This window comes from Fulvivirga sp. M361 (assembly GCF_007097395.1).
Classification (GTDB): Bacteria; Bacteroidota; Bacteroidia; order Cytophagales; family Cyclobacteriaceae; genus Fulvivirga.
Genome location: NZ_VKDC01000006.1, coordinates 267744 through 383086, shown reverse-complemented (window position 1 = coordinate 383086; position 115343 = coordinate 267744). Strand labels below are relative to the sequence as shown.

Below are 115343 nucleotides of genomic sequence, written 5' to 3'. Positions count from 1 at the left end.
CATCCAATCACCGTAACTTTTTTCGAAAGAACACGAGGAGCTGGTTTGGAGGTTAGATATGAAGGGCCGGGAATAACCAAACGTTTAATTCCTGATGAGGCATTGATCAGTGGAGAAATAGTTAATATTCTCCCTCCTACTGCGCCTAATTCATTACTCGCCACTTCAAGGCCATCTGAATTCAGTATAGATGTAGGCTGGAACCATGATACACCAGCTTCGGTACAAACGGAAATATATAGAGGCACATCTTCAGGCGGGCCATACGAAGTGGTGCATACCTCAAATCTTGGCGAATTAACATTCGTAGATACTGAACTGGAACCTTCAGTGACTTATTATTATGTTGCCCGCAGCATCAATACGGATGGGGAATCTGATTTTAGTACTGAAGTATCTGCTACAGTCATTGGTGATGGCGTACCTCCTTCTCAGCCAACCGACCTAACAGTTCTGACAATAGGACCTACATCTGTAGGGCTTTCCTGGTCGCCTTCTACGGACAATGTAGGAGTAAGCGGATATACCATCTATGACAATGGTGTTGAGATAGGATCTACTTCAGGCAGGCTAAGTTCGAATGGAAGAAGTGGCAGTAAGTCTAACCTCAGAACGCTGGCAAGTACACCTGCTACCAGTATTTTGATCGCTGACCTGACTGAGGATACTGAGTATAATTTCTCAGTAGTAGCACAAGATCCGGCGGGTAATACTTCTCCAAACAGTGAAACAGTAACTACGACTACAACTGGTGGAACTCCTCTACCCGTTGAGTTTATCGAGTTCAAAGCTTCTATTGCGTCCAAAGGGGTCTGGTTAACCTGGGCTACAGGAAGTGAAGTCAATAATGATTTCTTCACCGTGGAAAGGTCTGTTAATAGTATAGATTTCACATCCATTGGCAAGGTAAATGGTGCCGGAGATAGTTTCGATAGAATTGACTATGAGTTCCTGGACCGTACTCCTATACGAACTGCGACCTATAGAATCAAGCAAACCGATAGAAATGGTGACTACGACTATTCCAAACCGATCATTGTAACGTTCAATGTAGAGAATAAGATCCAACTGTACCCTAATCCTACCGATCGTGGTGAGTTTACGTTAAAAGGTCTTGTTGACGGATCTGATCAGCCTATAACAGTGAAGTTATTGGATTACATAGGTCGGGAGTATATATCAAGATCTTATGAAGTGGATGAGTTTAGCAGAGGTGTCGAAATTTCTTATAACAGTGGTGTACCGGCAGGAATATATGTAGTACTGGTCAATCAGGGTTCAGAAGTCATTCAGAAGAAACTGGTTATAAAATAAGAGGATATACTGTCACTGGTTCACGCTAAATATTTCAAAGCCATTTAAGAACATGAACAGATGATCAAGCGTTTTATCAGGGTCATCTCAATTAACCTGATCGTTCTGGTAGTTTTGTTGTTAGCCATAAACTGGATTTGTGGTGTGTTTTTGAGATCAAATCGTTCCGAACGCTGGAATTTACCCAACTATGCAGATAATCGTGCATTAGGACGTAAGATCTTTGAAGACTATAATAGGATAAAACACAGGTATCATCCCTTCACCGGCTGGAAGACAAAGTCGTATAGCGGACCTACAACCAATATCCAAAACAATGGCCTGAGATATACACCACAAACTAAAATCAATACAACTCAAAAAAGTGTCCATTTCTTTGGAGGTTCCACCATGTGGGGTGAGGGCTCTTCTGATTCCACTACGATACCTTCTTTGTTTGCTTATGACAATCATTCTTACGCCGTCTATAACCATGGTCAGCTAGCTTATAACAGCAGACAAAACCTGGCAGAACTCGTCAATAAGATATCCCGGGGTGAAAAAATGGATATCGTTGTTTTTTATGATGGTGTTAATGATGCCTCTTTTTTGTGCCCTACGGAAATTGATGTACCGGGGCATAGGCTTGTTCCATCATTTCAAAAAAGATTATACGGCAGTAATACCACTTATATCGTTATAATGTTGGAAAAGTTGTTCGTTCGAAATATTTTGAACCTCATCAACAGGTTTTCTGATGAAGCGAACGGATCTGCTTATAATTGTGCCGGTAATATTGAAAAAGTCAATCAAATCGCCAACGGGATGATCAACAATTGGACAATGGCTAAAACATTAGTAGAGGCCAATGGCGGACAGTTCATAGCTGTTCTTCAGCCTGGCGCTTATGTAGGAAACGCTAAAGTGGATCACCTGGAACTTGATAATGACCTGAAAGATAACTTTATTTCAATCTATAACGCGCTGAGTAATACGATTGACAGTTTGGATTATGATTGGATCTATGATTTTACCGATGCATTTGACAGGGATGAGTATATTTATGTTGATTTTTGCCATGTTTCCGCAAATGGTAATCGTATCATATCAAAAAGAATTAGTGAAGCGATCGGAGCTTTATCCGAAACATCAAACCACCATACATTGAATTTAAATGAATGATGACGGATATGATCTGATTCTTGTAGGTACCGGATTCGCCTCTATTTTTTTTCTAAAAAAGTATTTGGAAAAAAAACCTAAAGCAAAAGTATTGGTTTTAGAGCGGGGAAGACTATACTCACATGCTAACCGCCTCCAGGACGTTATTGATAAAAAAGACACAGCTTCTCAAACGTGGAGATCTAAAAGGTCAGAAATTATCAATCCCAACTCAGAAAAAGATTGGGTATTTGAGCCTAATTTCGGAGGTGGGTCAAATTGTTGGACAGGGTGCACTCCCAGATTTCTTGAATCTGATTTCAAATTAAAAACCAATTACGGTATAGCAGTAGACTGGCCGGTTTCATACGAAGAACTGGAGCCTTACTACTGTATGGCTGAAGAGATCATGGCCATCTCAGGACCGGCTGACACACCCTTTAAAAAATCTAAGAAATACCCACTGCCACCACATGAACTAAGTAATTTAGATATACTTCTTAAAAAGAAGTATGGAGACTTGTATATCAGTCAACCTTCTGCCCGGGCCAGTAGTGCAATTGGTAATCGTGCCAAATGTTGTAGCAGCTCTGTATGTCAACTTTGTCCGGTAAATTCTAAATTCACCATAGAAAACACACTTAAATATATTGTAGAGAAAGAACAAATAACCATACAGTACGAGGCACAGGTGACCCACCTGGAATTAAAGGGTGATTTGGCCGGAGCAGTTCATTATAATTCAGGAAATAAGTCTTTTAAGGCCAGAGGTGAAGTAGTAGCCTTAGGTGCAAATGCAATCTTTAATGCGCATATTTTACTAGGTTCAGGAGATTCGAACCCTTTTACAGGCAAAGGCCTGACGGAACAGGTGGGTAAATACGTCTGGTTATATTTTGATGGATTAGACAATTTAGGTGGTAGCAGTGTCATTACAGCCAACGGTTACATGATGTATGATGGAGACCATAGAAAAGAAAGGGCCGCTTGCTTAATTGAAAATCATAACCGTCCATTTATCAGGAGTGAATTTGGCAAATGGCGTCAATTGGCTAAGTTAAAATTTGTTTATGAAGATCTGCCACAAGACACCAATGCCGTAACATTGTCAGAAGATAAAAACAAGCCTCTGGTTGATTACCATCATCATTCACCCTATGTAGAAAAAGCCATAGCCAGATTAGAAAAGGATGTAGAAAAATATTTTTCGTTTTTACCTATTGAACGTGTTGAAATAGATGATAGGGTACAAAGAAGTGAGGCCCATATTCTGGGGACTACAAGAATGTCTCATGATGCCACTACGGGTGTCATAGATAAGCATTTAATACATCATCAATATAGGAATCTATTTGTTTTGGGCGGAGGCTCCTTCCCTACTATTTCCCCTGCTAACCCTACACTTACTTTATCAGCCTTATCGTTATTGGCAGCAGATCAATCTTTCTCTTAATTTGTATATTTATCACTATGACCCGTAGAAAGTTTGTCATACTCATTTTATCCCTTTTAGTATTCACCTTAGTCAGTGGATGGTTTATTTTTTCAGATTTTAACAAAGCGGTAAAAAATATGGTGTTGAAAGATACCGGAAAGCTCAAGTTAAAGCCGGGTATCATTGACCGATTTGTTGAAGAAGCAAAAAAAGATAATAAATGGGGGCAGTTCAATACCAATATGAAACTGTTTATTATGGCCCATTACTACCTTGATAGTAAGGTATTTTCCTTGCCCTACAGAAGCAAATATCTTCAAAAAAGAAATCTCATCGTTGGAAACTTTTTACTCTCCACAGATTTCTTTCAGAAAAAAATGGACCTGAACCGAGAAATAGAATATATAGCGTTAAATCATCCTTATAAGAACCCTTGTTCCAACCCCTTTTCAAGTATCTTTTATCCCGCGTAGTTAAACCATTGCATTGAATAGTTCATATCTAAATTACATTCACAACCTCAGAGGGTTAGCCATTTTATTCATATTAGGGGTTCATTGCAGAACGTCATTTGGCTGGGGGGATAATACCTTTTCCGAGAAATTTTGGTTTTCGATCCTGGTTTATGGCACCATAATTTTTGTTTTCATTGCCGGTTTTCTTTTCCAGCATGTACACCGGGCAAAATTTGATTATAAGACGTATCTAAAGAAAAAATTTACTTATGTCATCCTGCCTTACGTCATTGTATCCATCCCTGCATTAATAAATAAATTATTTTTTGATGGTCATCAACCTTGGCAATCAGATGATTATTTAACCTCTTCCGTTATCTACAAAGTAGGTTACATGCTGGTAACAGGTAAACACATGGGGCCATTTTGGTTTATTCCAATGATCACCTTAATCTATATCATCTCTCCCCTTCTCATTTACCTTGACAGGACACGGTATTTTTACAAATTCTTATTTCCTTTTGTCTTCGTTTCCGGGTTGTTCCTGTATGATTTCGGGTACAACGTTAATACATGGATTTCATTTCTATACTATATACCTGTTTACCTGTTTGGTATGGCTTGCAGTAGGTATAAGGCCTACATTACTGATATGAAACCGCTCATTTTACTGTCATTGATAGCTGTTTATTTAACGATCATCATCTTAGAGCTAAGTGATGTAATTGCTATAGGAAAGAGATATGGATTTGTTGAGGATGAACGCAGTAATGCTTACCTGTTCAATTTTGGAAAACTTAAAATGCTCGTTCTCTCCCCTATCCTGGTGTATGTTTTATATAAATTAAGAAACTCAAAATTAAATGTACTGGGCGCCCTGGGTACATACAGCTTCGGTATTTTTTTCCTGCATCTGTACATTATACGCATTATTGAAGTCGCTGTCAACAAAATTTACCCCACATTTAGTTTTAATTCATTTTCATTTGTGGTACATGTTATGTTAGTCTCTTTTCTTTCTATTGGTGCCATTAAGGTTATAAAACTCGTGGTTAAGGAGAGAAGCAGATATATTGTAGGAAGTTAGACCTGACCGACCTCACTTAAAAATTCATTTTGATCTTTTGGGAGAAGAACCTAACGGTAAGAACCGGAAGTGTTGCGCAACCCAGCCGCTACCAGAAATACCTGCAACTTGGTAACTGATAGTTACAAATAAAGTAAAAGTGCTCTCATAGGGAACTCTTGCCAGCTCATTTCATAGAACACATGCACTCAAAGCGTACCTTGGTTTTATCAATTGTACAGCCATGAAGCATAAGAGGAGAATGGAAACTAAACTTAAAACCTTAAAATGTTACACTCTTGGATGGACTAACATAAACAATATTACTCTGTATTATCTTTTTGCCAATCACTGTCTAAAAACCTCCAGCTATTGCCCTGAACATCATATACCTTTACCACAGCCTTTAACCAAACATCCGAAGGTGGATTGTTAGTGAATACTTCAGGGTGATCGGCCCTTACCAGTGTCTTTTTATTGGCCCCTGCAATGGGAAACTGATTTTGTAAATTGTAAATCCTTCCAGCGTCAGAAGCTATCCAAATGTATTCCGTACGACTTTCGTCTTCCTCAAAGCCAAGTGTATTCACATATTCGTATTTAGCCGTCCAGGATTTAGTACTTTTATCATAGGTAGCTTTAATGTTCTCTGCAAGAGGCTTTTCAGGATATTCGCCTGGAGGATAACGTTTCGCCAGCTCATTGTAAATGTACTCGTCCTCCTGAGGAGTAAATGAACCAAAACGAACTCCCATAAAGAAAAAGTCCACATGGGCGTTGTTATTTTTAGTTCCTAACACCAGGTCCTGCACATTGGCCACTCCTACATCTGCTCTCCCCGGTATTTGAACATTATTTATCCAGGCTTGTGAATTATTACCATCATACCTTAGCTTTAAGATTGAGATTTTATTATACTCCAAAGTACCGCTGTTATCAGGGAATTTTCCCTCTTTCTCTAACTCCATACTCATTTTATCGTCTCGATTTCTGAATCCGGGAGCTCTCGAAAAACCCATATATGCTTCGTTATTGGGTGAATTCAGATCACGAACCACCAAATACATCTCTATGGGTTGGGGCACTGACTCATCCAGTTTAGTCCGCCATTGTTGATTTTTGAGGTTAGCAACAAAAACATACCCTCCTTCATCTGAGTGAAATGTTGGAGGTTGGCCATACCGTGTTGGAATTTCATCTCCTATGAACTCCATGTCCTTATCTCCCGAAAGGTCCTTCCAATACCTTACGGAAGTATTATCCGTAATTGCATTAGTGCCTTCAAGATTTGAAAAGGTAGCAGCAGCAACATAGGAATGATCGAACAGCGAATCAAGGTTTTCGACAATTTCAATAAGTTCACCTTTATCGTCACTTCCGCAGGATACTAAAGCCATAAAAAAATAAAACAACATACCAGAGGCTATAAGATTTTTCATCGTTTTCACACTATTTCCATACTTAATGCAAATTAATTGATTTTCACAAGCTTACCTTGCCTTTTTTTAAAAAAATTCTTTATGCAAAGAAATATATATTTAAAGTTACACTTCATTACTTTTGAACATAATCTAAGTAATGTCATAAGTTTTATACAATGATTAGAAACCCTAACTGGCTTCGCAAATATGTTGGACTGGATGTTGAAAATGATGCCTCTATTTGGGATAAGGTAAATGGACAACTGGATCGAAATACCGCAGATGTTAACCCGGACGTATCTATTGTTATACCGGCCTGGAATGAAGAAGAACATATCGTTAATTGTATTTATTCGTTAGCAGAGCAGGAAACTCAATATGCCTACGAGATTATTGTAGTAGACAACAACTCGCAAGATCGTACCTGGGAATATCTACAGAAGATGAAAATAAAGCAGCTCAAGCAACCTATACAAGGTCCTGGCCCATCCAGGCAATTAGGTCAGGAAAATGCACAGGGAAAATACATTTTACTTGCCGATGCTGATTGTATTTACCCTAAAAAGTGGATAGAACTTCTGATCAACAAACTCAAGCGAAAAGATACGGTAGCGGTATACGGAAAGCATGCTTTCATCGGTGATAAAAGAGTACCCAGATGGCAATTTTTCTTTTATGATGTATCGAAAAGCCTTTTCATGGAGTTACGCCACCTGAACAGGCCGTATTTGAATTCATACGGAATGAGTATTGGCTATATAAAGGAGCTTGGTTTAAAAATCGGCTTTGTTATGGATAAAAGCTCCGGTTCTGACGGTTTTATGGTACGGGATCTAATGCCCTACGGAAAGGTAAGGCGGGTAAGGACACCTAAAGCCACCGTCTGGACGGGTTATAGAGCTCTACTCAGGCATGATTCTTTATGGGATGCTATAAAAAGAAGGGTGCGACGAGAATTAATAATCATTCGTGATTACTTCTTTCCCAGCAATATTAAATAGTTTATCACCTTATAATAAGGTCATAATCTGCAATACTGTCATTGTTGATTAATACGTACCTTTTTTGAGGAACATATTCTCGCGTCAAGCTTGATCCTAACCCCTGATCAATTTGAATATCGTTCAAATCAAGAATAGTATCAAATATATTTTCAGTGCTGGCAGCTTTGCCAGCATTTTCTTTAAGGTAATGATACTTCCCCGGCCTTGCCTTAACAAAAGCATCGGATAACCACACGAAGCATGGAATATGGTATAAATTTCTATCAACTACACCAATACCATGTCCCATTTTATTCCTGCCATGATCAAAAAGTATCTCACCATGGTCAGAAACATAAAACACTGAACTAACGACTTCTTTGTCTAACAAATCAAGTGACTTGATCACTTCAGAAATGAAATAATCCGTGTACAGAATGGAATTGTCGTAGCTATTAATGTAAAGTTCTTTATTAGCAATGTCTCTTGAAACAAAGGTTTCTTTTTTAGTAGAAGGTTTGAAGTGATCAAATTCTATGGGATACCTTTCGTCATAATCAAAATGATTTCCCTTTGTATGTAGTACCACAAAAAGATTAGAATCTGTTTCGATGAGTTCTTTTTTAAGCAGCTGAAGTAATTGGTCATCGTATTGATCCTTTTCCGAAATATTTTCGTAGTTATCCGCCTCATTAATATAAGGAACGGTTGACTGCTCCAGTACTTGATTGGTTAACCAACTCACCTTATACCCAGCCTGCTTTAGAGCTGTCAGAAATGAATGGCCAGGATCAAATCTCTTCACACTTGCCTTGGCCCGGGTTAATATCAGAGGCAAACTTAAACCCGTAGTAGGCGCTGTGCTGATCATATCTGCCATTACTACAAGATTATCGATACTTGCCAAATTCGGTGATGTAGAACGATGATATCCATTTACCTGCCAATTATCGTACCTGGATGACTCTCCGAGGACAAAAACACATATCTTTTGATCTGAACTTTCACTTATATCTAATGCATTAAATACTTCTTTTTCCGTCACATTATCATAGCTCAGGTAATCATAGGCCTCCACCGTATTGTGAATAACGCCAATGGGATATGAAAGGTATAAGACATTACTGTAGAACTGGTGTAGAATTTTTTTTGTACCATTCGTATAAGAAAGGCCTGCAAAAATCAAGATGAAAAACACTGAAAACCCGGAAAGTGAATAAACAACGGTACTTTTTTTTAACGTCCAGCATTTCGGTATTTTTTTGAAAACTATCCAAAAGTAGACCGACAGTGCTAATAGAAATATAAAGAACACAACCTCTATCCCGCTCAAGAATTCACTTGTTTCATGAAGATTCGTCTGCAAAACACTTAACATGACCAATTTTGATGGCAGAAAATCATAGAGATAGATGGATATTGAAGCGAAAGGAGCAAACAGGACCAGCGGGGATATTATAATAAAGTAATATCTTAAATTTATCCCTTTAAAGTACACAGGTAATAAAAACAAAATCATAACTGTCAAAAATCTGCCAGCTATTCTTGCAATGAAGTAAAATGATAATTGAGAATAATTTTTAATGAATAGGTATAAATTGGGACTCAAAGCAAAGAGCAGCAGAATAATCACGTAGAAGAAGACCACACGATTAGAATTTGGGTATTTGCTCTTCTCAATCATAAAGTTCTACTGATCTGCGCAATAGCTCCCAACCAATAAAATTTAAGCCCTATATTTGCGCTTTTGTATGTGTAGGAGTGAACGCCAGCAATATTAATACAATGTTATTTAAATGTTAAATATGCCAAATTTTCCAGGATTGGGAAAAGAAAACACGTTTTTGTTTCTGTTAGCATTGACCTACGTCGCCGGTTATTCTTTAAATCCTATTTACAACCATAACCAGAATACTTACTTTTTACATGGGTTAGCCAATGGGGGTTTAGGGCATTTATCACATGACTGGATGCTAAGTACCAAAGACCCGTTTCCCCTATTCAGTGCGCTGATAAGCTTTACATATTCTTATCTGTCTCCTGCATTCTTTTATTTGTATTTTCTGCTTGCCCTGGGGGTATTCATTATTACGATTTCAAAAATCACATCAGATACTGTTGGTATCAAAACCAACAGTTCAACCTTCATGATATTTTTTGTCATAGTCACACTTCTGAGTTCCGGTGCGCTTAGAAGTGCTTTACCAACTACAGGAGAAATACTCTTAAAGGGACTGGCAGATCAATACATACTCGGCACAGGCTTATTACCCAGTACTTTTGGCTTGCTACTGCTTATTTCGATATATACTTTTCTTAAAAACAAATTATATATTTCTATTCTGACCGTGATCAGTTGTTGTTACCTGCACAGCACTTACCTCCTATCTTCCGGATTGATCATCTTCTCTTATATGCTTGTCCTTTACACTGAAAAAGAGCAAAAAAAATCCCTTGTGGTAGGTTTAGTATCTTCTGTATTAATAGCACCGCTTGTTGTTTACAATGCTTTAACATTTTTAAATCATGATGAACAGGTTACAAATACTGCTCGAGAGATCTTAATCAACTATAGGTTTCCCCATCATGCTAAAGTTATGGAATGGTTTGATATGATTTCCACCTTTAAAATACTGGTGGTTCTCATAACGTTATGGTTCACCCGAAATAAAAGAATTTTTCCAATTATACTAATCCCTTCTATAGGAGGAATACTTCTTACCCTCCTACAGGTTTTCACAGAAAGCAACTTTTTAGCATTATTGTTCCCCTGGAGGGTATCTGTTATTATCATGCCACTTTGCACCTTTTTGCTTATAGGTACATTCGTTAAAAAATCAAATGTTTTTGTTCCTGAAAATAACAAGTCCCGAAATTATAAGCTTTCATTTTTACTGTTGTTCATTATTATTATTGCTTCTTCAGGATTTTTTGTGACATATTTAAAATTTGAGCGGTATAAAGAAGAAAATTTTTCAGAAATTACCGATTACTTGGAGCTCTCGAAAACCGAGGGCGACCTTTACCTGATACCAATTCATTTAAATGAGTTTAGATTGAGAACGGGGGCGTGTGTTTTCATAGACAATAAATCCCACCCCTATGAAAGTCAAGAAATTATCACCTGGTATGAAAGAGTGAAAATCGCTAAAGCATTCTATTTGAATAATTCAACGTGCCATCATGATATGATTCCCAGGTTAAAACACGAATACAATGTAACGCACATCGTAGATCAAAGACCTCACAGAGATTGTGAGTTTTTGAAAGAAGTATATCGAGATGATAACTACTTTATTTACAAAATTGACCTTAATGATTTAAACAATTCATAGTCACTCCTTTCAGAATGTCAGATAATTTAAAATATGCTTCAATAATAGCACTAGCAGGTATTCTCTTTTTCTTGCTTGGTAATTCCGTTCTATCAAGTAGTTTGAACAATCTAACTGAGTTAGGCCGTGAATTAAAAACTCAACCTACTTCTATTCAGGATTGGACCCTGAGTAATGAAGCTCCTTTCAAATATAGAGTACTCCATAAATACCTGGTTCAAAGTACTTACGTTCTCTCGGGGCAAAGTGAAAACCCCAGGGTATTTTTCACGATCTACAAAGGGTGGGCGCTAGTATTTTACATCTCCGTCTTATTGTCCTTTTTTTATCTTCTAAAAACCTTAAAGTTCAATAATTCCTGGTCGCTTGCAGGTACGCTATTTCTACTGCTTTGCCCGCCTTTTATAATGGCTTATTCATTACCTGTTCATACAAGGGAAGATATGTTAGGCTATACATTATTAGTATGCGGGCTGATCTGCATCTTTAAAAACAAATATATCCTGCTAATGGCATGTACATGCGCCGGTGTATTATGCAGGGAAACACTTTTAGTCCTGCCGCTTTTTTACATGTACTATGCCCAAAAGGAAACGATTTTCAAAAGGTTCCTTCCATTAGCACTAGGTATTCTGGTATTTGTTTTATTAAGACTGTTCATCGGATATGAGCGTTATAACCTTTCGGAGGGTTTGTATTGGAACCTGGATAACCCTGAGCAAGTAATCGGATTTGGGTTTTTGACTTTTGGTTTTTTCTGGTTGCCTTTTTTCCTTATGTATCTGAGACAAAAAGGATCATTGGAAAAGTTCTCACCAGAAGTCCGGGCCATAGTAAAATCAGCGCCCTGGATGTTGGGAATAGTTATAATCACCACATTTTTAGGAGGGATTTTCAACGAAATCAGATTGCTTTTTCTAAGTTTCCCATGGGTATTGATTTCCTCGCTGACTTATATGCATCAAAAATCGCATGTACTTAAAATATACGGTAGCAACTCCAATATTATATGTTATTTTATGCCTGCGCTGGTGTTGTTTTCTATCCTAACGTATTTTCTGGTAACCCGAGCTGACAGTATCATTCCACCAAGCCGATACCCCATTCCTTTCAAGCAATGGATTGCTTTTACCATGCTGCACATTACTTTATTGATCCTATTTACCAAGTTTTTCTTCACCAGGGAAACTTCTAAACAAAGTATTTCATAATGTCATTTTTTAAGCGAATAGCCAATTATACCTTAAGTGAGCAACAGCTAAAATGGGTATTGATTTTTGTTGCCGTTCTTTTTAGTCTCATCCCTGTTTTTGTGAAGTTTCCTTTCAAGATCAATCTGTTCCTTGCCTGGGAAGGAGCTTATCGGCTGGCCAATGGGCAAATTCCATACAGAGATTTCTATCTGCCCATGGGAATAGGCTTCTGGATTATTCCCGCCCTGTTCTTTAAACTATTTGGAGCGAAGCTTTTTACCTTAATTTTTGCCCAATGCCTGATCAACTTTATAAGCTGCCTGGCGTTTATTGGAATATTCAGGATTCTTCAGGTCTCCCGAATCAAAATACTTCTGGGGCTTTTGGTTTTTTGTTTATCGTACGTTTTTGTGAATTTCTGGCCCTGGTACAATCAAACCGTATTTGTTTTCGGCTTAATAGCAATTTACTTCCTTCTTAAACATTTCTATGGAAATACTGTCACCAATAAAATCACTTATCTTGCACTAACCTGCTTTTTTTTAGTGCTTGCATTTTTCACTAAGCAGGACGGAGGTGCCCTTACCATTGCCATTGCCACCGTTATAATTATCGCTGACTCACTATTGATCAGGAACTACAAATGGGTGGCACTTTATTTTTTACTAATGGCAATTTTTTCCATTGGTTTTATACTACCCTTTTTAGGATTTGATTTTACATACTGGTTCAACCTGGGGCAACCACCTCATTTTTCACGGATTAGCCTGGGAGATATTCTAAAAGATATTTTTGAACATTCCAACTGGTTAAAATTTTACTTGCTTGTATTTGTTGTGATTGTTTTTAATAAGATCAATAAAGAATCTGATTTTCTTAAAAATCGCAAATCAATACATTTTATTCTATTAAGTTTTGGCATTCTTGTACAAGCCGCTATCGTTCAAGTCACGAGCTACATTCCTCATAATGTTAATATCTATTTCCACTCATTTGCCCTTGTATTTATACTAAGCAATCTGAAGCTGGAATTTAACCTGACACAATTAAAGTATATTTCAGTACTGGTTATTTTTATACTGTTCTGGTGGTCCAATGATTATTGGAGGTATGGAAAACGAGTGGTAAATCGGGTATTCCCTCAGTCTGTGGTACAGGGTAATGATCCATCAAAAATCTCAAAATACACATGGTCACTTAATAAGGCACAAGGCGCTTTAAAAAGGCAGAAATGGAAATTATCAAAAATACCCTCGTTCAAAAATATTTACCTGCCTGAAGCTACCATAGAAGGAATTTTAAACATTAAGAAACTTGTCGATGAAAATTTTGATAATACTGATGACTTAAAAGTATTAAATATGTCAGAACTTACTCCGCTGGCACGAGAACTGGGCTATACCCCGCTTGTTAACCACCCACTTTGGTTTCACAAAAATGTCTCGATATTTGACGAACAAATAAAAAATATCTGTGAGAATATTAATAAAGAATACTACGACCTGGTTCTATTCCAGGATATTCCGAATCTCAATAATTTCTTCCCCTATGAATTACAGTCCTGCTTACAGTCAAGTAGTTACTGCATTAATGATAAATTCTTAGCACCAAGAGTAAAAGAAAACTCTTATATAGAGGTTTATGTAAAAAAAGATTGTTATTGAATATCTTCCAGTTTAACTCCTATCAACTCTTCTAAATTAATTTTGGAAATATTATAGTTGGTTTGAGAACTTACTTTTTTTGTTATTTCTGCGTTGTAGCTATTTTGCACTATGTTGTATTCGTCAAGGGTAGCCTCTCCATTTCTAAACCTTTGTTCCATCAGGTTGAATGTTGCAAGCATATCTTCAGTAGTCTGTGTTTGCAACCTCAATAGTTCCTGGTCTCTTAAGAAGGCTTCGTAGCGTCTTAGCACTTCGGCTCTCAAATTCAGCTTTGTAGCATTAATAGTTTCTACAGCAATTTTCATTTGCTCCCTCCTCATTTTTACATCCATAGGATTTGATATCAACTCCCCCAGGCTAAAAGCTGCACCAACGTTGTACCTCGGAAAAAATTGAGACCTCTGGGTAACATCCCTGGAAGGATCAATATTAAATTCATTTAAGTTACCACTGACTTTAATATTATTAAACCATTGAACTTTGGCCTTTCTTAGCTCATAATTAGTTATGTTCATCTGTCGATTGAGGATTTCATGTTCAGGATTATTTTCCCAGGCAATTCTTATTAACTTTTCATGAAAATCTATATCCTGTGCGTTCTTAGGTAAGATTATAGTGTTGTAGTCAATTTTTTGTGAAAATCCATAGCTTGATGATAAGAGTATCAAGCACATAGCAAAGTACTTTATTGAGTTCATATGAGTTGAGTTGAGATATTAATGTCAAATTTAAAACTAATTTGGGGTTCCCAAATGGATCTTGCTTATCTTAATTCTTTTTGTCTAACCTTATCATATTAGCTAAAATGGCATAAGAAGAAATAATGATCAATCCTGTAGGTTTTTGCCCCATGGCAGACTGAGCAAAGTTTGCTATCGAAAGAGAAAAGAAAGAGGCACAATAAGCCGCATACAAAATTTTAATGGTAGGGTCCTTGGCTTTGTAAAAATTCTCTATCCCCGTCTTCATAATGGTAAAATAAAGGGCCAGAAGTATGATCAACCCTATCCACCCTCTTTGCAGAGCTGTTTCCAGGTAACCACTGTCAGTAGCAAACCCCGCGTTAGGGTGTCCTGGTGATAATTCCCGACCGACCTCATCCGTAGTCATCAGCCCTCCTCCAATAGGATGTGAATAGATGTAGGGCTGAACACTCTTCCTGTTACGGTCTCTCACTTGCATGGAGGCATCTTCACTTGGCTGGAAGGTGGACCTGATACGTTCAAGAGGGCCGTTATAAAATGGCCCAAACAATACGCCTACAAATGCTATTACGGCAACCACAAGAAAGATGATCGTCCTTTTGTTATTGATGTTTAATAACACATACATCATGACCCCAACCGGGATCATCGCAGTAGCCGTTCTGGTCCCGCTATAGCTCATTCCTAACAGCATACATATGCCACTTATAACGAGTACTATTTTCAAGGGCATTTTAAAAGGTCCTAGAGCCAATATGAATGTAAAGATGGCGCTGAACGCCATGAGCATGCCAAAAGCTGCGACATCCGAAAGGAAAGAAAATTTTCTAATACCCGTCCATACGGAGAGAAGGTCGTATCTTCCCGGCGAGGCATAGATATAACGCCATTCAAAGTCCCGATATCCGAAATACTCCTGGAACATCCCGTAAAGACCCGCACAAAGCGCCAGAAATAACCACCACTTGGTAAACCTTTTAATAAAAGATAAGTTATCAAAAACCTTTACGACAATAAAGTACAGCAAAAACGTGAAAAATATACCTCGCGAAGCAAATAGCCAGCCCTTGAACGACACGGCATTAGGATTCAATACCTGCAGTATCCCATAAAACTCGTTAATAACAGTCAGGTAGGTTATGGGGTGCTTAAAAAGTTCCCAATTTATTTTGTTTTTGCTGAGGTTTACTATTACCCCGATAAATACTATAAATCCAATGATTTCAATACCAACTCCTGTAGGAATACGAACAGGGATAAGTCGGCTAATCAAAAATAAAAAATACCCATAGGTCACCAGGGTCAGGAACCCAAATTCGACATCTTGTATGGTCCGGATAAAAACCAATAAACCTATTACACCAGCCACAGATGCAAAGCCAATGAGAATGCCAAAATTTGCTATTAGAAATGACACTCCCAGGCTCACTACAGTTAAAGCCGTAATGAGTAATACCTGCCTGTACATGGCTTTGGAATGAATATTTAATTGGTTCATTTCAATTCAAAAGAATAATACCTTCAGAAAAATAAAAATGTAAGTCACAAGCACAAACCCTATAACCAACATCTTAATAATATTTTCATTGCTATGCTTATCCTCTTCCATGATGGTGTTATCTCTGTTAATTGTTTCTACGGATAAGTTTATTAAAAACCATTACAGATACGTCTAGATAAAAATATTTCACCTGTAAAAAAACCTGAATGAGGCTTACGTTCAAAACTCTTTTTAGCGTGATCTGCATTCCTATGAAAGAAATAAAATAGGTCAAAAGAGTTCCATAAGCTGCACCAATAACTCCAAAATTACTTATAAACAGGTAATTAAGAACTAAATTTACAAAGGCACTTGCGATTGTAAAGTAAAAATTAAAGTGAGGAATACCGATCGAATCTAAAATTGTACCATATTGCCGTGAAAAAGGAACAAAAAAAGTATAAAATATAGTAACCTGAAGAATACTTACGGTGTCCATATACTCATCCCCTGCCACAAATTGAATGATCATTTCAGGAAAAACCAATACAACTAAGGCTGCTGGTATCAAAATGGCTAAAATGACTCCTACAGATTTTTCATAAAGATATTTTGCAGATTTATTTCCATCCGTTTTGGCTCTTTTTGCGCTCTTAGGAAGCACTATGTTAGAGATAGCCCTTGTAGGTACCTCCACCAGGTTTGTAATTCTTACGGATATATTATATTTCGCAACGGCCTCCGTTGAAATCAAACTGGCCAGCATTATTTGATCAATACTCTTATATAGCATAGACCCCAAATTCGTACCCACTCCATAGACCCCAAACTTAAAAAGTCTTTTCAACCATAAAAGATCAATTTTAAGCGTGAATTTCAAGTATTTTCTCACAGTGATATAGGAAACGAAAACAGCCACAAAAATTGAAATTGCCTGGAACCAGACCAGCTGAATTAGCTTAATAGAAGAGCTATCGAAAAAACAATAAGCGATTAAAAGGAAAAAGACCCCTCTTCTTACTACGTTAACCCAGAAAATAGCCTTAAAATTCAGGTTTGATTGATTGATAAAATCAAATTGCGAAAAAAATATTAAGCCCACTGCAGGTATCGCATAGTATAGACACATCCTCGGCAGATCTTCGATTTCCCATTCTATAGCCAAATAGTCTGCGGAGAGCAACATTAGCGATACGCAGAGAACAGAGATCAGAACATTCAGTGCAATAGATGCCGTAATAATCTTTGGATGGGCTTCTGAACTCTCTGAATTCAAATATTTGATCAATCCACTTTTCAACATACCGTTCCTGGCCACCTCTAAAACTGACACGATGGTTAAAAAAACGGCCCACGCCCCGAAATTTTCTTTTGATAAAACTCTGATCAACAAATAGACCCCTCCAAAGTTGAAGACAAGAACAATCAGGTTCTGGAAGAGTGAATAGAGTCCCGACTTTAGCCAATAAGTATCTTTGAACAGACTCAATGTAAATACATTTTAGTCCAAAGGAATTTCAAAACTGTAAACTTTATTGCGATGAGTGGTAACACTAAATGTCCTGATTTTAACTAATTTAGTAGAATTATAGTGGCTTTAAACTTCTTGCTGAATGATTCAATCATTTGCGAGACAAAACTAATCATAAGTATGACCCAAAACAATTTTCCGGATTTCTTGATAATAGGTGCTGGGAAGTGTGGAACAACCTCTATCGACAAATATTTAAAACAGCACCCCGATATATTCATGTCCACCAAAGAGCCTGGCTTTTTTGCTCTTGACGGTAAAGAAATAGTAGACCCTAAGGATGATCCCCTCATGTTTCATCACTATCCAAATGGTGTATACAAGCTTGACCACTATTTAGGTTTGTTTGAAAAAGCACATGAAAACCAACTTAAAGGAGATACTTCCCCGATATATTTATATGATAAAAACGCACCTGCTAATATTAAAAAATATGTCCCAAATGCCAAGCTAATAGCCATAGTTCGTCAACCCGTAGACCGGCTGTATTCAAGGTTCCTGCACCTGGCCAATGAAGACCGTTTACCTACTAATGATTTCAAAGATGCCCTGGACAGAGATACACTCTGGTGGAAAAAAAATGATTTGGTCCAGGAGGGTTTCTATCACTGCCATTTGACACGTTATTTTGAATTATTTGAAAAAGATAATATCAAGGTTTTCCTGTACGAGGATTTTCAAAAAAACCCGGTCAACCTGATGAAAGAAATTTTCGCTTTTCTGGGCATTAGGGAAGAATTTCAGCCAGACTTAAGCATACGGTACAATCAAAATGGCTTCATAAAAAACAAACTCATTGATAAAATAATTGGCAAGAGAAGTGGCATAAAAAAAGGCATTTCAAAAGTATTGCCAGGTTTGTATTCCAAATTCAAGAGAAATCCTTATCTCAAAAAGAGATTATATAAACTCAGAGGCATGAATCTGTCAAGGCCGCCGCTGGATCGGGAGCTCAGGAAAAAAATGACTCACGACATTTATAAAGAGGACATCTTAAAATTACAGGCCCTGACAGGTAAAGACCTTAACCACTGGCTATCCTAGGAAAAGTCTTTTATGATAAAACTTCCTGGGCTTCAATCTTATTAAGAATAGCTCCCATTAATTTACCATTAAGGTTTTTGAGGTAGCTGATGGATGATCTGTCAATTTGTTTTAATACCGTATTGGCAGAAAATACAGGAATTACTTTATCAACGAATTTCATAAGCTCTTTAGAATCAGAATATTCATTTAGGGATGCTCCTTCCAGGAAAATGTAGTCATATTGATCTCTCAAATGCTCCAACATCCCCATAAAATCTCTTCCCGCTAGTATTTCGGACGGAGATTCCAGGCCTGCATTGCTCCCTATCACATCTATATTTTTGTCGTTGGTCTTTGAAATTAAGTTCTCACTGGGATCCTCGCTGACCTCCGGACTCGACAACAGTCTTGTTCCTGAAGTCTGTTCGATCATTTTTTGAAAGTTCGGCTTAGCTATAAGTAATTCAGTCAGGGAGTTGTTTCTGAAATTAGTATCAACTATCAGTATTCTTTTATTCAACAGGCTCAATGAATAGACAATTGAAAGTATACAAAACGTCTTACCTTCGTTAGGCTTTGTACTCGTTACTAAGATTATTTTTGCATTGGAATTTTCTATTTCAAATCTTATTTTTCTTAAAAGATGCTTATACTGCTCTCTACTTGGGTCAGCAACTTTACGATTGAACAAAGATCTCAGATCCAGATTCTTGACCTGGATCCGGTTGATTGAACCCAATAGATTAATACCCGCCAGGCTCTCGAATCGAGATGCATTTTTTATCCTCATATCAATGAACTCGATGAAAACGAGAACAAAAATGCATATACCAAAACTTGATGCCACACCTAAAGCAATGATCAAAGGCACTTTAGAAGACTCAGGGGCGCCATTGGGTTGGCCACGTATAATAATCTTAATCGAACTATCAGCTATTAAAGATTTGTTCTTTTCTGTATTCAACTTATTAAGGGCTTGTAAATATTCATCAGAGGCCGTAGATATTTCTCTTTCCAATGCAGAAATAGTGGCTTCTTTGGTAATGGAACCACTAACACTACTTTTCAAAGTAGCAATGGTTGAATTAAGAGAACCCAAACTCCCCTGCTCTATCTCAAGTTCTAATTGGAATTGATCCCTTTTTGCAATTAGCTCCTCTTTGGTCATTCCAACGGACTGTGTGCCTGATTGTGATGCCGCCAGTTTGTTCATCTCTATTTGCAGGTCATTTCTTAGATTATTGATCGTATTGAGCAAATCATCATCATTAGACCCCGAATTCACATATATCTGATTGAGGTCATTGATCTTCTTTCGGATCTGTAGTATCTTATTATTCAAGCTGGCTACACTTACTTCAGATGAACCCTCCTGTATTTTTGCCAGCCATTTGTTGGTATTTTCGATGGATAACCTTAGTCCTCTCATCCTATCCAATTTCTCCTGCTTAAGGAGCTCGTATTCAGCTATTTGCGTTGTTTTATAACCTGTCTGATCTTCGACAAAAAGATTGTTATTGGCTTTATACTCATTTAGTAAACGGGTTTTTTCATCAAGTACCTTTTTCTTTTCCTCAACTAAACTTGAAAAGAATGTAACTGATTCATTAGAAATCCTGTTTTTCAAAGAATTGTCATATCGGATATATTCTTCTGCCAGGGTATTCACAATAAACGAAGAAAGTACAGGGTTTACCGTAACAGCCTGGATAGTGACATAATCGGTATTATTAACTCTTTTGATCGATATCTTATCACTTAATTTCCAGTGAACATATCCGTATTCCTTAAGCAAGTCGGACATTCCCTTTTCGTATTCATCATAATTGGATAGCACTTCCATATTATCAAGTTTTTCTTTGAAAAAACTTGTTATAGAATCGATTTCAGCCTGACTGAATACAAGCGAACTTTCATCATTGGCTTTTGTATTTCTTAAGGGTATGTCCGTGGTCAAATCCTCAATCATCAACCGGTAACTTAGCAGAGACATGACCAATTCAGAATTCATCGTCTCCATCATGTTACTGAATTTGAAAGTAGACTCATAACGGCTAAACCTTTCTTCAGTAAGCTTTATGCGATCATTAGTAGTAAACCCGGTAGCCAATTGGGCTGTTGATTTATATTGCTTTTCTAAATTCAGCGTAAAGAAAAAGGCTGCGACACCAGCTATGATGGGTACTATAATGATAATCCACAACTTCCTAAGAAGCAGTTTGAATATTGATGTCAAATCCATTGCTTAATAATTTATCAATCAAAGTTAAACTTTAATCTTTACACACGTAAGAATCTTATTCTACTATTTAACTTTTATATATTCTATATTTGGGATTATTGTAACTCAATATCCACATTTCACATGAAAATACTTGGTATATCATGTTTTTACCATGATTCTGCTGCTGCACTGATTTGCGACGGCAAAACAATTTGCGCAGCCCAGGAAGAACGGTTTACCAGAAAAAAACATGACGCCTCCTTCCCAACGAATGCCATTAAGTTCTGTTTAGAGTATTCTGGTACATCCATTGACCAGTTAGATGCCGTTGTTTTTTATGACAAACCGTTATTGAAATTTGAGAGGTTGCTGGAAACTTATTATGCATTCGCTCCAAAAGGACTCGTGTCATTTATCAAGTCAATGCCTGTATGGCTCAGGGAAAAAATGTTTCTTAAGAAAGTAATCCGTGATGAACTGAAACAGATCCATGCTTTTGATAATAAAAAGCTGAAGCTTTTGTTTCCCGAACATCATTTGAGTCATGCCGCGAGCGCTTTCTATCCGTCTCCTTATGAAGAAGCTGCCATCATTACAGTAGATGGAGTGGGTGAATGGGCCACCGCATCCATATGCCACGGAAAAGCAGGAAGTATTACCATTTTAAAGGAACTCTCATTTCCGCACTCTATAGGCCTGCTTTATTCTGCTATCACCTATTTCCTTGGTTTTAAAGTTAATTCCGGTGAGTATAAGCTTATGGGACTTGCTCCTTATGGCAATCCTAATTCAGACAGAACAAAAAAATACATCCAGTTAATAAAAAAAGAGCTTGTAGATGTAAAGGAAGACGGTTCTATTTGGTTAAATCAGTATTATTTCAACTATGCCACAGGATTGACAATGGTAAAAGAAAAGCGATGGGAAGCATTATTTGGTTTTCCTAAGCGCAATCCCGAATCGGAAATGGAACAGAAGCACTGTGACATGGCACTGGCTATTCAAACCATTACGGAAGAAATTGTCATCAAATTTGCACACGAAGCCAAAAGGCTGACTAACTCCGATAATTTATGTATGGCGGGTGGTGTTGCCCTAAATTGTGTAGCGAATGGAAAACTGGCGGCATCTGACATTTTCAAAAACATCTTCATTCAACCCGCAGCCGGTGATGCAGGCGGAGCCTTAGGTGCAGCGCTCGCAGCAAATTATATTTATTTCGAGAATGATCGTGTCAATACAGCTGTTGACCATGATCAGATGGCAGGTTCATACCTTGGTCCCGAATATTCGTCACTGGATGTTGAAAAGGTGATCAAAAAATATGGGGCCATCTTTACTAAATATGATCACTTCAGCGATTTGAGCAGTCATGTTTCTAAACTGCTATCGGATGGAAAAATTGTAGGTTGGATGCAAGGCAGAATGGAATTTGGTCCGAGGGCCTTAGGAGGCCGCAGCATACTTGGTGATCCAAGAGACGCTGAAATGCAGAAAAAATTAAACCTCAAAATAAAATACAGGGAATCATTCAGACCATTTGCTCCTTCAGTTCTTTTTGAGGAATCCGGAAAGTACTTCGAAATGAATCATGACAGTCCCTATATGCTCATGGTGAGGCCTGTACAAAAGGAATTTTTGAAGGACCTTCCGGAAAATTATCATGATCTCTCCATAAGAGACAAGCTCTACACCGATCGTTCGCACCTCCCTGCCATTACTCATGTTGATTTTTCAGCACGTATCCAAACCGTGCATAAGCAGACAAATCCCAGGTATCACAAGTTAATAGAGGATTTTAAAGACATAACAAGCGTTGGAATGCTGGTAAATACCAGTTTTAATGTACGTGGAGAACCTATTGTAAATACACCGGAAGATGCCTACACGTGCTTCATGAGAACGGAAATGGATTATCTTGTTATCGGTGATTATGTATTTGATAAAGCCGCTCAACCTGCATGGTTGGCGAAAGACAATTGGCAGGAAGAATTTGTATTGGATTAGTTATATTTGCTTCATATGGAATTTTTGAAAGACATATTTAATTTTTTAGTACAGCGAAAAAAATTCTGGCTGGCCCCTGTAATTATTGTTCTTTTACTACTAGGTGTCTTGATAGTAATCGGAGGTGGTTCCGCTATCGCTCCTTTTATCTACACTTTATTTTAACAGATTTTGGAAAAGAAGTATCAAAGCATTCTGGTCATTGTACTGGGCTTCATAATATTATCATACCTATTTGAGTATAGAAACCTGGAATATTTTGCCGTAGGACTTGGAGTTCTATCCATGATCATTCCTGCCTTCGGAAGGGGCTTGGTATATGTATGGGAGAAAATAGCTTTTGCCCTGGGATGGTTCAACTCAAGGGTCTTACTTTCCATCATTTATTATCTCATTCTATTGCCTATAGCCTTACTGAATCGATGGTTCAAATCGTCAAACAAACTAAGGTTAAAGAACGAAACCAGTGAGAGTATGTTTAAGGAAAGGAATTTTACCTATAAAAAAGCAGACCTGGAAAATATCTGGTGATATCACTCGTCGATCACCTGGGCCCTGATTTCCACACCACTTCTCGCTTTCTCTAATCGTTTTGGGTTTTCAACTATTTCGATGTCAAGTTTACTTTCATCCATACCAGATTGCGTTAAGTATCCAACGACATTCTGGACCCTGTCAATGGACAGGGTATAATTAATGGACCTGTCCTGGCTGTCACCGGAGTAGCTTATGAGGTTAAGCTTAAAGATCGAGTCTTTTTCTATCCTTTTTAAGACTTTATCCAGTGAATTTTCCAACTTCTTATCCAGCTCTGAGGAGTTAAAATCAAAAGAGAGGAACTCCAGCACCGAACTACTTACCTGTATCATTTCATCATCTTTTTTCAGATCAGATAAAAGTCGCTTTGTCTCATCAATTATCCGTTGTACCGAGTCCTGTAAAACGTCCTTGTTGTTCAGCTTTACGCGACTGGTGTAAATATCCAAATAACCTTCTTCCCTGTTACTGGCAAAAAACGATGTAGTATCTCCATAGATAGAGAAGTATCCGTCAAAATATGAAGTATTTATGATCGGTCCGAGGTTTTTTGGTTTACTCCAAACGGTCCAACTACCATATAGCCTTTCCGACACAAAGATGTCCGCATTACCATAACCATCATGACCATCACTTGAGAAGTACAGGTATTTTTGATCATCAGATAAAAAGGGAGAGATCTCAAACCCGGCAGTATTTATAGTCCCGCCTAAACTGATGGGTTCCTGCCAATCTCCGGATTGGTCCTTTAGGCTTACATAAAGGTCCTCTTGTCCATAGCCTCCGTTTTTATTCATTGAAATCAACACAAAATCATAGGTTGGGGACACGTAAAACCCTACAAAACCATCTGTCTTTAAACCAGGTATTGTCAGTGTTTCCGGTTTGCTCCATTTTCCATTTACATTTTTTGAAAAACTTATGCCCTTTTTCCCCTTATAGGCGTTAAGGAGATAGACCACATCTCCCTGTTGTCGTTCTCCAATAACCGCATTATTTTCTTTGTTGTTCCAAGGGACAAGTTCGTTATGCGGCGCTTGCCAACTACCATTCTCATAATTGGAGGTCCAAATATCAGAGCCCGCATACCTGCCACCAACGTTATCCTCATGGAATGCCCTTGTGAAGTATAATCTCCCCCCTCCCTCAGACAAAAATGGAAGTAGTTCTTCGGCATCCGAATTGATTGAATCGTTTAATTTTATTGGCTCCTGGAATTCAATACGCTGTGCAAAACACTCTGCATGTCCCAAAATACCCGCCACACAAAAAGCTAACCAAAGCTTATTTTTTCTCATTTTACCAGAACCTTTTTGGAAAAGAATATCGGTTGAATAAAGCCAAACCCAATACTACTTCATGGTTTCCGGAATTAAAGGAATTGAGATCCGAAACAAAGTAGTCATAGGAATAATTAATACTAATTCCTTCTTTTGGCGTTAAGCCAAACAATGCTGAAATTCTATCTTCACTGTAGTAACTGGCACCAAAAGACAATACATCACGAAATCTCATTCTGCCCGTAAGTTCCCATGAAAAACCATAAAAATCGTGTTGAGTGACCCGGGCCGATGAAAAAACATTAATTGTAGGACTCATTACGAACTGTTTACCTACCAACAGGTCATAAGAGGTAAGGGAGACAAACTCTGTAAAATCATCACCGCTTAACAACTCCCGAACCAGCGAATTTGATGAAATACCTAAAAACCAACTATTTGAATACAATACACCACCAAAGTCAACCTTCAAACTATTTTGATTTCCCTGAGAACCTACCAACTGTTGATAAAACGAATCATTTTGTGGGTCACGAACCGTATAAGAACTAAAATCCAGTTCATCCTGGATCATATCTACCGATGTACCAAAAGCTATGGACAGCTTGTTTGAGACAGGTATGTGGTACGCATATTTGACCCCAAATTGCGTACTTTGGTAAGGGCCAATGCTACTGGATTCTATAAAACCCCCAATGCCATGTCTCCTTTTGATACTCTTATCATTAGATAATCTGGCAAACGTTTTAGGGTCACTCACCCTAAGAGAGTTATTCTTAAAAGCTGCCGGAGGGGTTTTCCCAATAGATGAAAACGCTGAGGCATGAAATATGTCATTACCATTATCGAAACCATTCCACAACTGTTTATAACCAATAAAAGTGGAAAAAAATGGATCTATCCCGGAAAAAGCAGGGTTGATCGTAGCCGGGTTTAAGTAGTACTGGGTGAATTGATTATTTTGACCAAATACACCTCCATTGTTGTAAAAACATAAAGCAACAATCAGGATGAGAAAAAGGTATTTTCCAGTCTTTAATTTCATTTCAATATAGTAACAGTCCCTTTATGCTCTCTTTTTCCATTGTTTAATAAAATTGTATAAAAATAAGACCCTCCCGGCATTTCTTCTCCTTCATAGGTACCGTCCCAGGCACAGTCCTGGGTAGAACAATAGAAAACCCTCAAACCATTCTGGTTGAAAATGGAAATCTGGATATTGGTGTAAAACTGCAAATTACGAAAGTCCCAGGTATCATTAACACCATCGCCATTCGGAGTAAATGAATTGACAATAGCAATTTCAGGAAAAATTTCAGCTATATCGATCAGTCGTGATACCGGATCACTGGTGGAAAGACTATCATTAACAGTGATGGATATTTCCTTAGTCAAAATCGTGGCGTTATTATCTACAGCACTGCTAAATAACACTTTACTTAGTATATTTTCATACTCACCAAGTAGTTCTTTCCCTTCAATGGTCAAAGTGCCCTGGTCTGCGTTATAATCAACCTCCAGGTTTTGGTCAATGAAATCTTCCTCCAGGAATAGTCGGTCCCCTGCGGCCAGGTTTTCAGATATCCTGATAGTTGCACCATACATTGATCTTGAATCAACATCACTGATCCTTAGATTATCAGCAGGCAGCACAACGTTAATGCCCGGATCACCCAAACTGTAGGATAACGTTGTCAGATCTCCGTTTGTACTGATCTCAGGAATATCATTGACACTTTCTACGGTCAGGATCACTAACGCGGTGCTGGCAGCAAAGGATGTACCGTCAAAGCCATTCCAGGTGAACTGATCAGTACCATTAAAATCAGGATTGGGTATGTAACTCAAGTCAGGGGCTTGCTGATTTGTCAAAATAATTGGATCGTTAATCGTTACTATGTTTCCGTTATATGAAAGCTGTCCATTGGAGGGCAGTTGAGTGACAATGATCTGTTCAAGAGGATCCGCATCACCATCTGTATAGTTAAGAACAAATTCCTGACCGAACCGGTATACCTCATCTTCCAAAAGAGTAACGTTGATATCCTGAATGACGGGCACAGTATTAATTATTAAGTCAAAGCTTTGCGTAGTAACAGCACCGTCTCTATCCGTCGCTGTTATGCTTATGCTTTTATTGGAAAATGCCAGATCGGTTATTGTACCTTTTATTGTTGCACGTCCACCACCAAGTGACGAAAAAGAAAGGAAAGGTGGAAGTACAGTAGCTTCAATCGTCACTTCATCCGCAACGTCAGGGTCGTTAACTGTAATTTCATAGCTATATTCATCCCCAATGGCCACTTTAGGTGTTGGCTGTGAAACAAATATCGGAGCATCATTAACATTGGCAACTTCTATGGTAAATATTTGCTGTTGAGTCACTACGTCATCACTCGCCTGAATAGTTATTTCGACCATTCCGACATGTTCGTTTTCCGGTGTCCCAAATAACGTTGCAGTACCATCATTGTTATCTGTTAACGTTAACCATGCCGGTAATGCAGGTGATGTTATGGATAAGATATCGCCCACATCAACATCATTCACTTCGATGGCATAACTGTAAGCTTCGTCTTCATTCACAGCGGTGACCGGCGTACTGGTAAACACAGGAACATCGTTTGTATTAATTACGGTGATAGAAAAATTCTGCTCATCAAACGCTCCTTCATCATCTGTAACACGAATGGCTATCGGGTATATGCCTACATCATCATTTAAAGGAGTACCTGTTAATGAAGTATCTGCTGCACTATAAGAAAGCCATGTGGGTAATGTTTCCATAAACTGAATGGACACAATATCTCCAAAACCTGTATCATCATCTGTCACTACCAATTTATAGTTGTATTCAAAATCTTCGGCCGCCTGTAATACAGGAGTACTTATAATGACCGGAGCATCATTGGTATTTACCACTTCTATCCGGAAGTCCTGAAAAACGCTCTGACCTCTAATATCCGTCACTTGTAATCGTATATCATGAAATCCCACATCGGCATTAGAAGGTGTACCTGTTAAAGCACCTGAACCATTGACATCCTCTGACACCTCAAATGTGAGCCATGCCGGGATTGAAATGCTGACCAGGGTAAGATCATCACCAACATCAGGGTCTGTAACCTCCACGTTATATTGATAAAGGGCATCTTCCTGTATGGACGTTATGGGGGTAGATTCAAAAACAGGGGGATCATTAATGTTGTCCGCTGTGATAGAAAAAGATTGCGTATCTGTGGCTTCAGCAGCATCTTCAATGACAATGGTCACCTGATGGGCACCCAGATTCTCATTAGAAGGCACTCCAAAAAGTACTGCGGTCCCGTCCCCATTGTCCTGAAGGGTTAACCATGATGGCAAAACGGTAGCCTGAATAATATAGGTATCGTCCTTATCGGGATCAAGCCAGGTGATATTGTAAGTATATTCCAGGTCTTGTTGAGCGCTGGTCAAAGGTGTAGAAGTAAAAACAGGATCATCGTTTACATTTTCAACGGTAATAGAAAAATCCTGGTTCGCTTCAGCTCCTGCAAAATCGGTAACCCTAAGCACTATCGGATGGCTGCCCACATTACTATTCTCAGGTATTCCTGATAGTTTCCCGGTACCATCACCATTGTCCGTCAAGGTTAACCAGTCTGGTACCGAAAGGCCACGTATGGTTCTGGTATCCTTAACGTCCTCATCAGATGTTACTATAAGATATTCATAAAGCAGATCTTCTGTCGCAGTAATAACAGGTGTACTATCGAAAACAGGCGCATCGTTCGCGTCTCCAACATCAATGGTAAAAAGCTGTTCAACCGCAGCGCCTTCACGGTCTTCCACCCTTAAAACCACATTATGTTCACCGGCATCCGAATTTCGAGGTGTGCCGCTCAGTGAAAGTGTTCCGGGATTATTGGTGAAAGTCAACCATTCCGGAAGCGTTGTTGCTTCAATGGTCAGTGCATCTCCAATGTCAGGATCTGAGGTGACAATATTATATAGATAAGGTTCATCCTGTGCAGCATTTAATACGGGATCGGACGTAAATGATGGCGGGTCATTGACATTAACTACAGTAACATTAAAACTTTGGCCTATTTCAGCGTCAAACGCATCTTTTACCTGAAGTACTACGGAATGAACACCTACATCATCGTTAACAGGAATTCCTTGCAGTACTGCAGTACCATCAAGATTATCCGTAAGCTCTAACCAGGAAGGCAAGGATAAAGCAGTTATACGCCTGGTATCACCATCATCCGGGTCTTTGGTGGCCACATTATATACGTATTCGTCATCTTCGTCAATTAAGAGCGGTGGAGAACTGGTAAAAAAGGGTGGATCATTGGTGTCATTCACATTAATAACAAAAACCTGGTCTACGGAAGCATCGGATGCATCTGTTATCCTCATCGTTACCGAATTAGGTCCGGAATCAGAATTTGAGGGAGTTCCTTCCAAAGTCCCCTGGCCATTACCGTCATCAACAAAAGTTATCCAACCTGGTTTCTCAACTACTTCCAGTCGAAGGTTATCGCCTGGGTCAATATCGTTCGTAGTGATATCATATTGATAATTTACACCTTGTATAGCTCCCGTTCGAGGTTCGCTTGTAAAAAACGGAGCGTCATTGGTATTGGTAACAACTATGTCAAAGTTTTGATTGACGTTGGCGCCAATTCCATCTGCTACGTTGAGAACCACGCTGGACGTCCCCACATCATCATTTTCAGGCGTACCTGATAATAAAGCCGTACCATCTCCATTATCCACTAAAGTCAACCAAGCCGGCTTTGATAATGCCGTAATTTTGGCTACATCTTTATCATCAGGATCATCTGTATCTATGAGATACGTATAAAGATCATCTTCATCAATTTCGGTGGGGGCAATACTTGTAAAGGAAGGTGGATCATTGGCGTTATCAACATTAATTTGAAAAATTTGCTCAACGGCGGCCCCTGACAAATCTTCCACTTCCAGTGTAACATCATTCAGACCTAGGTTTGAATTTCCCGGGGTTCCCTGAAGAGTGGCTGACCCATTGCCATTATAATTAAAATTCAACCAGTTCGGAAGAGTGACTGCTCTAATGATTATTTCGTCTTCCGGGTCTTGATCTATAGCAGTAATATTGTAGGTGTAAACAATGTCCTGCAAAGCAACAGGCACCGGAACCGAAGTAAATTCCGGTGCATCATTGGTATTGCTTATGGTAATCGTAAAGTTTTGATTCACATTAGCGCCTATGGCGTCCCTGACATTGATCACAATCGTCGAAGTACCAACGTTTTCATTTAAAGGTGTACCGGAAAGTAATGCCGACCCATCCTCAAAGTCCTCCAGGGTGATCCAATCAGGTCCGGACAGCAGGCTTATCGTTCTTCTGTCAAGTAAATCAGGGTCTGTCGTGGTTATATTATAGGTATACAGATTATCTTCCAGCGCTGAGGTAACCGGAGTACTACTAAAGGCAGGTACATCATTGATATTATCTACATTAATATCAAAAGACTGGCTCACAGATGCCATAGATTCATCAATGACATCGATCCTCACAGGGTTAATCCCTAAATTAGAATTGGTAGGTGTACCACTTAGCACAGCGGTACCATTTCCATTATCTACCAGGTTAAGCCAGGAAGGTATATCGAAAGCCACTATCTGCCGGGTATCGTCAAGATCCGGGTCAGAGGTAACGATCGTATAAGAATAAAGCACATTTTGAATGGCTCCGGTAACCGGATCACTTGAAAACGACGGAGGATCGTTCGTATTGATCACCTGGATGGCAAAGTTTTGATTGGCACTGGCATCTGAGGCATCTTCTACGTTCAAAACCACATTTGACAGTCCAACATTTTCGTTCAACGGTGTACCGATCAGTTGTGCCTTCCCATTGCTTATGTTGTTCAATGTAAGCCAATCAGGAAGGACCAAAGCCCTTATGTTCAAACCATCTCCTTCGTCAGGGTCCTCGGCTACAATATCGTACACATACAACTCATCTTCTGTAACGCTTAGCACCGGGGTACTGGTAAATGATGGAGGATCATTCGCATTGTTTACGATTATATCAAAACGCTGATCAACGAAAGCATTTGACTCATCTGTTACTCTCAAGCCTACTGAGTTTGCTCCGAGGTTTGAATTCGTTGGTATACCTGTTAACAGAGCTGTTCCTGACCCGGTGACAGAAAAGGTCAACCACTCAGGAATTGAATTTGGAATGGGTGAGATCACAATCTCATCTCCATTATCTATATCTGATGCCTGAACGGTATAACTGTAGGTGACATCCTGAAAAGCGGCTGTAACAGGAGCTGATGTAAAAAAAGGTGCATCGTTGGTATTAGTAATCGTCAAAGTAAAGTTCTGATTAGCACTAGCTCCAAGAGCATCTGTCACCGTCAATACTATGCTAAATGATCCCACCTCATCATTGGTCGGTGTTCCAGACAAAACAGCCCTACCATTTACGGTTTCAGAAAGTGTTAACCAGTCAGGAACAGACAGTCCCGTGATTATCCTCGTATCATTTGGATCAGGATCAGAAGTGATAATAGTATAGGTATATGGACTATCTTCTTGCCCCGAAGTAACGGGAACACTTTCAAACTTTGGCGGGTCATTTGTGTTATCCACATTAATGACGAATCGTTGCTCCACAAAGGCAGCATTTAAGTCAGTAACTCTTAACGTCACCGGGTTTTCTCCAAAGTCTTCGTTGGACGGTGTACCATTCAAAGTGGCCGTACCATTGTCATTATTGGTGAAAGACAGCCAGTCTGGTAAAACCGGAGCTGTTATGGTCCCTCCATCACCAATATCAGGGTCCGAAGAAGATATTGCATAGTTATATTCTACACCTTGCAATGCAGCCGTTATCGGTGACGTGGTAAATGAAGGCGGGTCATTTGTATTTGTTACCACGATATCAAAATTTTGGTTCACATTTGCACCAATGTTATCACTCACATTTAATACCACACTGGTTTGTCCGACGTCCTTATTTTGAGGAGTACCGGTCAATAATCCTGTTCCGTTACCATTATCCGTAAGTGTCAGCCAATCGGGCTTTGAAAGGGCCTTAATTTCTAATTCGTTGCCTGTGTCAGGATCCTCTGTACGTATTTCATAGCTATACAGATCATCTTCATCCACCGCTGTTACCGGGCTTGTTATAAATATAGGCGGGTCATTTGTATTTTCTACTATGATATCAAAATCCTGATCAACGAAAGCCCCTGCGTTATCTCTCACCCTTAATTTTATGGTATTAACCCCCACATCATCGTTACCAGGTATGCCGCTGAGCACTCCATTTCCGTTCGTTCCATTGGTCAATAAAAGCCAATCCGGCAAACCCGGAGCTGTTATCAACAACTCTTCATCCGGATCATCATCATCTGTAGTAATGTTATAAGTATACCCTATACCCTCCGTGGCAGATGTGATCGGTACACTGGTAAAACGTGGCGGATCATTGCTGTTAATAACATCAATGTCAAAGAACTGTGTACTTTCATTGCTGTTATTGTCTGTCACTCTTAATACAATGCCTGCTTTTCCAATGTCACCATTGCCAGGTGTACCAAATAATCGGGACATGCCGTTAGCGGTACTTTCGAGCGTTAACCAGGCAGGTAGTGCAATAGGACTGGATATGGTCAACACATCAGATGGGTCAGGATCATTAGCTTCAATAAAGTACTCATAGAGTTGACCCTGAACAGCTGCCGTTACAGCAGTACTTGTAAATGCCGGTGCATCCTGGATAGGATTAACCGTAATGAAGAAAGTCTGGGGTGCACTTTGGTTCATATTCGGGGCCACATCAGAGCCTCCATCCAATAAGGTTACTTCTACCTCAGCTACACCAAAGGCATTTTCAGACGTCGTAAACGATAATTGACCCGTAGGAGATATGTCAGGCCCCTGGTCAAAACTCAAATTACCGGAATTGATCCGGACATTGGTAGTAAAAGAAAGGGACTGGATTTGTTCATCGTCACCCCCACCCCGAAAAATATTCGTAGCCCAGAGGTTAACCAATTGTGTTCCGGCATCTTCGTTTATCGTTATATCACTTCCCTTTGTAAAACTTGGAGGGTCATTCACAGCATCTACGGTTATCGTCAATGTTACCGGATTACTTTCATTGTCATCAGGAAATGTATTTCCACCGTCATCTATCGCTACCACCGAATAAGTAGCTTCTCCGTTGGTGTTTGGGGCCACTTGAAAGGTTAATGTACCTGAATTGTTTATACCGGGTAGTTGCGTAAAACCCAAAGTTCCTGAAATTCCCGACTGTGTTAACTCGAAACGCACCCCCTGCCCTGCTTCATCGCTGCCACCCCCCGGCGTTATATCGGTAGCCCAGGCTATCGTCTGCAATGGCGCATCTTCATTAATGTTGGGGTCTATGCCACGGGTAAATGTCGGAGCATCATTCACCTCAATTACTCTAATCTCAAAAGTCTGAATAGGGCTTTGATTTACATTTGGAGAAATTCCAGCTCCGGAATCCATAATCCTTACTTCTACGATAGCGGTACCGTTGGTATTCAATGCTGCCCTGAAACTTAAGTTACCATCAGCATCAACTTCGGGGTCATTAGCAAATGACAAGTTACCCGTTGTGCTACTTACAGAGGTTTCAAAACTCAGTGTCTGTGTGTTTTCAGCTGTCCCTCCCCCTGCAGAGAGATTGGTAGCCCAACCTGTTATCTCCTGTAAGCCGGCATCTTCATTGACTGCTATATCCAACCCTTTCGTAAAGGACGGAGCATCATTAACAGATTCTATGGAAATCTGTAACGATTCATCCAGAAATAAACCACCTAAGTCCGTAGCTCTCACCACTATGGTGGCATCTCCGAATGTATCCGGTGCAAAATCGAGTGTTAAAATATTAGTAGGTAGGTCTACACTCTGAAACAAAATTGTATTGTCATTGGACTCTATGCTGAGTACCAGATCCGCATCTGCATCTTCTAAATCATCAAACAATGGATAAAGGTCAATCACCACATTGGCGGCATCTTCCAAAGCATTGACATCAGGTATCCCGGGACTAGTTGGAGGGCCGTTAATATGCAATGTCCCACTTGTTGCCCCTTCGTAGTTCTGATCATTGATAATCGCGGAAATGGCATAACTTCCCTGAGCTGAAGGTACTGTTGAACTACCATCATAGGTTATATCAACGGTTAGTCCCACAGGAGTTGTCTGGGTATTGATGGGTTTTGGCGCTCCATCAAAATTTTGGTTAAGGTTATTCAATGTAACCGTAGCAATGGCTTTATTAATAGTAAGTGTACCGTTGCCAGTACCTTCATAATTCACATCGTTAATCGTCACTATGACAGGGTAACTTCCTGCATTGGTAGGTACTGTAGCTGCACCATTGTATAGAAAGTCTACCGTTAAACCCGCAGGAGTAGTGGTAGCGGTCACTGATTTAGGCGTTCCGTCATAAGTTTGCGTCAAAGAGGACAGAGCAATGCTCGCTGTGGCCTTATTAATAAGAAGTGTCCCGTTATTGGTGCCTTCGTAATTTGCATCGTTGATCGTCGCTATGACAGGGTAACTTCCGGCATTCGTAGGTACTGTAGCGACACCATTGTATAGAAAGTCTACCGTTAAACCTAGCGGAGTAGTGGTAGCGGTCACTGATTTAGGCGTTCCATCATACGTTTGCGTTAAAGAGGATAAAGCAATACCCGCTGTGGCCTTATTAATAAGAAGTGTCCCGTTATTGGTACCTTCGTAATTCGCATCGTTGATTGTCGCAATAATAGGATAGCTTCCTGCATTGGTAGGTACTGTAACTCCTCCATTGTATAGAAAGTCTACTGCTAAACCAACGGGAGTGGTGGTAGCTACCGCTGATTTAGGTGTTCCGTCATAGGTTTGCGTCAAAGAGGATAAAGCAATGCCCGCAGTGGCTTTATTAATAACAAGTGTACCATTGTTGGTCCCTTCATAATTCGCATCGTTAATCGTCGCTATGACAGGATAACTTCCTGCGTTGGTAGGTACTGTAGCAACACCATTGTATAGAACGTCTACCGTTAACCCCACCGGAGTAGTAGTAGCTGTCACTGATTTAGGTGTTCCATCGTAAGTTTGCGTTAAAGTGGATAAAGCAATGCTCGCTGTGGCCTTGTTAATAAGAAGCGTCCCGTTATTGGTGCCTTCGTAATTCGCATCGTTGATCGTCGCTATGACAGGATAACTTCCTGCGTTGGTAGGTACCGTGGCAATACCGTTGTATAGAAAGTCTACCGCCAAACCAACGGGAGTGGTGGTAGCTACCACTGATTTAGGTGTTCCGTCATAGGTTTGCGTCAAAGAAGATAAGACAATGCCGGCAGTAGCTTTATCAATGGTAAGCGTACCGTTGTCGGTGCCTTCATAATTCGCATCATTGATCGTCGCTATGACGGAGTAACTCCCTGCGTTCGTAGGTACTGTAGCAACACCATTGTATAGAAAATCGACTGTCAAACCCACAGGAGTGGTAGTAGCTACTGCTGATTTGGGTGTTCCGTCATAGGTCTGGGTCAAAGAAGACAATACAATACTGGCGGTGGCCTTACCTACTACTAAGTTGAAGTTTTGTGAAGCCATTTGAGACCCATCAACAGTCTCCTGTACTGTAAGGGTCAATGGAAAAGTACCTGTTTGAGCTATTGTGCCTGAAATAAGTGCTGTACCATCTAAATTGTCATTGAATGTCAGTCCTGTAGGCAATGTTCCTGTCAAAGAGATCGTCCGGGTGTCGTTCTCAATTCCATCACTTGTTTCAATTGAATAAGTATATGAATCATTAAACGTCCCTATATCAACCGGTGTACTGTCGAACACTGGTGGTGTCTGAGCCTGTACAATAGAAGAACAGAGAACGCTAACAGTTACAAAAACCAGAAGAAAATTGGTTATTCTCGCCATTTTTATAAACAATTCACGCAGGATATCTTAATTACCTTACATCCCAAAACGGCGTAATAGGTAATCCAAAAGAGTGTTTTTTTAGTAAAATATATGCAAAGTTAAAAAGAATCGACAAAAATAACGTCTTAAACTTACATTTCTAAATTACTAAATGTAATAAAATCAACCCTTTAAGTTACATCAAAAACCAGCCTGTAAGGCCTGTCAGAAATGTTTGTCGAGGCTAATTCTGTCAGAAGTCCTGTCACGTTGTCTTGTCATCCACGGATCTGATCGTTAAAAGTTTAATAACCTGTTACACATGATGTTAGTTTTGTTGTCGATAAATTTGATATTTATATCTTTGCTCAACAGTTAAAGTCATTCGATTTGTTGGACTATATTAGCTTAATAAGGGTTAAGCACTGGGTCAAAAACCTCTTTTTATTCCTACCCGTCTTCTTTTCCGGTGGTCTTGATCACTTCGAAGTATTTGGAGAGTTAATTTTAGCTTTTTTTGCTTTTTCATTTGTAGCCAGCACCATATACGTGATTAATGACTACAAGGACATTGAAGCTGACCAACTACATCCCAAGAAAAAGACCAGACCCCTGGCCAGTGGCGCCATCAGTAAAAAACATGCCCTCCTGCTCGGAGCTGTGCTTTTGCTGTCAGGGTTCTCTATTGCCAGTGCGGTCAATGTGAAATTCATGTTTGTGTTAGGCATCTATTTTACCCTCAATCTGGCCTATACTTTTAAACTTAAAACCGTTTCGATACTTGACATTATTATTGTTGCCATAGGTTTTGTTATCAGGATCAAATCAGGAGCCATAGTAACTAACATCGCACTATCTCATTGGATTATCATAATGGTTTTTCTCTTGGCGCTATTCATTGCCGTTGCGAAAAGAAGGGATGATCTGGTGATCAAGAAAGCATCGGGAGAAGATATGAGAAAAGTGACAAAGAACTACTCATTAGATTTCCTGAATGTAGGTATGTCACTTTTGGCCGGGGTTATATTTGTAGCTTACTTAATGTACACGCTTTCTCCGGATGTAGTAGCACGAATGGGAACGTACCGTTTGTTTTATACTTCTGTTTTTGTATTAGCAGGCTTGCTACGGTACTTGCAAATTGCCTTAGTTGAAAATGATACCGGGTCCCCTACTGAATTGCTTTTTAAAGATCGTTTTATACAGTCCGTCATTTTACTCTGGGGATTGAGCTTTTATCTTTTAATCTATTTTAAAGACCTGATCCTGTTTTCCTAGCAAGGCAGTCTCAAAATCGATGATAACAGTGCTCACAAAACATTATAACCTTAAGAACATAAGTTTTAAGATATGAATAGAAAGGTTACCAATTGGAACAATTTCCCTCAAAGAGACGCCAATCTAATTAAATGGCAGGGTAGCGAACAACTCACCGAAGGCAGAAACTATATCGCCAGAGGAATGGGCAGATGTTACGGTGATGCCGCGTTATCGGACAACATAGTCTCGATGTTGGAACAAAACCTATTCATTGAATTTGACCGGCAAAAAGGTATCCTTGAATGCCAGGCCGGAGTTACTTTAAGCGAAATTCTGGAGGTTATTGTTCCTGCGGGCTGGTTCTTACCTGTTACTCCAGGCACCAAATTCATTACCGTTGGAGGTGCACTAGCTTCCGATGTTCATGGGAAAAATCATCATGTAGATGGTTGTTTCGGGGATCATGTGACATCATTTCAATTGCAGACACCACAGGGTGATTTGATCACATGCACGGAAGAACTTACGCCTGAACTATTTCATGCTACAAGAGGTGGTATGGGCTTGACAGGGATTATCACCACTGTCAGGTTCAATCTTAAGAAGATCGAAACCAGCTACATTAGTAAGCAGCAGATCAAGGCACGCGACCTGAGTGAAATCATCGCGCTTTTTGATCAGTATAAGTCATACACCTACAGCATGGCCTGGATCGATTGTTTAAAAGGCGGTAAGGGATTTGGCAGAAGCCTTATGATGATGGGAGAACACGCTACACCGGATGAACTAAATGCCAGCCAAAAAAAATCAGTATTGACAACAGGAAGCGGGAAGAAAATAAATATGCCTTTTAACCTTCCTGGTTTTGCTCTTAATCCGCTATCGATCAAAGCATTCAATTTTTTATACTATAACAAACAGCGTTCCAGGGAACTCAAAAGTGTTGACCATTACGATGGGTTCTTCTACCCTCTGGATGCCATTCTTCATTGGAATAGAATGTATGGTAAACGGGGGTTCATTCAATATCAATTTGTTTTGCCAATAGAAGAAAGTGAAAAAGGCCTCCGGGTGATCCTGGAAAGTATAAGAAAAAAAGGCTGGGGTTCTTTTCTTGCAGTATTAAAACTATTTGGTAATCAACCGAGTTACATATCATTTCCTATGGAAGGTTACACGCTGGCCCTCGACTTCCCTATGAAAAAAGGGTTGCTTCCGTTCCTTGATGAACTGGATAAAATTGTACATGATCTCGGAGGGCGTATCTACTTATCGAAAGATGCCCGGATGAAACCCGAACGATTTCTACAGGGCTACGCAAATAGCAGCCCTTTTTTAGAATTTATATCCGAACTAAATCCCGAGGGGAAATTTGGTTCTGACCTGTCAAAACGATTGTCAATTACCTCTTAATGGAAAAAAGTGTTTTAATTATTGGCGCTACAAGTGATGTCGCCAGAGCAACGGCTCATTTATTTGCAAAAAAAGGATATGAGCTTGTTCTTATGGCCCGCAATGAGGACAAGGTAGTAGCTATTTCCAACGATATAACCATTAGATATGGCGTTAGTTGTACACCTGTAGTAATGGATATACTGTCCTTTGAGGATCACAAGCCGTTGATCGATAACATGGGAAACCTGCCTTTTTTAACGATTTGTTTCGTAGGTTATCTGGGGGACCAGGAATTAGCAGAAAAGCGTATCGACATGACCAGGGCCATCATTGACGCTAATTATACCGGTCCCGTTTCATTGCTTAACGCTATTGCAAACCGATATGAAAAGCAATCGAAAGGATACATTATAGGCATCAGTTCTGTAGCCGGAGACAGAGGCAGACTGAGTAACTACACCTATGGCAGTGCAAAAGCAGGATTTACGGCATACCTGTCCGGGCTCAGAAACCGCCTTTTTCATAAAGGTGTGCACGTCGTCACGGTAAAACCCGGATTCATGGACACACAAATGACGGCTGGTATGGATTTACCCAAATTACTTACCATAAAACCGGCGGAAGCGGCCCAAAGTATTTATCGCATAGCTCAGTCCAAAAAGAACACCGTCTACCTTTCATGGAAATGGAGGTATATCATGCTGATAATTAAGATCATACCTGAAGCCATTTTTAAAAGATTAAAACTGTGACGCAAAATCTGGCCTTATTCGATTTTGATGGTACCATAACGTCAACAGACACATTCATTAAATTTATCCAATTTGCCAAAGGCAGTGCCAAGCTGTTTATCGGGTTTGCTTTGCTATCCCCCTACCTGATACTGATGAAGTTAAAGGTGTACCCTAACTGGAAGGCCAAGGAAAAGGTCATGTCTTTTTTCTTTGGAGGAATGTCCGTTTCCGAGTTCAATCGCCTCGGGGCTTCTTTTGCTAAAAATGAAATCCCAAAATACGTTAAGGACAGTGCCATGGAACGTTTGAAGTTTCATAAAACCAATGAAGATAAAATTATCATCGTTTCAGCATCCTTTGAAAACTGGATATCCGATTGGGCAAAAGATCACTGTGATCTCCTTTTAGCCACCAGGGTCGAAGTAAATGAAAATAAGTTAACCGGTAAGATCATGGGAGCGAACTGTTACGGAATAGAAAAAGTGAATCGTCTGAAAGAGGTAATAGACATAGACGAATTCGCTACCATTCATGCGTATGGAGATAGCAGAGGGGATAAAGAAATGCTTGACCTGGCTACCTATGCCAACTTTAGGAGTTTTAATTGACCCCTCCCCTAGAGTTAACTTTTGGTTTCTACATAAGCTTGCAGCAGTTTCTTATACACTAATCATAAAAGTACACTTCTTCCCAATCCACTGTAAACTTTTCACGGTCCGTAGCTATGGACAAACAGCTATCCTTTATATGATGGAATTCCTCCATTAGAAAAATAGTCGTTAACATTGGAGTTGGCATTATACGAATTGAATATGGATGAATTTTCATCGAACGTATTTAAGCGATTACCGATACTTACAGACCTGAAAAAGACAATATTTGCCTATTGGTGTTGTAAAAGGTTGTTGCCTAACTATGTTAAGTTTAACGAATTAGAAAACTGGGGAGATATTAATGTTCTACTTGATGCACTTAATTATTTGGAAGCTTATTTAATTAATGACGAGTATGATGAAGGTAAGATACGAGAGCTTTTGCGAATTATAGATGATGTTATCCCGAATACAAATGATTTTGATACTATCTATGCATCCTTTGCCCTAGATGCCTGTAGCTCAATCTATGAAACATTATTATTTTTAAAGGATAAAAAAAATGAACATATCATTAGTGTTGGATCTCTTATGAGAGATACAGTTGACATCTTTATCCAAGAAAAAGAGAAGTTGGATTACAATGACCCAAATTTTGAAGTGAAAATAAAACAAGATCCGTTTATGATCAATGAGCTTAACCGACAAACTCAGTTCTTAGAGAAACTATTAAAGTATAAAGGGGATAATTTGGTCAATGTATTAAATAGTTATGACGCAATTATAGATCTTTCCTTATTGTAAATAGATTATCAGTAAGGTTCTCCAACTGGTCGTGGCATGAACGCAGTGGTGCTACGATCTAAAACCCTAGCTGAGCGTAGTATTCTTTCAAGAAAACAGGTATAGATTCTAATTTTCAATGTATTAATCATAAAAATCAACTTCTTCCCAATCCACTGTAAACTTTTCATGATCTGTAGCTATAGACAAACAGCTACCCTTTATATGATGGAATTCCTGATAGTACCAGGAAGCGTCGCCTAACTGTACATGACTACGTTGTACCTGAACTTCTAACAACGGTACGGACAGCCCTCTGCCATCTGCTTTAATGGCGCTTTCCTTGATGGTCCAATACCTGAAGAAAGTGGTTATCGGATGTTTGGCGTTATGAATGTCTTTCCATTCGCCCGGGGTCATTACATTTCTAAAATCCTCAAAATCAATGGATCTGACAGCTTCAATGTCAATCCCAAGCCTCAAACCCGCTCCTATAGCGCACATTACATATTCTCCGGAGTGTGAAATATTAAAATCAAAATCAGCGGATAGATAAGGACGACGGTACGCCGTATATTGGATCCCGGAAAGATCTCCCGGAGGATATCCGTATTTTTCAATGGCCTTCATCAAAAGTAATTTTCCAAAGACATAGGCATGTTGATCTTTCCAGTTTACATAGGAGGTTGCCTTATCCCGGAGGTCCTGAGAGAGTTGATCAAGATATGTATTCCAGCAATTAGCCGATAGTTCGCCGGTGATTTTTGCATAAAGAACTAACACATGAGGTGTTTCCATTCTACCTGATAAGTTCTGGCTTTCGCCCTCTAATATATTTACATTCCCATAGTTTCCAATTCATTTATTTCCAATGCTTTTTCGATTAATTCAAAGCATTGTTTCCAATTGTTTGAAAAATACTAAGCTTTAAGTTTTATCATGCAGGAGAAGGTTGAACAGGAATAGCTTGAATAGCAATGAAATCAGCCATATTTGCATTTGAAAAGATCCTTTATGTCCGTGCAGTCTGTGCTTCTTGTTACCCCTCCTTTTACTCAGCTTAATACCCCCTACCCGGGTACTTGTTATTTAAAAGGTTTTCTGAATACAAAGAGCATCGCATCTCACCAGGTGGATGCAGGTATTGAAGTCATCAATCGTCTTTTCACAAAGACCTGCCTGACACGTCTTTTTGAAGAAGTTAGCTCAGAAGCTGACCTTTCTGCGCATGCACAAAGGACGTTAACACTGAAGAATCGCTATATACATACCATTGAACCCACTATAAAATTCCTGCAACAGCAGAACCCCACCATTGCGTATTCCATCGGGGAACGGAATTACCTGCCGGAAGGCAAGCGGTTTGAACAACTGGATGATCTGGATTGGGCCTTCGGCACATTAGGGGTGCAGGACAAGGCCAGGCACCTTGCCACGCTTTACCTTGAAGACCTGGGTGATTTTATCAAAGAAGTCCATGATCCGCATTTTGGCTTCAGCAGGTATGCAGAGCGCCTCGGCATGTCGGCTTCTTCCTTTGATCCATTGCTAAAAGCGCTCGATGATCCCGCTTCACTTATAGACGAACTAAGTTTAGATATCCTTAAAGAGAAAATAGCCTGCTTCCATCCTACCCTAATTTGCTTATCGGTCCCCTTCCCCGGAAATCTATACGGTGCATTACGTATAGGAAAGTTCGTTAAGCAGACTTATCCTGGCATTAAAGTGGCTATGGGGGGTGGCTATCCAAACACGGAACTACGCTCACTCCATGACCACCGGGTATTCGATTATGTAGATTTTATCACACTGGATGACGGAGAACGACCTTTGCTCAACCTCATAGAATACCTGGACGGGCAACGGCCGGTAGAAAAGCTCAAAAGAACATTTATGAAAGGGGAATCATCGGCTATCTATGTCAATAATGGAAAGGAATTGGACATTCCTTTCAGCCAAACCGGCACGCCTGATTACAGCGATCTACCTTTGAAGCAATACTTATCCGTTATAGAACTCGCCAACCCAATGCATCGGCTATGGAGTGACGGCCGATGGAATAAACTCACTATGGCACATGGCTGCTATTGGAAAAAATGCTCTTTTTGTGATATCTCGCTGGATTATATCAAAAATTATGAGCCCGTTGGCGCTGCCATCATTTGTGACCGGATAGAAGTGATCATTCAACAAACAGGGGAAACAGGTTTTCACTTCGTAGACGAAGCAGCCCCTCCTGCCCTTATGAAAGAACTGGCCATCGAGATCCTGAAAAGAGACCTCGTCATCAGTTGGTGGACCAATATACGTTTTGAGCAACATTTTACCCCGGACCTTTGTAACCTGCTGAAAGCCTCCGGTTGTATAGCAGTATCGGGAGGTCTGGAGGTAGCTTCGGACCGATTGCTTGAACTCATGAAAAAAGGTGTTTCAGTAGCCCGGGTGGCCCAGGTAGCACGTAACTTTACCGATAGCGGCATTATGGTACATGCCTACCTCATGTACGGGTTTCCCACCCAAAATGCCCAGGAAACGGTCGATTCCCTGGAAATGGTGCGACAACTGTTCTTTCATGGGGTGTTACAAAGCGGCTTCTGGCATCAGTTTGCCATGACAGCACACAGCCCAGTGGGCATGTCACCTGAATCATATCAGGTGACTCAGACAGGACCCGAACCGGGTGGATTTGCCGTTAATGACCTGGTACATGAAGACCCGTCCGGTACCACACATGAAGTATTCTCAGAGGGATTAAGAAAATCCCTTTTTAACTATATGCATGGCATTGGCTTTGATTTTCATCTGAGTGAATGGTTTGATTTCAAAGCACCAAATACATCCATACCTGAAAATTACATTGAAGATATTCTGGAAAGCTATGAAGACACAGAGGTCAATGCTCATTCCAGGTTGCTTTGGATTGGCCATGTGGCCGTAGATCCGGGCATTCAACTCGTGGGATCAAACGAAGTAGCTTTAAGGTTTGAAACCAATACAGATTCCACGGTCATAACAATGATTAAAAGCCTTGCAGACTGGTTGGTGCCCTTTCTGAAAAACGCGGGACCAGACTGCAAGAAAGTCACTTTCGATAAATTTCAGCGCTCATTTGAAGCCGCCCACCCTGGCGATTTCGATGAATGGCTGGACAGCGAAACGTTCCACGACATTCGGCGGAGCGGACTGCTGATCCTCTGAAACAGCTTTTAGGATCGTCCATCATCTTCAGAAGCTGCATAGACGAACACTCCATTCGTCTTCCCCTTCAGGTCAATTTTCCCCAGTCTGTCAAATACAAACCCATTTGCATCCAATTTGTCCTTTAAGTACTCCGAGATCAACAGCTCTTGTCCAAAATCATTGCATTTAGCCTGAATTCTGGCGGCAGTATTAATGGTATCGCCATGATAGGCTATTTCTTTTTTGTATTTACCTACCTCCGTTACGGTGACAATACCGGCATTCATTCCCGCTTTGAAAAATGGTTGGCAATTATATTCTTTCAGATAGTACTCCTTTTTCTTATCTAATTGTCGCTTGAAGTTAAAATACGCGTTGATACAGTTTTGTCGTCGCAATCCATCTTGTAACTGCCAGGTAAGTATTACCTCGTCTCCCACATATTGATAGATCTCGGCTTCATTTTCCACTACTACACCAAGATCATTGAAGCAGTCCTGGATCATCCTGCTGTAGTCAATATGACCTAACCTTTCTGCAAGCTGTGTGGAAGACTGGAGGTCGAGAAACATAAAAACCCTTTCTTCTTCCCTGGGAGTGTAGAATTTTCCCTGCAAGAGCTTACTAAAGTTGTTGTCTCCAATCAGCAAATTCACCTGTCTTAATACTGCCATAAAAAAATCTACCGACAGGATATAAAAATAGATGGGGAAACTTCCGGGCTCTGTAGCAAATTCGAGTAGCCCCAGGTTTAATCCAAGAAACAATGTACAGATAACATAAAACACCACAAGTAGGATAATCAGGAAGAAGAAAGCGTATATCACCCGAAGGACCAGTAGTCTTTGAATGGACAGGCGTTTGTAGATACGTTCTTCCGTAAGTATTTGTGCATAACCTGAGATAGCCCCAAAAACAGGTCCTGTGGTAATGGATATAAGCAAGCTGGTCCACAAATCAAACTTAACCGACCCCATTTCTGTCGTACCTACTCCCCTGACAATACTTAAAAATACGAACGCCAAAGTCCATCCTATGCAATAGGTCTTAATGATTTGCCACCTTCGCTTATTAATCAGTTTCATCCATCAATATTGGGTTAGTACATGCCTGTTAGTGCAATACAAGTTATTAAAGCCAGGTAAATTTTAAAATCTACCTGTCCTGTAGTCAGAAAAATCCGACGTGACTTACGTCATTTTATTTAACTGTAAGGTTATGTAATTTTATAATGTCATGAGGCATTGAGTGTCAGGATAATGACAAAGAAGTAGTTTTAGTAAACCGGAGTTCCTTCTCTTATCAAAAGGATTAAATTAAAACCCATAGTGCAGTAAACGTTTACATGAAGCGCTGTGGAACCCCCACTTACAAACCCGTAAGACTTAAAACTAACAGAGGAGGATTTAGAATGCAGGCTATTTTAAGGATAGCTTCGTTTTCACAGGGAACGCATAAGGATCAAAGAAACTCCTGGATTGTCATGCCATGCAACCCGTCTTTAATCATAGTGATGTAACAGATTTTTTGAGAGCATGTAAGCCAAAAAGAATGACCAGTCACCTGCACGCTATCCCTCCGTTTTGCAAAAATGAAAGCCACAATTTAAGTCACTACCACAAGCTGGATACATCCCTTCACGGCTGTGAAATTCTTATCAGGGCCATCAGACCTTCAGATAAGTTAGCGTTAAAAAATGGTTTTAAAAGGTTAAGCCCCCGATCTGTATATTGCCGGTTTTTAGGATATCGTAAAGAACTCACTGAAGCGGAATTGAAGGATCTAACAGAGGTTGATTTTATTCATCACGTCGCATTGGTGGCAGAATTTCACCCTGCTAACAAACCTGTGGGGGTTGGAAGGTTTGTCGTATTACCTGACGCCGGTTTAATAACCGCCGAAGCAGCGATCACTATTGACGAAGAATTCCATGGCCTGGGAATTGCCACTTTATTATTAAACCATCTCCTCCAAATCGGGAAATTCTTAAACATTCAGCAGGTAGTTGCCGAAGTGCTTTCATCCAATCGTGAAATGCTCAACATTATCCATCGAATGAATTTGAATACGCAGAAGGAAATTTCAGGAGACTGTGTTAAGATCACACTACACCTCTGAAGCAACCGTTTATGTCCTTCAAAACCCGAAAAAACGAACTGCTCAAGCCGAACAAATTAGGATATTGAAAACACACCATAAAAGAGCTTGGGTTAAGCTCTTTTATGGTGATAATTCATAGGTTATTGTTTCATTACTTTAATGATCATAGAAGACTTAAACGTATTGATCTTAAGTAAATACATACCTCCTGGAATATCTGACCTTAATTTAATAAGGTTCCCTTCAGTGATCACTAACGATTCTACACGTTGACCCGCCTGGTTGAACAAGCCGATGGATTCTACTTCCTGAGGGTCGGCTACCTCAATTTGAATGACATCAGTAAACGGATTAGGATAAACACGCATGCTTGATGCCTCCTCGCCTTCCCCAATAGTTAAACCGATTCGGTTTGAAGCAGTGCCAGCCGGGCCACAATCAGGGGGTGTTGCTGAATTAGAATAGTAGATAGTATACGATCCGGTCTTTGAAACCATCACCAGATCACCTCCCACATAATTTACATAGTAATCCCCATCTAACCCTGGAAAACCCGTCCCGGAAAAACTCAGATCAGGCTGCGTACCATTGAAGGTCTGCGTTGCAAAAGCCCTTAGATCTATCCACCAACCGGGTATCCCATTCGACGTATTCATGGATATCTGCCATAATCCGTTATTCTCCAGATCCCAGTTAATCGTAAAATTGGAAACGTTGGACAGGTCCGGACCACCGGCACCCAATACATGCGCATAGTTGTAGGCATTTTGTCCTGTAGCTAAAGGTGAAGCGGCAGGTGTACCGAAATCACAACCTGTAGAACCTCCGGTAACTAAAACGACAACACTTGCCTGGTCGACCCCTCCTTTATTGTCCGTCACCGTCACTGTAGCTGTATATGCACCGCTATTAGTATACATGTGACTTGGCGATACACCAGTACCTGAACTATTATCTCCAAAACTCCATGAGTAACTCAATACATCGCCATCGGGATCACTGGAGCCTGAAGCATCAAAAAGTACGGATAATGGCGCTTCACCTGTCTGAGGTGACGCCGTAACCACTGCCACCGGATCCTGGTTTCCGGTACCTCCACAAGCAAAATTATCCGCGGGGACCAGTATATGGTCTTTGATAAAAGCTCCTGATGTTGAGGTATTGTTCCAGCTGCCTGAAGAACATGCTCCCGGATTCAATGCAGCAGACACTTCTGCTTTATCGGCAAAACTCCAATTGATCCAACTGACCTTATTATCACTCATCCAATCCATCCAATTCTGAGTTTCAGCTAGGTAAGGTCCTCCATCACCCGTAGCCTGGCTAGTACCAAACTCGGTGACAAATAGTGCGAGTCCGGCATTCAGCGCAGTATTTCCCTTAGCCCGCAGCCAGTCTGTGTGTGTACCGGAGTAGAAGTGCAGGGCGTACATCAGGTTACTGTAATTCAAAGGATCGGCTGCCGCCACATCCACATCCTGGCTCCAGGTAGGTGTTCCTACAATTACTATTGTGCTCGGGTCGTTTGCCCTGATCCTTGGAATAATGTCTTCAGCATAGGTCTTTACCTGCGGCCAGGTAACGCCGTTAGGTTCGTTGGCTATTTCATAGATAACATGTTTTTTACCTGTGTGTTTGGCTGACATATAAGACCAAAAATCCCTGGCAGCTACAATATTGGCATTCGGATCTCCCGGGTTTAATACATGCCAGTCAATCATACAATAGATTCCTCTGCTGGCACATTCGTCTACCATATTGTCAATCCAGTTCTTCCAGTAATCCGGGTTATTCACGTACCCACCTTCTTCCACATACATGGCAATCCTGAATATATCAATGCCCCAATCGTTGACAAGTGCATCTAATGAACCGGTGGTATAGCAGTTTTCAAACCACTGGGGTCCATGCGTGCTCATTCCTCGTAATTGAACTGTATTTCCACACTCGTTGACCATCTGATTACCTGAGACACTGAGTTTTCCGTTAATGGCAACCGGTGATCCGGCGGGATATTCGGAAGAAGTATTGTCAAGCACAAAACTCGCGCTAATCGTATGGTTAACCGTAACATTACTAAAAGTGTAATTACCAACATTTCCTACAGACACGCCATCCACCTGCACATCATCGATCGCGTATCCGGAAGAGGCCGTAATGACAAAGGAGCGGTCACTGTTTTCAGGAACAACCACTGATCCGACAGGGGAAATACTGCCCCCGGAACCCGCTGTGGCCGTAATTTCAAAAGTTGTACCACATCCGGTCCCGATACCGTTCGGGATCTCTGCATCCAGATGGGGGATCAACTTATTCATTTTCCAATCATGGATCGAGCTCCAGTCATCCGTCAGGATGCCTCCTGTATCCCCTGAATTAGGGTTCCAGCACCAAAAGCTCCACGAATATCCTTTTTCACCCATAAATGCCAAATAGGTATCAAACCAAACCTCATCTACCCCACCCTGTGTTTTAATGCCGAATTCACCGGCAAACAAGGGAGAAATGTTTTGTGTATGCAGGTAGTTAAAGTTGGCTTCCCAGATGGCTGGCATATTACCTGGAAAAGTGGGATCACTAAACCAGGTCTGCTGGAATACCGTGGGACCATATTCATGCGGTGAGTACACCAGTTTGGAAGGGTCTGAAAGCCTTACCGGGTAACTGGCGGCGCCTTTCAGGTTACCTCCCCACCAATAGGTTTCATTTTCAAATTCTTCCACACCTTCCACCATAATGAGTACATTGGGGTTTACTGCCAGTATAGCGTCTCCACAGGCTTCTGCTGCAAGCCTCCAGTCTGAGGTTATATCACCACTCCCCCACCTTGAGCCGTTTCCGTTCTTGCCATGAGGTTCGTTATTAATGTCCATGGCGATTACAGCGTCCTTGTTCTTATATCTATCTGCCAGAAATACCCAATCTTCAATCCATTTTTCATGAGGCGTAATGTCTGTATACCATAGCTCTTCGGAAAGGTATCCATCCGGCTGCCTGGAATGGTTATCCAGGATGATCTTCAGGTTCAGCTCCTGGCAGTAATCTACCATCAGGTCCAGCAGGTCCAATGGGTCTGTCAGACTTCCTTCTACCTCATTAAGTATTCTTCCCGTATACGGATCAGGGACAGGAGCGGTACTGATCCCGGACATGGTGGCTCCCGGTTCCAGGATAGCATTACTCCACGGAATTCTTATGGAGTTGAATCCCAGGTCTTTGATTTGCATCAACATACTCTTACAGTCACGGCTCCATAATCCATGAGGAGCCCTGTTGGATGTTTCAAACCCGAACCAGTTGATACCGGTTAATCTTACTACTTTTCCCTGCGCATCATATAGTTTATTTCCTGAAGCAGTCAGATAATTGCCTGTGCATTGCTGGCCGCTGACCTGATGCATGGTTAAAAACATCAGACACATTACCCAAAACAATAGACGGTTGGTTTTTAATATTTTCATATTGCTATTTGATTTAGTTGATAAAAAGGGGGCTTAATGCTCCCTCTACCGGTTAGTTCTTTAGTACTTTTAATACTTCCAGCCAATCTGCTCCTTCGATGTGTAGCATGTACAGCCCCTTTTTGAACTTTGGACTTAGTTCAATTACCTGCCTGTCAGAAATTTCTTCATGGTTTAGTCGTAACATCTCTTTTCCCATCGCATCGAACACAGTGATCGACTCAACGTGTCTGTCCGGTAAGGCAATTTGGATGGACTCATTGAATGGGTTGGGATAAACCGAAAGGCCCTGGATTCCGCTAACGACAGAGCTGCCATCGGCAAGCTTTCTTGCATTGGATACGGAACAATCAGGAGGTGTTGCAGATGTAGAGCAATAGATCGTAAAATCCACCGTTTTTGAGACCATTACGAAATTACCGTTGTCCCAGGTTACATAATAATCACCGTCCATTCCCTGGAAGCCTGTATTTACAAAACTAAGGTCCGGTTGTGGAGAAGAAAACTGGTAAGTCATGTTGGCCCTTAAATCATTCCACCAGCTGGGAATACCATTATTGGTATTCATGGAAAACTGCCAAAGACCGTTATTTTCCAGGTCCCAGTTAATGGTGAAATTCGATACATTGGATAGGTCCGGCCCTCCTGTACCTATTACAAAAATATGGTCAAAAGAGGTATGTCCGGTAGGCAACGGCGTAGGTCGTGGGGTATCAAAGGCACACGGACCACCATCACCGGTAACGGATATGGCTATGGTATCACTACCAACTCCCCCTGAAACATCTGTGACCGTAAGTATAACCGTATAGCTTCCTGCCAAGGCATAAATATGAGTAACCGTTACACCACTGGCCACAGCGCCATCACCAAAATCCCAACTGTAGGTGAGTACATCTCCTTCCGGATCGGTAGAACCACTACCATCAAAGTCCACGGTTAATGGCGCTGCACCGGAAACAGGAGTAGCTGACGCACGTGCTACCGGACGCTGATTGCCTGCTATAAAAGATGCTGAAATGGTCTGGTCGGAGATAACATTTGCAAAAGTATACGTAGCTACATTCCCCACAGAAATGTCATTTACCAGGACATCGTCAATAACAAATCCAGGGTCAGGACTAATCGTAAATACCTGGTCGTTACCTTCTGACACTATTACGCTTCCCACCGGACTTATCGACCCTCCGATTCCTGCAGTGGCAGTAATGGTATAGGTAGGAACGATCACTTCGGCAAAACTTGCCACAATGGTACCATTGGATTGAACATTGGTAAATGTATAGCTTGCAACAGCTCCAACGGTATCCCCATTAACGGTTACATTATCTATCTCGAATCCATTATTGGCGGTAATTATAAAAGTACGGCTACCACCTTCAGCAACGGTAACTACACCATTTGGCGAGATGGTTCCCCCGGTTTGTGCTGACGCAGTGATTGTATAAGAAGGTCCTGCCGGGCCAGGTTCCTGCCCACCGACTAATACCCCGCCTTCATAAATAGGTATGTTAGCAATGACTTGTGCGGTACTGGTCAAATCGCTGCCTGACCAATCATTGCCAAGGTCAAAAGGTACACCCGTATTTACCCTGATCTGTATTTGCGCTTCTTTTGCATTGTTATTATAACCGGCAGGCGCTATTATAACATCGCTCGCCCAGGTAACCTCCACATAATAAGTATTAGCGGCCGCATCCACCACTATAGGCCCCGCAAATGTGGCTCCGCCTTCACCAAACGATAAAGAAATGTCATAGTCATTGATGGAATATCCGGCTGCTACTGACTCGGAGATATCCATGTAATACCTTACCGAAGGACCTGTAAGTGTCCGTGCGGGCCAGGCTGAATAGTTGCTCACATCCATGGAGATGGTAGCACTTGTAGCATTCAGGCTGTTCAATTTGGTACTTGAAAATATCTCATCACGGCCGGGCACTTCATCTACAGGGAAATTTGCCAGTGGTGTACCGCCATACACTTGCTGCATCCGGGCAATAGCGCCTTGGAAACAAGCATTATAATCTACGGCCACCTCGTTCTCCTGGAAATCGGTAGTAACATCCGTGTGCTGATCATCTGCAGCTCCGGGCCCTCCTACCAATGCACCGTATAATGTATGCGCCGCCGGTATGGGCAGACCGCGATCGGTACCCTCCCAGGAGCCATGTGCACTACGATGGTGAGGGTTTTTGGGCGGGTTATTACCAAAACCGATCACATAACTTCTGTTATCAGGGTTGTCACCCAGGATATAGTTTATCTGACGTTCGCCAAAATTAATGTATTTGGCCTTGTTGGGAGTGGCCACATTATCCGCATAAATGAAGGCTGTAAGGGCTGCATTGGCTGAATGCCTTAAAGATCCCCACTGAAATAGCCATGCCTGCCCTCCCGGGGAATAGGTGATCTCATCTGTCCAGAAGTTGAGATGTCTTTCTGCATCATCCTTATACTTTTGATTATCAGTAAGCATCGACAATAACACAAAGCTGCCATACGACTTATCCTCCCATACCAGGCTCCAGAGGTAATCCACAGGCCTGCCTGCCGGGTTGTTGATCATATTGTCATATTCGGCTTCGGCCTTTTGCAGGTACTGGATATCACCGGTAGCCTTATAAAGCCACAGCGCACCCCATACCAGTTCATCAAAGTAGTTTCCGGAAGGATAACAGCAATCCGCCGGCACCGCTCCGGTATAAAATCCGCGATACTGATCTCCAAAATTGTACAGCGAAACGGCATGATCAATGAGTTCTGCACTATAGGCAGGGTCACTGTCTTTAAAAATAATACTGGCAGATGCCAGGGCGGCGGCTGTTTCACAGACTACATCTGTGCCAGGATTGGCAGCAGTCACGCTGTATGATTTTCGCGCGGTATATAACTCAGTGAGTTCTGCCGCTGCCCAAAGTGAATGATCTGTAGATTTATCTGAAACCTGTGCCACAAATTCTGTAGGCCCGATATGACATTTGATGAAATAATCAGTGACCCAGCGGATATTATTCTTGAATATCTCATCCTGGTTAGATTGAACATAAGCCTGTTGATATTCCAGGAAGCCCCAATTGAGCGCTGTCACGGAAAACGCCATAGGCAATCCGAATTTAATATGATCTCCCGCGTCATGCCATCCGCCGGACACATCAATTCCTTCAATTTGTCCATCATTTACATTTGCATCTCCGCGCCATGATACGCGGTTCCAGGCCGGTAACTTCCCGGATTGTTGGGCCTCATAAAAGAAGAGTGATTTCTGTAATACTTCTCCATAGTTGTACTCCTGTGCAGAGCTGAAATTTATAACCAGCATCAGGAGTGGAAGAATGGTAAATACCATCCAACAGTTGGTGTTTTTCATATGATTTGATTTTTGGTTTACTTAAATCAAATGTATCGCTCTCTCTATGGAATGATGTTGATTAAAGTATCGAATACTGGGACTAAAATGCCACTTGGATTATTGTCTCATGATTGGAATATTGTCTCTTAACCTCTCTGAATAATCATTAAAGGCATTTTTTGAGATATCAAATAAAGGAATGGTTTACTAAAACGAGTGCCTTAAGTTCCGTCTGCCTGTACAAATTCGGAAGGAGATTTACCATACATCTCCTTGAAGCATTTTGTGAAATACCCGGGGTCTCTGAAGCCAACGGCGTAGGCTATTTCCGAGATGTTATGCTCCATGTAGCTCAGTAGTTCCAATGACTTTGATAACCTCCTGTTTCTGATAAGTATACTTACGGAAAGTTTGGTAAATGACTTCACCTTTTTATACAATTGCGACCTGCTCAGGTTCATATAATCAGCCAAATGTTCCGGTCCGAATTGATCATCGGCCAATTGCGCATCCACGATTTCATACAGCTGGACCATGAAGGGAGAATCGTCATAACGGGGATTGGCAGTATTTTCAGAAAATGAGTGGACCTCCGCAAAGCGATCTTCCAGAAGTTCTGAACTCAGATAAGATTTGAGTTCCAGCATTCTTACGTCTACATCAGGAACCGGTATGAATTCCCCGGTCTTAAATACATCTTTATCCACCGGAAGCCAAACCGTATAATTTGTTTTTTCTTCGTCCATAGACAAGTTGAATGTGCCAAGATGTACTGCGGTTAATTGTTTGACCAACGCCATAGCATAGTTTGTTTCTACGATTTGTTCTTCCTCCCTAAAATCATCCACTCCTTCTTTTTGATCCGTCATGGGCAGGCAGGCATGACCTACTGTAATTTTAGCAAACTCCAAGGCCTTTTTAACTCTTTTCAAACCACTGGGTAACTCTGGTGATTCCACCGTATGTAGTTCAAGACCAATTTTAACCTGACTATTTGGATGGGCTCGTTGAACAGCGTAAGAAATCAAAGAATGCATTATCTTTTCAAGTTTTGCAACGTCAAAAAATACTTCAGCTGCTTCTTTATTACTCTCAAATACAAGCCCCAAATGACGTTTGTCCGCTTTACTTCTGAATACGTCCGACAATTGTTGACAGTAATGAACAATATCATAATTAGAAACGCTCAACTGTGTTGAAACAGTATCAAACCTTGATATATCAGATAGTTGTTCTATCAGCGTGATCACCTTTCTCGCATTTTGACTAATTAATTTAAAGTACGTCATACGGGTTTCCGGAGAAATGGAATCATTTTCAGAGATAAGCTTTTGTAACGGTCGTCTGATAAGGTTAAATGGAGATTGTAGTTCTTTTGAAATATCAGCATAAAATTTGATTTTGAGCGAATCAAGCTGTTCTTTAAGGTCTTTTTGAAAAAGTGCAAATTTTAGGTCACTTTTCCTGCGTTCTTTCCTGATTACGTACCATTTATAAATAGCTATCCAAACTATTATCAGCACAATATAAAACAACTTAGCCCACCATGTTTTCCAGAATGGCGGATCAATTTCAAATCTCATGAGCATTTGAGGTTCTATCCACTGATTGTTTCCCACCGATGCTTTGAGCATAAACCTGTATTTTCCGGGGGGTAAATTGGAATAGGTGGCTTCCTTGCTATTGTCTACATAATTCCAGCTTCTGTCAAACCCTTCCAGTTGATAAGCGTATTGTATGTGCCTTGAGTGTTGAAAGTTGATCCCTACATAATTGAACCTGATATGATTCTGGTTATAGTGCAATGTAGTACTACAGCAACCATAAGGATCGGTTGATTGCAGTAATTGATGGTTGTTTTTATGGTTTATGCTGACCCCTGTAAGACTTAACAGGATTTCCGGGTCCTTAAGCTCTAACGCATCCGGATGTAGTGTAAGCAAACCCTGAAACCCTCCGAAATACAAGGCCCCGTCCTTTCCAACGGTATGAGCACCTGCAAAAAATTCATTTGATTCAAATGCATCGGACTCTGTGAATGAGTGTACATCCTCAGTCACAACGTCTATTTTTGACAAACCGTTTTTGGTAGATACCCATAAGTGATCATTACAGTCCGATACAATTCCAGTAACGGTATTATCAATCAACCCATCTTCTGATGTGACCATACTAAATAAACCATCTGCTTTATTGAATCTATTTAAACCGCTTTCAGTGCCAATCCAGATTATGCCATTAGTATCTTCATGCAGCACTCTCACCTTATCATGACTTAAATCGCTGTTTTGAGTATTATATGTCAGAAATTGATTCTTCTCAGGTGCAAATACTGTAAGGCCAGCCACACTGCCGATCCAAACATTCCCTTCACGACCAATTTCAAGGGTATAGACCCAATTGTCGCTTAATGCATTTTCCCAATTAAGGTAATCAGCATAATACCGGGTAACGGTGCCTGTGGACTTCTGAAATTTATTCACACCACCCCCATGAATTGCCAGCCACAGGTTGCCGTCACGATCTTCTTTGATGCAACGTACATCATTGCCTGAAATAGTATTGTCCTTTGCCGGATCATAAAGGTGAGATTCAAAACGGTTTAAGGAAGGAATGTATTCCTGTAACCCTCCTTCATACGTTCCTACCCAAATACGCCCCTCACTATCCTCGAATATGGAGAAAACAGTGCCTTTCCCCAATGAAAACGGATCGCTTTTACTATATTCAAAGTGTCTGATCGTACTGTCCGTTTTATCCCAGAGATCTATTCCTGCCGTATAGTATCCAATCCATAGACGTCCTTTTGAGTCTTCTAATACACTTGAAACAGAATTTTTAGTCAGCCGAAAATCACTGGACCGGCTATTACTATAGGTACTGAACGGTATATCGCTCAAAATCTGGTTAATTCCTCCCTGAACGATGCCTAACCAAATGTTATCCTGGTTATCCTGAAAAATCGTTTTCACCGAATGAGTTGAAACGCCCCACTCGTTCAACGGATCAATTAAGTAGGATGTAAAAAATATATCCTCCTTTTTTTTGCGATACAACCCTGAGTTATCCCCTATCCAAATTGAACGCTGTTTATCTTTCAGTAAGGTTTCGATACTGCCCGGATCACCGGGCAATGCTATCTTTTCTAACTTACCTGATGCTATATCCAGCTTATACAAAAAACCGTTCAGAAAGCCAATCCAAAGAACGTCGGTATCGGCCAGCAGCGCTCCTATTCGTTGTTTTTCCATTTTAGCGGATTCCAGCTCATTATCAAACTTGATCAAATGATTGGTGTGTGGGTTAAAATAGCTTAATCCGGCATCATCATAACCTACCCAAAGGTTTCCCTTTGTATCGGGTTCTATTACTCTAATATGTGAAGCATTTCGTTGAACGTGGCAACTGCGGTAGATATCATCCTTAAAAACCGTCAATTCTCTTTCATCAAATAGCTGTTGCAAGGCAGAATTAAATAATACCTGATTAGAAAATATAGAGTCTTTCATAAAGGAAAGCCGGGATAATATTCCATTGGGGATGTCAACCTTCTTTAACCGCGCCATTGACTTATCATCCAGCAGCAGGCTTGTTTCAAAAAAATATCTTTTAAAATCATTTTCGGCTCTACGGTATAAGTTCAGCCCCATAATAGTCCCAACCCAAAGTTGTTGGTTGAAATCCTCCTTAATACAAGTTATGTAAGGGTGACTGATCGTATTACTTTGATAAGGAGCATGAGCAAATCTTTCAAAACTTTCGCTTTCAGGATGGTATCTAATGAGTCCTGTATTTTCAGTACCTACCCATAAACTACCAAGGTGGTCTACAAAAAGAGCCGTAATATTATTGTCACTAATGCTTGTTGAGTCTCCGGGATTATTGCGAAACACCTTGAACTCATAACCATCGAATCGATTTAAGCCGTCGGTGGTACCGATCCATAATTTTCCGTCCTGAGTTTGCGCAAAAGAAGTAATATTGTTACTGGACAATCCCTCCTTCTTGGTGTATCTTTTGACGTGTAAGTCTGATACCTGCCCAAAAGAATAAAAAGTCAATAATAAAAGAGTAATACAATAATAAGCAGTCTTATTCATTGTTTTAGTTCTATATATTATATTATAGTACAATATATAAAAAAAGTAGAATAATGGTTTTCACAAACCCGTTGAAATCACTTACTGGTCGGTGAAGCGAAGCGGGCCATTTTTAAGCCTGGAATGGCCAAACTTTCAAGAAAACAGAACCAGCGGTACATCAATATACCAGCAATTAACCTTTATTTATCCCCATAACATAAGCGGGATAAATGAACTAAACAGAGCGTCCGGAAAAAGAATAATTAAAGGAAGGTATAAAGGTAGTTTAATTTGAGCATACCATCTACTTATGTATTCCACGTTTATAAGTAGTTTATTAAAGAAACAGAGTGTGAAAATACATTCAGGATCTCAAATGCTTAATTTGGGCTGATAAGGAATCTTTGCACCATGCTCATTCCTCCTCGCCCTAGGCGCCATGCCCCTGCTCTCTTTAGATGGTGATGACCACATTACCTATTTTCTCGCCTGTTTCCACGTATCGGTGTGCATCTGAGGTCTGTTTCAAAGAGTAGGTCCTGTCAATGACTGCTTTTAGCTTACCTGCCTCAACAGATTCTTTGAGGTAAGCAAGATCTTCCGTCTTTTCACTCGCTAATTCAAAGATAAATTTCTTGCCTGTTCGCCGGCCCGGCAAGTTGTTTATCCTTTCACTCCAAAGCCCTTGCACCACCTGCAGAACCCATGGACTGGATAAAACATAACGTCCGTTTTTCTTTAGCGACCTCATCGCCTTTGAAACTGAGCCTCTCCCTACTACATCAAAAATGACATCATAGGTCTGCCCGTTTTGGGTGTAGTCTTCCTGCGTATAGTCAATGACATGATCTGCGCCCAGGGAAAGTAGTTTTTTCAGTTTTTTTGTACTGTCGACACCGGTCACTTCCGCTCCCATCATTTTAGCAATTTGTATGGCGTAAGTACCAAAACACCCTGCCGCACCGTTGATCAAAAGCTTCTCACCAGGCTGAATATTTCCTTTTCTCAGGTAGTGCAATGCATTTATGCCTGCTGTAGGAATTGTAGCCGCCTCTTCATAGCTCATATTGACTGGTTTTATGGCCATGAAAGAAGTATCCTTTTGACATTTATATTCGGCATAGGCGCCAAAACGCATACCTGTGCCACAAAATACCTGGTCACCTTTCTTATAACGTTTCACCTCTTTACCTACGGCCTCTATTTCTCCGGAAAGCTCCATTCCCAACATAGTGTGCCTGGGCCTTCTGATCCCTATATAAATACGTAGTGGCAGCCAGAATAGCACGTGGATGTCAAACCTTCGGATCTCACAATCTCCCGGTGTTACGGATGCTGCATTAATTTTGATCAATACTTCATCGTCTTTAGGAACAGGTTTTGCCACTTCTTTATATTCCAGCACATCAGGGGTTCCATATTTTGTCCAAACAATTGCTTTCATAGTCTAAAATGAACGCTAATCACCCAATACTTCACAATAGAATCCATTTGTCCTGACCAGATCAATAATGTCGTATTCGCTTATGTTTCCTGAAGTTTCTACTCTCAATACATTATCTATATCTTCCGTATCCACTGACCAAATGATAACATAAGGATGCTCTTCAAGAACAGGCTCAAGTTCCAGGACACTTTTTTTCGAGGAAATGTTGGTTTTAAATATCAATACATCCATAGGCATATTTTTTAAAACTGTGATGGAGAAAAATACGAATTGACACGCCATATTTCGTGTATTTATTGACACAAAAGTCGTTAAATAATACACGTTGATGTTATCTGAAACATCCGATCACTTATCTGAAAGGTTCAAACGATACTCACTCGGTGTCATGCCATATTTAGTTTTGAACACACGCGAAAGGTGTGCGGGACTACTAAATCCACATTCGTATCCCACACTACTGATACTTTCATCGGACACCTTAAGTAATTTAGCTACCTTTTCCACCCTTTTGTTGATGATATAATTTCCGGGTGTAGTGTTGTAGATCTTTTTAAACTCACGCTTAAAAGTGGAAATGCTTCTATTGGTAAGCAAGGCCAAATTCTCAGTGGTTACCGGACCGCAGATATGCGCTTCCACTATTTCCTTAAAACCAAAGGTACGTTGAGAAAACAAGCTGCTCATGATCTTTGTGACCACAGGTGCATCTTTGGTTTGTAAAAGGAGAAGGATAATTTCCTTTAACTTCAGGATGAGGATGTCCTGGGATATGGCCTCTCTATTATGAAAGAAACAAGCCACTCCGGCAAAATACTGTTTTACCAATTCCGATGCAGCCATTTGCACAATGTATTGCGTAACAGGTTCTTCTAACTCTTTCCAAAAAGGAGGCGGACCATTCTCATAGACCTTTAACAGCACCTCTTTATGAAAATGAACGATTATGGAAGTGAATTGTCCATATTCCTGCTCTGAAAGCGTATGTCCCATCATTTGACCACATAATGAGAGTATGGCCTGACCTGCTTCTACCCTAATTCCGTCTTCAAAAGATACCACCTGATCATCTCCATCTATAATATAGGCAAAACATGCCTCAGAAGGTAAGGGAACACTTGTCTCCATGGGAGTACGGATATTCACCCAGGTAAATAAAGGTTTATCAAACAGGTCAATGGTTTTGTGATTGACTATCATTTGTTTTTAACCCACTAGTGGCTTGTTAATTATCTATTACAGTATGACGACTCAGTATCAGGATTGTTACGGCGGAACAGTACAATACACACCTCTTTTCCAACCGCCCGGCTAACGGGTCACTATTTCGAACGCAACGAGTGCTATTATTCCGCTTTTAATCCGTCTACCGGGTTAGACCTGGAGATTTGCCCAAGCTGTGAGGAAATCACAATTAGTAAAACACCAGTGAGCATCAGCACAGAAATGACTACTCCTGTATAGTTGATGGGTATATGATACTCATACACTAAATCAAAAAACATAGTGATCAAATAATAACTGAGAGGAGCACCTATCAGCAAGGCCAGTGCAAACAGCCCTATATACTGCCTGATCATATTCACGGCTATATTTATTAGCCTGGCACCCAATACTTTTCGGATGCTGAACTCTCGTTCTCTTCCTGCTACATTAAGCGAGACCAGGCCAAACAAGCCCAAACCGGCCAATAAAATCGCGATGAACGCCACTATCCTCCAAAATTGTCCATGACTGGCAACCTCTTCAAAATAATTGCCCCATACGTCTTCCTGATATCCTCCCTGAAAAGGGATCTCGGGAAATAGTGTTGCCCATTGGGATTGTAAGGTTTTGTACGTCTCCATTTCTGTCCCGGGAGTTACCCGCATGGACAGGTATTGGAATTCCTTTTCGTCAGCCACCCTGAAAATGGTGGGTTGCACTGCCTCGGCAAAACTGTAAGAATGAAAGTCTTTTACGACACCAATAATTTCGTGCTGTATGCTATCTATCTCAAACTGTGTCCCTAAAGCATTATTTAGCTCGAGATTTTTGACTAAAAGTTCATTTACCACCACGGTCCGTTTGTCATTTTCAGCATCTTCATAAAATAATCTTCCGGCAACCCGTTCCAATTCCATCGTTTCAAAATAATGAGCATCCACCGCTAATTGATCTACTTCGTAGTACCGGTCAGGAAAATGCAAAACCGTGGTTACATGACTTCGCCCCAGGTGATTTTCCGAGCCTGAGACAGATACGATATTTGGGTCCGGTATTATAGCCGTTTTTAATTGTTCAAAGGCAGCATAGTCGTGCACGTTTACATAAAGTGCATGTCCCGGATCATACCCCCAGCTGCGATTCGCCATGTAGTCATTATTTTGAGTGAATACCACAGCACATACAATAAGAATACATGACAAGATCAATTGAAAGCCTAAAAACACTTCAGTCATCCTGTTCTTCCTGCCAAACTGCGCAGAGCCTTTAAAAATGGTGGCCACCTGAAATTTTGAAATGTAAAAAGCCGGATAAATACCAGATAAGAATCCTGTTATAAACAATACTAAAGTGAGGAATATCCAAAGTTTCCCATCCAAAAGCTCAAAATCTGTACTGAAGTTATTGAGCTCTTCAAACCATGGGATAATAACGGTAACGCCCAAAACAATGCCTATGATCAACGCAAAAAAGGTCACAAACATATTCTCAGCTAAAAACTGTATAATGACCATCCTGCGATTAGCGCCGATCACCTTTCTTAAGCCTATTTCTTTCAACCTTTTGGCTGCGGAGACAATAGCTATGTTAATGTAGTTAAAACAGGCCAGAGCCAGCATGAACAAAGCCAGAATGGACAGAATAATGCGCGCCTGGTGATTGCTGTAGTAATAAGGACTGGAAATGCTATTTTTTATGTTAACAGAATTTTCATACAGTGTGGCCAGTGGTTCAAAGGCAAAAGATGAAATGGCCCAGTCTTCCTGGGCTTCATTTTGCATTTTTTTGTACCGTACCATTCTCTTATCTATAGCAGGGATATGACATGGATCATCCACCTGGATCAGTGTCGCGTCTATGAAGGCACTCCAATCGTGCGTGTCATAGGCAGGATCAGCCGCTTTTATATTTTCAAAGTTGACCAGAAAGTCAAAATGAATAGCATGTGAATCAGGGAACGCTTTTGCCACACCCCCTACTTTGAAAGCTTTACTGTTATTCTCATCAAAGATCATCAGAATATCGCTACCGACAGGGTTCTCAGCCCCAAAGTACTTAACCGACATTTCTTCATTGAGAATAATACTGTTAGGATCCTGCAAAGAACGAATCGATCCCCACTTCAACGGGAAGGTGAGCATCTCCAGAAATTCAGGATCAACGTATCTAACACGCTCATGAAAGACGTTATCTTCGTATTTCACTACAACGTTCCCATCCTTTACTCTGCAGGTTTTTTGTATCTGTCCAAAATCTCCTTTCAACATTTCCGCCAATGGCCTTGGTGTTTGCCCATTTTGCTGTAGTGTGCCATCTCTGTCTACAAAAATGGTGACCAGGTAGACTTTCTCCTTGTTTATATGAAACTGATCCACACCACTCACCCAGCCGTTAAAAGCATACACGAGCATACAAATACCTATGGCAACAGATAATCCAAAGACATTGATAAAAGAACTCATCGGATTTTTCATTAATCTTCTGAGTGACGTTTTTGAGTAGTTTCTGAACATGATAATCGTTGAGTTAGTCTGACCCTTTGGTTTTCTCCAGGCATAAGGTTGGCAACAGCGGATTACATCCAGTAGATAGTATAAACGGGCTTTGGTAACCCCGTATTCATCCACTCTTTCATAGTAGAATTCCTCCAGGTCGCCATGCAGTTCCTCGTACCTTTCCCGCTGGCAATACCACTTGAATAAAGCGTGAGGTATCTTCGGTATGTTGTTATTTGTTTTCATTTATCGTTTTATTCCTCCTTCAATGCGTGGATAGGATTGCTCAGGGAGGCCCGGATCGTTTGGAAACTGATCGCCAAACAGCCTATCAATAGTACAATAAGCGTAGGTACGGCATAGATCCAGAGGTCAATGTCCAGGCGATCTGCAAAATTTTGAAGCCAGTAATCGGTTGCAAAATATGCCAGGGGCCATGAAACCAGGGTAGCAATAATGATCAGCCGGACTATTTCACTTGACAATAACCGTATCAGAATGCCTGTATTCGCCCCCAGCACTTTTCTTATTCCTATTTCCTTTTTACGAACAGCAATGGTATAGGCAATTAACCCAATCAATCCCAGGCAGGCAATAAAAATGGAAAGTGCGGCAAATACAACGAAGACCTTTCCTGTAGCTGATTCAGATCTATAGAGGTTCTCGTAATCTTCATCAAAGAAAAAGTATTGCAAGGGCTTATCCGAATGAGTGTGCCAGGCCTTCTCGATATATTGTATTGTCTCACGCACATTAAGATCACTTGTCATTTTCACACTGATATATCCTTTGGTAGTAGTTGGCCTCAATTCCAGGGATGTAGGTTCAATGGGCCTATGTAGTGATTCTATATTATAATCTTTTACCACTCCAATAATCTCCAATAGCTCTCCCCTTCTAAACGAAGAGGTTAAATTTTGACCTATCGGGTCCTCAAAACCAAGTGATCTTGCAGCTGACTCATTGATGATAACAGCATTGGAATCGGAACTATATTCCTGAGAGAAATACCTGCCGGAAATTAATTCAAGCCCCATGACCGCTTCATATCCAAAACCCACCTGATTGTTTTTAAATATGTGTGTTTCAGAACGATCCTTCCGGCGATAAGACCTTATTGCGTAGTTTTTTCCCGGGATGGTCTTAGAGTTAACCACAGCACTGATCGCAGGGTCCAGGAGCAGCTCATTTTTAAAGGCTTCCAAATTATTTGCCAATGCATCAGGTCTTCTGATCACCAAGGTACGCTCTTTGTCGAACCCAAGGTTTTTAGTCAGCATAAAATCAATCTGATAGTACACCACTAGGGTCCCTATAATAATGACAATGGAAGCGGCAAATTGTATGATCACCAGAAAATTGCGTAGCCACCCCACCCTGGAACCTGAACGTGATGCTCCCTTTAATGCATCTACCGGCTTAGAAGTGGCTAAAACAAATGCAGGATAACTACCGGCCAGTACACCCACTACAATGGTCAAACCAAATAGGGCCAGCAATCCGATATAACTGGAGGTAAGTCCAAAGGTCAGAGGTTTACCGACCAAATGGATGAAAGATGGCATAAACACAGTCACTAGTATTGCCGCAAGAATGGTGGAGATCGATGAAACGATAACAGACTCGAATATGAATTGGTATATCAACCCTGTTTTCGTGGAACCCATTACTTTCCTCACTCCTACTTCTCTTGCTCTTGATGTAGATTGTGCAGTGGCCAGGTTGATAAAATTGAATATGGCAATGAATACTATGATCAGGGCTATTACAGAATAAATATATATGTAGGAGATATTGCCATTCACCCCAATTTCTCTGATACTCTTCGAATAAAGGTGAATGTCCTTAACAGGAAAAAGACTATACGTAACATGGTTGCCCGAGCCTTCCCATTCCGCCATGGTCAATTCTGTGTAATATTCTATCTCAGGCGCCAAATATTGGTATACGAGGTCTTGCATTTTCTCCTCCAGGGCTTCTACATTCACCTTGTCAGCGAGTATCACATAAGTGTAAAAAAGTCCGTCCACCCAACGGTCATTGTCCCAGGAGGCATTGGAACTCATGGAGCACAGCATGTTAAATTGAATGTGTGAATTTGCCGGGACATCCTCTAACACACCGGTTATTGTATATAGGATCGTGTCCTTTTCGATACTTAAGTGCTTACCTATAGGTTCTTCTTCTCCAAAATATTTTTTGGCATACGTTTCTGTCAATAGCATTGACCTTGGATGAACCAAAGCAGTAGCCGGGTCTCCTTCCACCAAGTTGAAGTCAAATACGTCAAAAAAGGTGGAATCTGCATACAGTATACCCTCCTCATTGATCTTACTACTTCCTTTCTCCACCAGCAAAGGATCGCTTTTTCTGACACGGGTAACCTTCACCACCTCGGGATAAGTATTGAGTAAGGTCTTGGCCATTGGTGAAGGAGTAGTGGCATTATCTACCCGTTGTGCCCGAATTTGCCCTTCTGACCTCGCCCGATATATATTTTTATAGTCAGAATGAAATCGATCATAACTTAACTCGTTGACAATAAACAGGCTAATAAAAATAAAGCTCGTCATCCCGATGGTCAGGCCAGCTATGTTAATAGATGAATAGCCCTTATTCTTAATGAGATTTCTAATGGCAGTGAAGTAAAAGTTTCTGAACATACTAATCGTTAAGTTGGTTTGACGTCCGGTTTTTTTCCAGGCATAGGACTGGCAACAGCGGATTACATCCAGCAAATAGTATAACCTGGCTTTGGTGGCACCGTATTCATCTACTCTTTCATAAAAGAACTCCTCCAGGTCACCATGCAATTCCTCATACCTTTCCGGCCTGCAGTACCACTTGAATAATGCGTGAGGTATTTTCGGTATATCCGTTTTTCTGCACATTCTAGCTGATTTGCCATTTAAACGCCAGCTCGGGTATTTGTTTCCTGAGGCTCATCCTTAGCTCCATGGACTCGTCCAAAGCCTTTTTTCCAAAAGGTGTAATACTGAATAACCGTTTCCTCTTCCCTCCTCTTTTTGATTCAGGGTCACTGAGTTCTGAGGTAAGCATCCCCTTATTTTCGAGGCGGTACAATGACTTATGAACTGCACTGACATTCACAGACCGGCCGGATTGTGCCGTGATTTCTTTGGTGATGGCTACAGCATATGCGTCAGGATAGAGTACGCCCACTGTGAGTAAAACAAGTTCTTCAAATTCACCCAGGTGTATTCTATTCATCGTTATTTAATTTCATTTTGTCTGTAATATACGGAACAGCTTCAATTAAGTTTACCTTTGTCTGTAAAATATAATTTAAAACAGTAGCAATGCCCGAAAAAATTCAACAGAACAAGCCGCCTGAAAGCCGTATTACTTGAACCTGAGAGCAATTTGAATGCTTTAATGATATTTAAGAAAATATCAATAACCCGGTAGAAAGTATCATAACCTACCTTAAAACTACACGAACAAAAAATTTGGTATTTGATCACCCGTGTATTCCGGGGTGGTCCCGGCAATGGACCATAGGAGCTCTCTATAAATCACCATCACACCAAATGAAGAACAGGTGGTCATTTAATAAATGTCACCTTCGTTATTTTACCATCGTTCACCTCATAAACGGCTATTGCATTGACAAATGCATCATTTTTCCTCACATATTCCTGATCAATGACCCTATTTCCCAACACCATCCTGTTTTTTATCTCGCAATAAAGATTAGGGGTCATTTCAAACATTTTGGCATATCTGTTCCTCATTTCTTCCTCCCCTTTTACAAAACGTTCATCCGGAAATCTATAAAGTTCAATGTCATCGGAATAGGTCGCCATAAAGGCATCGATATTCCGGGCATTGTAGCCATTTACCTGTCTTTGAACCACCTCGGCAGGTGATTCCTTTATCAATGTATCCGTTTTTATCAACCTGCCACTCTTGACTACATACTCGATCGTATTAAGATGATCCATTAATTCCAGTGGATTTTTATCTAAAACGATCAGGTCAGCAAGTTTACCGGCTTCAATGGTTCCCAGTTCTTTATCCAGACCGTACGCTTTGGCAGCCTGGATGGTAGAGGCCTTCACCAGTTCTTCTGTACTTAACCCTGCACGTTGCATAGATTCCAATTCCTGAAAATAGGACGAGGCATGCATCGTACCGATATTTCCGGCATCAGTACCGGTAGCTATATTTACTCCTGCCTTAACCAGCTTGTAAAGGTTAATATCCATAATGGAATCACTTTTGGCATAACTTTCCCAAATCTGCCCGGGATTATCTCTTAGCCTGACAACTCTTTGAGGCAGGTCTTTTTCATTGTATTTTAACAGGTCGGTTAATGTTCCGTAAAGAAAGGGATCAGCCCACGCCAGGTCCTGCGGATGATTGGACGGACTGGATAAAAAAGTCCTGCCATAGTTTTTACCTACCAGTAAGGTCGGGATGTAAGTGACATCATTTTGTTTTAAGGCAGTGATAAATTCGTGGTCCACTACCTGGTCACTTACGCTATGTACCAATACATCTGCCCCAATTTTTACCGCCAGCTTAGCCGTATTCAAGTTAGTAGCATGAACCGCCAACGGCAAATTGTTTTCCCTGGCCCTTTTTGCAATATGAGCCATGACCGGGTAGGTCTTTTCCGCAGGAAGTTCCTTAGACACAATGTACCAGATCTTAATAAGATCAGGATCGTAAGTCAGCATTTTATCAAATAGAGAATCTGCTGTTTCAATAGTGGGTATTTTGGCGATCGGCGGATCATTCAGCGCTAATTTCTCTCTGCTTACTGAAGAAAAAAGCGGTCCGGTGACTAAGACATTCGGAGAAAGGTGCTGTTGGGTTACTTCATCCCTGATCTGAAAGTTTTGAAATGGCCCGCCTACATCTACCACTGTGGTAATGCCCAGACGCAGGTAGCGCAAGAACTGGTCAGGTATACTCTCAAAGGCTAGTTCCCGCTCTTCTTCGTATGACCTCATTTGTCTCAGATCAATAGCGTCAGGCCTGGTATAAACGCTACCTGTTTGGAAAAAATGAATATGCCCATCTATCAAGCCGGGCATCAAAAATTTTCCGACACCCTCCAGCGTGATGGCACCTTCAGGCCCTTTTAAGCGTTTTCCTACCTTGCTTATCTTATTATCCACTACAAGGACATCCTGATCAGCTTTTAAGTCCCCTGTGTTTACATCTATTACGTTAATATTCCTGATCAACAAGGACTGTCCCATGACCATGAATGGTAATGAAAAACAGAGGACAAGAACCATCTTAATGCATTTCATAACAAAGAACTTTTCATCAAATCTATTTTTTCGATTCTATATAAAGCTACAAAACTAATCATCTTAAATTTTACCAGCTATTCATTTATCACCTCCCACAACTCCCGGTCCGTCATATAATAGGTATCTATGAAATCTTTTTCCATTTCATACAGAGACTTACAGGTGGGATCATTCCGAACAAACGAGGCATACTGGTAGATCTGACTCCCTAATCCATGATATACCGGCATCAGATCGGTGGTGCGCTCGTGGGACGCACGAAATTCATTGCTCTTCAAATATTTCAATCCCCATTTACCAAATTGAAACAGGCTCAGCTTATGGTAATAGGCTACATGCCCCAGTTCGTGTGCCAAAATCCCCACCTGAGCATCAAACGGGAGTGCCCGTAACAGGATCGGGTCAAAAAAGGTGTTTTGGGCATCATTCAATAAAATAAGATATTGCCGATGCTTACCAGAACCAAACAGTGACCAGATATCCACCGTAGCTTCCATTGGTGCACCCGTCTGCGTAAGTATCATATCAATGTTTACCTCTTTCAATTGCGGGTAGGCAGAATAAGCAATGGCCGCCGCTATTTCAAACCCTTCAGGAAGACCTTTGTTATCACCTATAATAGCTCTTAAACTATCCAGGTCATATTCCCGGTTGGCCAGTGTATCCGCAAAGGAATAGGTTTCAATGGCAGGTCTTTTTTGCTCCGGGTCCACTTGCTGCAACAATACGGTCACTAATACCACGACCACCAACAATAAAAGGGTTGAGAGTATCCTTAAAGTATATCTGAAAAGCGCTTTCATGGTCCGGAATAAACATCAAATTACAAGAAATGTCTCTGTATATAGAATGACCCCATTAAAAACTTGTAGACCTGCAAGACATCATACTTCATTCGGCAAGGGTCTCAATATCCGGTTTTAATTTGCGCTGACCTGTTTTTATTAAGACAAAAAGCATAGATACAAAAGCAGTGATCACGCCAATATAGATGGAAAGATCTACCGGTAACCCAAAACCTTCCGGAGCAAGAAGAATGTACGAAACAACTACGGAGGTCATAAAGCCTGCCGGTATCAGAGCTATCCAATACGATTTTCCTTTTTTGATCATATACACCGTCACCGTCCATAATACTACGGTAGCCAATGTTTGATTGGTCCAGGCAAAATATCTCCATATTACTCCGAAATTGATGAGGGTAAGTAAATACCCGACCAGGAATAACGGCATACTGATCAGCAAGCGGTTTTTTATTGATTTTTGATCGCTTTTCATGAAATCAGCAATGATTATTCTGGCACTTCTGAATGAAGTGTCACCGGAAGTGATGGGGGCCGCTACCACACCCAATATTGCCAGTAATCCACCTATTTTCCCTAAGGCGCCATTAGAAATTGTATTCACTACCAGAGCAGTATTGTCATTATTATCAAGCATCTCCAGGTTCAGCTCCTGGATACCGCCAAAGAAACTCATGCTAATAGCAGCCCAGATCAAAGCTACCACTCCCTCCGTAACCATGGCTCCGTAAAAGACTTTTTTGCCTTGTCTTTCATTCGATATACACCTCGCCATGATAGGTGATTGTGTAGCATGAAAGCCTGAAATGGCGCCACAGGCAATCGTTACAAAGAGCATCGGGAATACCGGGAATGATTCACTTTGATAATGAAAGTTACCAAAGCTGGCAAACGAAAGCTCCGGTACGGACATCCCTTTGGCAAACATGGCCATGAATAGTCCAAGCGCCATGAAGATCAACGCAAAACCAAAGATGGGATAAAAGCGGCCAATGACTTTATCGATCGGCAATATGGTAGATAGAATATAATACACCAGGATGATCATGACCCATGCACTTAACCCTATGTATCCTTCACTCATACCGGCGAGGATCTTAGCCGGCCCCAGAAGAAAGACAGCCCCTACGATAATCATGAGCAGAACGGTAAATAATCTCATAAACTGCTTCACTCCATTACCAAGGTAGTATCCTGATACTTCCGAAATACTTTTACCTTCATGACGGATGGACATCATCCCTGAAAAATAGTCGTGTACACCCCCTGCAAAGAGACTGCCGAGTACAATCCAGAGAAAAGCCACAGGTCCCCAAAGCGCTCCGGCCACGGCCCCAAAAATGGGACCCAGCCCGGCGATGTTAAGGAACTGGATAAGGAATATCTTCCATATGGGTAGTTGCACAAAATCCACACCGTCTGCCCTCGACTGAGCAGGAGTAGGTCGTTCTGCCTCAACTCCAAAAACACGTTCAAGCAAATTGCCATAGAGCCAATACCCTATGATCAATACTATTATGGAAATGCAAAGTGTAATCATGTTATCAATCTTTTAGGGGTGAACGTTCCAGACTTAAAATCTACGCTATTTTTCCTGCTAATGCGATAAAATGTTTGGATTTACAACATTTTTCACCCGAAGAAGTTCCCAGGCTTACCTGGTCTTAGTCTGTTGAAAATAAAACTGTCTCACTTAAAAGCCGGGTTGTCTTTCACTCTCCCGGATCTATTTCAGCGTTTTTTCTGGCAGCCTGATATTTTGGGTTGAGCCAGCTTATAAAAAGCATGACGGCAAAGAGCAACAATAAAAATAAGAAAGCTACCTGAAGATTAAATACATCCCCCAGGTAGCCAATAATTGGTGGTCCAAAAAGAAAGCCGGAATATCCCAAGGTACTTACCATGCTGATGCCCAGTCCGGGAGCTATCCCTTTGATACTCCCCGCTTTGCTGTAGGCTATAGGTACTATGATGGCCAGCCCCAGCCCTACCAGGAAAAACCCAAAAATAACAACCGGTACAAAGACGCCAAAAATGACGATCAGCATCCCAACAATAGCCGTGCTGCTTGAAATAATAAGAAGTGTATCATCTCCCATGGTTTTTCTGCCCCAGTCCCCGGATAAACGTGTCAATGTCATCGCCGTTGAAAATGCGACTAATCCAAGTGGGGCAATGGCTTCTTTTGCCAGTAGTGAGTTTTCCAGGTAGCTGGTACTCCAGTCTGCCATTGCTCCTTCTCCCAGCAAACCACAAAAAGCTATCAAACCAATCCCTACCAGGCTCTTATTCGGAAGACGAAAAAAAACACTTTCCGACTTCCCGGAAGGGTCAGCATGATCAGGAATGAGCTGACCAACACTCCAGGCAGCTACCACCAGACCAAAAAGAGAGGCTATGATCAAATGATGTGTTAAGGTCAGGCCCAGGTAAACAAAAAATGAACCCAACCCGGCCCCTACCATCATTCCGATACTGAAAAAAGCGTGAAAAGAGGACATAATAGGCTTATCTGCCCGTTGTTCGACTAAAACGGCTTGCGCATTCATTGATACATCCAGTACTCCTGATAATATCCCCATTATACCTAACCAAATGGCCAACGTCATGATATTCGGCATCATCGGAAGAAAAGCCGTAAGACTGCAAAAAATGAATAAGGAAAACAGTGTGATTCTTTGACTCCCATTTCTAACGATCAGCCAGCCGGCCAGTGGCATAGAAAATAGTGCACCGATAGCATGTACCAGTAAAACTATTCCCAGCATTCCATTGTCCATACCATATTCTTCCTGGAATTTTGGCAATCTGGAAACCCAGCTTCCATATGTAAAGCCATTAATGAAGAATATGAAACTAACTGCTAACCTTTCTTTATTCATTTTTTCATCGGTCATTAAGCATAGATTTCCATCTATTCCAAGTGTTCAATAGTAGAAGGTTACTTTCACTTTAAAAACCACTATTACCGGGTCCTTATTACAGGACCTTTTATCGGTATGCTTTGCGCTAAATTGCTACTATAAAACTTTCAAAATGCTATTTGTCAGTAAAAAAAATTGCAACGATCCATTAAATCACATTTCTTCACAGAATGAAAAAAATATTGCTTTATACCCTCGTCATTACAGGTTGTTTTCAGGCCTGTGAGAGTGAAGATGACCCTTCCAGCCAGGGGCTGACAGCTTCTTTTGATATTACCATGGATGAGAATATTCCGGGAAAAGTTATCCTTATGAACAGGTCAGTAAACGCCGACACCTACTTCTGGAACCTTTGGCTGGCGGATGAAAATAACGGCGAACCCTATATTTCAAATAGCTATACAAGGAGTACTTCATTCGATGAAAATTCCTTTTTCTTTATCCAGGAAAACCAATGGATATTGATCGAATTGACCGCCTCTAGTCTCGACGAGCATATGACAGTAGACCAGTATTTTGAAGTGACCAACATCCCTGGCAAAGTCACCATTGACCAGATAGAGCTTACCTATGTTAATCCTTTAGACCCTTCCGGAAATTCCTGGGATGGTACCGGCGATAATCCTGATATTTCTGTGATCACCATACCCACCAGTACTTGTCCGGGCCGGTTTTCGATTGATTGGAACGTAGATATTGAAAACGGTCTGCCTTTCATACTTTCTGCTGTTAAGGGTACCGAATCACGCTCTGATATTTCCGTTCAGGCCTCAAGTGAGTTTTTCTTACATTTTGTAGATGCAGAAGGTTCTCCCCAACAGATCAGTTGCCAACCTATAACCTCTATGGGTGTTGTCCGGTTCAACCCCTACAGCCTTACCCATAAAGCAAATAAAGGTAATGATGACAATTTTGCCAGGGTCTATGAAATAGAAACACCATCCGTACGGGCTAATTTACACATGACCTGGGAATAGGCCCTATACTTTTTTCAGGCAAAACGGAATCCGGGCAATATAGACCATAGGTATCCGTGATCTTTCAACCCGGGTTTATTTCGGGCCATCTTTGAACAGTGAAATAGCGGGTGGTTTTATACACATTCAGGTCACGCTGATGTGACGAAACATGTTCTCCCTTCTATGCATAATGCTGGGGCCACATAACCATTATCAGGCGCCGCAGGACCCTGGGTTTTCACACACCAACAATTGGCCAGGTTATCATCGTTCAAACCAATGATTGGGTCGCCTCCGGAAATTGCTCCATGATACGGACTTTTGGCCCTAAAAAAACGGCATCTTTTGTTATCCATCAGATCTTTAATTATACTGTTTTTAATATCGCTCGTTGAAGAATTGATTTGAAAATGGCTACTTTATAGGCATTTTTTTCCAATGGTGTAGCTTTCTCCATAGCAGCCTCAGCTGCCGCTTTGGCACTACTTTCCGAAATACCTTCGTTTGTTAATATCGACTCTGCACTATTGGCCCTGATGGGTACCGGGCTGGCTGCTCCTAAAGCAATTCTGGCATTTTTACATTTTTTTCCTGACAGTTCAACCACTACAGCTACATCCGCCAAAGCCCAGTCATACGATTGCCGCGCACCTTGTTTGATGTAGTAACTTTTGGTTTTATTATTCACCGCGGGCAAAACGATTGCCGTGATAATCTCTCCGCTTTTGAGGACATTTTCATTTTTTATGTTCTCGTAAGGGGTAACAAAGAAGTTCTCTATCGGAACTTCTTTTTTTTCTCCATTTTCAAGGGCTATTTCCAAAACTGCTCCAAATGCTAAGAGCGCAGTGGCAATAGATGAGGCATGAACACTGGCGCAGCTTCCATTATTCATCACAGCATGGTAATCGTTTTCCCCGTTCTTAGCAAAACAAGTACTTCCTCCTTTCCGCAAACAGTCATGTTCTACAGACCTGAAATACCAACACCTTGTCCGTTGCCCCAGGTTACCTGCGATGGTGGACATGTTTCTCAACTGAGGTGTAGCTGCCTTAGATACCGATAGTTGCAGGGCTTGATAATTATCTCTGATGACACTATTCTTTTCAATGTCAGAAAGGGTAACGTTAGCCCCTATTCTTACTCCTTTTTTTGTATCAAATTCAATTTTATCAAGTCCCGGTATATTCCTGATGTTCACTATTTTTTCAGGTGTGATCAAGCCTTCTTTCATCAGGTCCATCACATCAATACCTCCCGACTTAATGATAGAAGAACCCTTTTTATCTTTATTCAGCATATCGGAAACAGTAGTGTCTGCCTCATTTTGCGCTTCTTTTAGGGTGGTAGCATCATACCAGCTAAAGTTATTCATATCTAAGGGATTTAAGCTTTGTTTAAGGCTTCAAGTACTTTTGCCGGTGTGATCGGGATCTCTTTGATCCTTACTCCAATGGCATTATATACGGCATTGGCAATAGCCGCTGCCGTAGCAATATTCGAGGGTTCTCCAATACCATAAGCATCTGTCGAAGATTTAGCATTATAGTCTTCCATGAGTGCTATATCTATTTCAGGAATGTCCATGGCATACGGCACCTTGTAAGTATCCAGCGTATGATTTACCATATGGCCCGTGTTTCGATCGAGAATACGATCTTCATATATAGCATATGATATCCCCTGGATAATTCCTCCATTGATCTGGCTCTCAAGTTGAGTGATATTAATAGGTCTGCCACAGCTATGTGCAGCCACCACTTTGTCAATTTTTATGAACCCGGTTTCAGTGTCTACACTAAGTTCTACAAACTGCACAGCCCCCAGGTCCCAATGTAAATAGTCTCCGTCATATTCTTTTGTACGGCTTTCTGTGGCCGTAATCTGGCTCACCGGCATGGATTTCAATGCTTCTTTAAAAGTCATTTTCTTAGTTTCATCCTTTGATGAAAATATGTAACCATCAGCCGCTTTCAAGTCGGAAACATCGGTTTCCAGGTTTGAAGCTACCATATTAAAAAGCTTCAACTTAGCCTGGTACGCTGCATTTCTGGCTGCCGGAGTGATGGAAGCAGTCACCTGACTTCCACCGGAACCCGGCGCATCAGGAAACAGCGTATCTCCAATGCGTACCATGATATCTTCAGGCTCAAGGCCAAACTCTTCCGCTACCACCTGCGCAAGGATCGTTTTGGTACCCGTACCAATGTCTTGTACACCCGATCGTACTTCGATAGCGCCATCTTTAAATATTTTCACCTCTGCTGTAGCATTGATCGAATGGATCCGCCACCAGCTGGATTGCGCCATACCTATCCCTTTTTTGATGATACCGGGATCAGAGCCTGTTGGTTTTCTTCTCGACCAGTCCATCCGTTCGGCACCCACTTTTCGACCCGCCTTCCGTACTCTACTGGGATCGACCTTATCTCTGAATGCCAGCGGATCAATACCGATTTTTTCCGCCAGTTCATCCATCATCTGTTCTAACCCAAAAATTCCCTGGACCGCCCCCGGTGCGCGCCAGGCAGCTCCGGGACCGGCATGCGTAAATACGTCGTATTGCGCCGTTTTAAAATTAGGGCAGGTATACATAGATTGGGCCACTCCTCCTACTCCGGCCCCCAGGCCCACTCCAGCTGTTCCATATGACTTTTGCTCTATGGCCGTTAGTTCTCCACTTTTCTTTACACCTACTTTCAGATGATGTATCGAGTTAGGACGATTTCCCTGGGATATCTGTTCTTCTTTTCTCGTAGCCATCATTTTTACCGGGCGGCCTGTCTTTTTTGCCAGGTGTCCCGCTGCCGCTCCGTGGGTTCCCAGGCCATGTTTAGCACCAAAACCACCGCCCATAAACTCCACCAATACACGCACTTTACTCCTCGGCAGATCAAACAAGTCTGCAAATTCATTTCGTACCCCCTGTGTCCCTTGTGTCGAAGCATAAATAGTTACTCCATCGGGTTTCCAATCAACGATCATTCCATGCGATTCCAGGGCATTATGTGTCTGGACCTGTGTCCGATAGGTATTCTCCACCACAATATCTGCTTCAGCAAACCCCGAAGTAAGTTCTCCCCTGGGTCTTCCTTCATTAGGCCCTCTAACATTACCGGTTAATTTCAACCCACTTTCTATTTCCTCCCCACCTTCCGAGGCCTTTTGCTCTACCGGGGCTTCATAGACCACCGGTGCTTCGGGGTCCATGGCTTTTTCAATATCCACCACAAACGGACGGGTATCATAATCTACTTTTATCAATCTCACCGCTTCCTCAGCTACCGCTTCCGTAACTGCAGCTGCCGCGGCTATAGGCTGTCCTGCATAGCGAACCACCGGATACGCTTCTTCTTCCTCATTTTTTATCACGTGTACAGCATATACACCGGGCAGCTTCTCCGCTGCAGAGGTATCTATGGACCGGATTTTTGCGTTAGGGTGTGCAGAAATGAGCATCTTACCGATCAACATGCCTGACAACTGGATATCTGAGGTATATCGGGCTTCTCCGGTAACCTTAGCATACGCATCCAGACGTTTTACTCTTTTGCCTACATGCTTCAATTTCTCATTTACCGGCCAGGCATCGGGCTCATTCAACGGCACTTCCCTTTCAACTTCAGTGATGGCGTCCTCTGATATGCCGTAGGGCATTTTTATCTTCTTGGTATCCATGGCTATTTTATTTTTTTGGCTGCTGCCAAAGTGGCTTTAAAAACATGTGGATAAGTACCGCACCGACAATAATTACCTCGTGTTGCGTGTTTCACATCTTCCAGCGTAGGATTAGGATTCTCTTTTAAGAGGTGGGCCGTACTCATGATCATACCTGGCGTACAATACCCACATTGTGTAGCATCATGATCAATAAATGCTTCTTGAATAGGATGCAGCTTGCCATTTTCAGCAAGCCCTTCTATAGTTACCACTTTCCGATCCCCCACATCCATGGCAAAGGTCATGCATGCATTTACAGGAATATCATCCACCCAGACGGTACATGCCGAACAAGCTCCTCTGTCACAAACCATTTTGGTGCCGGTTAATTGAATCTCATCCCGAAGGGCCTGGGCCAAAGTGGATCTCGGCTCAATCGTCAAGCTTCTTGTCTTTCCGTTAACATTCATTTCCACATTTACCGGACCAGGACCTACTGTCTTTGACTGGACACTGTTCTCTTTGGTTTTGGCCAACACACCTGTTTGCAACACGATCGTACCGGCAGTCGTCAATCCTGCTCCTTTTAAGAACCCACGTCTACTAACCCCTTTTTTTATAATTTTTTTATCGTCTTTCATTCCGAAATTCTTTTGGAGAAATCTCTAAGTAATTTAATCAAGTTGCCTTGAAACTTCAAAGAATGTAATTGATCCTTTCAAATAAATATCCAAACGACGTATGACCTTCTACGGACAACCATTATCTCGCAACAGAATACCTATAAATACGAATTTTGGAATAATCACTGACCTTGTTCCACCTCGGGATGCTTCGATCACTTCAGCTGCTCACAGAACTAACTATAAGTCAATGAATTAGTCATAATAGCTTTTGTATACTTAACATTTAATGCTTCTCCACCTGCGGATGGATATCCATGGCTTATGCATTTGATCCGGAAATCTTATCGTCTTATAAAGTATACAAGACTTTCTTTAAAAAATAAAATAACAGGAAATGTTCAGCTACCAGTTACCAGCATCCTAGTAGCCAGTAGTTAGTCCCCAGTAACAAGTAGCCAATACGCAGTACCTGGCTCCATCTTCACTCTCCCTGCCGGAAGCAATAGGCAAAAGGCAGTCGGCATGAACGTCATGTAAAAATACCAACACCCAGCCAGTAGTTAGTCACTAGTGTCATGTCACACCTCAAATGGCGGTTACACTATTTTTTAGGTCTCATTCTTAAAGTCGGCAGTAGGCAAAAAAATATGGGACAACTTCCATTTTTTTGCCTACTGCCCTTTGCAGATTGCTGACTGGCCGAGAACTTTCCAACACTGAAAATAGCGTTTATAATCTAACTCTAAACGTCAATTGAGCATTGACACGACACTAGTGTCATGTCACCAGTATCCAGCATCCAGCTCATGCACTATGCTTTTCCCTCTAATATACCATGCTCCAGGCCCTTTGCTCTCTGCTTTCCTACTTCGATATTGGCCGGATCAAAAAGCTATATTTCAACGGATCTGTAGGCATGATCTTATATTGATCATGGGGTTGTGCTCCCCAGCTGGTATCTCCGCCCACACCCATCTGTTTGTGGTCAACATTGACATTTACCAGATCACGCCTGGGGACATCAACCGTATGCCTGTTTACCTTTTTTTCGCCTTCGTCAAAATCCTCGTTGTATTGATGATGCGCACTAAAGCCCAGTAAATCAGATTGAGCAATAAGAATAACACCTTCACCGGATGCATTGCTGAAAGAAACCCAACGCACATCTGTTTTATACCCGTTCTCCTGTGGACGGATATATGGGAAATAAAGGTCTTCCACTTTAGAAGTATATCGGCCTACCAGGGCGGATGTATTTCTATCCTGGTAGTTCTCATGCGGGCCACGCCCGTACCAGTCTACCTGGTTGTAAGCCTCCGGCAGGATGAAATTCGTACCTAACCTGGGAATGGGGGTCAGGTCTTCAGAGAGGCCATTCGTTTCAGAGGTGACCTGCACCTCTCCTTCGCTGTTAATGGCGTAGGTCATAGTGACTTTTCCCTTTACATCCGGCAGATCGTATTCCGTTTTTACCGTGATGCCATTGGCTTTACTTTTGTTAAAAGGTTTTTCCAGATTAACATCACCTGCTCCCTCATATACGTTAAAAGCAAGAAGTTTCTGATTGGCTGAAGCCTTTTTCCATGCTGACCACTTTACCGGCATATTAAAACCAAAATCATTGTCAGTGGGAGCCCGCCAGTAGTTAGGCTTAATAGGGCGGGTAATCAGGTTACCGGCCCCGTAGTCGAGACGAGTTAAATGACCGGTAGTTTTATCAAACCTGACTTCAAAATCCTTACCCGTAATCACTTTTTCATTTCCTTCATCACTGATCTTGACCTTTCCGGAAAGGTCACCTGAAAATTGGGTAATGACACTTTCATTCAATTGAAATTCTTCCATGGCCACTTCATGCCCTTTGGGCACCAACGGCTGTTTTTCTTTGGTTATAGCAGATAGCGCCAGGTAGTATTCTTTGTTAGCCGTATCCATTTGAGGCAGTTCGATCGTAACCGTTTTAGCTGTATGCGGCTTTAAGCCTGGGTTATCCAAAGCACCAGTTGCTACAGCCACACCATCTTCTCTTAATGTCCAGCTAAAATCGAAGTCCTCCAATGAAATGAAATCATATCCATTGTATATCTCTATTTTCCCGGAACGTGCATCCTGGTCTCTGAATTTGATGTATTGATATACTTTTTTCACCTCATAAAGCGACGGATGTGGGGTCCTGTCAGGATTTACCAAGCCATTTAAACAGAAATTGTAATCGTGCTGTAGATCGGCCCCTCCCAGATCACCGCCATAAGCCCAGTATTCCTCTCCTTTCTCTGTTTTGGTCAACAAACCCTGGTCTACCCAGTCCCAGATAAATCCACCTTGTAATACGTCGTATTTTTCGATTACATCCCAGTAATCCTGTAGATTACCTACGCTATTCCCCATAGCATGAGCATACTCACATTGGATATATGGTCGCTTGGGCTGATTTTCGGCATACTGAATCATATTTGGAATCCGAGCATACATGGGTGCCTGGATGTCTGTATTTTCAGTTTTCGTTGCTCCCTCATATTGCACCGGTCGGGTCTTATCATTTTTCTTTAACCAGTCGTAGGTGGCATAAAAATTTTGACCGTTGCCTGCTTCATTGCCCAAAGACCAGATGATAATACTGGTAAAGTTTTTATCTCTTTCGAACATGCGTATGGTACGGTCCAGGTGCATGCCCTTCCATTCCGGTTGGTAAGCCGGATGTATCTTTTGCCTTTCCGGGGCATTTTCCAGTCCCTGGTTCGTGGCGCCCATTCCATGGGACTCAATATTGGCTTCGTCAATTACGTAAAAGCCATACTTATCACACTGTTGATAGAAGAACGGGTTCTTAGGATAGTGACTACAACGGATCGCATTCAGGTTGTTCTGCTTCATCACTTTCAGGTCCAGTTCAGTGAGCTCTTCGGAAACCACGTGTCCTGTTACCTCATCATGGTCATGAAGGTTTGCACCCTTCAGGTAGACCGCCACGCCATTGATCAACAGTTGCGAGTTTTTGATCTCCACATTTCGAAACCCTACCTTAATGGCTGTTGATTCGATCGCTTTACGGTTACTATCTTTCCATGTGACCTTTAACGTATATAGATTCGGGGTCTCTGCACTCCATTTCTTTACGTTTGTAACCTTGCCGTTGAGCGTGACTTGCGTTGATGTTTCCGCAGAAAGCGATACATTTTGCGCAAAGGAAAGCACCTTCTTGCCGCCATCCAGAAGATCTGCATTGACATCTGCTATTTTCCGGGAAGAAGTATTGTTCAGAAAGTCTAACTCCAGCTTAAATACACCATTGGTATACCCATCGCTCAGTGAAGCCTCTACACTAAAATCATGCAGCGTAACTTTATTTCTTGCGTAGAGATATACTTCTCTGTCGATGCCACTCAAACGCCAAAAATCCTGATCTTCCATATAAGAAGCATCCGCCCATCGGTAGACTTCTACTGCCAATGTATTTTTGCCTTTCTTTACATACCTGGTCAGATCAAACTCAGCTGGTGTTTTACTGCCTTCATTGTATCCCACATAGGTACCGTTTACCCATAGGTACATAGCGGAACGTACTCCACCAAAATGGATGAAGATATCTTTGCCATCCCAATCGTCCGATATAGCAAATTCTTTTACATAACTCCCTACCGGGTTATACGAGTGATCGATGTAAGGCGGATTAGGTGGAAAAGGATAGGTAACATTGGTGTAAATAGGTATACCATACCCCTGCATTTCCCAGTTAGACGGAACTTGTATCTCATCCCACTCGGACACATCATAATCCGCTTTAAAGAAATCAACAGGCCTGTCTGCCGGTTTTTTGACCCAGTTGAATTTCCACTTGCCTTCCAGCGACTGATACAGCGAAGAGGCATAGTAGCGATCGTTTTTTAATGCCAAAGATTCATCTTCATAGCGATAGAAACTGGCGTGTGCCGGTGCCCGGTTTTCCTGAAAAACTTCCAGGTTCTCCCAGTGAGGTACTTCCTGGGCTAAAACTTTGTTATAATTTAACACAGTAATGCCGTACAAGGCAATCATGAAGGTTAAAGAAAATGGCTGGATGGTTAATTTCATAAGAGTGTTTTCACAATGGATTGAAAATCAATATTAGGTTTAGTTAGGTTGTATAAAGTTAAGTTATTTACATGCCATACTCGTTTATAGATCATCATCTATTTCATGGACAATACTATTATTACGCTCCCCATTGGATACCTGGCCAAAGGTAAATCATAAAGCTGTGATTAGAATCATCTTAACCCGAAGTTAAACCTGATAGTGTACCACACCTGGTCGCTTCATCCTTGAAATAAGTAATATAATGCCTTTCTTAACCATAAACCATCCTGTTGTGTCATATGCACCATTTAAACTTCTTGCCATTCACCTAAATACGGATAGGTCTGACTGTGATCAAAATTGTTAATTATCCCCATTGCATACGCATATTGAATAAACAGCATTGAAGGTTCATAAAAGTCAATTTTCAACTAGCTTAATTAAGGAATATTTATTGATTCCCCTTGCGCAATTGTTTGAATACAGTGTCTGAGACAATTGCTACCCCATTTTCACAAGTCCATTTTATTACCTCTGGTCAATTTATACCCACCACTCGTCAAGTTGATTTCTGATAACGAGCTTAAAGAAGCTGTTTTACCTAAAAAAAATATGCATATGTTCGATTCTTATTTTACCATTCTTCTACTTACACTTTGTCCTTTTTTTACAGGATGCAAAGATGACAACGGAACCACCATTGAAAAATTAGCCACCGACAACCCGCTTAAGTCTGAACTGGACCTGTTGGTCCATAAGAATTTTGATGCTTATATGATGGATTCACGACGACCGGGAATGAGTCTGGGCATGATAGATGGAGAAACTACTTCTTTCTATTAACTACGGCGCGCAGGTTAAAAGAAGATGTGTTTAAGATACTCTTTGAAAAGAAGCTATTAAAATGAAGTGGATTCAGGATAAGTAGTATAGTAAATATGCTAAAAGTGATCAGTTAGTGGGTATGAGACCGGGCAACCTGACTCATGTCCGACGATGAGGAGACTGCCACGTCTTTCCCACCTCTAAGGCTTATTTAAAGGCTAGCAGTATCGGTGAAAAAAGGCGAGACGATCAATATCACTTACCTACATCCCCTTATTCCTTGATCACCCGATGAAAAGCAATTCCTTCCGCTGAAATTATTTTCAAGAGGTAAACGCCATTCGGATAAGAAGTAAAATCCAATTCAGTAGTAACCGGATCAAGTGCTTTGTTGTGAATCACCATACCGTTGGCATTATAGACCAATAACTCTGCAGATGCCATAGATCTTCCGGGAATTACCATGAGTCGGTTATGTACAGGGTTAGGAAACAGCTGGGTTTGTATCAAACTGTTATCGGCCAGGGACGTGATCACTTCAACGGTAAGAATACCTTCTGAGTAGTTGAAAGTATAATTATTGTCCAGGCCTCCTGATATCGTAATGGGATAGGTACCTCCTGCGCTGGATACGTCAGCGATGGTCGAAGCTACAGGCTTTGTGTCAAGGTCATTGACATCATCTTCATTCACCCAACCTGAATAGCTTACTGCAAAATCCGGATTAACCTCCCCCTCCTTGCGCGAAACATTGGCTACACTAACATTTAGTGTAGCCTTATTTACGGTTAATAGTTGTTCTATATTACCAGCAGCTGCAAAAGAGTCATTCCCTGGCTGAGAAGCCGTTATAATGGAAGAACCTGCTGCATTTATATGAATGGACTGATCAATGATCACAGCGACTTCCTCATTTGAGCTATTATAGGTTACAGGTAATCCGGAACTTGCCGATGCAGTAAGTTCAAACGGGTCATCACCATATGTTTTGGAAAGCAGCGCTCCAAAATCAATAGATTGTGGTGTCGGTTTTAGTGTGGTGAATACACCAAAAATGCGCTCATTAGAGGAACCGGCAAAGGTGCTCAAAAAAAGTTCGGTGCCCCACGAGGTGATAGAAGTATAGATGCCTCCCAGGCCCTCAGCATAAACATCGTACCAGGAGTTACCCATATCTGATGAAGCATAAACAGCCCCCACTATCTCACTACCCACTATAGCTCCGGAAGCATAGAGCAAGCCATTTTCACCTGCATGCAAGTCTGCTGCAAATAGCTCATCCGGGGTATTCTCCAATACTGTCCAATCCATACCATTCGCGGAAGTATAAATTCCCCTGATACCATTCTCGGTATCCTGGTGAAAAACAAAAAGCGTCGTTCCTATCGCAGCGATGTTAACGAAGTCAGCCTCTGAAACATCTGTCGGCGTAGAAAAACCACTTGTAGTAATGAGCGTCCAGGTATCTCCAAGGTCTTCGCTTTTGTAGAGCTCCGGGTAGAAATAATTGGCCACTGCATATACTACTCCGTTTTCATCTATGGCCATATCTTCCATTGACGTGTGTTCAGATAGCCCTGTATCAGACTGTGTCCAGGTCAGGCCTCCATCGGTAGATTTATGGAGTATTGTATTGAATTCCGTATCCATGCCAGAAACGAGTAATACTCCATCAAGAGCCAGGATGGTGTTCGTCCGGGCCAGCAGATCCAGGTCTGAAGATATTTTCTGCCAGTTTAAGCCGTCCGACGATCTATACAAACCGGCTTCTGAATCAGCGATAATCTCATTTTCTGTATGCCCAATAGCATATAAGTCTCCATTCGGACCACGGCTAATTTCAGTGATGAACAGGTTAGACGGAATGGCATTGACCGGCTGCCAATCTAACAGGTCAGTATACTGTAGTAGCAGGCCGTCAGATCCTACTGCCCACCCGTTAAAGGGATCAGTGAAATGAAAACCCCATATCTCCCAATCCTGATTGATAGCTTCTTCCTGCCATACACCGTAACGGTAGGTAAAAAGTGTTCCCTGACCCCCGGCCCAGCCATGATCTTCATCTAAGAAATAGGTATCTGTCAGGTACTGGTTGGTGTTGGTTGTGCTGGTGTAGTCGAGACTCCAGGAGTTTCCATCATAATGCCAGATCGTATTGTCAAAACCCACTGCATACCCATTATCCGGTGCGATAAAGTCCATTTCAAAAAAAGCGCCGGTAGCGGCTATATTAATCTCGGACCAGACTGAATCTTTGAATTGGTACATTAAACCAGCTCCCGATGATATCCATCCGTTCTTATTGTCGGAGAAATAAGAAGCAAGTGAGATCACATCGAAACCTATATTTCCTTCGGTCCATTCACTCCCGCTGTAGTAGGCTATATAGCCATCCGATCCGGAAACATAGCCTTCTCCGGTTTCCAGAAAATGTAGTGTGTACAACGCTTTACCCGCACTGAAATTCAATGACCATTCTGTGCCATTATAGCGGAATATTTTACCTTCACCGGTAATTGCCCAACCCTCCGTATCAGAAGTGAAAGTTATACGATTAAAGCTGTTCCCTGTTAGCGATGCTTCCTTTTTCCACTCACTACCCTCGTAGCGCAGCATAGTTCCTTCCAGGCCGATGGCCCAACCTTCGTTTTCAGTCACAAAAGCTATGTCATACAAGTTCTGATCCGTAAGAAGAACTTGTTCAGTCCATTGAGCATTGACAGCAAACGTTAAAAATATCGGAATAAATACGCAAAAAATTGATCGTGTTAGCATTGCATTAGAGGTTAACACCCGGCATGTCAGACTACCAGGTGAGTAGAACACACTGTTACGTTTACGACATAGATCAAGGTTTACCTTTCCGGTTTGATCTATGAACAACCGTAATGCTACTGTGAAATAGGGTGATATGCTAAGATTTCATCTCTACAATGTCTCTACTATCCTGTCCTAAACTATGATACAAGATTCTCACAAGTCCCTCTATATCATGGCTGGATAGTTCGGGGCAATGATTTGAAAAACTTCCTGGTCGTAGAATCACCAAGCTTGACTGACGACTTGGGTGACGACATTGCTTTAATTTCCAACGTATATTGATGACGAAGCGGGAGGAAGAAGCAATCTCCTAATCGTCAGACGTGAGTTGAGTCATTTTACGTGTCACGGCAAAGGGGCCCGGTTTGTACTTCACAAATCCTGTTTGTATTTTACTAACGCAATACCCGGAATGTATAAAATCTTAATAACTTTAACGCTATGGAAAGTACTACCACACCCCGATCAAAACACCTTGGAAGAAACGTTCGTCGTATGCGTGAGATCCTGGGTGTAAAGCAAGAGACCGTAGCAGAAAAGCTAGGGGTAACTCAACAAACCGTTTCCAATATTGAGAGTAATGAAGAGGTGGAAAACGACACACTCGAACAAATTGCTGATGCACTGGGCGTAAAGCCGGAAGCTATAAAGGGTTTTAATGAAGAACAGACCATTTATAATATTCAACACAACCACGAACCCAAGCTGGAAGGCACAAGTCAATTAGTAAATGTCAACTATCAATGCACTTTCAACCCTATCGAGAAATGGGTAGAGGCACTTGAAAAAAACGAAAAACTGTACGAAGCCTTGCTGAAAAGTGAGCGGGAGAAGGTGGTGATGATGGAGAAGTTTTTGAAGGGGCAGAAGTAGGTTTTTCTTAGCATCCTGGTCGTCGGTTAAGCGTAGCGGTCCTACGACCTACAACTGTATAGAGCGTCCGCTCGGGCTGCATCAATAGATGGGCTTTATATACTTATGGGTATAATGAGTGGCATTGAGCTTTTGCCGGAAATTTATTTCTTTTTCGATAAAGCTGGTGTGTTACAAAACAGATCGAGCGGACGCTCTTGGTAACATCGAGGTCGTAGCGTCGCTATGCTAATGCTACAACCAGGGTAAGGTTTAAAGATACTTCACTGTATACCCTCCCAATCACCTTGTACCTGTAAAACTATTCAATGCTCAATCCAAGAACGACTTCATGGCTTCCGTTGTTAAAGTCATCCAAACCTGCACTGCGGTGCTGATAGCTGTACCCAAATACGATGCCGTGATTTGTTGTGAAACCTAATGAGCCAAGGAGAGTTTTATTGCTTCTGTACGAAAGGCCTGCCCAGATATTACGTTTGTATCTCCAGCGAACACCGGCATCGTAAAAGACAGGGAAAGCCGAAATTATTCTGATCAGTGCAGTAGGTATCAGCTCCATGTCAGGGTTTATCAACAGACTATAACTCCCCATAAAACGATGTTCCACGGCATCATCAATCGCTAAATCCTCATTTCCTGAGACCAGGGCATTGGCCAACTTATCTATGCCATAGGCAATCAAAAATTCACCTGAATGAAAAGAAAACCCTGAATTGATATTAAAATACGTATTTGAAGTCCCGTTCAATAGTAAGGATTGATACGATTGGTCCATCGCGGCATCCCTGACTACGAGGTCGGAAAGATCGATCCGGTTATTGCGTATTCTCGGTGATATGCCTAATGATAAGAATGACCTGGAGCCAACAGGAACATGTATCGCAGTATTGAAACCGGCTTCCAGGTGTTGAAAGGCCCCTTGTTCACTTCTTATCGCAAAGGCACCCACATCAACTTTTAACAGCCCGGAAACTTCAGTATTTTGGTGTCCCGTCCATTCAGCCATTTTTCTCCGCAGACGATCAGCGATACCACCTTGTGGGAAATAGGTCTTTTCTCCATTGAAAAAATAGGTCGCCGGGCTACCATCAATCCCAATCACCCTATGACGATAACCTACCCTTAACTCAATATTATTGCCTTTTCCACTCAATGCAGGGTTGACAAGGGAAGGCGTCAGGAAATACTGAACCGGCAACCGGTCACTCTGACCTTTGCCTTGTAAAGTAACAGCCATCAGAAGTACGGCGATATATAATCTGCTGGTCATACGGTTATTTGATAATGGTTATCTTTCCTTTCAATTTCTTATCGTCCGGAACGTTCAGGTCAAGGACATAATAATAGGAAGCCGCCGGTAGTATCTTACTTCGGTAGCTACCGTCCCACTCTCGTTCATAACTTATGGAAGAAAACACTTCTCTACCGGATAGGTCAAACACCCGCAGCCTTGCATTAGGGTACCGGTCAATGTTTAAAATATTCCAGGTATCATTCACCCCGTCGCCATTCGGTGAAAAAGCCGTTGGAATGTCTAATGTCATTTCTTTTTCATTGATGATCACTCGGAAACTACAGGTACTGGCATTTCCGCTGGGGTCTGTAAACCCATAAGTGACTAACGTAACGCCTAACGGGAACCGGGAACCACTTTCTAACCCCTCCACCAGCGAGGTTGAGGTTATGGAACAATTGTCACCAGCTTCAGGAAGATCGTAAAAGACAACAGGGTCTATAGCGGTAATATCCGTCGGGCAGCTGCTCAATACCGGGGGGAAGTTATCTACAACTTCGACAGTGGTGGTAGCCGAACTCATATTGCCACTGCCATCCGCGACAGTTAATGTAACTGTATTTGTCCCTAGATGAGAGCAATCAAACTCAGTTTGGTCAAGTGTCAATGAGGCGACTGAGCAATTGTCGCTGCTGCCATTATCGACCTGAGCTGCGGTGACCGAAGCTATACCGGAAGCATCCAGTTCCAGTTTAAGATCCTGAACAACCACTGTAGTTGGTACTAAGTCGTCAACCACGGTAACGAGAGCTGTTCCCTGAGCGGTATTGCCATTATCATCAGAGGCGGTAAGGGTCACCTCGTGCGTACCTATATCGGCGCAGGTGAATTCCGTTTTATCCAGTAACAGGAACATGATACCTACGTTATCAAAGCTTCCACTATTTACCTGGTCAGGGGTGATGGAGCTATTACCCGTAGCATCAAGTGAGATTGTAATATCCCGTGTGATTACAGTAGGCGCCATGTCATCCATATCTGAAACATGGATTATGATGGACTGACAAGACTTACCAATGTCATTCTCCGCAATCACCTTCATCACATAAATGTTGTCCCGATCCTCATCTTTCGGGTCCTCAAAATCCGGGGCCGTATTGAAAGTAATCGCACCTGAAGCATCAATATCGAACAATGAAGCATCCGCACCTTTAAGGTGGTAAGTGACACTGTCATTCGCTCCGCCAAAACTGTCATTCGCATCAATATCAATCACATTCTCGGTACCGTTTTCCCGGTAGTCTACCATCGATGCCAGGGTATACTCTACTACTGCATCTCCGTTGGACCCGATAATGAACATTTTTGTGCCGTCCGGATTAAAGGTGATCCCTTGTGGAAGTGACTCTTCGGTAACCACCGAGAATTCTTCCGATGCACCGGCATACACCGCAGTGGATACGTCATAAGCTATTCCCAGGCTATATTCCACTACCGCACGTCCATCGGACCCAATAATGAAAAGTTTCATACCATCCGAACTAAAGGTCATACCCCGGGGCCTGATCTCCTGATCAGCTACGCTAAAACTTTCCGACGCACCTGCATACAACGCTGTGGATACATCATAGGCGATTCCCAGATTATACTCTACTACCTCACCATTATCAAACCCTACGATAAACATTTTCAGGCCATCTGAACTAAAGGCCAGGTCCAATGAAGTACCCTCTTCATTAGCTACTGAAAACTCACGCCCATAGATAGCAGTGGACACGTCATAGGCAATTCCCAGATCATATTCTATCACCGCATTTTCATTTGCCCCTATGATGAACATCTTTGTACCATCCGGGTTAAAGATCAATTCCTGCGAACTCATCTCGCGGTCAGCTACTGAAAACTCCTCCGAGGAACCTGCGTAGATTGCCGTAGATACATCGAATGCTTTTTCCAGGTTATACTCCACTACTGCATGGTCAACTATTCCTATTATGAACATTTTCAGGCCATCTAAACTAAAGGTTATCCCCCGTGGATCACTTTCCTGACCAGCCACTGAAAAATCACTTGCATGCACGGCTGCAGATACGTCAAAGCCTTGTCCCACATAGGTAAAAATAGGTGGGGGCGACATGGTTTGTTCCATAATAGCAACTCCACCAGACGAACCAGGCGGCACGGATCTGGTGCTGAAGCCGGTTATTGCAAGCAGACTACCGACAACTAACGTAGCTTTAAGGGTTCTTACAGGGTTGATCATCATTCTTAACACAATTGAGGTAAGAGCCATTGCTATCCCAGGATAATTCCATTCTGAGTTTTCTACAAAGGCTTTCGGGTCAGGCATTGAGTAAATAATTCATGTGCATGATTATTACCTCATTTATAATTATTTAATTAAGATTTAAAGTTTGGAGAATAACCGATGCCCACCAAGATTCAGCTATGGACAAAATCATGGACAATGAACTCAAATGGTATGTAAAAAAGATTGAAAGATGATTTATTACGATAGGCGTGGATAGCTCTACCTACGTTTCATTTCAGCAGACAAGTATGTCAAGACGAGTATAATTTATGGCTGTTCACTTACGTTTATAAATGCATATGGCAATGGCATCAAAAGTACCTCGGTCGAGGAAAGACTATTAACAAGTATCCCATCGCAATATGAGCTCTTTAGGTATCCATTTTTTTGTCAAATACCGCCAGAGACCTTTGGATAGGTATCACGCACAGGATAAGAGCGATTGTTTTAATTGTTAGTAGAAAAACGTTGAATGAAAAAATCAGTTATCTTTTTATTAAGCCCTTTCATAGTCTGCTTAACGTCTTATGGTCAGGAAAATGTTATTACAGGGAAGATCAAAAATGCAGAAAACAATGAGCCCATGGCTTATGTAAACATTGGAATTAAGAACAAAACTGCAGGCACCGTTTCTACTATAGAAGGAATGTATAAACTCCGACTAAATGAAAAAATAACCGCTGACGACACTGTGTTATTTTCACATGTGGGTTTTGTCACTCAAAGGTATCAGATTTCAGAACTTAAAAATGATCACAAAACGATACTGCTTCTTCCGGAAAATGTAGCCTTGGATGAAGTGGTAATAAGCTCAAAAAAAATTGAGCTCAGACCAAAAAAAATCGGACGATCATCAAAAGGACTTGGATTGTTGCATTTAAATTTTTACTCGTTCTATGAAAAAGAGGTGGATGACCGGCTGAGCAAAGAAAGAGGAATGAAATTGAAGATCAGGAAAAACTGCCGCATTGATGCGCTAAGTTTTAATATAACTTCCAATGATTTTTCCTCCCTGAAATTCAGACTGAACTTTTATAAAATAGAAGATGGTCTACCAACAGATCTCATCGTTAAAAAAAACATCATCTTCGACATTAAAGACGGCTATTTAGGTTGGCACCAGGTAGATTTAACGCCATACGACATTTACTTTAATGATGACATCAAAGAAGCAGCCGTTACCATACAATGGCTTGAAAGTGTTAAAGCACATGAAAATAGTAAATATTTTGCCATTTCAACAGCCGGTTCACCCACTCACACTGCTTATTTCAGAGATAAAGCAATGGACCATTGGACAAAAGGGGAGCAGAATTTGAGTTTCTACTTAGATGCCATGTGTGAATAAAAAATATCAGCCTTTCGTTTCGGCAAACATCTATGCCGTCAGTTTGTAGAAGGCAAATTCTTAAAGGTTATCTGTAAAAACATTAAGGCGCTTGTCAGGACTTCCTGGAAAAAAGGAAGGTTTTTTCATAAAACCTAAAAATCGTTTAGTTTTATATGTGGTATAGATAAGTGTATCATATTCATTAGCCTCTTTCCATTCAATGACTATTGACACCTCCAAAATAACCTTACACATGGTATCAAGTCTAGATGGCTTTATCGCCAAAAAAGACGGGAGTGTTTCATGGCTTCAATCGACGGACCATTACGAGAAGGGCACTACGCTCAGCGAAGAAGTGGTGGCAGAGTTTCTCAAGACGATAGACTGCTACGTAATGGGCTCCCGAACCTATGAACATGCACTGGAACTTGGATGGCCTTATGGTGATGTACCGGTGATCGTCTTGACGAACAGAGGTCTGACGACTGAAAGAGGAAGTGTCCAATTCTACTCGGGGGATCTGGACAAATTGGTAAATGAACGACTAAAACCAAACTACAAGAATATATGGCTGGTGGGTGGCGCCAGGCTTGCCAAAGACTTTATCCGTTTAAAACTGGCGGACGATATAATCATTGCCATCATGCCTGTTATCCTGGGGGGTGGAACATTGTTTTTTGACTATATTGGCCAGGAGGAGCTATTGCACCTAAAAGATGTAACCGCTTACAAGGACGGAATGGTAGAACTATGGTATGAGGTTAAAAAAGAATAAAAAAGTAACCTGTCAAAGGTGCTGGAATACCTTAGAGCTACCTTAAGTAATGAACTCATGATTTCCTTCAAATATAGCCGGAAGCCTCACTCACGGGATATAAGCGATTGTTTAAAATCAGACTATGTCGAATGAACGGGAAGCCTTATCAACAAGCAAAATAAATGACTGCCTACGCAAAAACAACTATGCACTCGAATATGAAAAAAATTGTGATTTTATCTATCCTGGCTTTAGTAATCAGCTCCTGTAATGAAGAAAAAACAGATTCATCCTCACAGGAAACTGAACGTTTGAATACAATCGAGGGAACCTGGAAAATGGTATATGGCGAGATCCGGGAAAATGACTCCCTGGACATTAAGGACCTGACTAAAACAGACTTTGTTAAAATTATCAACAAGGACCACTTTGCGTTTTTTAATCAAAACCATAATGATGGTAATGGCTTCTACGCCGGAGGTGGCTCCTATACATTAGTTGGCAATAAATATACGGAAACACTGAACTATACCAGTGCAGAGGCAATCCGAGGTCACAGCTTCCCATTTACCATTGAAATAAAAGGAGATACACTCATTCAACATGGATTGGAAGAGGTAAAAGAAGCTAATATTAAACGTAACATACTGGAAAAATACATCCGGGTCGCTTACGGGCAGCCTGGATAAGCTTGAAGTAACAGGCCATTTCAATTACTCAATAATGGCTACTCCGGGCCCATTTGAAATATAAGGCTACCGCCACTCACAATTTCTTCATGCATAATATAGTTTCTATCCAATAGTACTCCATTCAATCGTACGGATTGTACAATATAATTCTGTTCGCTCAGGTCTTTAGCCTCCACACTGAATTTTTTGCTATTGGGAAGGTTAATCACCGCTTTCTCCATCTGCGGGGCTCCCAGGATATATTCGCCACCCGTCGGGTTTACCGGATAAAAACCCAGCGTAGAAAACATATACCAGGCAGACATTTGACCACAGTCGTCATTTCCCATGAGTCCGTCCGGCTCATTGTCATAAAAATCATCTACCAGTGTACGAATTATTTTATCTGTCTTATAAGGCTGGTGGGTATACTTATACAAGTAGGGTACATGATGACAAGGTTCGTTTCCATGCCAATACTGCCCCAAAGTACCATGAATATTCCAAACCAATGTTTTAACCTCAGGTTTGGATTTTGAATAGAACATGGAATCAAGTTCTTTAGCAAAAACGTCCTTCCCTCCCATCAACTTTACTAATCCCGGGACATCATGCAGGACATGAAACTGGTAATGGTAAGCATTCCCTTCCGTAAAATCGGACCCTTCCAACCACTCTCCTACTACCTCGGACGGATCAATATTTCTTTTAAAATCTCCATATGCATTTTTACCTCGCATGAACCCGCTTTCTTTATCATATACATTTTTATAAAACCCGGCCCTGTTTTTCAGAAAGTTCGACTCTTTTTGCTTACCCAGTTCATCCGCCAGCAATCCTGCTGCATAGTCATCATAACTATTTTCCAAAAGTCTTGATACGGTTTCTCTGCCATCATCAATTTTGGATAATCGTACGTCGTACGGAATATAGCCAAATGAATCAATCAACTGTACATGATTGCGATAGTGCTCTTTAGTTACTGAACTCCAGACCGCTTCAAAGATTTGCTCATCGGTATAATTCGATGGTTTTATTCCTTTTAACCAGGCATCTACGATTACCGGTACGGCGTGATTGCCCACCATTGTATGTGTCTCTTTACCCCATAGCTGCCAACGTGGCAAATACCTGTTAGCCTCATTTGGATTGTCAGGATCTACGGACATATTATGGTAACTATCCAGCATGGAAGTGACCATATCCCCCACCATATCCGGGCTGAGGATGGTGTACAAAGGATTGGCTGCCCTGTAGGTATCCCATAAGGATAATGTAGAATAAAACTTACGGCCCGATGATTTTACGACCCCTTTATCCGTCCTGTACCTTCCATCAAGGTCTGCAATATTATTGGGTTGGATATACAAATGATACAAAGAAGTATAAAACGAAGCCTTCTTCTCATGATCTCCTGTCACCTCAATTTTCTTGAGGATTTCATTCCATTTTTGATTAGTTTGTGTTCGGATTAGCTCAAAACTCTGCCATGCGTTGATTTCGGCCTCGAGGTTTTCCTTTGCTTCCTTTATGCCGACGGTTGATAAACCAATCAGCACTTCCAATTGGTTGCTTTTGTCCATATCAAATTCAAGGATAAACCGGGGGGCCTTCTCATCTTTATCGTCAGGTGGGGCTAAGCTGTCCTTTTCTACGATTTTCTGATTGAATTTTATTACGTAGTATAAATCACGTTCGGCCCATACACTGGCTTTTCGATAACCTGACAATGTGTAATCATCTTCAAACTGTTGGTAGGCTTCGAGTATATTATCAGGAACGGCATTAATATCCCATGAAACACCATATTGTAAGTCTATTAACAGTTTTGTCGATTCGGGATGATCAAATGTATACCGGTGATACGCCACATGTTCGGAAGCAGTGAGCTCTACGTTTACATTATGATCATCCAGGTAAACCTGATAATATCCAGGCGAAGCTTCTTCTTTTTCCTTGTTATACACAGAACGAAAATTGGACCGTGATGAGGGGTCCACATCATTGTTACAATAAGGCATGAACAGGATATCAGACATGGATGGGCATCCTACTCCATTCAGGTGGGTCTGAGTAAATCCAATAATCCATGGATCATTGTACTGATACCCGGCTATATGGTCCATCTCATAACCTTCATAATGCTCGTTATAGGATTCCGGACTTACTTGTACCATACCTAATGGAGTTGTAGGACCTGGAAAGCAATGCCCTTCATTTTGAGTGCCAATGAATGGATCCACATACCTGGTATAATCTATACTTTCCGGATGATCAGTACATGAACCAAGCCATCCTAAACAAAGGCAGATTGAAATATTTATAATCCCGTGTTTCATTTTAAAAAGGGCTTATTTGAGATTAAATAGCTGAATCTGAAAATTGTATTAATCATGTCGCAATGCCTCCACAGGGTTTCTTGTAGCTGCCCGCCAGCTTTGCCAGCTGACGGTTAATAAGGCAATTGTCAATGTCAACACCCCTGCCAATGCAAAAATCCACCAACTCATAGTCGTTTGTATGGCAAAGTTTTTAAGCCAGTTTTGCATTATAAAATAGGCTAACAGGCTTCCTATAATAACGGCGATAATAATCCATTGGGCAAAGTCTTTATTCAACATAGCCAACACTTCTTCCACCCGGGCGCCATTTACTTTTCTAATCCCAATTTCTTTAATTCTTCGTTGAGTGGTGTTTATTGATAAGCCCAATAGTCCAAGCACAGAGATTAAAACTGCCATAATACAGAGGACGCCAAATAGCTTTCCAAAACGAACATTTCCACTATACTGTTTTTCATAATGGTCATTGAGAAAATAATAATCAAATGAGCTGGCAGGAAACGCCTCGATCCATTTATCCTTCAAGTCTGAAATTACATCCTGGGTCTTTCCATTATACCGGATGACAAAATAGTTATACCGTAGCCAGTCCTGTTCACGGCAATAAAAGAATACCGGTTTAAAATCATGGGTAGGTGATTGCTGCCGATAGTTTTTCAATACACCCAATATAGTAACCGGTTCATTTTGATAGACTTCAGGCAACTGAACCTGTTTGCCAACCGCTTCCTCAGGACTTTTAAATTTTAGAAGTCTGCCCATCTCTTCATTGATCAATACCTTACGTTCGGTATTCATTTTTTCATCAAAATCAAGCCCTGCCACGAGTTCTAAACCAAGCGTCTTAACATAGTCAAAATCAATTTGCCCGCCATCAACTATTTCATTGACAGGTGGATCAATAGTGGTTCTATCAATCATATATCCCATATCGATAAACTGCCCGGGGATATCACTACCTGCAGAAACATTGGTGATTGCCGGATTGCTTGCAAGAGATTGACGGATCCTATTCAACCCCTCCGGGTTTGCGTCACTACCTGTGGGAGATTTAATGACTATCATTTGGTTTAAATCCATTCCAAGGTCCTGGAAACGTAAGAACTGAACCTGTTTGTAAACCAGTGTAGCACCAATGATCAGCATTACGGCAGTTGTAAACTGGGCAACTACCATTATTCGCCTGAACCGGGAACCTGAACTTTTTGAAGTTGGCTTTAATAAAAAGTCAGAATTATTTATAAAAAAGAAGACAGCTGAAATAATCCCGGATGAAAAAGTTCCGACCAACAAGATACCGGCCACTACTATTAAAGTAAACAGATCGTCAAAAATAAAGCCTGTCCCTCCGTGTTGGAAAAATGCATCGATCAAAGGGGCAGCCAGAAAGATAAAGAGGATCGAAAGACAAACTGAAATCAGGTTTATAAAAAATGCTTCGCCAATAAACTGAAAAATAAGTTGAAGTTTTCCCGCTCCAAGAATTGATTTTATACGTGTGTTTTTGTTCTGTTGAGTGGCCAGAGAAGTACTTATGTTCATGTAATTCAACCATGAAATAAGAATGATTATGATAGAAATCCCTAATAGATATTTGGTTTCTTCTCTATTTCCTTTCTTCTCATGTTCCCATTGTAATGGTTCATTAAGATGGATCTCAGGAAAATGTACTAATTCCATATCATAGATTAAATCACCTGCAGCTACCACACCACTCCTTTTAAAGAAAACCTCCATAATTTGATCTTCAAATTTTTCGATGTCAGTATGCTCTGTCAAATGCAAATAGGTGTATGAAATGGCATAATTCCAAGAATTATCCATCCCTTGCCAACGCTGCTTTTGCGTCCCCATTGACATCAGAAAATTGAATTGCAGGTTTGAGTTAGCGGGGATATCATAAAAAACACCTGTGATCTCACACTCAAACGGATCACCATTTGTGGATACTTTTAAAGACTTTCCTATGGGGTCCTCATTCTTAAAAAACTTTTGGGCGGCGCTCTCGGAAATTACCATGGTATTTGGTTTGTTTAGCACATCATCTGCCGTACCTGTTTTTAATTTGTAATCAAAAAAGGAAAAGAAATTAGAATCGACCAGGAAAACATTTGGCTCACGGAATTTCAAAACAGATCCATTTTCGGGAGCATAGCTTACTATTCTTTCAGACTGATAGGACAGTATTCTCACATAATCCAGCACCTGTGGAAGCTCTTCTTTCAGGGTAGGTCCGTAACCATTGTCAGTGGTGGCATACGTGTTCATATACCCGTCATCCGTTCCATAAACGGAGTGCATCCGATATATATTTTTGGCATTCGTATGTATCGTATCGTAACTATGCTCAAATCGATAATGCATAAAAACACTAATAAATACTGCAAAACCAGCGCTTAAACCAATAGCGCATAATGAAAAAACAAACTTGTTTTTCATGAAAAGGCGAAAGACTGTTTTAAGAGTGAGGAAATTCATGATGCTTATTATTTTGGTGATTTTAACTATTCATATCGTTGTATAATCTCGTAGCTATTTCTTTCATGAGATAAAAGAGTCTTTTGATGACGTATGTCAGGCCATATACATCTTCCGATCTAACGTCGAAATGAGTTCAATGCACGATAACAAGAGATCTCAATAATCGACCTGACCAAAACCGAAGGTCATTATTCTCACTTTCTTACCATTATCCGGCTCGTGTTTAAAACATCCGGATCATTGTAGTAATCCCCAGTTTTTATTGGGTTCCGGGCCCATCTCAAAAACCAGTTCGCCCCCCTCTATTACAGCATCATGGTGCAACCAACTCAAATTATATGGCTCTCCATTTAATGTTGCCGATTGTATGTACAGGTTCTCTTTTGAGTTATTCTCAGCGATCACTGTAAATACCTTTCCTTTTCCCACGTTCATTTGGACCTTATCAAACACCGGGCTACAGATCTGATAGATCGGATCTCCCGGGTTTGCCGGGTAAAAACCCATAGCGCCAAACACATACCAGGAGGATACCTGACCACAATCATCATTGCCAGGAAGTCCCCCGACGTCATTAAAGAAATATTTAGCCAACATATCACGAACAACTTTTTGAGTTTTCCATGGTGCGCCTAAACTATTATACATATATGGTGCATGCATAGAGAATTCGTCCCCTACGTAATACATGTCCTTTTCGAAAAACTCGTCAAGATAGTCTATCAGTTTGTCGTCCCCACCCATAAAATCAGACAATCCGGGAATATCATGGGGCACTAACAGGGTATGGTTCTTATAATATATTTCTGCATCGTGATCTGTTCCCTGTGCCCAAACACTAATGCTTTTATCAAATGGCGGAAGCCACTCACCATTCAATTTTTTCCCGCGAACCAGGCCTGTTTCTTTATCGAGGACATTAACATAGCGCTTTGAGCGTTCCATAAACTCAGTGTAATACTCCTCTTTACCTAAAGCTTTTGCCATTTGAGCAATACAATAGTCATCATAAGAAAACTCAAGTGTTCTTGCCACAGGTTCGCCATAAAACCCAAAAATATCGGTAGGCACATAACCAATGTCGTTGAAGTACTCTATACCTACCCGACCTGAAAAACCACGATTTCCTTTTTCAGTAGCATTTTTCAGCATGGCCTCAAAAGCCAACTCAGCATCAAAACCCCGAATACCTTTTATGTAAGCATCAGCAATCACTGCATCGGCATGCGTTCCCATCATAATACTGCGATACCAGGGATTTGGCCATTTAGGCAACCAACCTCCTTGCTGGTAGGTATTCAACATACCGTTAATAATATCAGTAGTTTCCCGGGGTTTCAAAATCACCCATAAAGGATGTAACGAACGGAATGTATCCCATATAGATAAATCGGTATACATCTCTCCTTCGTGAACTTGAAAATCGAATGGGCTAAAATATCTCCCACCTTCATTTAAGTTGCGTGGATTTACGAAACATTTGGTTAAAGCGGTATAGAAAATAGCTTTATCATCTTCGGTACCTTCTACCTGGATCATATTTAACTCTTTCTCCCAAACATCAGCCCCTTTTGCCACCGCTTTGTCAAAATCGAAATCCGGAAACTCTTCCTCCATATTTGCCCGGGCCTGTGCTATATCAATCAAAGAAGTACTCACTTTCATTCTCACTTTTTCCTGGTCCCCGGTGGCAAAAGTTACATATACTGCATTCCCATCAGCTCCTTTAAGCGCCATTTGAGAACCCAGTTTTGGATCCGGCTTCATTGGTTCTGAACATCTAAGTTGCATTTCAGTCGTACTTGAACCGTCGTAATATTCGATACGTATCTCGTATTGCTGCCCTTTGGTAAGGTTCATCTTGTGTATGTTGGTCCCCGTGGCTCTATACATCCATTGATCAATTACCCTTTCGTCGTTTATATACATTCGGGTACCGTCTTTGGTGGTTAATTCAAATGTATGCTCCCCGGTATGCCTTGCCACCAGCGTACCCGTATATATCGCCGAAAAGAAATCATCCTTAACGCCTTCGGCCGGTGCTTTCAACCAATTGTAATTCAATTCGGAATAGTTCACGAGTACATCAGGTTCCCCTTCCAATTTGTCGTTATTGTAGTACTTTGCTTTGAATCCGTCAGGAACCAAACCGGCATCAACTACATCAGGCAACAGATCCACATTGTATGCTTCGAATTTTTTATCAAACCTGGCCACAAAGTGGTTTTTGAAATGCCCCGCAATAACCATGTAACCTTCAATCTCATTTCGCTCAGGTATCACCTTATAATACCCGGGAACATATACGCCATCAAAAACCACAGAAGAGGACTCGGATTCGGGAAAAGTAAATTGAAAGAATCCGGTTTTTGAAGCCGCTGTAAATTCAGCCTTTATATCATAATCGTCTAAGTTCACCGAGTAATAGTGGGGTTTAGCGGTCTCACTATCGTGACTAAATTTTGAAGCACGGGCATCAGCATCTATTTTAACCTGTCCTGTCATGGGCATTAATGACATGGGGCCCCAATCTCCGACAACAGCTCCATTGGGATAACGTGTGCCGCGAAAACCCTGGATCTTTTCCTGATCGTACCAATAAGGAACGGGAACCGTAATTACGCGTTTTGTCCACTTAGCCGTTTGAGGGGTCCAGTGTGTTAAGGCGGATGGATTTCCTACAATAGGAGAAACATACCCCAAAGGTTCTTCGGTTTCGGTGACAGTTACATCGGCTATGCTGGGAGCTGTCCCTACCCTGGTGTCTACATACCTGAGAAATCCTTTTTCAGGTAAGGAAACAGCGTTTTCCCGGGTATGACTGCAGCCTGAGAATACTGCCATAACCAATAATGCGGTGGTGATTTTGATCATCTGTTGATTCATACGATTACTTATATTGCTTTTTGAAAGGGTCTATTCATAAAAAGTGCTTTTAAACTTTCCGATTGAGCTAAACACAAGATTGCCATCTGATCCACTGAATTTTTTCTTCCATTATTCTTAATCTCAAACCATCTCGATCTACTTACTCTACCTCAAAAACTGTGTTCAGTCTTATGTCATCGGAGGCAGCTCCCACCTTCACTTCAAACTGGCCTGGCTCAACCACCCGTTGCATATTCACATTCCAGAGTGCCAGATCGTCAGGCAGCAGGGTGAACTCCACCTCTTTCTCTTCGTCAGGAGCAAGTTCCACTCGCTGAAATCCCCGGAGTTGAATCCTTGGGGTGCTAACAGAACTATAGCTATCGGTTATATATAACTGAGCAACCTCAGTACCTTTTCGATCCGAAGTGTTTTTAATTTTCACCCTAACTTTTTGTTCCTCAGTTGTTGAAATGACAGGTTTTTCAACGCTTATGTCAGAATAGTCAAATTGACTGTAATTGAGTCCATGACCAAAAGCAAACAATGGTTTATTACTTTCATCTACATAGGTAGCGTTTGCCGATTTCTTTTGGTTGTAATAGATAGGAAGCTGCGCATTGGCCCTGGGAAAAGATATCGGCAACTTTCCCGAAGGGTTCACTTTACCTGTTAAGATATCCACAATACCCTGACCTCCTTTTTCACCGGCATACCATGTTTCCACTATGGCATCTGCCAGTTCCACTTCTTCTTTCAACACTAAAGGTCTGCCATTTTTAAGCACAAGAACAATAGGTGTCCCGGTTCCCGCCACTTCGCTTAATAGCCTTTTACTATAGGGGTTCAATTCAAGGTCCACCTTGTCCCTCCCCTCTCCGTGAGGGTCTTTTTCACCTAATACCAACACCGCTACATCAGCCTTACGTGCCGATCTCACTGCTTTTTCAAACATGGTCTCTTTTTTAGCGTCGGGATTAATTTTCCAGCGGATCTTGATATCTGCAAACTCATCATATTCTACCAATTCAAGTTTAACAGGGTATTTTCGGTTTTTTTCTAAACGTATGCTCTTTTTAGACCAGGAGTTTTTGAACTTCTTATCCCAACTATCTATCAATACTTTATTATCGATTGTGAGCCTTCCCAAATCATCGGCCCATACCTGAAAGTCATATATACCGTCCAGTTTGGGAACAATATAGCCGGTCCAGCGAATGGCAAAATTATCACTGGGGATCCCGGGTGCAGGGCTGAGATTGTGCCAGTATTGTTCTAATTTGGTTTCTACCCGGGTCAGCGCGGGGTTACCTGAATAATCCGTATTCGTAAAGTACTCTGCCAAAAGCCCCTTTTCTCCATTTTCTGTGAGAAGAAATCGTTCATCAATTTCTTCCATGATACCTCCGGGAACTCCAACATCTACAAAATCAATGGTATAGTCTGTTTCCCTGAACACTTCAACCATGGATATTTCACCTTCGGGTCTTCGTGAATATCCTCCCAAAAAAGGTTTAGCAGCCAGTTCTCCAATAATGGCAATATTTTTAAACTTGTCTTCCAGGGGCAGGATGTCATTGTTATTCTGTAGTAGTACGATGGATTTATGAGCTGATTCCAAGGCCAGTTGTTCAGACGCCTTGTTACCGTACCGGGTAGCTTTCAAAGACGCATCGGTGTAGGGGTTTTCAAATAATCCTAATTTGAATTTCACATACAATACGCTTGAAACAGCCCTATCTATATCTGCCAAAGTCAATAATTTTTCATCCAAAGCGTCTCTTATGCTTTGCGCATAGACTTCATGTTTGTAGTCATAGAATTGCATGTCCAATCCGGCGCGGATCGAACTGGCAATAGCTTCTTTAGGGTTTTTTGCTGTAAAGTGTACCACTTGCTGTTTTGCAATGGCTCCAAGGTCGGAAATTACCATACCTTTGAAACCCCATTCTTCCCGTAGCACTTTTTTTAGCAACCATGGATCTCCCGCTGCGGGCACACCATCCCATTCGTGATAGGCAGCCATAGCACCCAATGCTCCGGCTTCTGTAAACGCTTTTTCAAAGACATATAAGAAGTTACCTCTGGCTTCCCGTTCTCCAATGTAAACCGGCGCAGTATTCTTTCCTCCTTCAGGAATACTATGAATACCAAAGTGTTTTGGTTCAGCTACTATGGCATCATCATCACTTAAATTGTCACCTTGCATACCTCTAATGATGGCCACTCCACTTCTTGCGGCCAAATACGGATCTTCGCCATAGGTCTCCTGCACGCGTCCCCAACGAGGCTCTCTGCCTAAACCCAAAGTTGGCGCTAACACGAGATGCACACCGACACAGCGAGCCTCAGATCCGATAACTTTTCCAATTTTCTCCATCGCTTTTACATCCCACATACTTCCCAAACCAATAGGTACCGGAAAGGAGGTAGCACCTTTTCCCAGGTACCCGTGTAACGCCTCTTCGATCACTAATGCAGGTATGCCGAGCCGGTTATTTTCAATGATATATTTCTGTATTTCATTAGAAATTTCAGCAGACTCAGGATACAGATCGCGAATCGAACCAATGTTCATTCCTTTTAATACTTTTTCTGCCTTCTCAACCGATAACTTTCCGGCCTCAATCAAATCATGAGATGAATACATATCCAGTTCCCTGATTTTTTCGTCCAGTGTCATTCTTGATAAAAGGTCAGATATCCGTTGTTCAGTATCCAGTGCTGCATTCTTATAAGCAGGAACAGGTTGATCCGTTATACAAGCTGCAACTGAGAAGATGATCCCAAAAAACAAATAATTCCATCTCATACTTTCATTATTTATTCTATTCCTTTTTGGTCAAATCATTGGTTCGGTTGCTCCCTCCAGGGAAGTAGCCAATAATCATTTTACACGAAAGGTAGATGTTAACTTAATATCATCGGATGCAGCACCAACCTTTACCTTGAACTCTCCAGGCTCCACAACCCGTTTCATTTCAGCATTCCACAGTGCCAAGTCATCAGGTAACAACACAAATTCAACTACTTTTTCTTGTCCTGCATCCAATTCAACTCTTTTAAACCCTCTCAGTTGCATGACAGGAGTGGTCACAGAACTAAAACTGTCGGTGATGTATAATTGAACAACTTCCGTTCCTTTTCGATCAGAAACATTTTTGATCCTGCAACTCACCTTTTGGTTTTGATCCTTAGCTATTTCTGCCTGCGCTATTTTTAGGTCCGTGTACTCAAATTTGCTGTAGCTTAATCCGTGTCCAAATGCAAAAAGAGGCTGATTGTTACCATCCACATAGGTACGGTTGGCCGATCTTTTATGGTTGTAGTAGATCGGAATTTGCCCGCTATTATGAGGAAATGAAACTGGCAATTTCCCTGAGGGGTTTACCTTTCCGGTAAGTACATCCACCGTTGCTGGTCCGCAGAATTCTCCTGCGTACCATGTTTCAACAATAGCATCCACTTTTTCACTTTCTTCGGTCAATACGATGGGTCTTCCGTTTTGAAGCACCAAAACAATTGGAGTACCTGACTTAGCCACTTCATTCAATAGCTGCTTGCTATAGGTGTTAAGCTCAAGACTTACCTTATCCAGACCTTCGCCTACTTCATCCATTTTTTCACCTAGCACCAACACGGCGACATCAGCTCTTTTAGCCGCTTTTGCTGCCTTTTCAAACATGCTTTCCCCTTTATTGGCAGCAAATTTCCAGCGAAGGAATATGCCTGTAAATTCGTCCAGTTCGGCCATCTCCAATTTAAGAAAATGCTTTTTTCCTTTTTCTAAATAGACTTCATTTTTCGACCGTGTTGAGGACCATGTTCTTTTAAAATCCTTATTCCAACTATCAATAACTACTTTTCCATCAAGGGTGAGTTTCCCCAGATCATCAGCCCAAAGATCAAACGCATAGATCCCGGTAAATTCCGGTACGATATAACCACTGTAACGAATTGAAAAGTTATCTGAAGAAATACCTGCAGCCGGGGTATTGTTGTGCCAATCGTTCTCCAGGTCATATTCAACCCTGGTAAGCGCAGGATTTCCTGATAAATCGGCATTGTTAAAATATTCGACATCAATACCCTGCTCTCCTTTTTTAGTAAACAGAAACCGGGTATTTATTTGTTCGAAATAATTTCCCGGGACACCAATATCTACAAATTCAACATTGTATTGTGTGTCTTTAAATGCCTCTGTGATCGGCACCCCAACCGCGCTTTTAGGTGAATAACCACCAAGAAGTCCCTCACCGGCTAATTCGCCTATGAGGGCAATATTTTTCATATCATTGCTCAATGGCAGGACATTATCCTTATTCTGCAATAAGGTAATGGATTTTTGGCCTGATTCCAGGGCGATACCCTGGTGTGCCTTGCAATGATATCTTTCTGCTTTCAAAGCAGTGTCAGTATAAGAATTTTCAAAAAGCCCTAACCTAAATTTCACATAAAGCACACTGGATACTGCTCTGTCAAGATCTTCTATTTTCAGTGTTTGATCATTTACGCCATCGATGATGGATTGCTGATAGGTATCGTGGGCATAATCATAGAACTGCATGTCCATACCTGCGCTTATGGACGCAGTGATTGCTTCTTTAGGGGTTTCTGCCGTAAAATGTGCTCCTTGTAATCTATTGATGGCTCCCAGGTCGGAAATGACCATTCCTTTAAATCCCCACTCATCCCGCAACAGGTCTTTCAACAGCCATGGGTCTGCAGAGGCGGGTATGCCGTCCCAATCGTGATAAGCAGCCATCGCCCCTAAAGCGCCCGCCTCTTTAAAAGCTTTTTCAAAAACATAAAGGAAGTTGCTACGTGCCTCACGTTCACCTATGTAAACCGGAGCTGTATTTTTGCCTCCTTCGGGTATACTATGAATTCCGTAATGCTTGGGTTCGGCTACAATCGCATCATCATTTGACAGATCTTCACCTTGCATTCCTTTTACCATTGCCACACCACTTCTGGCGGCCAGGTAGGGATCTTCACCAAACGTTTCCTGAATTCTTCCCCAACGTGGTTCTCTTCCCAAACCTAATACAGGAGACAACCCCAGATGAACACCCACCGAACGGGCCTCTGTTCCGATTACCTTTCCGATTTTCTCAATGAGCTCTACATCCCATGTGCTACTGATCCCTATAGGAACCGGAAATGCAGTAGCATGATGACCAACATATCCATGCAATGATTCCTCAATGATCAATGCAGGGATTCCAAGTCGTGTATTTTCAATAATGTATTTCTGAACTTCATTGGCAGCTTCTGCGGATTCCGGATAGTAATCACGTATGGATCCCATGGCGATACCATTTAAGTGTTTATCCATTTTTTCAATAGATAATCTACCGTTGGTCACCAGATCATGGGACGAATACATATCCAGTTGTTTCGCCTTTTCTTCCAATGTCATTCTTGATAGAAGATCGGCTACCCGGGCTTCCACAGCTAATCCTTTGTCTCTATATGCAGGTGTATTGTTTTCCGGTTCGCAACCGATAAAAAGTAATGCGATGAGTAGTATATAATATCTGTTCACGTTGGTATAATTAGAGTTTTGGTCATCTATTTAAAGTGTATACTTCGAAGTATTTCTCATATTTTTATATCCATAGCCTGGCCCGGCTATTACACCAGCCCCGAAATCCTTAATACAAAATCTGCCACTCCGGAGAGAAGTTGATTTCGGTTGCGCTCTTCCATATTTATTCCCATGGTCAACTCACCCTATTCGATTTTTATAGTCTCAATGGCATTATGACCTACCTTCAGTTGGATATTTCCGTCCTCTGATTTTAATTCCCTGATGGGCTCTTCAATTAAATTGGTCAATTGGACATTACTTACAGGTTTAAAAATAGAAATGGAGGCATCAACACCTTTTCCATCCGTATCATATACCCTGAGTATCGTACTTTGGTCATCTTCTGCTTTTTTGACGGTAGAAATTATCAGGTTGTCCTGATCAGTTTTAAAAAAGCTGAGTTTTTCGGGTAATGTCGTTTCACGAAAAGATCTCGGATCGACTACTACATGTATTTTTTCATTTGCCTGCTTTCCAAAGCGCTGACCATTTTTCCAGCCGGTATGATGGGAGGTGAAACTGAATGAAAAATGATGGTCTCCCGTTTGATGGTAGGTGTTTCCTTCCCAATGGCAACTTTTTCTGGACGCCAGGAGGATCGGTTGCAAAATGGTCTGTCTACTCAATGAATCGACAGGGTCCATCCAGTCAGCTGTTATTACACTTGAGCTGATGGTTACTCCATAATCCGAATTGCTGGCAGATATCCAGTTTTCAATAGCTCTTGGATGAATTTCTCGTACAGGCGTATTATAATATTCACCTCCGTTACCTCTCAGTTCATCTTTACCAATGGTCACTGCACCAAACGGAACTTCATAAGTAACGGTCCCATCTTCCATGTTCAACGGAAAGGCTATTCTAAACTCCCTGTAAAGGGTTCCGGCCCAGTTTAAAAGATCCACTGTAAAGTCTATCCTCCTGGCGGTGTTGTAAAGTGTGATCTTCATTTCAACAACAGCCTCCTTCATAGGTTGTCTCATTTTGAATGAGGTGTAAACGGGACCCTGCTCATCTACTTCCCAATTTGTGACCCCTGTACCCAGTCTATCAAAAAAGGTCAGATCGGGTTGCTGCACTTCAGCAAACTCTCCAGCGCCATTACCTTCAGAATGCATGGCAAATATTTCACCCGCTTTGAATGTAGTGGTGTTGATCAGTTCTTTTTTCAGGGCTTTATCAAAAATGCTTTCCAATCCTCCATGGCCAAATCTTACTTTGTAAAAATCATTTTCATAGGCATTTTCAGTCTTTTTACCCGTGTTAGACCCTACCGGCCCGGCTGGCCTTAAATAAAAAGTCCTGTACCCAATGGAAGGAAGTTTTTCGGCGACAAAGTTGACAACGGCAGATTGTAAATATCCATTAGGGTAATGTTCCACTTCAGACAGTTGTACGGATACGTTGGCCCCATTTTCAGTAACCAGGTAAATGTTTTCAGCTTCGTCAGGACCAAAGTTTATGCTAAAGCTGACAGGATCCGTTCGTTCCCAGCTCAGGCTGTTGAATACAACAACCGGGGTGCCTTTTTTTGAATCAAGTATTATTTTTCCGGCAATATCCCTGATCGATTGGCTTACTATTTTTTCCGCTTTGGATTTCGCGATAATAAACTTCTGTAAAAAAAGGTTATCAGTAACATCACCCCCTTTACCCCCCCAGCCATGGTCCGGGTAAACTTTAGCCTCCCATGCTTCTTTTAAGGCTTGTTCCGGGTACTTTCTAAATGAGTTTTCGACCAATGCATCAGCTGTGGCAAATTTTTCAGCCTGCGTTAGTAAAATATCCCCTTCCCTGCTTGTTTTTATGGCTTGTTGATGCGCAGCTCCATGAATATATACCCATGTATTGGGACGATCTCCTTTAATGGTCTTTTCGATCGCTGTAGTTGCCGTTGCTTTTTCAAAAAACTCATCCGCCGTGGCATAATTGAATTTGGGTAAATCAACTTTGACACGTTTTTTACCCTCTGCCTTTATGTACTTTATCTCATTCCATTTATTGATGAAAGGAACACAGTTTTCCACGGGTTTTTGGTCCCAGATAAATTCATAATTCAACATGGCAGGCATAACGGAATTATCTGCCGTTTGATTGTTGTACTTCGTGTACCAATCCACGGCATCTTTTGCCATTTGTTTTACCGCACCTTCATCACTTCTCCCTAACAGATTGTAAAACTCCATGTAATGATTACCGGGACTATAACAGCGCACTTTCGAGCCATCAGGAGCTTCCCAGTAAAATAACCCTTTGATGTGCCTCGCAAAAACAAAATTGTTTACTCCTGCTTTACTAGCCAATTGCGGCATTTGCATAGTTCTGGCGGGAACATCGTTATTAAAATAAGTATTGGTCTGATACCCTTCCAGGTTATCCTGCATCCATTTTGTGCCGAGGTAAAATTGCCTGGTCAAAGCTTCTCCCGAATACATCTCTTCGTAAGCCTGTACATAAGCCCCTCCCACACATATTCTCCCTTCTTTAAGAAATTTAATGAAGTCTTTTTTTTCTTCCGGATGCCGGTGCAGGTATTCCATTACAATGGAAGATTGCTCGATATCCATTTTGAAGTCAGGTTCCCTCTTCAATCGATTGATGTAAGGGGTCAACCATAGGTTATCCCGATCGATCTTACAGATCTCCGGTTCATTCAGCCAGGCAATATCTTCATGAGTGGTCGTAAATAATAGTACCTTACCTGTCGCCAGTTTTGACTTTGAAAGTGCTCTTAATAGTTCGTATGTTTCCTCATCGCAATTAAAGGTCTCCTGGGCTAATGCGCTTCGATTTCCTGACGTGAAGGCAAATACGTGGATCAGGATTACAACCTTGGCCAATATCGTTTTCATCTTTAGTTTATTTTCTTGTGCTAAATTTCCATTCAACGTACGGGACTGGTTTGCCTTTTAGTTTTCGACGCTTGAGTATTACATTTTCGAATTAGAGGTTTCAATCCATCGAACATTAAGGTCCACATCCGTCATGTTTTTATCCATAGGAAACATGGGTCTTTTAATGCGCTGATAATCCAGTCTCTCCAGGTCCTGATCAACCCCGCCTGGAGTAAGCGCCATCACCCAGTCTCCGCGCATATTGTAAAGCTCGGGGACCAGGTACCCTATTTTAACTACTATAATATCTGTATCACGAGGATTCAACTCCAATTGAGTGAAGTCATGCTCACGATGATACGGCTTACGTTTTTTAGTGACAATAACGGAGATGTTACCTACCTCTACCACTACTTCCACTTCAGCATGCCTGTCCCCCTCTCTGATCGACTTCACCGTACCGAACAATAGAATGGGGGCAGCATAGCGATCATCGACTTCAGCCCCGACATATGCTTCTACTTCTTTACCAACTCCCACTTGCAAGGCTTGCTCTACTAATTGTGGCCCTGGTATGGAAGCGTAAATGAGTGATTTGCCATTTTCCTTTTTAAACTCGTCTGTATTTAACAATTCATTAAGTGTCCAGGTCACATCTCCGGCGCCCCCTGCTGTTGGGTTATCTCCCATATCACTAAGCAGAAATGGTTTTTTATCACTTTCGATAGCCATTTGCAGCGCCGTTTCAAAAGGTTCCGTAGGGGCCACAAATTCAAAATCATTCCTTGCCTCCCAAAAGCTGTTGGCCAGACTTTCCGCTGAGGCTTTCACTTTGGATTTATCATCACCTGTCACCATCACCACTGCATGGTTTCTAGGCTCATCCGCCCATGCATAACCTACCCAAATAGCAGCATCAATGATGCCCTCTTGTTCTGCAATTGGCGCCACCCTGGCGTAAAGGCTTTTTCCAGGTTCAATTCTCGTACTGGTTTTTTCGCCAGGAAGTAAGACGGGGACCGGGATCCAGGCTTTGTACTCAGGCTTTCCTTTTCCGCTCTCCAGACGGTCCAGTAAATTAGTCAGGGCCCTTCGCTTTGATTCAAAAGCGTCTTCATGCGGGGCCATACGATAGCAAGTAATGAGGTCCGTGTTTCCCGCCAGTTTTTTTGAAACATTGCCATGAAGGTCCATACAGGTAGAGATCACACAATCGTACCCCACTACTTCCCGGATCCTTTTGATCATATCTCCTTCCGGATCATCTAATCCTTCCACACTCATGGCGCCATGAATGTCAAAAAAGAGGCCATCATAAGGAAGGTTAGCTTTTAAGCTTTCCAGCGTTTTTGACATAAGTGATTCATAAGCTTCCCGGGTCACTATCCCGCCGGGAAGTGCATGCCCTTTGACCGCCGGGAAATATTCAGCTTGTTTTCGCACGGATGAATCTGCCGCCAGAAAAGGGAAATAGTTAAAAACGTCTTCTCCATAAAGTGCATGAAAAGCCTCTTCAGTACTTTTAGCCGGTGAGAACGTACTTGACTCTATGGCCAGGCCGGCTATGGCTATTCTTGGAAGGGGTTTATCATTTGATTCCTTATCGGTGGGCTGACAAGCGAAACCTATCAACAATATCAACCCGTACATTTTATTTAATTTCATATGCTTTTTATTCCAAATTTCCGGATATACAAATAGTTTTCACTTTCATTGCCAATAAACTTTCTGGGTTGTCCCCTTACTTTTACTGCCATCTTTGGCCACCGAAACCACTTCAATGATCGCGTATGTTTTGCTTGCACCTTTTTGTAATGCCGGCAAGTAATAGTCAGTACTGTGGGTTTGTCCAAGCCATGTTTTGCTTTTGTCGGGGTTTACCTGGTAAATATTATGGTGATGACCATTTTTATCACTTTCAATGTGAAGGTATACTTCTGCTTTATCACCTTTTATGAATGATTCACAGGAAATCGTTGGTCTCGCAATTTTGGTATGAGTACCTGCACGCACAGCCAGCTGTCCGATATGAATAAAGTCACCAACGTTGCCTTGTGTTTTTATCCCGATCTTCACTATTCTTTCAGATGTGTGGTCAAGAGTTTTAAAGGAGAATAACTGCCATTTTTCGGTCACCTCAACAGCATGATCTTTACTCGTTCCATTCGCAAAATTTACCGTCAGTTTTAATTTTCCTTTTCCCTTAGCCACCAGTTCGATCTTTTCATTCCCTTGCAAATCAAAATTGGTTTTATACAATGGAACAAAAACCTCTTCATCTTTTTGCTTAAAATCGAATCGAAGACAGGAGCCTCCGTTGTAGCTTTCATTAAAGTCAAAAGCTGCAGCGAGTTTTGTGGTATCTACCTGCCATTGCCATGTGGGTAATATGTCCTGGTTGCTCAGGTTATGCCACTCAGCATCAGAAAGACGTTTTCCCTTTTCATTGTAAAACCTGCCCAGGCCATAATTAAAATTCGTAACAAATGGCAACTCACTGAGGACGGACCGGGCAGGAAAATACCTGGCAAATCCTTTCCATTCTTTGGATCGCCATGCCGGAACATCTTCATCCAGTACGGTCCCGTTCCAAAATTTTTGTTCTTCTAAATAGACTGATTCCGGCTGTTTGTCTTGTGCTATGTTGAACGTGGAACTTGGCCAGTAAAGACCTATCGACGTTGTATAGGGTTTATCGTTTTTGTAAAGACCTTTCCAGTTGACAGGGGATTTATAGCTCCTTTGTTGTACATCGATCCCTGAATACAGTTCCCACGGACTCCTGCCAAGGTCCCTGGCCCGTTGATGTGAATCCTCCTGTTGTGTGGTACTCCAGCCAAAATCAATGAATAAAATATCTGACAATTTTTGATCATTCTTTTGCCAATAGCCTGAATTGTGATGATTCAACTCATCCTGCCAGATCACTCTTCCGTCTTCAATCATGGCATCATACCACATCACTTTAAACCTCCCTTTGGATCTCTGCTGATAATAAGCCAGGAAGGCTTGCATGTTCAGCGCATCAGTCTCATTCAAACCCTTAGTCTCCTGATTAATGAACCAACCTTCAAACCCATAGTATCCGGCCACCTCAATCATTTTATCTGCTACAGGGAAATTTCCCTGTTCATCTTTCCGGAGAAATTCTCTGACCCATTCTTCTTTCCCTCCATAGGCATTTGGGGGGAAGAACACTGTCCCCAACACTTTCACACCGTTTCGATGTGCCGCATCCACCCAAGGAACAGCCGGGGTTACGATCAATCCTTCTCCGGCAGAACCTCCCCATTGCACGAAATAATCGATGTATTGCCAAAACGGAAAAGCATATTCTTCTACGGTTTGAAAACCCTGAGAAGGGTGCTTAGAAGTTGAACGATATGTGGGAACAAGAGAAACTATGGATGGCTCTGCGCTTAATTCAGGTCGAAGCTGGGTACTGGAATCGACAAAACGTGCCTTTAACGCCACATGGCTAACATTAAATTTCGCATGAGGGTCCTTTTCCGGATTCCATTGAAGGAATTCATTGATAAACCAATAGGAGGAATAAGGTTGATTAGCCTCGTACGTAGGTTGTGCAATACTACTTGATAAAAAAAGAAGAAATGTCAAAGTTGTACCTACTACACTACGGAGTACAATATACATTTTAGATAGGTGTGTTTTATGGAACATTTCGTAGTTCAACTTTGGCATTTTGTGCTATTCTAATACTATCGTTCGATTCACTTGTTTATCCGATTGAACAAAACGCAAGAGATAAATATCCTTACCGGAAGATGTTATTTTGCTTAAATCAAGTGTGATCTTATCGCCGGTAATTACACGGGTTTGTTCATATACTTTATTGCCTAAAGGAGAATACAGCGCCAAAGACACCGGAGTGTTATTATTTCGAAATTGAATCTGTAAGCGTCCTTCCGTAGGATTGGGATAAATTTTAATTCGATCCTGCAAATCTTCCGAATCGATTGAGGTCACTACTCCGGCAGTTGTAAAGCTAAATACATCACTTTGTGTTGTTCCTAAAAAGTTTACAGCATCCACTCTCCAATAGTAGGTTGTACTACCTTTTAATTCCATAGTTTCCAATTGAGTGGCTGTCACAGTGTTTAGTAAATCACCTTCTTCAATAGCATCGCTCTCGCTTAGATATACGTTAAAAGAGGTAGCATTTTTTGTGAAACCCCAATCCAGAGTAACGTCTGTAGCCACATCAACCGATTCATTTTGTGGCCTGGTAAGCCTTGGTTTCGAGGGCAATCCACCTATTTCATCAATTCCAAATACTTCGAATTCTGTCATGCCTATATTAGGCCCGACTGATGTCAAAACCCTAAATTCAACCGAGTTGGTTTTTATATCAGAAAAATCTAACTCCAAACCAGAACCATCACCTGGTATTGATTCGATGTTCATTGTAGTACCTTCTCCGAACTCAAGAACGCCTGATAAAATGTCTTCATTACTGGCACGGTCATATAGTACTACTTTTTTGATGGTAACTTCGTTATCCCAGGTGAGTTTTGCCCATGGTGTTGATTCCCCATTTGATGCCCATTCTCCTATACCGCTTCGTCCTATAATACCATCAGTCAATTTGGTTCCTGAAAAGTCTGAATTAAATTCGGTAGAAACAGTTACTGTAGCTGCAGGCGCAATATTTGGATCTTGAGTAGTGTAAGACCAGATAGCTCCTGTAGTGGTTCCGGTCGAGTTAACACTATTAATTTGCCAGTAATAGGTGGTCAAAGGTTCGATATCTTCAGGAGTATAACTCAGGCCCGTTTGATTAGCCATGAATGGGGGTGGATTTTCTTTGCCAAAATATACGTCATAAGATATTGCACCAGCCCCGGCATCCCAGGTTAGTGTTGCATCTGTCCGAACGTCCTCAGTTGCCATATCAGCAGGAAATGGATTAGCTACTGCCCCGGGAAGAGGAGTTGTCACTTCGGTTGTATATGACCATGTATCTCCGGTTACTTCACCGGTACTGTTTTTCTCATCTACCCGCCAATAGTAGGTTGTGTTGTTTACCAGAGTACCCGGATCATAAGTAGATGCAATGGATTCTCCTTTTAGATCGCCACTGGAAAGCGTAGGTGTTGTTCCAAAATATACCGAGTGGACAGCATCATAAGTTCCTCCTGTCCAAGTCAGGTCTGCATCTACGCTTACTTCGGTTGCGCCATCCGCTGGCAGTGGGTTTGAAGCTTTTTCTATTGCAGGTGGTAGTATATCAAAAACTTCATTAATTGCGGTGGCATAATCTTTCAGGGTACCCGCTGATTCACAATTTCTTACATCAACATCTACCCAAACAAACCCACCCGAAATGTCACTTTTGAAGTTGGTGAATTTTTGTTTCATTTGTGCGGGACTGTCTCCTGAGCCACAGCCAGCGCCATTTTTTGACCATAGGCCGTGTATCATTTTCAGATCTCCAAAAGATGGATTCCATGTTGACGGTTGATTATTAGATCCTCCGGCATAACCTTGGAGATAAACTCTGTCAATTGCCCCGGGTCGTGCCGCTTCCGTATCGGTGTATACCTGACCCCAGACATCTTGTACTGTGTAAGGGACTAATGTTACTTTGAAACCTATATCTGCCAACATAATGCTTAAGGCGGTCATTGATGCAGCGTCATAGTGATCTTCATCGTCATAGTTTATGGCATCTACCCCTAATTCATTCTTTACAGTGGTAAAGGCCTTGTAAAGGATACTCTCGGGACCAGTGCCTTCTCTGTCGATGATTGTGTTAATATTTTTAAAATCATCTCTGTTATAAGCTGATATACAGAGCTCTACCCTATCTATGGATGAGGGGAATTGTTTCAACCTTGCCACTTTAGCTCCCCATTCAGGGTCACCAATATAGTTTCCATCACTATCTGTAAAGTCTACACCTCCATCACTCAGTTTACCATTCGCATCTACATGAATAGTCCAGAGGATCACCGTATTAAATCCCGATGCCCGAAGTTCATCTATTTCCTCATTAGTCTGTCGCACGAAAGGTCCTCCTACATAAACGGCAGAGACCTGCGCATGAAGCTGAAAGGCCATAAGAAGACTAGCAATAATTGTTATAAGTGTTTTCATTATTAATAGGGTTTCATCTAACTTCTATTTCTCGGATATAAAATAAATTGATACCAGCAATAATCAATTGTTTTTTAGCAGGCAGAGCATGAATGCTCATACAAAATGTCTGATGATGCCTGACGTTCTTATATATTTATCATTATTCTAACATTATTTTTCTGTTGATCTGCTTGCCGGATTGAGTAAAACGCAAGAAGTAAATCCCCTTATATTCAGATGCTATTCTGCTCAAGTCAAGGGTTATTTTATGGTCAACAATTGTTCTATTCTGTTCAAGTATTTTATTGCCTAATGGAGCATATACTAGTAAGGATATTGGAGCATTATTATTCTGAAATTCAATAGCTAAAACTCCTGTTGTAGGGTTTGGGTAAATTTGAATTGCATCCGTAAGATCTTCAGCATCGATAGACGTTACTGTATTCTCTTCTATGGTCGTAAAACTGAATACATCGCTTTCTATTGTAGCCAAAAAATTCATAGCATCCACCCTCCAGTGATAAGTGGTATTGGCTTTCAATCCGGTGACGTCTAATTCTGTTGCGGTCACCTCTTCTAACAGATCATTTTCCGTAATGGTACTGCTCTCACTCAGGTACACTTTGAACGTAGTGGCATTTTTCGTAAACCCCCAATCCAAGGTAATGTCCTTATCAATATCGACCGATTCGTTCCTTGGTCTGGTAAGTCTGGGTTTTGAAGGCGATCCACCTATAAGGTCTAACCCAAATACTTCAAATTCTGACATGCCTACGTTGGGCCCTTCACCAGCCGTTACTCTAAATTCAACAGAAGTAGTATTTTTTTCAGGGAAATTCACTTCCAGCGCCGAACCATTATTTGGTAACGCACCTACCATCACTGTGCTTCCATCTCCAAATTCAAGAATACCGGCATCGATCCTTTCTGCACCACTGGGACGGTCGTAAAGCACCACTTTCTTTATACTCACTTCATTGTCCCACGTAAGTTTTGCTGTTGGTGTTTGTTCTCCGGAGGAAGCCCATTCCCCTATACCGTTGGCAGCCACTCCTGAAATCCCGTCCACAAGTTTACTCCCCGAGAAATTCGAATTAAACTCTGAAGACACCGTTACCGTTGCAATAGGAGCAATATTAGGCTCCTGAACGGTATAAGACCAGATCTCACCTGTAGTTGTTCCGGTAGAGTTTACACTGTTTACCTGCCAATAGTAAGTTGTCAGGGGTTGAAGATCAGCTGGCGCATAACTTGTGGCACTTTGATTTCCAATGAATGGCGGCGGATTTTCTGTTCCAAAATACACATCATAAGAAACCGCATTAGCACCAGCCTCCCAACTCAACGGCGTAGTTGCTCTTATGCCTGTCGCCATGTTGGCAGGAACCGGACTTGTGCTTGCTCCTGGAAGAGGTGTGGTCACTTCTGTTGTAAAAGACCATGTATCTCCCTCTAACTCACCTGTACTGTTTTTTTCGTCAACACGCCAGTAGTAAACGGTATTATTTACAAGCGTTCCCGGGTCATAAAAAGAAGCTGTAAGCTCTCCTTTCAGATCACTATCAGTCAGGCTGGGATCGGTTCCAAAATATAGAACGTGTGTCGCATCATAAGTTCCTGCCGTCCAACTTAAATCGCCATCCACGCTGATCTCGGTGGCTTGATGAACAGGTGTCGGGTCAGACGCTTTGGACAATGCAGGTGCAGGAATATTAAAAGCTCTGTTAATGGCATTTGCATAGTCTCGTGCCGTTGCCATTTCGCTACACCTTAGAATGTCTTCAAACAGCCAGATAAATCCACCATCAATACCTGCAGCGGCATCCCAATCTTTCATCCGGGTTTCCATGCTTTGAGGGCTGTCTCCCGAGGCACAACTCGCATTGTAGCTCCACAAACCTGGCGTTACTTCGATCCCAAACAGGTTATTCCAGTCTGCCGGATTGTTTCCCGAACCGCCAGCATACGCTTGTAAATACACTTTATCAACGCTTCCTGCCTGGTAAGCTTCCAATTCATCATATACCGGTTGCCAATAAAGCGTTCCACGGGTATACGGTGCAAAAGTGATCTTGTACCCAAGGTCAATGAGCATTTTTGAAAATGCCACCGTAGTTGGCACATCGTAATTACTTTCATCATCGTTATTGATCGCTGTTATTGGAAGGATC

Annotated in this window: 69 protein-coding genes (2 of these 69 cut by a window edge); 26 read left to right on the top strand and 43 right to left on the bottom strand. The window is 41.5% G+C overall.

Annotation, left to right across the window (positions count from 1 at the left end):
* The 5 genes in view from FNH22_RS08710 to FNH22_RS08690 are tightly spaced (at most 60 nt apart) and all read left to right on the top strand, a layout consistent with a single transcriptional unit that may run on beyond the window.
* Window positions 1–1314, top strand: the final stretch of a protein-coding gene (locus FNH22_RS08710; protein ID WP_143397968.1) for a fibronectin type III domain-containing protein. It extends 2436 nt beyond the left edge of the window; only the last 1314 of its 3750 coding nucleotides appear in the window; its start codon lies beyond the left edge, outside the window; it ends in the stop codon at window positions 1312–1314.
* Window positions 1315–1374: 60 nt separating this feature from the next.
* Entirely contained in the window at window positions 1375–2475 is a 1101-nt protein-coding gene (locus tag FNH22_RS08705) for a hypothetical protein (RefSeq protein ID WP_143397967.1), read from the top strand.
* Entirely contained in the window at window positions 2468–3907 is a 1440-nt protein-coding gene (locus tag FNH22_RS08700) for a GMC oxidoreductase (RefSeq protein ID WP_143397966.1), read from the top strand. Before FNH22_RS08705 ends, FNH22_RS08700 begins: the two co-directional genes overlap by 8 nt.
* Window positions 3908–3924: 17 nt before the next feature.
* Window positions 3925–4362 (top strand): hypothetical protein, encoded by a 438-nt coding sequence (locus FNH22_RS08695; protein WP_143397965.1) that lies wholly within the window; start codon window positions 3925–3927, stop codon window positions 4360–4362.
* A 13-nt stretch (window positions 4363–4375) separates the two neighbouring features.
* Window positions 4376–5431 (top strand): acyltransferase, encoded by a 1056-nt coding sequence (locus tag FNH22_RS08690; RefSeq protein ID WP_185154133.1) that lies wholly within the window; start codon window positions 4376–4378, stop codon window positions 5429–5431.
* 302 nt (window positions 5432–5733) lie between these two features.
* On the opposite strand, the gene FNH22_RS08685 is transcribed toward FNH22_RS08690, so the two are convergent.
* Window positions 5734–6849, bottom strand: coding sequence for a hypothetical protein (locus FNH22_RS08685; protein WP_143397963.1), 1116 nt, complete (start codon window positions 6847–6849; stop codon window positions 5734–5736).
* Window positions 6850–7007: 158 nt separating this feature from the next.
* Here FNH22_RS08685 and FNH22_RS08680 point away from each other — a divergent pair, with 158 nt between their 5' ends.
* Window positions 7008–7832, top strand: a complete 825-nt coding sequence (locus tag FNH22_RS08680) for a glycosyltransferase family A protein (protein ID WP_143397962.1) — start codon at window positions 7008–7010, stop codon at window positions 7830–7832.
* Between the two features lie 4 nt (window positions 7833–7836).
* On the opposite strand, the gene FNH22_RS08675 is transcribed toward FNH22_RS08680, so the two are convergent.
* Complete coding sequence (locus FNH22_RS08675) at window positions 7837–9147, bottom strand: phosphoethanolamine transferase (protein WP_370513173.1); 1311 nt, start codon at window positions 9145–9147, stop codon at window positions 7837–7839.
* Between the two features lie 472 nt (window positions 9148–9619).
* Between FNH22_RS08675 and FNH22_RS08670 the strand changes: the two genes are divergently transcribed.
* The 3 genes from FNH22_RS08670 to FNH22_RS08660 are packed head-to-tail and all read left to right on the top strand — an operon-like array spanning window position 9620 to window position 14006.
* Window positions 9620–11149, top strand: a complete 1530-nt coding sequence (locus tag FNH22_RS08670; protein ID WP_143397960.1) for a DUF6798 domain-containing protein — start codon at window positions 9620–9622, stop codon at window positions 11147–11149.
* 14 nt (window positions 11150–11163) lie between these two features.
* Window positions 11164–12360 (top strand): hypothetical protein, encoded by a 1197-nt coding sequence (locus FNH22_RS08665; protein ID WP_143397959.1) that lies wholly within the window; start codon window positions 11164–11166, stop codon window positions 12358–12360.
* Window positions 12360–14006: a hypothetical protein gene (locus FNH22_RS08660; protein ID WP_143397958.1), complete on the top strand. Its 1647-nt coding sequence runs from the start codon at window positions 12360–12362 to the stop codon at window positions 14004–14006. Before FNH22_RS08665 ends, FNH22_RS08660 begins: the two co-directional genes overlap by 1 nt.
* Here FNH22_RS08660 and FNH22_RS08655 read toward each other — a convergent pair.
* The 3 genes from FNH22_RS08655 to FNH22_RS08645 form a co-directional block, all read right to left on the bottom strand.
* Window positions 14000–14707: a TolC family protein gene (locus tag FNH22_RS08655; RefSeq protein WP_143397957.1), complete on the bottom strand. Its 708-nt coding sequence runs from the start codon at window positions 14705–14707 to the stop codon at window positions 14000–14002. The two genes, FNH22_RS08660 and FNH22_RS08655, sit on opposite strands and share 7 nt — an antisense overlap.
* 70 nt (window positions 14708–14777) lie before the next feature.
* On the bottom strand, window positions 14778–16211 hold the full coding sequence (locus FNH22_RS08650) for an O-antigen ligase (RefSeq protein ID WP_143397956.1): 1434 nt from the start codon (window positions 16209–16211) through the stop codon (window positions 14778–14780).
* Between the two features lie 127 nt (window positions 16212–16338).
* On the bottom strand, window positions 16339–17682 hold the full coding sequence (locus FNH22_RS08645; RefSeq protein ID WP_143397955.1) for a flippase: 1344 nt from the start codon (window positions 17680–17682) through the stop codon (window positions 16339–16341).
* Between the two features lie 162 nt (window positions 17683–17844).
* Between FNH22_RS08645 and FNH22_RS08640 the strand changes: the two genes are divergently transcribed.
* Window positions 17845–18768, top strand: a complete 924-nt coding sequence (locus tag FNH22_RS08640) for a sulfotransferase (RefSeq protein WP_143397954.1) — start codon at window positions 17845–17847, stop codon at window positions 18766–18768.
* 10 nt (window positions 18769–18778) lie between these two features.
* On the opposite strand, the gene FNH22_RS08635 is transcribed toward FNH22_RS08640, so the two are convergent.
* Window positions 18779–20992 (bottom strand): AAA family ATPase, encoded by a 2214-nt coding sequence (locus FNH22_RS08635; RefSeq protein WP_143397953.1) that lies wholly within the window; start codon window positions 20990–20992, stop codon window positions 18779–18781.
* A 123-nt stretch (window positions 20993–21115) separates the two neighbouring features.
* Here FNH22_RS08635 and FNH22_RS08630 point away from each other — a divergent pair, with 123 nt between their 5' ends.
* The 3 genes from FNH22_RS08630 to FNH22_RS08625 are packed head-to-tail and all read left to right on the top strand — an operon-like array spanning window position 21116 to window position 23512.
* On the top strand, window positions 21116–22981 hold the full coding sequence (locus FNH22_RS08630) for a carbamoyltransferase (protein WP_143397952.1): 1866 nt from the start codon (window positions 21116–21118) through the stop codon (window positions 22979–22981).
* A gap of 15 nt (window positions 22982–22996) precedes the next feature.
* Complete coding sequence (locus FNH22_RS32375) at window positions 22997–23146, top strand: DUF5989 family protein (protein WP_221420241.1); 150 nt, start codon at window positions 22997–22999, stop codon at window positions 23144–23146.
* 6 nt (window positions 23147–23152) lie between these two features.
* Window positions 23153–23512 (top strand): SxtJ family membrane protein, encoded by a 360-nt coding sequence (locus FNH22_RS08625; protein WP_143397951.1) that lies wholly within the window; start codon window positions 23153–23155, stop codon window positions 23510–23512.
* A gap of 2 nt (window positions 23513–23514) precedes the next feature.
* Here the strand turns inward: FNH22_RS08625 and FNH22_RS08620 are convergent, their stop codons facing one another.
* The 3 genes from FNH22_RS08620 to FNH22_RS08610 are packed head-to-tail and all read right to left on the bottom strand — an operon-like array spanning window position 23515 to window position 35748.
* A complete protein-coding gene (locus FNH22_RS08620) occupies window positions 23515–24816 on the bottom strand; it encodes an OmpA family protein (protein WP_143397950.1) in 1302 nt (433 codons plus the stop codon).
* Window position 24817: 1 nt separating this feature from the next.
* The gene (locus FNH22_RS08615) at window positions 24818–25843 is read right to left on the bottom strand and encodes a PorP/SprF family type IX secretion system membrane protein (protein WP_143397949.1); all 1026 of its coding nucleotides are present in this window, start codon (window positions 25841–25843) and stop codon (window positions 24818–24820) included.
* Window positions 25840–35748: an MBG domain-containing protein gene (locus FNH22_RS08610; RefSeq protein ID WP_143397948.1), complete on the bottom strand. Its 9909-nt coding sequence runs from the start codon at window positions 35746–35748 to the stop codon at window positions 25840–25842. Before FNH22_RS08610 ends, FNH22_RS08615 begins: the two co-directional genes overlap by 4 nt.
* Before the next feature lie 372 nt (window positions 35749–36120).
* Between FNH22_RS08610 and FNH22_RS08605 the strand changes: the two genes are divergently transcribed.
* The 5 genes from FNH22_RS08605 to FNH22_RS08585 all read left to right on the top strand — a co-directional run bounded on the left by FNH22_RS08605 (window position 36121) and on the right by FNH22_RS08585 (window position 40516).
* The gene (locus FNH22_RS08605; RefSeq protein ID WP_255518011.1) at window positions 36121–37008 is read left to right on the top strand and encodes a UbiA prenyltransferase family protein; all 888 of its coding nucleotides are present in this window, start codon (window positions 36121–36123) and stop codon (window positions 37006–37008) included.
* A gap of 72 nt (window positions 37009–37080) precedes the next feature.
* Complete coding sequence (locus FNH22_RS08600) at window positions 37081–38403, top strand: FAD-binding oxidoreductase (RefSeq protein ID WP_143397947.1); 1323 nt, start codon at window positions 37081–37083, stop codon at window positions 38401–38403.
* Complete coding sequence (locus FNH22_RS08595; protein WP_143397946.1) at window positions 38403–39137, top strand: SDR family oxidoreductase; 735 nt, start codon at window positions 38403–38405, stop codon at window positions 39135–39137. Before FNH22_RS08600 ends, FNH22_RS08595 begins: the two co-directional genes overlap by 1 nt.
* Window positions 39134–39727, top strand: a complete 594-nt coding sequence (locus FNH22_RS08590) for an HAD-IB family hydrolase (protein WP_143397945.1) — start codon at window positions 39134–39136, stop codon at window positions 39725–39727. The genes FNH22_RS08595 and FNH22_RS08590 overlap by 4 nt, the downstream gene beginning before the upstream one ends.
* A 204-nt stretch (window positions 39728–39931) precedes the next feature.
* Entirely contained in the window at window positions 39932–40516 is a 585-nt protein-coding gene (locus FNH22_RS08585; protein ID WP_143397944.1) for a DUF416 family protein, read from the top strand.
* 123 nt (window positions 40517–40639) lie between these two features.
* Here FNH22_RS08585 and FNH22_RS08580 read toward each other — a convergent pair whose 3' ends face one another.
* On the bottom strand, window positions 40640–41293 hold the full coding sequence (locus tag FNH22_RS08580) for a 4'-phosphopantetheinyl transferase superfamily protein (RefSeq protein WP_143397943.1): 654 nt from the start codon (window positions 41291–41293) through the stop codon (window positions 40640–40642).
* 216 nt (window positions 41294–41509) lie between these two features.
* On the opposite strand from FNH22_RS08580, the gene FNH22_RS08575 reads away from it, so the two are divergent.
* Entirely contained in the window at window positions 41510–43693 is a 2184-nt protein-coding gene (locus FNH22_RS08575) for a radical SAM protein (protein WP_143397942.1), read from the top strand.
* 8 nt (window positions 43694–43701) lie between these two features.
* On the opposite strand, the gene FNH22_RS08570 is transcribed toward FNH22_RS08575, so the two are convergent.
* The gene (locus FNH22_RS08570; protein ID WP_143397941.1) at window positions 43702–44760 is read right to left on the bottom strand and encodes an adenylate/guanylate cyclase domain-containing protein; all 1059 of its coding nucleotides are present in this window, start codon (window positions 44758–44760) and stop codon (window positions 43702–43704) included.
* 466 nt (window positions 44761–45226) lie between these two features.
* Here FNH22_RS08570 and FNH22_RS08565 point away from each other — a divergent pair, with 466 nt between their 5' ends.
* Window positions 45227–45793, top strand: a complete 567-nt coding sequence (locus FNH22_RS08565; protein ID WP_185154131.1) for a GNAT family N-acetyltransferase — start codon at window positions 45227–45229, stop codon at window positions 45791–45793.
* A 122-nt stretch (window positions 45794–45915) separates the two neighbouring features.
* Here FNH22_RS08565 and FNH22_RS08560 read toward each other — a convergent pair whose 3' ends face one another.
* From FNH22_RS08560 to FNH22_RS08500, 13 genes are all read right to left on the bottom strand, one after another.
* A complete protein-coding gene (locus FNH22_RS08560; RefSeq protein WP_143397939.1) occupies window positions 45916–49236 on the bottom strand; it encodes a cellulase family glycosylhydrolase in 3321 nt (1106 codons plus the stop codon).
* Window positions 49237–49288: 52 nt separating this feature from the next.
* A complete protein-coding gene (locus FNH22_RS08555) occupies window positions 49289–52606 on the bottom strand; it encodes a glycoside hydrolase family 9 protein (RefSeq protein ID WP_143397938.1) in 3318 nt (1105 codons plus the stop codon).
* A 203-nt stretch (window positions 52607–52809) separates the two neighbouring features.
* On the bottom strand, window positions 52810–56688 hold the full coding sequence (locus FNH22_RS08550) for a two-component regulator propeller domain-containing protein (RefSeq protein ID WP_143397937.1): 3879 nt from the start codon (window positions 56686–56688) through the stop codon (window positions 52810–52812).
* 436 nt (window positions 56689–57124) lie between these two features.
* Entirely contained in the window at window positions 57125–58114 is a 990-nt protein-coding gene (locus tag FNH22_RS08545; protein WP_143397936.1) for an NAD(P)-dependent alcohol dehydrogenase, read from the bottom strand.
* A 15-nt stretch (window positions 58115–58129) separates the two neighbouring features.
* Window positions 58130–58348, bottom strand: a complete 219-nt coding sequence (locus tag FNH22_RS08540) for a hypothetical protein (protein WP_143397935.1) — start codon at window positions 58346–58348, stop codon at window positions 58130–58132.
* A gap of 117 nt (window positions 58349–58465) precedes the next feature.
* Window positions 58466–59317 (bottom strand): AraC family transcriptional regulator, encoded by an 852-nt coding sequence (locus tag FNH22_RS08535; protein WP_143397934.1) that lies wholly within the window; start codon window positions 59315–59317, stop codon window positions 58466–58468.
* 146 nt (window positions 59318–59463) lie between these two features.
* On the bottom strand, window positions 59464–62064 hold the full coding sequence (locus tag FNH22_RS08530) for an FtsX-like permease family protein (protein ID WP_143397933.1): 2601 nt from the start codon (window positions 62062–62064) through the stop codon (window positions 59464–59466).
* Between the two features lie 8 nt (window positions 62065–62072).
* Window positions 62073–64709 (bottom strand): ABC transporter permease, encoded by a 2637-nt coding sequence (locus tag FNH22_RS08525; RefSeq protein WP_143397932.1) that lies wholly within the window; start codon window positions 64707–64709, stop codon window positions 62073–62075.
* Between the two features lies 1 nt (window position 64710).
* Window positions 64711–65049: a PadR family transcriptional regulator gene (locus FNH22_RS08520; RefSeq protein WP_143397931.1), complete on the bottom strand. Its 339-nt coding sequence runs from the start codon at window positions 65047–65049 to the stop codon at window positions 64711–64713.
* A 335-nt stretch (window positions 65050–65384) separates the two neighbouring features.
* On the bottom strand, window positions 65385–67049 hold the full coding sequence (locus FNH22_RS08515; protein WP_185154130.1) for an amidohydrolase family protein: 1665 nt from the start codon (window positions 67047–67049) through the stop codon (window positions 65385–65387).
* A 131-nt stretch (window positions 67050–67180) separates the two neighbouring features.
* Window positions 67181–67909: a hypothetical protein gene (locus FNH22_RS08510; RefSeq protein WP_143397929.1), complete on the bottom strand. Its 729-nt coding sequence runs from the start codon at window positions 67907–67909 to the stop codon at window positions 67181–67183.
* An 88-nt stretch (window positions 67910–67997) separates the two neighbouring features.
* On the bottom strand, window positions 67998–69449 hold the full coding sequence (locus FNH22_RS08505) for a carbon starvation protein A (protein WP_143397928.1): 1452 nt from the start codon (window positions 69447–69449) through the stop codon (window positions 67998–68000).
* Between the two features lie 172 nt (window positions 69450–69621).
* Window positions 69622–70806: an MFS transporter gene (locus tag FNH22_RS08500; RefSeq protein WP_143397927.1), complete on the bottom strand. Its 1185-nt coding sequence runs from the start codon at window positions 70804–70806 to the stop codon at window positions 69622–69624.
* Window positions 70807–71003: 197 nt separating this feature from the next.
* Between FNH22_RS08500 and FNH22_RS08495 the strand changes: the two genes are divergently transcribed.
* On the top strand, window positions 71004–71810 hold the full coding sequence (locus FNH22_RS08495) for a hypothetical protein (protein WP_143397926.1): 807 nt from the start codon (window positions 71004–71006) through the stop codon (window positions 71808–71810).
* 131 nt (window positions 71811–71941) lie between these two features.
* On the opposite strand, the gene FNH22_RS08490 is transcribed toward FNH22_RS08495, so the two are convergent.
* From FNH22_RS08490 to FNH22_RS08470, 5 genes are all read right to left on the bottom strand, one after another.
* A complete protein-coding gene (locus FNH22_RS08490; protein WP_143397925.1) occupies window positions 71942–72148 on the bottom strand; it encodes a hypothetical protein in 207 nt (68 codons plus the stop codon).
* Window positions 72149–72159: 11 nt separating this feature from the next.
* A complete protein-coding gene (locus FNH22_RS08485) occupies window positions 72160–73167 on the bottom strand; it encodes a xanthine dehydrogenase family protein subunit M (protein ID WP_143397924.1) in 1008 nt (335 codons plus the stop codon).
* A gap of 11 nt (window positions 73168–73178) precedes the next feature.
* Window positions 73179–75470, bottom strand: a complete 2292-nt coding sequence (locus FNH22_RS08480) for a xanthine dehydrogenase family protein molybdopterin-binding subunit (protein ID WP_143397923.1) — start codon at window positions 75468–75470, stop codon at window positions 73179–73181.
* 2 nt (window positions 75471–75472) lie between these two features.
* A complete protein-coding gene (locus FNH22_RS08475; RefSeq protein WP_143397922.1) occupies window positions 75473–76093 on the bottom strand; it encodes a (2Fe-2S)-binding protein in 621 nt (206 codons plus the stop codon).
* 849 nt (window positions 76094–76942) lie between these two features.
* A complete protein-coding gene (locus FNH22_RS08470) occupies window positions 76943–80149 on the bottom strand; it encodes a glycoside hydrolase family 2 TIM barrel-domain containing protein (RefSeq protein WP_143397921.1) in 3207 nt (1068 codons plus the stop codon).
* Between the two features lie 603 nt (window positions 80150–80752).
* Between FNH22_RS08470 and FNH22_RS08465 the strand changes: the two genes are divergently transcribed.
* Window positions 80753–80977, top strand: a complete 225-nt coding sequence (locus FNH22_RS08465; protein ID WP_143397920.1) for a hypothetical protein — start codon at window positions 80753–80755, stop codon at window positions 80975–80977.
* A gap of 255 nt (window positions 80978–81232) precedes the next feature.
* Here the strand turns inward: FNH22_RS08465 and FNH22_RS08460 are convergent, their stop codons facing one another.
* Complete coding sequence (locus tag FNH22_RS08460; RefSeq protein WP_143397919.1) at window positions 81233–83734, bottom strand: MBG domain-containing protein; 2502 nt, start codon at window positions 83732–83734, stop codon at window positions 81233–81235.
* Window positions 83735–84220: 486 nt separating this feature from the next.
* Here FNH22_RS08460 and FNH22_RS08455 point away from each other — a divergent pair, with 486 nt between their 5' ends.
* Window positions 84221–84652, top strand: coding sequence for a helix-turn-helix domain-containing protein (locus FNH22_RS08455; protein WP_143397918.1), 432 nt, complete (start codon window positions 84221–84223; stop codon window positions 84650–84652).
* 301 nt (window positions 84653–84953) lie between these two features.
* Here FNH22_RS08455 and FNH22_RS08450 read toward each other — a convergent pair whose 3' ends face one another.
* The gene (locus tag FNH22_RS08450) at window positions 84954–85922 is read right to left on the bottom strand and encodes a PorP/SprF family type IX secretion system membrane protein (RefSeq protein WP_143397917.1); all 969 of its coding nucleotides are present in this window, start codon (window positions 85920–85922) and stop codon (window positions 84954–84956) included.
* Between the two features lie 4 nt (window positions 85923–85926).
* Window positions 85927–88236, bottom strand: coding sequence for a gliding motility-associated C-terminal domain-containing protein (locus FNH22_RS08445; protein WP_143397916.1), 2310 nt, complete (start codon window positions 88234–88236; stop codon window positions 85927–85929).
* Window positions 88237–88669: 433 nt separating this feature from the next.
* On the opposite strand from FNH22_RS08445, the gene FNH22_RS08440 reads away from it, so the two are divergent.
* The gene (locus tag FNH22_RS08440) at window positions 88670–89545 is read left to right on the top strand and encodes a carboxypeptidase-like regulatory domain-containing protein (protein ID WP_143397915.1); all 876 of its coding nucleotides are present in this window, start codon (window positions 88670–88672) and stop codon (window positions 89543–89545) included.
* 60 nt (window positions 89546–89605) lie between these two features.
* On the opposite strand, the gene FNH22_RS31970 is transcribed toward FNH22_RS08440, so the two are convergent.
* The gene (locus FNH22_RS31970) at window positions 89606–89782 is read right to left on the bottom strand and encodes a hypothetical protein (protein ID WP_185154129.1); all 177 of its coding nucleotides are present in this window, start codon (window positions 89780–89782) and stop codon (window positions 89606–89608) included.
* On the opposite strand from FNH22_RS31970, the gene FNH22_RS08435 reads away from it, so the two are divergent.
* Together FNH22_RS08435 and FNH22_RS08430 are read left to right on the top strand one after the other, a co-directional pair.
* Window positions 89781–90302: a dihydrofolate reductase family protein gene (locus FNH22_RS08435; RefSeq protein ID WP_143397914.1), complete on the top strand. Its 522-nt coding sequence runs from the start codon at window positions 89781–89783 to the stop codon at window positions 90300–90302. The genes FNH22_RS31970 and FNH22_RS08435 overlap by 2 nt on opposite strands.
* 200 nt (window positions 90303–90502) lie before the next feature.
* Window positions 90503–90973 carry a hypothetical protein gene (locus FNH22_RS08430; RefSeq protein WP_143397913.1) on the top strand — a complete coding sequence of 157 codons (471 nt, stop codon included), beginning with the start codon at window positions 90503–90505 and terminating at the stop codon, window positions 90971–90973.
* Between the two features lie 38 nt (window positions 90974–91011).
* Here the strand turns inward: FNH22_RS08430 and FNH22_RS08425 are convergent, their stop codons facing one another.
* The 10 genes from FNH22_RS08425 to FNH22_RS08380 all read right to left on the bottom strand — a co-directional run.
* A complete protein-coding gene (locus FNH22_RS08425) occupies window positions 91012–93294 on the bottom strand; it encodes a GH92 family glycosyl hydrolase (protein ID WP_143397912.1) in 2283 nt (760 codons plus the stop codon).
* A 48-nt stretch (window positions 93295–93342) separates the two neighbouring features.
* Window positions 93343–95775, bottom strand: a complete 2433-nt coding sequence (locus tag FNH22_RS08420; RefSeq protein ID WP_143397911.1) for an ABC transporter permease — start codon at window positions 95773–95775, stop codon at window positions 93343–93345.
* Window positions 95776–96015: 240 nt separating this feature from the next.
* Complete coding sequence (locus FNH22_RS08415; RefSeq protein ID WP_143397910.1) at window positions 96016–98664, bottom strand: GH92 family glycosyl hydrolase; 2649 nt, start codon at window positions 98662–98664, stop codon at window positions 96016–96018.
* A gap of 142 nt (window positions 98665–98806) precedes the next feature.
* Entirely contained in the window at window positions 98807–101458 is a 2652-nt protein-coding gene (locus FNH22_RS08410; RefSeq protein ID WP_143397909.1) for a glycoside hydrolase family 3 protein, read from the bottom strand.
* Between the two features lie 75 nt (window positions 101459–101533).
* Window positions 101534–104194: a glycoside hydrolase family 3 N-terminal domain-containing protein gene (locus FNH22_RS08405; protein ID WP_143397908.1), complete on the bottom strand. Its 2661-nt coding sequence runs from the start codon at window positions 104192–104194 to the stop codon at window positions 101534–101536.
* A gap of 188 nt (window positions 104195–104382) precedes the next feature.
* The gene (locus FNH22_RS08400; RefSeq protein WP_143397907.1) at window positions 104383–107091 is read right to left on the bottom strand and encodes a glycosyl hydrolase-related protein; all 2709 of its coding nucleotides are present in this window, start codon (window positions 107089–107091) and stop codon (window positions 104383–104385) included.
* A 78-nt stretch (window positions 107092–107169) separates the two neighbouring features.
* Complete coding sequence (locus FNH22_RS08395) at window positions 107170–108723, bottom strand: M81 family metallopeptidase (protein ID WP_370513174.1); 1554 nt, start codon at window positions 108721–108723, stop codon at window positions 107170–107172.
* Window positions 108724–108783: 60 nt separating this feature from the next.
* Entirely contained in the window at window positions 108784–110727 is a 1944-nt protein-coding gene (locus tag FNH22_RS08390) for a hypothetical protein (RefSeq protein ID WP_185154128.1), read from the bottom strand.
* Window positions 110728–110781: 54 nt separating this feature from the next.
* Complete coding sequence (locus FNH22_RS08385) at window positions 110782–113190, bottom strand: T9SS type A sorting domain-containing protein (RefSeq protein WP_143397904.1); 2409 nt, start codon at window positions 113188–113190, stop codon at window positions 110782–110784.
* Window positions 113191–113332: 142 nt separating this feature from the next.
* Window positions 113333–115343: the 3' portion of a T9SS type A sorting domain-containing protein gene (locus FNH22_RS08380; protein WP_185154127.1), read on the bottom strand. 428 nt of this gene lie beyond the right edge of the window; only the last 2011 of its 2439 coding nucleotides appear in the window; the start codon falls outside the window, past its right edge — the gene reads right to left on this strand; the stop codon is at window positions 113333–113335.

Coding starts and splice junctions, on each gene's coding strand:
- FNH22_RS08705 (WP_143397967.1), top strand. CDS start 1,375: ATGATCAAGCGTTTTATCAGGGTCATCTCAATTAACCTGATCGTTCTG.
- FNH22_RS08700 (WP_143397966.1), top strand. CDS start 2,468: ATGAATGATGACGGATATGATCTGATTCTTGTAGGTACCGGATTCGCC.
- FNH22_RS08695 (WP_143397965.1), top strand. CDS start 3,925: ATGACCCGTAGAAAGTTTGTCATACTCATTTTATCCCTTTTAGTATTC.
- FNH22_RS08685 (WP_143397963.1), bottom strand. CDS start 6,849: ATGAAAAATCTTATAGCCTCTGGTATGTTGTTTTATTTTTTTATGGCT.
- FNH22_RS08680 (WP_143397962.1), top strand. CDS start 7,008: ATGATTAGAAACCCTAACTGGCTTCGCAAATATGTTGGACTGGATGTT.
- FNH22_RS08670 (WP_143397960.1), top strand. CDS start 9,620: ATGCCAAATTTTCCAGGATTGGGAAAAGAAAACACGTTTTTGTTTCTG.
- FNH22_RS08665 (WP_143397959.1), top strand. CDS start 11,164: ATGTCAGATAATTTAAAATATGCTTCAATAATAGCACTAGCAGGTATT.
- FNH22_RS08660 (WP_143397958.1), top strand. CDS start 12,360: ATGTCATTTTTTAAGCGAATAGCCAATTATACCTTAAGTGAGCAACAG.
- FNH22_RS08655 (WP_143397957.1), bottom strand. CDS start 14,707: ATGAACTCAATAAAGTACTTTGCTATGTGCTTGATACTCTTATCATCA.
- FNH22_RS08650 (WP_143397956.1), bottom strand. CDS start 16,211: ATGAACCAATTAAATATTCATTCCAAAGCCATGTACAGGCAGGTATTA.
- FNH22_RS08640 (WP_143397954.1), top strand. CDS start 17,845: ATGACCCAAAACAATTTTCCGGATTTCTTGATAATAGGTGCTGGGAAG.
- FNH22_RS08635 (WP_143397953.1), bottom strand. CDS start 20,992: ATGGATTTGACATCAATATTCAAACTGCTTCTTAGGAAGTTGTGGATT.
- FNH22_RS08630 (WP_143397952.1), top strand. CDS start 21,116: ATGAAAATACTTGGTATATCATGTTTTTACCATGATTCTGCTGCTGCA.
- FNH22_RS32375 (WP_221420241.1), top strand. CDS start 22,997: ATGGAATTTTTGAAAGACATATTTAATTTTTTAGTACAGCGAAAAAAA.
- FNH22_RS08620 (WP_143397950.1), bottom strand. CDS start 24,816: ATGAGAAAAAATAAGCTTTGGTTAGCTTTTTGTGTGGCGGGTATTTTG.
- FNH22_RS08615 (WP_143397949.1), bottom strand. CDS start 25,843: ATGAAATTAAAGACTGGAAAATACCTTTTTCTCATCCTGATTGTTGCT.
- FNH22_RS08610 (WP_143397948.1), bottom strand. CDS start 35,748: ATGGCGAGAATAACCAATTTTCTTCTGGTTTTTGTAACTGTTAGCGTT.
- FNH22_RS08600 (WP_143397947.1), top strand. CDS start 37,081: ATGAATAGAAAGGTTACCAATTGGAACAATTTCCCTCAAAGAGACGCC.
- FNH22_RS08595 (WP_143397946.1), top strand. CDS start 38,403: ATGGAAAAAAGTGTTTTAATTATTGGCGCTACAAGTGATGTCGCCAGA.
- FNH22_RS08585 (WP_143397944.1), top strand. CDS start 39,932: ATGGATGAATTTTCATCGAACGTATTTAAGCGATTACCGATACTTACA.
- FNH22_RS08580 (WP_143397943.1), bottom strand. CDS start 41,293: ATGGAAACACCTCATGTGTTAGTTCTTTATGCAAAAATCACCGGCGAA.
- FNH22_RS08575 (WP_143397942.1), top strand. CDS start 41,510: ATGTCCGTGCAGTCTGTGCTTCTTGTTACCCCTCCTTTTACTCAGCTT.
- FNH22_RS08570 (WP_143397941.1), bottom strand. CDS start 44,760: ATGAAACTGATTAATAAGCGAAGGTGGCAAATCATTAAGACCTATTGC.
- FNH22_RS08565 (WP_185154131.1), top strand. CDS start 45,227: ATGACCAGTCACCTGCACGCTATCCCTCCGTTTTGCAAAAATGAAAGC.
- FNH22_RS08560 (WP_143397939.1), bottom strand. CDS start 49,236: ATGAAAATATTAAAAACCAACCGTCTATTGTTTTGGGTAATGTGTCTG.
- FNH22_RS08555 (WP_143397938.1), bottom strand. CDS start 52,606: ATGAAAAACACCAACTGTTGGATGGTATTTACCATTCTTCCACTCCTG.
- FNH22_RS08550 (WP_143397937.1), bottom strand. CDS start 56,688: ATGAATAAGACTGCTTATTATTGTATTACTCTTTTATTATTGACTTTT.
- FNH22_RS08545 (WP_143397936.1), bottom strand. CDS start 58,114: ATGAAAGCAATTGTTTGGACAAAATATGGAACCCCTGATGTGCTGGAA.
- FNH22_RS08540 (WP_143397935.1), bottom strand. CDS start 58,348: ATGGATGTATTGATATTTAAAACCAACATTTCCTCGAAAAAAAGTGTC.
- FNH22_RS08535 (WP_143397934.1), bottom strand. CDS start 59,317: ATGATAGTCAATCACAAAACCATTGACCTGTTTGATAAACCTTTATTT.
- FNH22_RS08530 (WP_143397933.1), bottom strand. CDS start 62,064: ATGAAAACAAATAACAACATACCGAAGATACCTCACGCTTTATTCAAG.
- FNH22_RS08525 (WP_143397932.1), bottom strand. CDS start 64,709: ATGTGCAGAAAAACGGATATACCGAAAATACCTCACGCATTATTCAAG.
- FNH22_RS08520 (WP_143397931.1), bottom strand. CDS start 65,049: ATGAATAGAATACACCTGGGTGAATTTGAAGAACTTGTTTTACTCACA.
- FNH22_RS08515 (WP_185154130.1), bottom strand. CDS start 67,049: ATGGGACAGTCCTTGTTGATCAGGAATATTAACGTAATAGATGTAAAC.
- FNH22_RS08510 (WP_143397929.1), bottom strand. CDS start 67,909: ATGAAAGCGCTTTTCAGATATACTTTAAGGATACTCTCAACCCTTTTA.
- FNH22_RS08505 (WP_143397928.1), bottom strand. CDS start 69,449: ATGATTACACTTTGCATTTCCATAATAGTATTGATCATAGGGTATTGG.
- FNH22_RS08500 (WP_143397927.1), bottom strand. CDS start 70,806: ATGACCGATGAAAAAATGAATAAAGAAAGGTTAGCAGTTAGTTTCATA.
- FNH22_RS08495 (WP_143397926.1), top strand. CDS start 71,004: ATGAAAAAAATATTGCTTTATACCCTCGTCATTACAGGTTGTTTTCAG.
- FNH22_RS08490 (WP_143397925.1), bottom strand. CDS start 72,148: ATGGATAACAAAAGATGCCGTTTTTTTAGGGCCAAAAGTCCGTATCAT.
- FNH22_RS08485 (WP_143397924.1), bottom strand. CDS start 73,167: ATGAATAACTTTAGCTGGTATGATGCTACCACCCTAAAAGAAGCGCAA.
- FNH22_RS08480 (WP_143397923.1), bottom strand. CDS start 75,470: ATGGATACCAAGAAGATAAAAATGCCCTACGGCATATCAGAGGACGCC.
- FNH22_RS08475 (WP_143397922.1), bottom strand. CDS start 76,093: ATGAAAGACGATAAAAAAATTATAAAAAAAGGGGTTAGTAGACGTGGG.
- FNH22_RS08470 (WP_143397921.1), bottom strand. CDS start 80,149: ATGAAATTAACCATCCAGCCATTTTCTTTAACCTTCATGATTGCCTTG.
- FNH22_RS08465 (WP_143397920.1), top strand. CDS start 80,753: ATGTTCGATTCTTATTTTACCATTCTTCTACTTACACTTTGTCCTTTT.
- FNH22_RS08460 (WP_143397919.1), bottom strand. CDS start 83,734: ATGCTAACACGATCAATTTTTTGCGTATTTATTCCGATATTTTTAACG.
- FNH22_RS08455 (WP_143397918.1), top strand. CDS start 84,221: ATGGAAAGTACTACCACACCCCGATCAAAACACCTTGGAAGAAACGTT.
- FNH22_RS08450 (WP_143397917.1), bottom strand. CDS start 85,922: ATGACCAGCAGATTATATATCGCCGTACTTCTGATGGCTGTTACTTTA.
- FNH22_RS08445 (WP_143397916.1), bottom strand. CDS start 88,236: ATGCCTGACCCGAAAGCCTTTGTAGAAAACTCAGAATGGAATTATCCT.
- FNH22_RS08440 (WP_143397915.1), top strand. CDS start 88,670: ATGAAAAAATCAGTTATCTTTTTATTAAGCCCTTTCATAGTCTGCTTA.
- FNH22_RS08435 (WP_143397914.1), top strand. CDS start 89,781: ATGGTATCAAGTCTAGATGGCTTTATCGCCAAAAAAGACGGGAGTGTT.
- FNH22_RS31970 (WP_185154129.1), bottom strand. CDS start 89,782: ATGTGTAAGGTTATTTTGGAGGTGTCAATAGTCATTGAATGGAAAGAG.
- FNH22_RS08430 (WP_143397913.1), top strand. CDS start 90,503: ATGAAAAAAATTGTGATTTTATCTATCCTGGCTTTAGTAATCAGCTCC.
- FNH22_RS08425 (WP_143397912.1), bottom strand. CDS start 93,294: ATGAAACACGGGATTATAAATATTTCAATCTGCCTTTGTTTAGGATGG.
- FNH22_RS08420 (WP_143397911.1), bottom strand. CDS start 95,775: ATGAATTTCCTCACTCTTAAAACAGTCTTTCGCCTTTTCATGAAAAAC.
- FNH22_RS08415 (WP_143397910.1), bottom strand. CDS start 98,664: ATGAATCAACAGATGATCAAAATCACCACCGCATTATTGGTTATGGCA.
- FNH22_RS08410 (WP_143397909.1), bottom strand. CDS start 101,458: ATGAGATGGAATTATTTGTTTTTTGGGATCATCTTCTCAGTTGCAGCT.
- FNH22_RS08400 (WP_143397907.1), bottom strand. CDS start 107,091: ATGAAAACGATATTGGCCAAGGTTGTAATCCTGATCCACGTATTTGCC.
- FNH22_RS08395 (WP_370513174.1), bottom strand. CDS start 108,723: ATGTACGGGTTGATATTGTTGATAGGTTTCGCTTGTCAGCCCACCGAT.
- FNH22_RS08390 (WP_185154128.1), bottom strand. CDS start 110,727: ATGTATATTGTACTCCGTAGTGTAGTAGGTACAACTTTGACATTTCTT.
- FNH22_RS08385 (WP_143397904.1), bottom strand. CDS start 113,190: ATGAAAACACTTATAACAATTATTGCTAGTCTTCTTATGGCCTTTCAG.